Annotated in this window: 115 protein-coding genes, 4 tRNA genes and 2 pseudogenes (2 of these 121 only partly in view); 47 read left to right on the top strand and 74 right to left on the bottom strand. The window is 56.5% G+C overall.

Features of this window, described 5'->3' with window-relative positions:
• From pstA to DHN12_RS01715, 6 genes are all read left to right on the top strand, one after another.
• Positions 1-271, top strand: partial view of a phosphate ABC transporter permease PstA gene (gene pstA, locus DHN12_RS01740; RefSeq protein WP_108858622.1) — the 3' portion only. 1,091 nt of this gene lie to the left of the window's left edge; 271 of the gene's 1,362 nt are visible here — the last part of the coding sequence; its start codon lies beyond the left edge, outside the window; it ends in the stop codon at positions 269-271.
• Positions 272-283: 12 nt separating this feature from the next.
• A complete protein-coding gene (gene pstB / locus DHN12_RS01735; RefSeq protein WP_108859073.1) occupies positions 284-1,081 on the top strand; it encodes a phosphate ABC transporter ATP-binding protein PstB in 798 nt (265 codons plus the stop codon).
• A gap of 16 nt (positions 1,082-1,097) precedes the next feature.
• On the top strand, positions 1,098-1,799 hold the full coding sequence (phoU, locus tag DHN12_RS01730; RefSeq protein ID WP_058271623.1) for a phosphate signaling complex protein PhoU: 702 nt from the start codon (positions 1,098-1,100) through the stop codon (positions 1,797-1,799).
• A 12-nt stretch (positions 1,800-1,811) separates the two neighbouring features.
• Entirely contained in the window at positions 1,812-2,501 is a 690-nt protein-coding gene (phoB, locus tag DHN12_RS01725; RefSeq protein WP_058277939.1) for a phosphate regulon transcriptional regulator PhoB, read from the top strand.
• A 126-nt stretch (positions 2,502-2,627) separates the two neighbouring features.
• Positions 2,628-3,857, top strand: coding sequence for an acyl-CoA dehydrogenase (locus DHN12_RS01720; protein WP_108858621.1), 1,230 nt, complete (start codon positions 2,628-2,630; stop codon positions 3,855-3,857).
• Between the two features lie 120 nt (positions 3,858-3,977).
• On the top strand, positions 3,978-4,745 hold the full coding sequence (locus DHN12_RS01715; protein WP_108858620.1) for an SDR family oxidoreductase: 768 nt from the start codon (positions 3,978-3,980) through the stop codon (positions 4,743-4,745).
• On the opposite strand, the gene DHN12_RS01710 is transcribed toward DHN12_RS01715, so the two are convergent.
• From DHN12_RS01710 to DHN12_RS24575, 3 genes are read right to left on the bottom strand one after another with little or no spacing between them, the layout of a single operon-like run.
• Positions 4,742-5,611 (bottom strand): acyl-CoA thioesterase II, encoded by an 870-nt coding sequence (locus tag DHN12_RS01710; RefSeq protein ID WP_108858619.1) that lies wholly within the window; start codon positions 5,609-5,611, stop codon positions 4,742-4,744. The genes DHN12_RS01715 and DHN12_RS01710 overlap by 4 nt on opposite strands.
• A gap of 49 nt (positions 5,612-5,660) precedes the next feature.
• The gene (locus DHN12_RS01705) at positions 5,661-6,890 is read right to left on the bottom strand and encodes a serine hydrolase (RefSeq protein WP_108858618.1); all 1,230 of its coding nucleotides are present in this window, start codon (positions 6,888-6,890) and stop codon (positions 5,661-5,663) included.
• Complete coding sequence (locus DHN12_RS24575; RefSeq protein ID WP_199913469.1) at positions 6,868-7,146, bottom strand: hypothetical protein; 279 nt, start codon at positions 7,144-7,146, stop codon at positions 6,868-6,870. The genes DHN12_RS01705 and DHN12_RS24575 overlap by 23 nt, the downstream gene beginning before the upstream one ends.
• A gap of 6 nt (positions 7,147-7,152) precedes the next feature.
• Here DHN12_RS24575 and DHN12_RS01700 point away from each other — a divergent pair, with 6 nt between their 5' ends.
• Positions 7,153-7,695: a 2-hydroxychromene-2-carboxylate isomerase gene (locus tag DHN12_RS01700; protein WP_234416525.1), complete on the top strand. Its 543-nt coding sequence runs from the start codon at positions 7,153-7,155 to the stop codon at positions 7,693-7,695.
• 8 nt (positions 7,696-7,703) lie between these two features.
• On the opposite strand, the gene DHN12_RS01695 is transcribed toward DHN12_RS01700, so the two are convergent.
• Together DHN12_RS01695 and DHN12_RS01690 are read right to left on the bottom strand one after the other, a co-directional pair.
• Positions 7,704-8,729, bottom strand: coding sequence for a phosphotransferase family protein (locus tag DHN12_RS01695; RefSeq protein ID WP_108859072.1), 1,026 nt, complete (start codon positions 8,727-8,729; stop codon positions 7,704-7,706).
• A gap of 23 nt (positions 8,730-8,752) precedes the next feature.
• Positions 8,753-9,571 (bottom strand): SDR family oxidoreductase, encoded by an 819-nt coding sequence (locus DHN12_RS01690; protein WP_108859071.1) that lies wholly within the window; start codon positions 9,569-9,571, stop codon positions 8,753-8,755.
• Between the two features lie 134 nt (positions 9,572-9,705).
• Between DHN12_RS01690 and DHN12_RS01685 the strand changes: the two genes are divergently transcribed.
• The 3 genes from DHN12_RS01685 (at position 9,706) to DHN12_RS01675 (ending at position 12,035) form a co-directional block, all read left to right on the top strand.
• Positions 9,706-10,707, top strand: coding sequence for an NADPH:quinone oxidoreductase family protein (locus DHN12_RS01685; RefSeq protein ID WP_108858616.1), 1,002 nt, complete (start codon positions 9,706-9,708; stop codon positions 10,705-10,707).
• Positions 10,708-10,833: 126 nt separating this feature from the next.
• A complete protein-coding gene (gene aroQ / locus DHN12_RS01680) occupies positions 10,834-11,283 on the top strand; it encodes a type II 3-dehydroquinate dehydratase (protein ID WP_108858615.1) in 450 nt (149 codons plus the stop codon).
• Positions 11,280-12,035 (top strand): LuxR family transcriptional regulator, encoded by a 756-nt coding sequence (locus tag DHN12_RS01675; RefSeq protein WP_108858614.1) that lies wholly within the window; start codon positions 11,280-11,282, stop codon positions 12,033-12,035. Before aroQ ends, DHN12_RS01675 begins: the two co-directional genes overlap by 4 nt.
• 372 nt (positions 12,036-12,407) lie before the next feature.
• On the opposite strand, the gene tsf is transcribed toward DHN12_RS01675, so the two are convergent.
• The 5 genes from tsf to DHN12_RS01650 form a co-directional block, all read right to left on the bottom strand.
• Positions 12,408-13,283 (bottom strand): translation elongation factor Ts, encoded by an 876-nt coding sequence (gene tsf, locus DHN12_RS01670; RefSeq protein WP_108858613.1) that lies wholly within the window; start codon positions 13,281-13,283, stop codon positions 12,408-12,410.
• A gap of 76 nt (positions 13,284-13,359) precedes the next feature.
• Positions 13,360-14,163 (bottom strand): 30S ribosomal protein S2, encoded by an 804-nt coding sequence (rpsB, locus tag DHN12_RS01665; protein ID WP_058271914.1) that lies wholly within the window; start codon positions 14,161-14,163, stop codon positions 13,360-13,362.
• A gap of 166 nt (positions 14,164-14,329) precedes the next feature.
• Entirely contained in the window at positions 14,330-15,166 is an 837-nt protein-coding gene (locus DHN12_RS01660) for a 1-acyl-sn-glycerol-3-phosphate acyltransferase (protein WP_108858612.1), read from the bottom strand.
• A gap of 4 nt (positions 15,167-15,170) precedes the next feature.
• Positions 15,171-15,926, bottom strand: a complete 756-nt coding sequence (locus DHN12_RS01655; protein WP_108859070.1) for a GNAT family N-acetyltransferase — start codon at positions 15,924-15,926, stop codon at positions 15,171-15,173.
• Positions 15,927-16,024: 98 nt separating this feature from the next.
• Positions 16,025-16,207, bottom strand: a complete 183-nt coding sequence (locus tag DHN12_RS01650; RefSeq protein WP_058271637.1) for a DUF3553 domain-containing protein — start codon at positions 16,205-16,207, stop codon at positions 16,025-16,027.
• Between the two features lie 44 nt (positions 16,208-16,251).
• Here DHN12_RS01650 and DHN12_RS01645 point away from each other — a divergent pair, with 44 nt between their 5' ends.
• Positions 16,252-16,848: a histidine phosphotransferase family protein gene (locus DHN12_RS01645; RefSeq protein WP_108858611.1), complete on the top strand. Its 597-nt coding sequence runs from the start codon at positions 16,252-16,254 to the stop codon at positions 16,846-16,848.
• Here the strand turns inward: DHN12_RS01645 and DHN12_RS01640 are convergent.
• The 10 genes from DHN12_RS01640 to DHN12_RS01595 all read right to left on the bottom strand — a co-directional run bounded on the left by DHN12_RS01640 (position 16,845) and on the right by DHN12_RS01595 (position 24,790).
• Positions 16,845-18,107: a glutamate-5-semialdehyde dehydrogenase gene (locus DHN12_RS01640; RefSeq protein ID WP_108859069.1), complete on the bottom strand. Its 1,263-nt coding sequence runs from the start codon at positions 18,105-18,107 to the stop codon at positions 16,845-16,847. The genes DHN12_RS01645 and DHN12_RS01640 overlap by 4 nt on opposite strands.
• Before the next feature lie 44 nt (positions 18,108-18,151).
• Entirely contained in the window at positions 18,152-19,258 is a 1,107-nt protein-coding gene (proB, locus tag DHN12_RS01635; protein WP_108858610.1) for a glutamate 5-kinase, read from the bottom strand.
• Positions 19,246-20,280, bottom strand: a complete 1,035-nt coding sequence (gene obgE / locus DHN12_RS01630) for a GTPase ObgE (RefSeq protein WP_108858609.1) — start codon at positions 20,278-20,280, stop codon at positions 19,246-19,248. Before obgE ends, proB begins: the two co-directional genes overlap by 13 nt.
• Before the next feature lie 37 nt (positions 20,281-20,317).
• Positions 20,318-20,854 (bottom strand): GNAT family N-acetyltransferase, encoded by a 537-nt coding sequence (locus DHN12_RS01625; protein ID WP_058277925.1) that lies wholly within the window; start codon positions 20,852-20,854, stop codon positions 20,318-20,320.
• The gene (locus DHN12_RS01620; protein WP_108858608.1) at positions 20,851-21,459 is read right to left on the bottom strand and encodes a LysE family translocator; all 609 of its coding nucleotides are present in this window, start codon (positions 21,457-21,459) and stop codon (positions 20,851-20,853) included. The genes DHN12_RS01625 and DHN12_RS01620 overlap by 4 nt, the downstream gene beginning before the upstream one ends.
• Entirely contained in the window at positions 21,456-21,956 is a 501-nt protein-coding gene (locus tag DHN12_RS01615) for a GNAT family N-acetyltransferase (protein ID WP_159089945.1), read from the bottom strand. The genes DHN12_RS01620 and DHN12_RS01615 overlap by 4 nt, the downstream gene beginning before the upstream one ends.
• 84 nt (positions 21,957-22,040) lie before the next feature.
• The gene (gene rpmA, locus DHN12_RS01610; protein ID WP_058271644.1) at positions 22,041-22,310 is read right to left on the bottom strand and encodes a 50S ribosomal protein L27; all 270 of its coding nucleotides are present in this window, start codon (positions 22,308-22,310) and stop codon (positions 22,041-22,043) included.
• Positions 22,311-22,321: 11 nt separating this feature from the next.
• Positions 22,322-22,939, bottom strand: a complete 618-nt coding sequence (locus tag DHN12_RS01605; RefSeq protein ID WP_058271645.1) for a 50S ribosomal protein L21 — start codon at positions 22,937-22,939, stop codon at positions 22,322-22,324.
• Between the two features lie 208 nt (positions 22,940-23,147).
• Positions 23,148-23,948, bottom strand: a complete 801-nt coding sequence (locus tag DHN12_RS01600) for a DUF2059 domain-containing protein (RefSeq protein ID WP_108858606.1) — start codon at positions 23,946-23,948, stop codon at positions 23,148-23,150.
• Positions 23,948-24,790 carry a DUF2059 domain-containing protein gene (locus tag DHN12_RS01595; protein WP_108858605.1) on the bottom strand — a complete coding sequence of 281 codons (843 nt, stop codon included), beginning with the start codon at positions 24,788-24,790 and terminating at the stop codon, positions 23,948-23,950. Before DHN12_RS01595 ends, DHN12_RS01600 begins: the two co-directional genes overlap by 1 nt.
• Positions 24,791-24,913: 123 nt before the next feature.
• Between DHN12_RS01595 and DHN12_RS01590 the strand changes: the two genes are divergently transcribed.
• Positions 24,914-25,003, top strand: a tRNA-Ser gene (locus tag DHN12_RS01590).
• 1,118 nt (positions 25,004-26,121) lie between these two features.
• Here DHN12_RS01590 and DHN12_RS01585 read toward each other — a convergent pair.
• The 9 genes from DHN12_RS01585 to DHN12_RS01545 all read right to left on the bottom strand — a co-directional run bounded on the left by DHN12_RS01585 (position 26,122) and on the right by DHN12_RS01545 (position 33,753).
• A tRNA-Arg gene (locus DHN12_RS01585) sits at positions 26,122-26,198 on the bottom strand.
• Positions 26,199-26,264: 66 nt separating this feature from the next.
• Positions 26,265-27,485: a cysteine desulfurase gene (locus DHN12_RS01580; RefSeq protein ID WP_108858604.1), complete on the bottom strand. Its 1,221-nt coding sequence runs from the start codon at positions 27,483-27,485 to the stop codon at positions 26,265-26,267.
• A 13-nt stretch (positions 27,486-27,498) separates the two neighbouring features.
• Positions 27,499-28,065 (bottom strand): Yip1 family protein, encoded by a 567-nt coding sequence (locus DHN12_RS01575; RefSeq protein ID WP_108858603.1) that lies wholly within the window; start codon positions 28,063-28,065, stop codon positions 27,499-27,501.
• Positions 28,062-28,547 carry a YIP1 family protein gene (locus DHN12_RS01570; RefSeq protein ID WP_058277968.1) on the bottom strand — a complete coding sequence of 162 codons (486 nt, stop codon included), beginning with the start codon at positions 28,545-28,547 and terminating at the stop codon, positions 28,062-28,064. The genes DHN12_RS01575 and DHN12_RS01570 overlap by 4 nt, the downstream gene beginning before the upstream one ends.
• Complete coding sequence (locus DHN12_RS01565; protein WP_108858602.1) at positions 28,547-29,827, bottom strand: SufD family Fe-S cluster assembly protein; 1,281 nt, start codon at positions 29,825-29,827, stop codon at positions 28,547-28,549. The genes DHN12_RS01570 and DHN12_RS01565 overlap by 1 nt, the downstream gene beginning before the upstream one ends.
• Positions 29,827-30,582: a Fe-S cluster assembly ATPase SufC gene (sufC, locus tag DHN12_RS01560; protein ID WP_108858601.1), complete on the bottom strand. Its 756-nt coding sequence runs from the start codon at positions 30,580-30,582 to the stop codon at positions 29,827-29,829. The genes DHN12_RS01565 and sufC overlap by 1 nt, the downstream gene beginning before the upstream one ends.
• A 70-nt stretch (positions 30,583-30,652) precedes the next feature.
• Positions 30,653-32,173 carry a Fe-S cluster assembly protein SufB gene (gene sufB / locus DHN12_RS01555; protein ID WP_058277970.1) on the bottom strand — a complete coding sequence of 507 codons (1,521 nt, stop codon included), beginning with the start codon at positions 32,171-32,173 and terminating at the stop codon, positions 30,653-30,655.
• A 17-nt stretch (positions 32,174-32,190) separates the two neighbouring features.
• Positions 32,191-33,234, bottom strand: coding sequence for a cysteine desulfurase family protein (locus tag DHN12_RS01550; RefSeq protein WP_108858600.1), 1,044 nt, complete (start codon positions 33,232-33,234; stop codon positions 32,191-32,193).
• Positions 33,235-33,294: 60 nt separating this feature from the next.
• Positions 33,295-33,753, bottom strand: a complete 459-nt coding sequence (locus tag DHN12_RS01545) for an Rrf2 family transcriptional regulator (RefSeq protein ID WP_108858599.1) — start codon at positions 33,751-33,753, stop codon at positions 33,295-33,297.
• Positions 33,754-33,930: 177 nt separating this feature from the next.
• Here DHN12_RS01545 and DHN12_RS01540 point away from each other — a divergent pair, with 177 nt between their 5' ends.
• Genes DHN12_RS01540 through DHN12_RS01530 form a run of 3 tightly spaced genes read left to right on the top strand, consistent with a single transcriptional unit; the run spans position 33,931 to position 35,983 of the window.
• On the top strand, positions 33,931-34,584 hold the full coding sequence (locus tag DHN12_RS01540) for an alpha/beta hydrolase (protein WP_058271679.1): 654 nt from the start codon (positions 33,931-33,933) through the stop codon (positions 34,582-34,584).
• Positions 34,584-34,829: a hypothetical protein gene (locus DHN12_RS01535; protein ID WP_058271680.1), complete on the top strand. Its 246-nt coding sequence runs from the start codon at positions 34,584-34,586 to the stop codon at positions 34,827-34,829. Before DHN12_RS01540 ends, DHN12_RS01535 begins: the two co-directional genes overlap by 1 nt.
• Positions 34,826-35,983, top strand: a complete 1,158-nt coding sequence (locus DHN12_RS01530; RefSeq protein WP_108858598.1) for an HD domain-containing protein — start codon at positions 34,826-34,828, stop codon at positions 35,981-35,983. The genes DHN12_RS01535 and DHN12_RS01530 overlap by 4 nt, the downstream gene beginning before the upstream one ends.
• A 53-nt stretch (positions 35,984-36,036) precedes the next feature.
• Here DHN12_RS01530 and DHN12_RS25040 read toward each other — a convergent pair whose 3' ends face one another.
• On the bottom strand, positions 36,037-36,168 hold the full coding sequence (locus DHN12_RS25040; protein WP_255415445.1) for a hypothetical protein: 132 nt from the start codon (positions 36,166-36,168) through the stop codon (positions 36,037-36,039).
• Positions 36,169-36,373: 205 nt separating this feature from the next.
• On the opposite strand from DHN12_RS25040, the gene DHN12_RS01525 reads away from it, so the two are divergent.
• From DHN12_RS01525 to DHN12_RS01515, 3 genes are all read left to right on the top strand, one after another.
• On the top strand, positions 36,374-36,709 hold the full coding sequence (locus tag DHN12_RS01525; RefSeq protein WP_108858597.1) for a multidrug efflux SMR transporter: 336 nt from the start codon (positions 36,374-36,376) through the stop codon (positions 36,707-36,709).
• A gap of 76 nt (positions 36,710-36,785) precedes the next feature.
• On the top strand, positions 36,786-38,603 hold the full coding sequence (gene typA, locus DHN12_RS01520) for a translational GTPase TypA (RefSeq protein WP_108858596.1): 1,818 nt from the start codon (positions 36,786-36,788) through the stop codon (positions 38,601-38,603).
• 437 nt (positions 38,604-39,040) lie between these two features.
• A complete protein-coding gene (locus DHN12_RS01515; protein WP_108858595.1) occupies positions 39,041-39,778 on the top strand; it encodes a hypothetical protein in 738 nt (245 codons plus the stop codon).
• Positions 39,779-39,923: 145 nt separating this feature from the next.
• On the opposite strand, the gene DHN12_RS01510 is transcribed toward DHN12_RS01515, so the two are convergent.
• From DHN12_RS01510 to recA, 4 genes are all read right to left on the bottom strand, one after another.
• Entirely contained in the window at positions 39,924-40,547 is a 624-nt protein-coding gene (locus DHN12_RS01510) for a transglutaminase-like cysteine peptidase (RefSeq protein ID WP_108858594.1), read from the bottom strand.
• Positions 40,548-40,913: 366 nt separating this feature from the next.
• Entirely contained in the window at positions 40,914-41,201 is a 288-nt protein-coding gene (locus DHN12_RS01505) for a DUF1330 domain-containing protein (RefSeq protein WP_108858593.1), read from the bottom strand.
• Position 41,202: 1 nt separating this feature from the next.
• Positions 41,203-43,872 (bottom strand): alanine--tRNA ligase, encoded by a 2,670-nt coding sequence (gene alaS, locus DHN12_RS01500; protein ID WP_108858592.1) that lies wholly within the window; start codon positions 43,870-43,872, stop codon positions 41,203-41,205.
• A gap of 246 nt (positions 43,873-44,118) precedes the next feature.
• A complete protein-coding gene (recA, locus tag DHN12_RS01495; protein ID WP_108858591.1) occupies positions 44,119-45,186 on the bottom strand; it encodes a recombinase RecA in 1,068 nt (355 codons plus the stop codon).
• Positions 45,187-45,378: 192 nt separating this feature from the next.
• Between recA and DHN12_RS01490 the strand changes: the two genes are divergently transcribed.
• Positions 45,379-45,972 carry a sulfotransferase family 2 domain-containing protein gene (locus tag DHN12_RS01490; RefSeq protein ID WP_108858590.1) on the top strand — a complete coding sequence of 198 codons (594 nt, stop codon included), beginning with the start codon at positions 45,379-45,381 and terminating at the stop codon, positions 45,970-45,972.
• Here the strand turns inward: DHN12_RS01490 and DHN12_RS01485 are convergent, their stop codons facing one another.
• The 3 genes from DHN12_RS01485 to guaB form a co-directional block, all read right to left on the bottom strand.
• The gene (locus DHN12_RS01485) at positions 45,973-48,267 is read right to left on the bottom strand and encodes an ATP-binding protein (protein ID WP_108858589.1); all 2,295 of its coding nucleotides are present in this window, start codon (positions 48,265-48,267) and stop codon (positions 45,973-45,975) included.
• 104 nt (positions 48,268-48,371) lie between these two features.
• Positions 48,372-49,529: an RsmB/NOP family class I SAM-dependent RNA methyltransferase gene (locus tag DHN12_RS01480; protein ID WP_108858588.1), complete on the bottom strand. Its 1,158-nt coding sequence runs from the start codon at positions 49,527-49,529 to the stop codon at positions 48,372-48,374.
• A gap of 83 nt (positions 49,530-49,612) precedes the next feature.
• Entirely contained in the window at positions 49,613-51,061 is a 1,449-nt protein-coding gene (gene guaB, locus DHN12_RS01475; protein ID WP_108858587.1) for an IMP dehydrogenase, read from the bottom strand.
• A 217-nt stretch (positions 51,062-51,278) separates the two neighbouring features.
• Here guaB and DHN12_RS01470 point away from each other — a divergent pair, with 217 nt between their 5' ends.
• Both DHN12_RS01470 and DHN12_RS01465 read left to right on the top strand, forming a co-directional pair.
• Positions 51,279-53,321 (top strand): ASKHA domain-containing protein, encoded by a 2,043-nt coding sequence (locus tag DHN12_RS01470; RefSeq protein ID WP_108858586.1) that lies wholly within the window; start codon positions 51,279-51,281, stop codon positions 53,319-53,321.
• A gap of 25 nt (positions 53,322-53,346) precedes the next feature.
• Entirely contained in the window at positions 53,347-54,204 is an 858-nt protein-coding gene (locus DHN12_RS01465) for a class I SAM-dependent methyltransferase (RefSeq protein WP_108858585.1), read from the top strand.
• 633 nt (positions 54,205-54,837) lie between these two features.
• Here DHN12_RS01465 and DHN12_RS01460 read toward each other — a convergent pair.
• The 5 genes from DHN12_RS01460 to DHN12_RS01440 all read right to left on the bottom strand — a co-directional run bounded on the left by DHN12_RS01460 (position 54,838) and on the right by DHN12_RS01440 (position 58,821).
• On the bottom strand, positions 54,838-55,800 hold the full coding sequence (locus DHN12_RS01460) for a DUF6492 family protein (RefSeq protein ID WP_108858584.1): 963 nt from the start codon (positions 55,798-55,800) through the stop codon (positions 54,838-54,840).
• A gap of 241 nt (positions 55,801-56,041) precedes the next feature.
• Positions 56,042-56,115: transfer RNA gene (locus tag DHN12_RS01455), tRNA-Gly, on the bottom strand.
• A gap of 385 nt (positions 56,116-56,500) precedes the next feature.
• Positions 56,501-57,562 carry a methyltetrahydrofolate cobalamin methyltransferase gene (locus DHN12_RS01450; protein ID WP_058277989.1) on the bottom strand — a complete coding sequence of 354 codons (1,062 nt, stop codon included), beginning with the start codon at positions 57,560-57,562 and terminating at the stop codon, positions 56,501-56,503.
• A gap of 9 nt (positions 57,563-57,571) precedes the next feature.
• Positions 57,572-58,498 (bottom strand): 5,10-methylenetetrahydrofolate reductase, encoded by a 927-nt coding sequence (locus DHN12_RS01445; RefSeq protein WP_108858583.1) that lies wholly within the window; start codon positions 58,496-58,498, stop codon positions 57,572-57,574.
• Between the two features lie 26 nt (positions 58,499-58,524).
• A complete protein-coding gene (locus tag DHN12_RS01440; protein WP_058271696.1) occupies positions 58,525-58,821 on the bottom strand; it encodes a virulence factor in 297 nt (98 codons plus the stop codon).
• A gap of 240 nt (positions 58,822-59,061) precedes the next feature.
• Between DHN12_RS01440 and DHN12_RS01435 the strand changes: the two genes are divergently transcribed.
• Both DHN12_RS01435 and DHN12_RS01430 read left to right on the top strand, forming a co-directional pair.
• Positions 59,062-60,174, top strand: a complete 1,113-nt coding sequence (locus DHN12_RS01435; RefSeq protein WP_108858582.1) for a Ppx/GppA phosphatase family protein — start codon at positions 59,062-59,064, stop codon at positions 60,172-60,174.
• Positions 60,174-60,890, top strand: coding sequence for an RlmE family RNA methyltransferase (locus tag DHN12_RS01430; RefSeq protein ID WP_058271698.1), 717 nt, complete (start codon positions 60,174-60,176; stop codon positions 60,888-60,890). The genes DHN12_RS01435 and DHN12_RS01430 overlap by 1 nt, the downstream gene beginning before the upstream one ends.
• A 1-nt stretch (position 60,891) precedes the next feature.
• Here DHN12_RS01430 and DHN12_RS01425 read toward each other — a convergent pair whose 3' ends face one another.
• From DHN12_RS01425 to DHN12_RS01415, 3 genes are all read right to left on the bottom strand, one after another.
• A complete protein-coding gene (locus tag DHN12_RS01425) occupies positions 60,892-61,080 on the bottom strand; it encodes a hypothetical protein (protein ID WP_108858581.1) in 189 nt (62 codons plus the stop codon).
• Between the two features lie 97 nt (positions 61,081-61,177).
• On the bottom strand, positions 61,178-63,079 hold the full coding sequence (locus DHN12_RS01420; protein ID WP_234416524.1) for a multiheme c-type cytochrome: 1,902 nt from the start codon (positions 63,077-63,079) through the stop codon (positions 61,178-61,180).
• Positions 63,076-63,942 (bottom strand): YihY/virulence factor BrkB family protein, encoded by an 867-nt coding sequence (locus DHN12_RS01415; RefSeq protein WP_108858580.1) that lies wholly within the window; start codon positions 63,940-63,942, stop codon positions 63,076-63,078. Before DHN12_RS01415 ends, DHN12_RS01420 begins: the two co-directional genes overlap by 4 nt.
• A 178-nt stretch (positions 63,943-64,120) precedes the next feature.
• Between DHN12_RS01415 and DHN12_RS01410 the strand changes: the two genes are divergently transcribed.
• The 8 genes from DHN12_RS01410 to DHN12_RS01375 all read left to right on the top strand — a co-directional run bounded on the left by DHN12_RS01410 (position 64,121) and on the right by DHN12_RS01375 (position 72,548).
• Positions 64,121-65,206, top strand: a complete 1,086-nt coding sequence (locus tag DHN12_RS01410) for an AI-2E family transporter (RefSeq protein ID WP_108858579.1) — start codon at positions 64,121-64,123, stop codon at positions 65,204-65,206.
• Positions 65,207-65,209: 3 nt separating this feature from the next.
• The gene (locus DHN12_RS01405) at positions 65,210-66,322 is read left to right on the top strand and encodes an acetoin utilization protein AcuC (protein ID WP_234416523.1); all 1,113 of its coding nucleotides are present in this window, start codon (positions 65,210-65,212) and stop codon (positions 66,320-66,322) included.
• Positions 66,323-66,430: 108 nt separating this feature from the next.
• The gene (locus DHN12_RS01400; protein WP_108858578.1) at positions 66,431-67,408 is read left to right on the top strand and encodes a MoxR family ATPase; all 978 of its coding nucleotides are present in this window, start codon (positions 66,431-66,433) and stop codon (positions 67,406-67,408) included.
• 17 nt (positions 67,409-67,425) lie between these two features.
• Entirely contained in the window at positions 67,426-68,373 is a 948-nt protein-coding gene (locus tag DHN12_RS01395) for a DUF58 domain-containing protein (RefSeq protein ID WP_108858577.1), read from the top strand.
• Positions 68,370-68,843, top strand: coding sequence for a DUF4381 domain-containing protein (locus tag DHN12_RS01390; protein WP_108858576.1), 474 nt, complete (start codon positions 68,370-68,372; stop codon positions 68,841-68,843). Before DHN12_RS01395 ends, DHN12_RS01390 begins: the two co-directional genes overlap by 4 nt.
• Positions 68,843-69,826: a VWA domain-containing protein gene (locus DHN12_RS01385; protein ID WP_108858575.1), complete on the top strand. Its 984-nt coding sequence runs from the start codon at positions 68,843-68,845 to the stop codon at positions 69,824-69,826. Before DHN12_RS01390 ends, DHN12_RS01385 begins: the two co-directional genes overlap by 1 nt.
• Positions 69,823-71,328 carry a VWA domain-containing protein gene (locus DHN12_RS01380; protein WP_108858574.1) on the top strand — a complete coding sequence of 502 codons (1,506 nt, stop codon included), beginning with the start codon at positions 69,823-69,825 and terminating at the stop codon, positions 71,326-71,328. Before DHN12_RS01385 ends, DHN12_RS01380 begins: the two co-directional genes overlap by 4 nt.
• Positions 71,325-72,548, top strand: a complete 1,224-nt coding sequence (locus DHN12_RS01375; RefSeq protein ID WP_108858573.1) for a BatD family protein — start codon at positions 71,325-71,327, stop codon at positions 72,546-72,548. The genes DHN12_RS01380 and DHN12_RS01375 overlap by 4 nt, the downstream gene beginning before the upstream one ends.
• Positions 72,549-72,550: 2 nt before the next feature.
• On the opposite strand, the gene DHN12_RS01370 is transcribed toward DHN12_RS01375, so the two are convergent.
• Positions 72,551-73,231, bottom strand: coding sequence for a Crp/Fnr family transcriptional regulator (locus tag DHN12_RS01370; RefSeq protein WP_108858572.1), 681 nt, complete (start codon positions 73,229-73,231; stop codon positions 72,551-72,553).
• Positions 73,232-73,425: 194 nt separating this feature from the next.
• Between DHN12_RS01370 and DHN12_RS01365 the strand changes: the two genes are divergently transcribed.
• The 3 genes from DHN12_RS01365 to cls all read left to right on the top strand — a co-directional run bounded on the left by DHN12_RS01365 (position 73,426) and on the right by cls (position 77,556).
• A complete protein-coding gene (locus DHN12_RS01365) occupies positions 73,426-75,027 on the top strand; it encodes an arylsulfatase (protein ID WP_058271710.1) in 1,602 nt (533 codons plus the stop codon).
• 102 nt (positions 75,028-75,129) lie between these two features.
• Positions 75,130-76,119 carry an HAD family phosphatase gene (locus DHN12_RS01360; protein WP_108858571.1) on the top strand — a complete coding sequence of 330 codons (990 nt, stop codon included), beginning with the start codon at positions 75,130-75,132 and terminating at the stop codon, positions 76,117-76,119.
• A 24-nt stretch (positions 76,120-76,143) separates the two neighbouring features.
• Positions 76,144-77,556: a cardiolipin synthase gene (gene cls, locus DHN12_RS01355; RefSeq protein WP_108858570.1), complete on the top strand. Its 1,413-nt coding sequence runs from the start codon at positions 76,144-76,146 to the stop codon at positions 77,554-77,556.
• On the opposite strand, the gene DHN12_RS01350 is transcribed toward cls, so the two are convergent.
• Positions 77,553-77,987 (bottom strand): ion channel, encoded by a 435-nt coding sequence (locus tag DHN12_RS01350; RefSeq protein WP_058278005.1) that lies wholly within the window; start codon positions 77,985-77,987, stop codon positions 77,553-77,555. The genes cls and DHN12_RS01350 overlap by 4 nt on opposite strands.
• Positions 77,988-78,157: 170 nt before the next feature.
• Between DHN12_RS01350 and DHN12_RS01345 the strand changes: the two genes are divergently transcribed.
• The 3 genes from DHN12_RS01345 to DHN12_RS01335 are packed head-to-tail and all read left to right on the top strand — an operon-like array spanning position 78,158 to position 82,246.
• Positions 78,158-78,805, top strand: coding sequence for an ABC transporter ATP-binding protein (locus tag DHN12_RS01345; RefSeq protein WP_108858569.1), 648 nt, complete (start codon positions 78,158-78,160; stop codon positions 78,803-78,805).
• Positions 78,802-81,216 (top strand): ABC transporter permease, encoded by a 2,415-nt coding sequence (locus tag DHN12_RS01340; RefSeq protein ID WP_108858568.1) that lies wholly within the window; start codon positions 78,802-78,804, stop codon positions 81,214-81,216. The genes DHN12_RS01345 and DHN12_RS01340 overlap by 4 nt, the downstream gene beginning before the upstream one ends.
• Positions 81,206-82,246, top strand: coding sequence for a lipocalin-like domain-containing protein (locus DHN12_RS01335; protein ID WP_108858567.1), 1,041 nt, complete (start codon positions 81,206-81,208; stop codon positions 82,244-82,246). Before DHN12_RS01340 ends, DHN12_RS01335 begins: the two co-directional genes overlap by 11 nt.
• A gap of 14 nt (positions 82,247-82,260) precedes the next feature.
• Here DHN12_RS01335 and DHN12_RS01330 read toward each other — a convergent pair whose 3' ends face one another.
• The 6 genes from DHN12_RS01330 to DHN12_RS01305 all read right to left on the bottom strand — a co-directional run bounded on the left by DHN12_RS01330 (position 82,261) and on the right by DHN12_RS01305 (position 90,360).
• Positions 82,261-82,692 (bottom strand): universal stress protein, encoded by a 432-nt coding sequence (locus DHN12_RS01330; RefSeq protein WP_058271716.1) that lies wholly within the window; start codon positions 82,690-82,692, stop codon positions 82,261-82,263.
• Positions 82,689-85,298: a TRAP transporter permease gene (locus DHN12_RS01325; protein ID WP_108858566.1), complete on the bottom strand. Its 2,610-nt coding sequence runs from the start codon at positions 85,296-85,298 to the stop codon at positions 82,689-82,691. The genes DHN12_RS01330 and DHN12_RS01325 overlap by 4 nt, the downstream gene beginning before the upstream one ends.
• Positions 85,299-85,400: 102 nt before the next feature.
• Complete coding sequence (locus DHN12_RS01320) at positions 85,401-86,369, bottom strand: TAXI family TRAP transporter solute-binding subunit (RefSeq protein WP_108858565.1); 969 nt, start codon at positions 86,367-86,369, stop codon at positions 85,401-85,403.
• A 1,265-nt stretch (positions 86,370-87,634) separates the two neighbouring features.
• Positions 87,635-88,525 carry a cation transporter gene (locus DHN12_RS01315; RefSeq protein WP_255415453.1) on the bottom strand — a complete coding sequence of 297 codons (891 nt, stop codon included), beginning with the start codon at positions 88,523-88,525 and terminating at the stop codon, positions 87,635-87,637.
• A gap of 80 nt (positions 88,526-88,605) precedes the next feature.
• Complete coding sequence (locus DHN12_RS01310) at positions 88,606-88,920, bottom strand: hypothetical protein (protein WP_108858563.1); 315 nt, start codon at positions 88,918-88,920, stop codon at positions 88,606-88,608.
• Positions 88,921-89,088: 168 nt separating this feature from the next.
• Positions 89,089-90,360, bottom strand: a complete 1,272-nt coding sequence (locus DHN12_RS01305) for an arginase family protein (RefSeq protein WP_159089943.1) — start codon at positions 90,358-90,360, stop codon at positions 89,089-89,091.
• A 158-nt stretch (positions 90,361-90,518) separates the two neighbouring features.
• Between DHN12_RS01305 and DHN12_RS01300 the strand changes: the two genes are divergently transcribed.
• The gene (locus DHN12_RS01300; protein ID WP_108858561.1) at positions 90,519-91,457 is read left to right on the top strand and encodes an AraC family transcriptional regulator; all 939 of its coding nucleotides are present in this window, start codon (positions 90,519-90,521) and stop codon (positions 91,455-91,457) included.
• Position 91,458: 1 nt separating this feature from the next.
• Here DHN12_RS01300 and DHN12_RS01295 read toward each other — a convergent pair whose 3' ends face one another.
• On the bottom strand, positions 91,459-92,412 hold the full coding sequence (locus DHN12_RS01295; protein WP_159089942.1) for a helix-turn-helix domain-containing protein: 954 nt from the start codon (positions 92,410-92,412) through the stop codon (positions 91,459-91,461).
• A gap of 131 nt (positions 92,413-92,543) precedes the next feature.
• Here DHN12_RS01295 and DHN12_RS01290 point away from each other — a divergent pair, with 131 nt between their 5' ends.
• The 3 genes from DHN12_RS01290 (at position 92,544) to DHN12_RS01280 (ending at position 95,860) form a co-directional block, all read left to right on the top strand.
• Positions 92,544-93,860, top strand: coding sequence for an arginase family protein (locus tag DHN12_RS01290; protein WP_108858559.1), 1,317 nt, complete (start codon positions 92,544-92,546; stop codon positions 93,858-93,860).
• 145 nt (positions 93,861-94,005) lie between these two features.
• Positions 94,006-94,860 carry a peptidyl-prolyl cis-trans isomerase gene (locus tag DHN12_RS01285; RefSeq protein WP_108858558.1) on the top strand — a complete coding sequence of 285 codons (855 nt, stop codon included), beginning with the start codon at positions 94,006-94,008 and terminating at the stop codon, positions 94,858-94,860.
• 52 nt (positions 94,861-94,912) lie between these two features.
• A complete protein-coding gene (locus DHN12_RS01280; RefSeq protein WP_199913458.1) occupies positions 94,913-95,860 on the top strand; it encodes a HupE/UreJ family protein in 948 nt (315 codons plus the stop codon).
• A gap of 335 nt (positions 95,861-96,195) precedes the next feature.
• Here the strand turns inward: DHN12_RS01280 and DHN12_RS01275 are convergent, their stop codons facing one another.
• From DHN12_RS01275 to phnC, 5 genes are all read right to left on the bottom strand, one after another.
• Positions 96,196-96,825, bottom strand: coding sequence for a DapH/DapD/GlmU-related protein (locus DHN12_RS01275; protein ID WP_108859065.1), 630 nt, complete (start codon positions 96,823-96,825; stop codon positions 96,196-96,198).
• Between the two features lie 17 nt (positions 96,826-96,842).
• On the bottom strand, positions 96,843-98,156 hold the full coding sequence (gene phnE / locus DHN12_RS01270; RefSeq protein ID WP_108858557.1) for a phosphonate ABC transporter, permease protein PhnE: 1,314 nt from the start codon (positions 98,154-98,156) through the stop codon (positions 96,843-96,845).
• Positions 98,153-99,028: a phosphonate ABC transporter, permease protein PhnE gene (gene phnE, locus DHN12_RS01265; protein ID WP_108858556.1), complete on the bottom strand. Its 876-nt coding sequence runs from the start codon at positions 99,026-99,028 to the stop codon at positions 98,153-98,155. Before phnE (DHN12_RS01265) ends, phnE (DHN12_RS01270) begins: the two co-directional genes overlap by 4 nt.
• Before the next feature lie 64 nt (positions 99,029-99,092).
• Entirely contained in the window at positions 99,093-100,004 is a 912-nt protein-coding gene (phnD, locus tag DHN12_RS01260; protein ID WP_108858555.1) for a phosphonate ABC transporter substrate-binding protein, read from the bottom strand.
• Positions 100,005-100,061: 57 nt separating this feature from the next.
• Positions 100,062-100,871 carry a phosphonate ABC transporter ATP-binding protein gene (phnC, locus tag DHN12_RS01255; RefSeq protein WP_108858554.1) on the bottom strand — a complete coding sequence of 270 codons (810 nt, stop codon included), beginning with the start codon at positions 100,869-100,871 and terminating at the stop codon, positions 100,062-100,064.
• A 215-nt stretch (positions 100,872-101,086) separates the two neighbouring features.
• Here phnC and DHN12_RS01250 point away from each other — a divergent pair, with 215 nt between their 5' ends.
• Positions 101,087-101,380, top strand: coding sequence for a hypothetical protein (locus DHN12_RS01250; protein WP_108858553.1), 294 nt, complete (start codon positions 101,087-101,089; stop codon positions 101,378-101,380).
• A 303-nt stretch (positions 101,381-101,683) separates the two neighbouring features.
• Here the strand turns inward: DHN12_RS01250 and DHN12_RS01245 are convergent, their stop codons facing one another.
• The 10 genes and pseudogenes from DHN12_RS01245 to DHN12_RS25195 all read right to left on the bottom strand — a co-directional run.
• Complete coding sequence (locus DHN12_RS01245) at positions 101,684-102,160, bottom strand: hypothetical protein (protein ID WP_108858552.1); 477 nt, start codon at positions 102,158-102,160, stop codon at positions 101,684-101,686.
• A 210-nt stretch (positions 102,161-102,370) separates the two neighbouring features.
• Positions 102,371-102,664 carry a hypothetical protein gene (locus DHN12_RS01235; RefSeq protein ID WP_108858550.1) on the bottom strand — a complete coding sequence of 98 codons (294 nt, stop codon included), beginning with the start codon at positions 102,662-102,664 and terminating at the stop codon, positions 102,371-102,373.
• Entirely contained in the window at positions 102,657-103,163 is a 507-nt protein-coding gene (locus DHN12_RS01230) for a single-stranded DNA-binding protein (RefSeq protein ID WP_108858549.1), read from the bottom strand. Before DHN12_RS01230 ends, DHN12_RS01235 begins: the two co-directional genes overlap by 8 nt.
• 488 nt (positions 103,164-103,651) lie before the next feature.
• Complete coding sequence (locus tag DHN12_RS01225; RefSeq protein WP_108858548.1) at positions 103,652-104,041, bottom strand: hypothetical protein; 390 nt, start codon at positions 104,039-104,041, stop codon at positions 103,652-103,654.
• Positions 104,042-104,117: 76 nt separating this feature from the next.
• Complete coding sequence (locus DHN12_RS01220; protein WP_108858547.1) at positions 104,118-104,300, bottom strand: hypothetical protein; 183 nt, start codon at positions 104,298-104,300, stop codon at positions 104,118-104,120.
• Positions 104,297-104,593 (bottom strand): hypothetical protein, encoded by a 297-nt coding sequence (locus DHN12_RS01215; RefSeq protein ID WP_108858546.1) that lies wholly within the window; start codon positions 104,591-104,593, stop codon positions 104,297-104,299. Before DHN12_RS01215 ends, DHN12_RS01220 begins: the two co-directional genes overlap by 4 nt.
• A complete protein-coding gene (locus tag DHN12_RS01210; RefSeq protein WP_108858545.1) occupies positions 104,590-104,877 on the bottom strand; it encodes a hypothetical protein in 288 nt (95 codons plus the stop codon). Before DHN12_RS01210 ends, DHN12_RS01215 begins: the two co-directional genes overlap by 4 nt.
• Before the next feature lie 181 nt (positions 104,878-105,058).
• Positions 105,059-105,670 (bottom strand): hypothetical protein, encoded by a 612-nt coding sequence (locus tag DHN12_RS01205; protein WP_159089941.1) that lies wholly within the window; start codon positions 105,668-105,670, stop codon positions 105,059-105,061.
• Between the two features lie 36 nt (positions 105,671-105,706).
• Positions 105,707-106,177: pseudogene (locus DHN12_RS25200) on the bottom strand (tyrosine-type recombinase/integrase); the annotation flags it as partial.
• Between the two features lie 417 nt (positions 106,178-106,594).
• Positions 106,595-106,912, bottom strand: a pseudogene (locus tag DHN12_RS25195) (Arm DNA-binding domain-containing protein); the annotation flags it as partial.
• Between the two features lie 337 nt (positions 106,913-107,249).
• Here DHN12_RS25195 and DHN12_RS01195 point away from each other — a divergent pair.
• A complete protein-coding gene (locus DHN12_RS01195; protein ID WP_108858542.1) occupies positions 107,250-108,719 on the top strand; it encodes a BCCT family transporter in 1,470 nt (489 codons plus the stop codon).
• 337 nt (positions 108,720-109,056) lie between these two features.
• Here the strand turns inward: DHN12_RS01195 and DHN12_RS01190 are convergent.
• Positions 109,057-109,142, bottom strand: a tRNA-Leu gene (locus DHN12_RS01190).
• Positions 109,143-109,288: 146 nt separating this feature from the next.
• Here DHN12_RS01190 and DHN12_RS01185 point away from each other — a divergent pair.
• Positions 109,289-109,867, top strand: a complete 579-nt coding sequence (locus tag DHN12_RS01185) for a YqaA family protein (protein ID WP_058278010.1) — start codon at positions 109,289-109,291, stop codon at positions 109,865-109,867.
• Entirely contained in the window at positions 109,864-110,328 is a 465-nt protein-coding gene (locus DHN12_RS01180; RefSeq protein ID WP_108858541.1) for a disulfide bond formation protein B, read from the top strand. The genes DHN12_RS01185 and DHN12_RS01180 overlap by 4 nt, the downstream gene beginning before the upstream one ends.
• Positions 110,329-110,334: 6 nt before the next feature.
• Here DHN12_RS01180 and DHN12_RS01175 read toward each other — a convergent pair whose 3' ends face one another.
• A complete protein-coding gene (locus DHN12_RS01175; protein WP_058278012.1) occupies positions 110,335-110,919 on the bottom strand; it encodes an HNH endonuclease in 585 nt (194 codons plus the stop codon).
• Positions 110,920-111,132: 213 nt separating this feature from the next.
• Between DHN12_RS01175 and DHN12_RS01170 the strand changes: the two genes are divergently transcribed.
• Together DHN12_RS01170 and DHN12_RS01165 are read left to right on the top strand one after the other, a co-directional pair.
• Positions 111,133-111,738 (top strand): rRNA large subunit pseudouridine synthase E, encoded by a 606-nt coding sequence (locus tag DHN12_RS01170; RefSeq protein ID WP_108858540.1) that lies wholly within the window; start codon positions 111,133-111,135, stop codon positions 111,736-111,738.
• A gap of 31 nt (positions 111,739-111,769) precedes the next feature.
• Positions 111,770-112,195: a VOC family protein gene (locus DHN12_RS01165; protein WP_108858539.1), complete on the top strand. Its 426-nt coding sequence runs from the start codon at positions 111,770-111,772 to the stop codon at positions 112,193-112,195.
• 4 nt (positions 112,196-112,199) lie between these two features.
• Here DHN12_RS01165 and DHN12_RS01160 read toward each other — a convergent pair whose 3' ends face one another.
• The 3 genes in view from DHN12_RS01160 to DHN12_RS01150 are tightly spaced (at most 23 nt apart) and all read right to left on the bottom strand, a layout consistent with a single transcriptional unit that may run on beyond the window.
• Positions 112,200-112,502, bottom strand: a complete 303-nt coding sequence (locus DHN12_RS01160) for a putative quinol monooxygenase (RefSeq protein ID WP_108858538.1) — start codon at positions 112,500-112,502, stop codon at positions 112,200-112,202.
• The gene (locus tag DHN12_RS01155; protein WP_234416522.1) at positions 112,496-112,978 is read right to left on the bottom strand and encodes a GNAT family N-acetyltransferase; all 483 of its coding nucleotides are present in this window, start codon (positions 112,976-112,978) and stop codon (positions 112,496-112,498) included. Before DHN12_RS01155 ends, DHN12_RS01160 begins: the two co-directional genes overlap by 7 nt.
• A 23-nt stretch (positions 112,979-113,001) precedes the next feature.
• Positions 113,002-113,185: the end of an alpha/beta hydrolase gene (locus DHN12_RS01150; protein WP_108858536.1), read on the bottom strand. It continues 482 nt past the right edge of the window; the window shows 184 of its 666 coding nt (coding positions 483-666); its start codon lies off the right edge, out of view; its stop codon occupies positions 113,002-113,004.

The raw sequence follows: 113,185 nt of genomic DNA, 5'->3' as shown, positions 1-113,185 counted from the left end.
CATTGGTCTGGCGCAGGCGCTGGGGGAAACCGCGCCGCTGCTGCTGATCGGGATGGTGGGCTTTATCGCCTCGAACCCGCCCGACGGAATTGTTGCGGGTTTCCTGTCGCCCAACTCGGCTATGCCGGCGCAGATCTATGAATGGTCCAAACGCGCCGACCCGGCCTTTTACGAACGCGCATGGGGGGGCATCATCATCCTGTTGATCTTCCTCGTTACAATGAACACCATTGCGGTACTTCTGCGCCGCCGCTTTGAACGCCGCTGGTAAATGGGGGCTATTATGAATGATATGACACGAGTGGAGAGAACCGTGGACTCCAAAGCCATCAAGATTGCCGCCAACAATGTTCAAGTTTTTTACGGCGACACGCACGCCATAAAAGACGTGGATGTCCAGATCGAGGACAAGACCGTGACGGCCTTTATCGGCCCATCGGGCTGCGGCAAGTCCACTTTTCTGCGCTGCCTCAACCGGATGAACGACACCATCGACATCTGCCGGGTCGAAGGCGATATCCTGCTGGACGGCGAAGACATTTACGACAAGCGTGTCGACCCGGTGCAACTGCGTGCCAAGGTCGGAATGGTGTTTCAAAAACCCAACCCGTTCCCCAAATCGATCTATGACAACGTGGCCTATGGTCCGCGCATCCATGGTCTTGCCAAGAACAAATCAGAACTCGATGATATTGTTGAGAAATCTCTGCGTCGTGCTGCGATATGGGATGAGGTCAAGGACCGCTTGGACGCCCCCGGTACAGGCCTGTCCGGTGGTCAGCAGCAGCGCCTGTGCATTGCCCGTGCCGTGGCGACGGAACCAGAGGTTTTGCTGATGGATGAGCCATGCTCGGCGTTGGACCCGATTGCCACTGCGCAAGTCGAGGAACTGATCGACGAGTTGCGTTCGCGCTATTCGGTGGTGATCGTGACACACTCGATGCAACAGGCTGCGCGGGTCAGCCAGAAAACGGCGTTCTTCCATTTGGGTAATCTGGTTGAATTCGGCGAGACCGGCCAGATCTTTACCAACCCGGAAGACCCCCGCACGGAAAGCTACATCACCGGCCGTATCGGCTGAGGACAGGTATTTGAACATGACCGAACAACATATTGCATCTGCATTCGACCGCGACCTTGAAGCGGTTCAGGCCCATATCATGAAGATGGGCGGTCTGGTCGAGGCCGCGATCATGAACGCCGCGCGCTCGCTTGAAACCCGGGATGTCGAATTGGCCCAAGAGGTGCGTCAGGGCGACAAAGCCATTGATGCGCTTGAGGATCTGATCAACGAAGAAACCGCGCGGGTGATTGCGCTGCGGGCACCTACAGCGAGCGACCTGCGTCTGGTTCTGTCGGTTCTGAAGGTCTCGGCCAACCTGGAACGTATCGGCGACTATTCCAAAAACATTGCCAAACGCACCACGGTTCTTGTCGACGCCGGCGAGATCAACGGCAGTGCCGCAGCCCTGCGCCGTATGGCGCGCGAGGTTGAGCGGATGCTGCGCGACGCGTTGGACGCTTATATTCAACGTGACGCCGAATTGGCCGCTGACGTGATCCAGCGGGATGAAGAAGTAGACCAGATGTATAACGGCCTGTTCCGCGAGTTTCTGACCTTCATGGCTGAAGATCCCCGCAACATCTCGTCGTGCATGCACCTGCATTTCATCGCAAAGAACATCGAACGGATGGGCGATCACGTCACAGCCATCGCTGAACAGGTGGTTTATCTGGTGACTGGGGAACGGCCGTCGGAAGCACGCCCCAAAGCCGATACCACCTCGCAAACCGCCTAGGAGGCAACGATTATGTCCGCTGATCAGCCTACGGTACTGGTTGTTGAGGATGAACTGGCCCAGCGTGAAGTGCTGGCTTACAACCTCGAAGCAGAAGGGTTTCGTGTATCCAAGGCGGCCAATGGTGACGAGGCGTTGCTATTGGTTGATGAAGACAATCCGGACATCATCGTTTTGGACTGGATGATGCCCAACCTCAGCGGGATCGAAGTGTGCCGGCGCCTTAAAACGCGCCCGGATACACGATCGATCCCCATCATCATGCTTTCAGCCCGGTCGGAAGAGGTCGACAAGGTGCGTGGTCTGGAAACCGGGGCGGATGACTATGTGGTCAAGCCGTATTCGGTTGTCGAGCTTATGGCGCGCGTTCGCACACAGTTGCGCCGGGTTCGCCCGGCAACGGTCGGTATCAAGCTTGAATTTGCTGATATCATTCTGGATTCCGAGACACATAAGGTTAGCCGCAACAGCAAGCCGCTGAAACTGGGCCCGACCGAATTTCGTCTTCTGAGCACGTTCATGGAAAAACCGGGTCGTGTCTGGAGCCGCGAACAGCTGCTCGACCGGGTCTGGGGGCGCGATATCTATGTCGATACCAGAACAGTTGACGTTCACATCGGCCGCTTGCGCAAGGCGCTGACACAGCATGGCGGTGAAGATCCCGTGCGTACGGTCCGCGGCGCAGGGTACGCCTTGGGGTAAAAGCACAGGGCAGGGCGCACTGCCCTGTTCTATGCGGTTTACTCATGGTTCGATGCGAAACTGTAGCTGTTATTTGCGGTTACGGCAGGGTATTTTGCGACAAAGCCGACTAAGCGGAGAACCAAAATGAACGCCCCGAACACCAAACCGACTTTGCGCGCCAAAGATGCACCTGACATGGGGGCGTTCTCGTGGGACGATCCATTTCGTCTGGCGGATCAGCTAACAGAAGATGAGCGCATGATCGCCGCGAGTGCGCAGGCATATTGTCAGGAAAAGCTGCAACCACGGGTTCTGGAAGCCTTCCAGAACGAGGTAACGGACCCGGAGATCTTCCACGAAATGGGTGAAATGGGCCTTTTGGGCACCACGATTCCAGAAGAATACGGCGGTCTTGGTGGCGGTTATGTGTCTTACGGCCTGGTCGCGCGCGAGGTTGAGCGTGTCGATTCCGGCTATCGCTCGATGATGTCGGTGCAAAGCTCATTGGTGATGTACCCGATCTATGCATATGGCAGCGAAGAACAGCGCCGGAAGTACCTTCCAAAACTGGCCAGTGGCGAATGGATCGGTTGCTTTGGCCTGACAGAGCCTGATGCGGGTTCTGACCCGGCGGGCATGAAAACCCGTGCGGAAAAGATCGACGGTGGTTATCGGCTGACCGGCAGCAAGATGTGGATCTCGAATTCACCTATCGCAGACGTCTTTGTAGTGTGGGCCAAGTCCGACGCGCATGACGGCAAGATCCGTGGCTTTGTTTTGGACAAGGGCCTCAAAGGTTTGAGCGCGCCTAAAATTCAGAACAAAATGAGCCTGCGGGCTTCGATCACTGGTGAGATCGTTCTGGACGGCGTCGAAGTGGACGAGGGCGCCTTGCTGCCAAATGTTCAGGGTTTGAAAGGACCATTCGGCTGTCTGAACCGCGCCCGTTATGGGATCAGCTGGGGCGTCATGGGCGCCGCTGAAAACTGCTGGCACGGTGCTCGTCAATATGGTCTGGACCGCAAACAGTTCAATAAGCCGCTGGCGCAGACGCAACTGTTCCAACGCAAACTGGCTGATATGCAAACCGAGATCGCCCTGGGCCTGCAAGCTAGCCTGCGCGTTGGCCGTTTGATGGATCAGGCCGAAGCAGCGCCCGAAATGATCTCGATCGTTAAGCGAAACAACTGCGGCAAAGCGTTGGACATCGCACGGATGGCCCGCGACATGCACGGTGGCAATGGCATCTCACTGGAATTCCAGGTTATCCGCCACATGGTCAATCTGGAAACTGTGAACACCTATGAGGGCACGCACGACGTTCATGCGTTGATTTTGGGGCGGGCACAGACCGGACTTCAGGCCTTCTACTAGGATATTCTGAATACCGCATAATCAGTATTATGGTTAAAATGCAGCATTGGCAATTTCCGGTTTTCCCAAAATTGCCAATGCCTTACGATGCCTTTCAAAACGTCCAATTCGGAGCCCCTGATGAACTTGAATGGCAAGACTGTGGTGGTCACCGGTGCAGCCAACGGTATCGGAAAAGGTCTGGCAACCCGGTTCGCGCGCGAAGGTGCAACGGTCGTATGCGCAGACATAGACACCGAAGCTGCGTGTTCTGTGGCCACGGAAATCAATGGACACGCGGTAACATGCGATGTTTCAGACGAAGCCAGTATCAAAGCGTTGATTGATCACGTCGAAGATGAGATTGGCCCGATTGATCTGTTCTGTGCAAATGCTGGTATCCTGACCCTTGGTGGCCTGGACGTTCCGGACGAAGACTGGGAGCGGATCTGGAAGATCAACGTCATGTCGCATGTCTGGACCGCACGTCATCTGGTTCCGCGTATGATTGCGCGCGGCGGCGGCTACATCATGACAACGGCCTCGGCTGCAGGACTTTTGAACCAGCCTGGCGCTGCACCATACGGCGTTTCCAAACACGCCGCCGTGGGCTTTGCCGAATGGCTGTCGCTGACATACAGCCATAAAGGCTTGCGCGTTTCCGTTCTATGTCCGCAAGCGGTTCGGTCCGAAATGACACGCGGCTTTGAGGATTCGGTAGCGTCAATCGACGGTATGCTAGAGCCTGAAGACGTGGCCCAGGCCTGTGTCGAAGCCATTGAGTCGGAACAGTTTCTGGTGCTACCGCATTCGAAAGTGTTGGACTACATTCGGCACAAATCCAGCGATTACGACAGCTGGCTTAGGGGCATGAACAAGTTAAATCAAAAGTTTACGGACGATGATTAACGTTTCTTCTGGGCTTTTCGCATCAGGCCTTCCTGCGTGACCGAAGCAACCAAAGTGCCGTCTTGTGCATAAATCGACCCTCGGTTGAAATTGCGCCCTCTCCCGCTCCAGGGCGAATCCATCGAATACAGATGCCAGTTTTCAAAATGGATCGGCGCGTGGAACCACATGGCGTGATCCAGGCTGGCCCCATTGACCTGACCCGTAAACCAGCTGAGGCCATGCGGTCGCATACCTGATCCCATCAGATACATGTCAGACGCGTAAGTCAGCAGCAATTGCTGAGTGGCAGAATCCGCCCCCGCTGCGCCGGGCATGCGGAACCAGACCTGATTTCGATCGTCCGATTTTTCAGGGTGGAACGGATCAAGATGGCTGGCCTCACGGACCTCGATCGGCCGTTCGCGTGTCAGCTCTCCACGCATGTGTTTGGGTACCAAATCCACGTACTTCTTGCGCAGTTCAGTGCGCGACGGATAACTTTCCGGGTCCTCCATCTGGGGCATCTCATGGTGATGATCCCAGCCTTCATCTTGAATGTGGAACGAGGCCGATACGTTCAAGATCTGTTTGCCATGTTGTATCGCGACAACGCGCCGTGTGGTAAATGAACCTCCATCCCGGGCTCTATCAACTTGATAAATAACAGGAATAGATGGATCACCCGGGCGAATAAAATACGCATGCAGCGAATGGCACAGCCTATCATCCACAGTACGGTACGCCGCCGCCAGAGCCTGCGACACCACCTGCCCGCCAAAAATTCGCGTCGGAGTCTCGCCGCCTGACCCGGTGCCTCGGAACAGGTCAACTTCGAGCCTCTCGAGATTCAAAAGGTCAAGAAGGACACGTTCTGCTTCGGTCATTGGCGACTCTCCGATTGGCTATGAAAAAGGCGTATCAGCGCCACCCGGGTCAATCAACCAACGCGCCCATTACCAGCGCCTTTAGCTCGGATCGGGACGGGTAAGAACTGGACGGCGACAATTGGGTGAAGAATACGGCCGACAGATCGTTGCTGCGGTCAATCCAGAAGAATGTCGAAGCCATACCGCCCCAACTAAAATCACCTAATGACCCAGGTGTTCGGGTTCTGCCAGGGTTGATGATGACAGACCCGGCCAGACCAAATCCCATGCCTTCCATCGGTTGCTCGGCAAAGCTTTGCGGGCCCATCGAGGCGATATCGCCCGGCAAGTGGTTTTGCAGCATGAAGTCGACTGTCTTTGGACCCAGCAAGCGGTGGCCGTTGCCCTGCCCCCGGTTTCGCATCATCTCGGTGAATTTGCCGTAGTCGTCGATCGTGCTAACCAGACCGCCACCGCCCGAAAAGGTCGTCGCCTTTTCAAATGGGGATGCGCCTGCCTCGTCTGTCAATCGCAGGGTGTCGTCGCCGGTCTCGGCTGAATTCAGCGCCATCGCGTCCCCGGCCAGCGGCGTATAGAGAGACGCGAACCGATCCCCTCCCCCTTTGGGCACAGAAAATCCGGTCTCGGCCATCTCAAGCGGCTCAAAGATCTCTTGCGCGAAGAACTGATCCAAGGTTTTGCCGGACACAACCTCGACCATGCGGCCCAACACATCAGTAGAAACTGAATATTCCCAACGGGTTCCGGGCTGGAACGCCAATGGCAGTTGTGCCAGTGCGCCGATCCTGTCCTTCAAAGGCCCTTGATTGGGGCTAAAAATCAGCTTCTGTGCATCCATCGCTGCCGGGAGAATACCGGGATTGAACGGATAACTGAATCCGCTTGTATGAGTCAGAAGCTGATGCAGTGTCGGGGATGGTGCATCTTCGGTTTGATCCAGCCTCTCCGCCTCGGGTACAAGAGTTTTCATAGAAGCAAATTCAGGCAGGAATTCAGAGAGTTGCGCGTCGAGGTGGAACAACCCGCGCTCGGCCAGCATCATCACCGCGACCGAGGTGACGGGTTTCGTCATCGAATAGATCCGCACAATCGTATCGCGCTGAAATGGCAGATCCTTCTCAACATTTCTGAGGCCACAGGTGTGAAAAAACGCCTCGGACCCGTGGTGGGTCAATAGCAATGAACTGCCCGCGTATTTGCGCTCATCGACATAGCGCTGCATCCAGTCCCGTATTCGGTTCAGGCGGACAGGATCAAGGGTCGTCTGGCTGCGCATGGGTTTCTCGAACCTCCTCGGCGGTTTCGTTGATCTTGACCGGTGACACACTGAATTGACAGAGGAATTCCTGATTTCTCACATCGCGACCAACGGCCAGTGCGCGCCAGCCTTCCCGCCTGTACACTGGACGCGTTACAGATTCGTCCGGTGGTTCAGAGTTCATTTCACAGATCGTCGTATCGGAGTTCAGACAATGACGCAGACCATAGATTTCATTTTCGATTTTTGCAGCCCAAACGCTTTTCTGGCCCATAAGGTCTTGCCTAAACTGGCGGAACGAAATGGCATGCAGGTAAGCTATGTGCCCGTGTTACTGCCGACGATATTCAAGGCGACGCATAATCAGAACCCGTTCGAGGCATTCTCGGAAAACCGCCAGAAAACAGCCTATCTGACCCATGATCTTCACCGCTTTGCCCGCAGACGCGGATTGAGCTTTCATATGAGCCCACATTTCCCGGTGAACACCAAATTTGCCATGCGCGGTGCTGTGTTCGCCTCCGGTAAATCCTGGGAATCTAAATATATAAACGCAATATTTGATGCGATCTGGGTACATGGTCAAAAAGTCGATGAACTGGGTGTGCTGATGGATATCATGCAGGAAAACAAACTTCCCGCGCGCAAGATCCGCGAGGCCATGACTGGTGCCGAAATAAAGCAGCGGCTCAAAGAGCAATCCAAGGCCGCCGTAAAACGAGGCGTATTCGGAGTGCCTACAATGTTTGTGGGCACCGAGATGTTTTTTGGCAAGAACAGCCTGGGCAATCTGAAGCTAGAGCTTTCCAAAGCGCCGAGCTGACGGCCGAACTACGAATCCAGCGCAGCAAGCCCATGTTTTGCGAATACCGGAACATAGGCCCCAAAAACCTGCGCGCGTTTGGGATCAGACGCGTTGCCATCCAAGGCGCGCTTGTACACACCCTGCAGAATTCCGGCCATACGGAAGAAATTGAACGCCAGGTAGAACCCGAAATTTTCAATCCCAAGTAATCCGCGACGCTGGCAGTATCGCCCGATAAACTCTTGATCTGACGGTATTCCCAGAGCTTGGCGGTCGACACCCGCCAACCCGCGCCCCTCGTTTCCAGGGGGTAATTGCCACTGCATGATGACCGCTGCCAGATCTGCGTAAGGGTGCCCGATCGTCGACAACTCCCAATCAAGAACGCCAATGCAGCGCGAGCCGTTCTGTTCGAACATCAGATTGTCGATGCGGTAATCACCATGCACCAAAGTTCGCTGCCCGTCATCGTCCGGAATGGATCCCTCAAGCGCGGAGATAAGCGAATCCATCTCGGGGACGGTCGTTGTCTCGGATGCGCGATATTGTTTGGTCCATCGGGCAATTTGGCGCTCAAAGTAATTGCCGGGCGGGCCATAGTCGGACAGGCCTACCGCGTCCACATCGACCTTATGCAAATCGGCCAGCACGCGGTTCATTTCGTCAAAAACACCAGTACGGGTCGCGTTGTCGGCCTCATCCATTGTCGGTTCAAGGAATACACGCCCCTGTAACCGCTCCATGACATAAAACGCCGAACCGATGACGTCGTCATCCTCGCAAAGCAGCATCATCCGAGGGACCGGAACCGTGCTCTTGGCCAGTGCGCTTTGAACGCGGAACTCGCGTTCCACAGCATGGGCTGACTTCAGCAAAACGCCTGGCGGTTTACGGCGCAGCACGTAAGTCTTGGACGGTGTGCGCAGTTCGAAAGTTGGATTGGATTGTCCAATGGCGAACTTCGTCGCTTCCAGCGGCCCCAGGTAACCGTCCAAATTTGCGCTGAGATAACTATCCAGCGCCGTCAGGTTGAGTTGTGATGTTTCTTTAATTTCCAACAGTTATGCCCCCGGCCTTATAGTGCTTCGGCGAAGAGGTTGCCGGCAGTCACCACGTTTAGGCCCCCAGAAACCGGGATGACGGCTCCAGTCACATAGCTGCCGCCACGCCCGCACAGGAACAACATACACCCGGCGATATCTTCGTCGCGACCAACACGGCCCAGCGGTACCGTCTTGCCAACCTTTTCGCGCGTCCCCTCGTCTGCCGTCGCAAAGGCTGTCATCCGTGATACAAATGGTCCCGGGGCAAGCGCGTTTACAGTGACGTGATAGGGCGACAATTCCTTGGCCAGAATCTTGGTCAAGTGCAGCACCGCAGCTTTGGATGCGGAATAGCTGTATGCACCGTCGCCCATCGGTACCTCACCCATTACTGATCCAACGTTGACGACGCGCGCCGGATCGTCAGGTGTTCCGGACTTCATCAGCATCGGCAACAGGCGCTGCGTCAGTTCGAACAGACCAGCGACGTTGACGGAATTGACCTTTTCCCACGCATGATGGGGAAACTGTCCCAGCGGTGAACCCCAAGAGATGCCCGCATTATTCATCAAGATATCAAGGTTATCCGTGCGATTCTTGACCTCATCGACCATGGCCAGAACGCCTTCTTCCGTTCCGACATCTCCGCTGAATCCTTCGGCGCTGCCGGGCGCGTCCAAAGCATTCAGCTCGGCCGCGACGGTTTCACAGGATTCCCCCTTGCGCGACGCGATCAGCACGCGTGCCCCTGCCCTTACAAGCGATTCCGCTGCCATCCGGCCAATGCCGGTGGCACCACCTGTCACCAGTGCGGTTTTTCCCTGCAGCGAAAATAGGGTTTCGGGGGTCATGGTCTGCTCCTCGGTTTTGAATTGTGGCACAGGTGGCGATTTTCGGAGAGATTTGCACCCTGCGGAATTCTTGACAACATTCACCGCTGCGCCAAAGGTCCTCTCAACCGAATAACAAGGACAAGACAGTTATTATGCAAGCGTTAATCAGCGTCGCGCCGGGCGGACCGGATACATTGGAACTTACGACCTTGCCCGATCCAGTGCCAGGAAAGGGAGAGTTGCTGGTCGGGGTCAAGGCTGCTGGCGTCAATTTCCCCGATACGTTGATGATCCAGGATCTGTATCAGATTAAACCAACCAGACCATTTGCCCCGGGTGGGGAAATCGCAGGTGAGGTCTTGGGCGTTGGCGAAAGCGTAACCGGATTCGAGGTTGGGGACAGGGTTCTGGCGCTGACCGGATATGGCGGTTTTGCCACGCAATTGACGGTCAAGGCGGCCGCAGCCGTGAAATTCCCCACATCGATGCCATTCGATGACGCGGCATGTTTCATATTCACCTACGGCACGTCCTACCACGCGCTGAAAGACCGTGCCGCATTGCAGCCTGGTGAAACGCTTTTGGTGCTGGGTGCCGCAGGTGGTGTCGGTAGCGCGGCCATTGAGCTGGGCAAGGCGATGGGGGCGCGTGTCATAGCGGCCGTATCTTCTCAGAAAAAGGCGGATTTTTGCCGTCAAATCGGCGCGGACGACACAATCGTATATTCCCGCCAGATGGATCGTGATGCCCAAAAGGCATTCTCTGGTGAAATCAAGGCCATAGCGGGCGCAAATGGCGTGGATGTAGTCTATGATGCCGTTGGTGGGGATTATGCCGAACCAGCGCTGCGCAGCATGGCGTGGAATGGCCGGTTCCTTGTTGTCGGGTTTCCGGCCGGTATTCCCAAAGTCCCACTCAATCTACCATTGTTGAAGGGCTGCCAGGTCGTTGGCGTGTTCTGGGGGGCTTCGGTCTATCGGGATCCCAAAGGCCATGCCGAAAATATCAGCGAGTTGTTCGACTTATACGCCAATTCACAGATAAAGCCGCAAATCAGTCGGCGGTTTCCTTTAGCGGATGCAAGCGAGGCACTGAAGTTATTGAACGACCGCACCGTTCTTGGAAAAGTTGTGGTAACGATGCCAGAATCCTGACTGGTTTTCGACGCTTGGTTCAAGATCAGATGGTGTTAGATGCGCGACACTCGCCTGATGAGTGCGCAGGCTGGTGGACATCCATACCTAATCACGTTTATCAACCAGTAATGGGACGGAGAATGAATGCATAAAGTTCTGATTTTGAACGGTCCGAACCTGAACTTGCTGGGCACACGACAACCCGAGGTTTATGGCCGTACAACGCTGAAAATGGTCGAAGAAACCTGTGTAAGCCACGGCGCGTCTATCGGGTTGGACGTATCACACCTGCAATCCAATCACGAAGGTGTGCTGATCGACGCGATCCACGCGGCCAAAGGCACACAGGACGGGATCGTTCTGAACGCTGGGGCGTATACCCACACCTCGGTCGCCTTGATGGACGCGATATCCTCGGTCGAGGTGCCGGTTGTTGAGGTTCACCTGTCGAACATACACGCACGTGAACCCTTCCGGCACAAATCCTATGTAGCGCCGGTTGCGCTGGGACAGATCTGCGGCTTTGGTCTGCAGAGCTATGTGATGGCGTTGGATGCGCTGTCGGCGCATTTGCAAAATGAGGGGTCCGTATGAAGCTGGGTGAGTATCTGAATTTCCTCAGCTACGTCAAAACTCTGGAAGAGCTTTGGGACGCTCATTGCCGCCAGATGGCAATTTTCGGTTTCGACCGCCTGCTATACGGCTATACGCGCTACAGGACCGAAACGTCTTTGGGAGACCCCGAAGACTTCACCATCCTTACAAACCACGGCAAAGAGTACATCGATGGTTTCGTTCGCGATGGGTTGTACTTTCATGCACCCATGCTGAAATGGGCGCTTCACAATGAAGGCGCGGCCAGTTGGAGAATGATTCAGGATATGAATTCTGACGGCACGATGACCGCCCAGGAACGCCAAGTATATGAGTTCAATCGATCAAAAGGCGTTGTGGCGGGATACACTATCAGTTTCACCTCGGTTTCGATGCGGTCGAAGGGTGCGATCTCTCTTTCGGCTGGCGGGGCCGTTGGTCAGGATGAGGTTGATGCAATCTGGGCTGAACATGGCGATGACATCTTGTTGATGAACAATGTCGCGCATCTGAAGATACTTACCCTGCCCTACAACACCCCCAATCGCGCTCTGACGAAGCGTCAGCGCGAGGCGCTGGAATGGGTTGGTGATGGGAAGACGACGCAAGACATAGCGCTTTTGATGGGCCTGACATCGGCGACCGTTGAAAAGCATTTGAGGCTGGCCCGGGAGTCCCTTTCAGTGGAAACAACAGCGCAAGCCGTGCTCAAAGCATCCCTGCAAAATCAGATGTTCATCATGGAAGCATGATGTGTTTTTTTGACGCTAAATTGCGTCAATTTACGTAGGGTAAGGAAAACATGACTTCCCGAATCTGAGCCCCAGTTGCAAAGTGATATTGTTCCGTGAGTGGTGGCTTTAGCCTGGGAACGTTTTGATCGGATCTTTGCAATACCAAAGCTCTCCGGTCGCTCTGACATAAAGGCGTCTATTTGTCCGCGTCTCTTAGTCGGAATTTTGGGGGGCCTCGACCATCCCCATCTGCGGGGCCCCTCAATCCTTCCGATAGTAGTGTATGATCTGTTGTTCCTAACGCCGGAAGGCGCAAAAAAACCGACTACAGGAAAGTAGCCGGTTTTAACTCTGTTCAGGTTGAGGCCCCTGTCAGGGCCTCTGCCAGAATTAGCCCTGTACGGCTTTGGCAACTTCAGCTGCGAAGTCTTCTTTTTCCACCACGATGCCTTCGCCAACTTCCAGACGGACGAAACCAGTGATGGTTGCGCCTGCTTCTTTGGCAGCGGCTTCGACGGTCAGGTCAGGGTTCACAACGAACGACTGGTTCAACAAAGTTGATTCCGCCACGAATTTCTTCATGCGGCCAACGATCATTTTTTCGATCACCTGCTCCGGCTTGCCGGATTCGCGGGCGATGTCCATCTGAACCTGCTTTTCTTTTTCGACAACAGCCGGGTCCATGTCCGCTTCAGACAGGGCCGCCGGGTTCACGGCTGCGATGTGCATCGCAATCTGTTTGCCGATCACTTCGTCACCGCCGGACAGAGCAACCAGTACACCGATTTTGCCCATGCCGTTGGTGGCTGCGTTGTGAACGTAGGACACAACAGTGTCGCCTGACAGTTTCGCCATGCGGCGAACTGACATGTTCTCACCAATGGTGGCGATCTTGTCGGTCAGGGTGTCAGCAACGTTCTTGCCGCCCAGATCAGCGGCCAACAGAGCTTCAACATTGTCGACGCCTTCTGCCGCGTAAGCAATCTTGCCAACCATTTCCTGGAACTCGGCGTTCTTTGCGACGAAGTCGGTTTCCGAGTTCACTTCGACAGCAACACCGTTGCCACCGTTGACGTGAACTGCAACCAGACCTTCTGCTGCGGTACGGCCGGATTTCTTGGCGGCTTTGGCCAGACCTTTGGTGCGCAGCCAATCAACGGCCTCGTCCATGTTGCCGCCGGTTTCGGTCAGCGCTTTTTTTGCGTCCATCATGCCTGCGCCGGTCGAGTCGCGCAGTTCTTTAACCATTGCTGCTGTGATTGCCATCTTTTGGCTCTCCTCAATTCAAACGGAATTGGGGCAGGTCTACCCTGCCCCATATGTCATTTACGTGACGGGCAGCTTACGCTTCGGCTTTGGCTTCCGGCGTGGCTTCTTCTGCAACGGGTGCTTCTTCCGCAACGACTTCTTCAACCGGTGCTTCTTCGAATGCGCCCAGGTCAACGCCTGCAGCACCCATCTGAGCGGTCATACCGTCCAGAGCAGCACGAGCAACCAGATCGCAATACAGAGAGATCGCGCGCGCTGCGTCGTCGTTGCCGGGGATGATGTAATCCACGCCATCGGGCGAGCAGTTGGTGTCGACAATTGCCACAACCGGAATACCCAGCTTGTTGGCTTCGGCGATGGCCAGTGCTTCTTTTTTGACGTCGATGACGAACAGCAGATCAGGAACGCCACCCATCTCGCGGATACCGCCCAGCGACGCCTGCAGTTTGCCCTGGTCACGTTCCATGCCCAGACGCTCTTTCTTGGTCAGGCCTTCGGCACCCGATTCCATGGCTTCGTCAATCTGGTTCAGACGGTTGATCGACTGAGAAACGGTTTTCCAGTTGGTCAGCGTGCCGCCTAGCCAGCGGTGGTTCATGTAGTACTGAGCCGACTTTTCAGCGGCTTCTGCGATCGGCTGAGCTGCCTGACGCTTGGTACCAACGAACAGAACGCGGCCACCTTTTGCGACGGTGTCACGAACGGCCTGCAAAGCCTGGTCCAGCATTGGAACAGTCTGGGTCAGGTCCATGATGTGGATGCCATTGCGCGAGCCGTAGATGAACGGGCCCATGCGGGGATTCCAACGCTGTGTCTGGTGACCAAAGTGAACGCCAGCTTCCAGCAGCTGACGCATGGTGAACTCGGGAAGAGCCATGCTATTTTCCTTTTCCGGTTTACGCCTGGGCGGGGGTGAAAGAAGCGGATGCTCCAACCGGCGGGCCAGATAAGGATGTCTCCCTCAAATAGCCCAAACCCCGCCTGCGGGTTTTAATGGCGCGCGTATACGGTAGGAATTCGCCCTGTGCAAGTGCCAAATGGCCTTATTTTTCAAGCCGCGCAATTGCATGCGCGTGGCGCACTGCCTCTTCGCAATGTGCTGCCAACGCCTTGCGGTCGGCAAAATCGCTGACTTTGGCTGGAACGTGGTAAATCAATTCCACCGTCCCCTGCCGACGCGCGCCCAAGGTCTTGAGAAGATGCGGGGCAAAATCCATATCGCCCCACCAGCCATAGAACCTGTCAGGCTGCCCTTTTGGCGCGTGAAAGACCACGGAAACAGGCTGAACATACATGAAGTCCCGCAATTCATCCGAGAAGAACGCGGCAAAAAGCGTTGTTTTAAAGGGCAAAACACGAAGGCCGTCGGTCGAGGTGCCCTCGGGAAAAAACAACAACTTATGCCCGACTTTCAAGCGCTCTTCAAAGATCAGGGTCTGTTCGCGGGCTTTCTTGCGATCTCGTTCGATAAACACCGTGCCCGTGGCGCGGGCTAGCCAGCCGATACCCGGCCATTTGGCCACCTCGGCCTTGGACACGAAGTACACCCGCTTACGGCCGTTCAGCGCAAAGATGTCGAGCCATGACGTGTGGTTTGCGACCACCGCGCCGCGTTCGCGCATCAACTCACCGGAACTGCGAAAGCCAATGCCAAGAACCCGGAGCGCATTGCGGCAGACAAACTGCGCAATGAACGGAGTGATCGGACGCCGTAAACCGAACAGCGGGCGCTCGATCAGGCGAACGGTCAACAAAACGAGCAGCCCGCCAAAAACCAGTAGCGCCAAGGGAAGGCCGCGCAAGATCACCAATGCCCAGCCAAATACGCCCAATTCAATCGGGTCTGGCGCGTCGTCACTGTCCCAAAGCGGATCGTTCACTGGATCAAGCTCCGCCGTAAATACGCCGCTGGCGCTCGTTCATGCGCGCCGTGTCGAGAATCAGGCAAACATCTGTTGTGTTGAACGCGTGGTCGATAAACGCCCCCTCGCCCACAAAGCCACCCAGCCGTAGATACGCCTTGATCAGCGCGGGCACCTGTACCATCGCCCCACGACGATCCAGCGCATCCGGCGCGACAAGGTCCATGCTTTGAAACACCTCCGGTTGCGCCCTGACCCGCAGGTTCGGCGGGGCCAGATGATTGTGGTGCAACATCGACAAAGGCTGGGCCAGTTCCTGCACATTGATGCCGTGGAAGCTGGCGACCCCGAACAGCACCTCAATCTCGTGCTCAGCCACATAGCCCGCCAGACCATTCCAAAGATGGTACATCGCCGTTCCGCCCCGATAGTCCGGGTGAAGGCAGGAACGCCCAAGCTCTAACAGTTTGCGGCCGCTCTGTTTCAACACGGTCAGGTCGTATTCATCCTCAGAATAGAACTGCCCCAATTCGATTGCTCTTTCGCCCGGTAACAGCCTGTAAACGCCCACAACTTCGCCAGTGGCATCATCATAGGTCAGCATGTGATCAAAATAAGGATCGAACTGATCCTGCTCTAACCCTGCCTCGTGGTCCACCATCTTGCCGCCGCCGCCCAATTCGCGGACGAATACGTCATATCGCAGCCTTTGGGCTGCGCGCAGTTCGGCCTCGGATTCGGCAAGTTTGACGGTGAAAGAAGGGCCTGCATCCGGCATCGGGTATTCCGCTTTTGTTTGCGCGCTGATACCGCAGTTTTCAGTCAAATGGCAACCAGCGCGGCGGTGGCCCATCGTTAACCATTCTTAAACCAGTTTCACGGATCAAAGACGGGCGTCAGGGCGATGCGGGTCCCGTCAATCACCACTTTTCCCTGTTCTTGGAAATTCACGGTGATCTTGCCCCCAATGTTGGACTGCACCTGTCCGACGCCCCAGTCGGGGAAATCGGGGTGGCGGACATACATGCCTGGTGCAAGTATGGCATTGAGGTCTGTCATGATCGGGCTCCGGTCCGGCGGCAGATACAACAGGAGAGGTACGCATGGGCGACACCAACGTCAATCTGGCCGAACTAATCGGGTCGCGAATTTGTCACGATCTGATCAGCCCCATTGGCGCAATAAACAACGGGCTGGAACTGCTTGAGATGGTCGGAACCATGCAGGGCCCCGAGATGGAGCTGATCTCGGGCAGCGTCGGAAGTGCCGGAGCAAAGATAAGGTTCTTTCGCGTCGCTTTTGGGTCGGCCGGCGATCAACCGTTGGGCTGGGTCGAGGTCACAGAGCTGTTGAAAGACGTTGATTGCGTTGGTCGAGTGCGTGTCAACTGGCACGTGACCGATGTGATGCCACGCAATCAGGTCAAGCTCGCCCTTCTGGCCCTGATGTGTTGTGAAAGAGCCATGCCGATGGGGGGCGATGTTACCGTGGCAAATAACGGTGGCAGTTGGACGGTGACCGGTGTGGCGGACAAGCTGAATATTGAGGCTGATCTTTGGAAGAACCTACCCAAAGGCCAATTTGCGAATAAGGTGACACCAGCACAGGTGCAGTTTGCACTGCTGCCCCAGACCGCTGCCTCGATGGGTCGGCGGGTTGTGGCGGAAACCACCTCAACCCGCGTCGCTATCCGGTTTTAAGACCGTACGGTTCCGTTGCCGCGGACAAGATATTTGAAGCTCGTCAGCTGAGCGGCCCCGACCGGGCCGCGCGCATGCATTTTGCCAGTTGCGATTCCGATCTCGGCCCCCATTCCGAACTCGCCACCATCGGCAAACTGGGTTGAGGCATTGTGCATCAGGATCGCGCTGTCGAGCCGCTCAAAGAACCGGGCAGCAGCATCAGCATCCTCGGTCATGATGCAATCGGTGTGGTTCGAACCGAACTGGCGGATATGCGCGATTGCCTGATCAATATCCGCCACCGGCTTGGCCGCGATGATGCTGTCGAGGAATTCCTTGCCCCAGTCGTCGCCCGTGGCCGCGATAGTGCCGTCGAGGGCCAACGCGCCTTCGGTATGGATTTCGACGCCCGCCGCAAGCAAGGCGGAAATAACATCCCGGCCGAGTGTTTCAGCCACATCCTGATGGATCAGCAAGCACTCGGCAGCGCCACAAATCCCAGTGCGCCGGGTTTTGGCGTTCAGCACGACGTCCAGCGTTTTTTGGGGGTCTGCAGCCTTGTCGACATAGATGTGCACGATACCTTCCAAGTGCGCAAAGACAGGCACGCGTGCTTCGCGCTGAACCAACCCCACCAGACCTTTTCCGCCGCGCGGAACGATGACGTCCACACAATCGGTCATAGTCAGCAACTCTTGCACTGCGGCGCGGTCTCGCGTGGGCACAAGTTGAATGGCGTCTTCTGGCAGGTTTGCAGCCTTTAGCCCTTGGACCAGACAAGCGTGAATGGCGGTTGAGGAATGGAAACTTTCCGAGCCGCCACGCAGGATCACTGCGTTGCCCGACTTCAGGCACAGCGCGCCAGCATCTGCCGTCACGTTAGGGCGGCTTTCGTAAATCACTCCGATGACGCCCAGAGGCGTGCGAACACGCTGGATGTTCAGACCCGAGGCCATGTCCCATTCGGTCAGAACCTCGCCAACCGGATCAGCCTGATCCGCAACCGTGCGCAGCCCGTCGACCATACCCTGAATGCGCGCATCATCCAGCATCAGCCGGTCCATCATCGCCGGGCTCAGGCCTTTTTCACGCCCAAACTCCAGATCTTTCTTGTTGGCTTCAATGATATCTGCGCGGTTTGCCCAAACAGCGTCAGCCGCGGCAATCAGGGCGGCATGTTTACGCTCGGCACTTGCAAAGGCCAGATCAGCCGAGGCTGCTTTGGAGCGTTTACCAAGATCGGCCATAAGCGCGGGAATATTGTCGAAATCCTTCATCTCAGGTGCCTTTCGGTCGGTCATTTGGTTCTATCATCGCGCCATTACAGCGCCAAATCATCTCGGTGGATCAGGACGGCCCGGCCTGGATAGCCCAGTGTTGCTTCGATCTCTGAGGACTTCCGACCCTTGATCGCATCCGCCTCTTGCGCGGTATACCGGCTGAGGCCTTGGGCCAAACGCCGCGACTGGTGGTCCATGATCGCAACCGGATCTCCGCGTCCGAAATCGCCGGTTACTTCAACGATACCAGCAGGCAGCAGGCTTTTGCCATTACCCAACGCTTTGGCCGCGCCTGCGTCCACTACGATTTCACCGCGCGGTTTCATGGCCGAAATCCAGCGCTTGCGCGCGGCATGCGGGTCCAGCTTCGCTGTAAACCAAGTGCAATTGGCGCCATTTTCAAGCGATCTCAGTGGGTTCAAAGTCGAACCTTCGGTGATCGCCATATCACAACCGGCAGCAGTTGCCATCTTGCCGGCCAGCAGCTTGGTCTTCATTCCGCCTTTGGACAGGCCGGAACCAGCATCGCCTGCCATTTCCTCGATCTCGGGCGTGATGGTCTCAATAACATCGAAACGCTTGGCGTTTCCGTCTTCACTCGGGTTCCCGGTGTAGAAGCCGTCGACATCCGACAACAGGATCAATTGATCGGCCCCGACGGTCACCGCGATCTGTGCCGCCAACCGGTCATTGTCGCCATAGCGGATCTCATCCGTAGCCACCGTATCGTTTTCATTGACGATCGGAACCACGCCCAAACTCAGCAGCGTTTCCAGCGTCGCGCGAGAGTTCAGATACCTCCGCCGGTCTTCGCTGTCTTCCAGCGTGACCAGAACCTGCGCAGTTGTGATTTTGTGCGGCGTCAAAGCCTCTTCATAGGCCCGCGCCAGTCGGATCTGGCCCACAGCGGCTGCGGCCTGAGATTGTTCCAACGGCAAATCCGCCATCGGCAGGCCCAAAACACCGCGCCCCAACGCAATCGAGCCGGATGAGACCAAAATGACGTCAGTTCCCTGCCCTTTGAGCCAGGCCACGTCTTGGGCCAGCGAGTGCAACCAATCCGACCTCAGCAACCCGGTATCACGGTCCACCAGCAAGGCAGAGCCGATTTTGACCACCAATCGGCGTGCTGCAGTCAGGGTTGCCAAGACTTGGTCTCCTCAACGGGTTTTTGTCGCAGACGGTTTTCGTCGATCTGGGCACGCAAGGCGCGCAACACTTCGGTCACGCCCAGATGCGCGACGCCAGACATCGTCATCACAGGGCCACCAACAGCCTCTTCCAGCTCAGCCCTTTGCAGCGCCTGTTCCTCTTCGTCCAGCGCATCGACCTTGTTCAAAACTGTGATCCGGGGTTTTTCAGCCAGTTCACCGCCGTAAGCTTCGAGTTCATGAATGATGGTGCGGTAATCCTCGGCGACGGTTTCCGATGTGCCATCGACCAGATGCAGCAGAACGGCACAACGTTCCACGTGACCAAGGAACCGATCACCGATCCCGCGTCCCTCATGGGCGCCTTCGATCAGGCCGGGAATATCCGCGACAACGAATTCTACATTGTCGACACCGACCACACCAAGATTGGGATGCAGGGTCGTGAACGGATAGTCAGCAATCTTGGGTCGCGCGTTCGATGTGGCCGCCAGAAAAGTCGATTTACCAGCATTGGGCATGCCAAGCAGACCCACATCCGCAATCAGCTTCAGCCGCAGCCAGATCGTGCGGTCAATCCCTGCCTGACCCGGATTGGCTCGGCGTGGAGCCTGATTGGTTGCCGATTTGAAGTGCAGGTTGCCAAAGCCACCATTGCCGCCCTTGGCCAGCAGAACACGCTGCCCGACCTCTGTCAGGTCGCAGATGACGGTCTCTTCGTCCTCGTCCAGAATCTCAGTTCCGACAGGCACGCGCAGGATGATTTCGTCACCATCCTTGCCCGTGCGCTGCTGACCACGACCGGGTTGACCGTTCTTGGCAAAGAAATGCTGCTGATAGCGGAAGTCGATCAGGGTGTTCAGCCCATCCACAACCTCGGCCCAGACAGACCCGCCCTTACCGCCGTCACCGCCATCGGGACCGCCGTATTCAATGTATTTTTCACGCCGAAAGCTGACGCACCCGCCACCGCCGGCCCCGGACCGGATGTAGACCTTTGCAAGATCGAGAAATTTCATAACTGTCCCCTACTGCAAGGGCCCCATCGGCCACAAGTCAGAGTTTTTTACTATATGTCCAGGTGGGCACATTCGCATCGCGCGCCACCGAGTAACTTTCGGCATCACCCAGATACTGGAACCCACAATGGGTCAGAACCCGGGCCGAGGCTGGATTGTCCTGAAACACGCTGGCAAACAAGTTCGAATTTTCAAGCGGGTTAGCTTTCACCAACATCTCGACGGCCAGTGAAGCTACGCCTGTATTCCAATAAACAGGCGCCACCCAATAGCCAACTTCGGACTGATTGCGATCCAGCCGTGTAAGCGAAATCAAACCAATCAGTTCCGGCCCACCATCTTTGGTGGCGTCCATCGCCCAGACGTCCTCATCCCGGTCTTCCGCCATCGAACGCGTCACAAACGCCTCGACCGACCCCGGTGGCAGCGGATGCGGGATCGACGTGGTCATACGTGCCACGCGCTCATCGCCTGCATAATGCTCGATGAGACCCATATCCGACCGGCGCAAGGGGCGCAGATCGAACCGCTCGGTTTCGAGGACCGGCTGGTTTATTATTGTCTCGAGTTTCATGAGTGCGTTCCTCCTCCGAACAACACAAAAAATACGGACGCAACAGTGAGACTCGCTAACGTCCACATCAGATATTTTTCCACGGGCCGACCTTCAACCACGTGGGCAATTCTATCTCCGGCAAATGTCCAGATCGGGTGTAGAACCGCCTGGCAAAGCAATAAACAGAGAGCGATCGTGAACGTCGCGTTAAAGCTGGGCGTGCCAACCGCAACGAACCCGGTAAAACCGGCTATGATCATGGCCCATGCCTTTGGGTTAAGGGGATGAACGATCAGCCCCGCCCAAAAACCGGGCACGTCTCCAGTGGTTTCACTGCGCGAAAGACGCAGGTTCGCGATCTTCCACGCCAACCAGCAGATATACGCCGCTGAGGCATATTTCAGAACCGTAAAGACAATCGGTGCCTGATCCGCGAGTTGCAGCAGGCCAAAACCCACCGGCCAGATGATCAGCTGTTTGCCCAGGATCACTCCGGCCACAAACGGCAGAGCCGCCCGAAACCCATAGCGTGCACCTGTGCCCAGCAGGACCATATTGGCGGGTCCGGGCGTTCCGACCTGAGAGGCTGCGAAGATCAGGAAACTAGTGGTTGCAACGGTCATCGGATCGCCTCCCAGTCCACACGACGCAGCAAAACGTCCTGAACAGTCACATCTTCGTTGGTCGACCGTACTGTCGCGCGGTGTTGCCCTTCCGGTGTGAACCCAAGTTTTGACAAGACCGCCTTGGAACGTTCGTTGCCGACGTGATAACCCGAGGTGAGTTCCTGTCGATCAGATCGAAAGAACCTCGAAATCATCGCGCGGGCGGCTTCGGTCACATAGCCCCGCCCCCAAGACGCTTTGGCAACCCAATATCCCAGCTGCGATCCGGTCGAGATACAGCCGATGAGGTTCTCTTCTCGAGTGATGGCAAAGGCATCATCTTCGGCTGCCATCGCGTCGACAAATTCGGTTGAATGCGCGTCCTCATAGGGATGCGGTACCACCGTCAAGCAGCGCACCACATCCAGATCGTTCAGAAGAGTGACAAGACGCGACGAGTCCTCACGCCGAAACCGACGCAAGACAAGACGCTCTGTTTTTATCACTTCGGTCATGAGACCGCTCCTGAAAACGAGAAAGGGGACCGGCACTTTCTGCCGGTCCCCCATGAAATTTTCTTAAACCTTCTGGGTTTCGGCTTACTCTGCGGCCTCCGCCACTGGCAGGACCGAAATAAAGGTGCGGTTTTTCAGTCCCTTGTGGAACTTCACGGCGCCATCCACGGTTGCAAAGATGGTGTGATCTTTGCCCATGCCTACGCCTTCGCCCGGCCAGAACTTGGTGCCGCGCTGACGCACGATGATGTTGCCTGAAATGGCGGCCTGGCCACCATACAGTTTCACGCCAAGGCGGCGACCAGCTGAGTCGCGACCGTTACGGGAGGAACCGCCAGCTTTTTTATGTGCCATTCTGTCTCTCCTTAGCCTTTAGCCAGATCTTTGGCCTGCTCAACCCATTCGGGTTTCACTTTGACCGTTTCGATAGCAGCAATCTGATCGTCCGACAAGGCGGCCAGAGCGGCAAAGCTCTCGATACCGGCTTCGGCCAGCTTCTTGGCAGCGGCGGGGCCGACACCAGTCAACTGGGTCAGATCGTCAGCGGCAGCAGCAGCGGCAGGTGCCTTTGCTTTGGCTTCAGCTTTCTTAGCAGGCTTTTTTGCCACGGGGGCAGCTTCGCCAGCCGGCGCCGAACCGGTTGCAGCTTTGATGCCCGACTTGTCGGCGCCTGACGCCAAAATGTCGGTGATCTTGACCAGAGTCAGCTTCTGACGGTGGCCAACGGTACGCTTCGAGCTGTGCTTACGACGGCGTTTTACGAAGTTGATGACCTTGTCACCTTTGATCTGTTCGATCACTTCGGCCTGAACGCCTGCGCCTGCGACGAACGGTGCACCAACAACCGGAGCGTCGCCGCCCAGCATCAGAACATCGTTGAATTGAACTGTTTCACCTGCGTCGGCAGCCAATTTTTCAACGCGGAGGATATCGCCCGCTTGAACTTTGTACTGCTTGCCGCCAGTCTTGAGGACCGCAAACATGCGTCTTTCCTTTGTCTAATCGCGTTCTATGGTCCCCGACCGGGCGTTTTTGGCTCTCGCCACCTCGAACAGCGCGCCCTTTTCGGGCTGTGTGACGACCCGTGGGACAAGGTCCTAGGGTCAATAATAACGACACCCGGCGCGGAAAACCGGCCGGGATGCGCGCTTATCCATAGAATGATCGGCAAAGTCAACATCAAATACAGGATCAAAGATCCGATGCGCCAAGCGCCCGTGAGACCGCCTGCCCCAGTTGAAAATAGATCTGGTCGTACATCTTGTCGAAACCGTCGAAAAAGGCTTCGTTTACGGCGCGTCCGGTCTCAGTTCGGGAAAAAGCAATGTTCTCCCGCATCTGAGCCTCATCAAGCGGTTGATAGGCCACCAGAAGGAAGGAATACAACCAGATGCGGTTTTCCTCGGCAAGCCTGTCCTTGTCCGACAAGAGCTGCGCCAGAATATCTTCCGAGCTGGTTCCGGCATCCGCGCTGAGGCCGCGAAAAAAGTTGTAATCCGAACTAAGCGAGCTTTGGACGTTCTTTTCGATCAGGTCGTTGACTTCGATATACTCGCCGACCAGCCGGTAAAGTTGGGTGCCGCCTGCCCCGTTCAGATAGTTTTCACGCGCCATGTCCTTGATGGTTTCATCTGCAAAGGCCTTTCTGGCCGAGTTTTCCAGAGTTATAACGGTTTGCCCGACATCACTTTCAAAGAACAGGATGGCGCGATCCATCTGGCTGGCTGTCAGGCTGACCTCAAAAATCCCTGAAATTTGCTCCTGCATCCACTGTGGATCATAAATTTCGTCCACCTGATCATCAAAGAACGCCCCGCCGTCACCACCCAGAAATGTGTCGTTCAGGCCTTTCGCTTGAGCCAAGCCTTCGTCGCGCAGAATATTGACGACCTGCTCCAATTGAAGTGCCAGCATGAGGCGTTCAACCCGCTCGGACGCCGCCAGTGGCATGGCTGACAGAAACACGGCGAAACAAGCAGCGATCAGGCGCATCAGATATCCTGGGCCGGATGTAGTTCCGCCATCCGCGCGGCCAGATCTTCAAACTTCATGGCCATGATTTCGTATTGAATGGCATTCAGCAGCTCATAGACTTCTTGCATCAAAGGCTGCTCCAAAGCCTCAGCATAGGCGACGACCTCAGAATCCGAGAAGTCCTGATAGGTATAGGCTGCCCCGGCAAGCGCGGACAACTGCAAAGCTTGCCGCATGCCGGTCTCATTGCGCTTCATCATCTGACGCAGTTCATCCGCGCCCAGTTGCAAGTCAATCACCCCCGAGGCGCTGGCAGCGAGCAAAAAGCGCACCTGAATTTCCTGCAGCGCACGTAATGCCGTCCCGCTGGAATCAATTGCATTGTTCATGCGTTTCAGGTTTTCGACCCGCTTGGATCCATCCTTGATCAGGTCCGAGACGATTTTCTGCCCTTCCAGTTGCTTGGCTTCGTCATCTTCAACCATGTGCGATGCATTCTCGGACTCGACCAGCCGTTGCCCAAGATCGGATGCATAGAACTCGACCGCATGGGTCAGCGCTTCATCGCTCAGTGTTTGTTCCAGAATAGACACAGCTGTGTCGCGCATGTCCTTGGTGTCAAAGACTTCTTCGGTCAGGCGTGTCCAGTCGGACCCAAACCCATCTGGATCGATTCCCAACATTTGCGGGGCTGAGGCTGAGGCAAGCGCGATGCTTTCAAGTGCAACGTCGAACCCGGTTGTTGTCAAAAAGGCTTCGATCCGATCTCGTCCGGCAGCAAGTGCTTGCTGCGACCCGGAGATCACGAACAGAACGGCGGCGATTAGCGGCAGGATAGTTTGGCGTAAAGGATAAGTCATACCTATGAGCCTAGGGGAAATACCGCGCCAGGCAACGGAAAATCCCGGCTTTGTCATTTTCAAGAATTTTCTGCTTGCACCCCCGCGCGTTCCTCACTAAATCCCCCCCTCACAGACCCCCGCGGAGAGGTGCCGGAGTGGTCGAACGGGGCGGTCTCGAAAACCGTTGTGGGTGCAAGCCCACCCAGGGTTCGAATCCCTGTCTCTCCGCCATTATCCCATTCCCAGGATTGGTAGTCATCTGAACGTTTGCACTCGGTGTCTATGTGGTATTGATGCTGGTGTCTCTGCTGCAGTGTAGGCTGTCAAAACAGATGGGTCCGCGACGGTGTCAAGCAAAGCGACCTTTTGAGGTTTTTGAATTAGACGATCCACCGTCTCCCCCGAACGTACCTGCGCCGGGCCCTAATGGCGGGCTGTGCGTAGCGCCTTACCAAAATTCGAAAAGGCTCGGGCCTCGGGTCACGCGACGCCCTTAGAACATCGGGTTGCGGAACATGAAAGGTGCTTTGTGAGTGGCAGGTTGGTTCGGACCCGCGCATACTGGCGGAATCCTCCTGCGGATCAAGAACTATCGGTGCGTGGGATGGGGCCTAGTATAGAAAGTTGAAAGGGTCAAATGGACCCTGAGATTTTGCTGCTGCTATCCGCGTTACCGTCACTTTAATGCAGAGATTTGGCTCACTAACGCACGCGCATTTCCATCGGCCTTGTTGCTACTGCAAAGCAGAGTTAAGTCCCTTTGATTAGGAGTTTTGTCTTAGGCAGGATTACGATGACGCGGCGTTGCCAGAGTATTGGTCTGCAATTATTGTCATTCTTCGTTTCCGTAGGTTTAGAAAACGCAGGCGCTGCCGAGCAATCCGGTGAAGAAGAGGTCCTCTTCGCTGCCGGAGGAAAGTGGTTAGCGTAGGGCTTTTCTTGAACGGAATACGATGGACACTGGCGAGTTCGCACACTTGCAACTTTAGTAAACATAAGTGAAGCACCGCTATAGTTCGGAATAGCGCTAAGCGCCTTGAGCGATGAAGTTGTCCGCAACAAGCCCAAAGCGCCCCAGCGAGTTTCTCGCGATGACATCTATCGAGTGGAACTTAACATGCGCAGCCTATTGCCCGGCGACAGCGGCGTTCCAGTGTGTCCTCATGCCATCCCCAGCGATCCTCCTGTGTGACCAAGCTAGAAAGCCACGACATGCGGCGACTGACCCGGTAACCACAGGATAAACGGCCGCTCGGCGGTACACAGAACTAAGTGGTCCACAAAGTGGTACACAGATTTCCGGCATTATTGCCGAAGAGCCTTATTTTTTGACTTAAATGGAGGTGGCTTGGCGCACCTGAGAGGATTCGAACCTCTGGCCTCTGCCTTCGGAGGGCAGCGCTCTATCCAGCTGAGCTACAGGTGCCTTGGCCGTTAGCTAACCTTGATCCGATCCGGGTGCAACTGCAAATCTTTCCGGATCGGCCAGGTTTCACGCAAACAAATCGTGTGCCAATTCCAGCGCGTCGATCAGTATGTCGACCTCTTCCGTGGTGTTGTACAGACCAAAGCTTGCGCGGCAAGTCGCGGTGACACCGTAGAAATCCATAAGAGGACCAGCGCAGTGATGACCGGCACGGACAGCCACGCCTTTCTTATCCAGAATGGTCGAAACATCATGCGCGTGCCCTGCCCCGTCCATCGTAAAGCTGAAGATCGCGGCCTTGTCCGGGCGTGTGCCCTGAACCTGCAACCAGTTCAGACCAGTCAGTCTCTGCATAGCATAGTCGCGCAACCCGGCCTCATGAGCGGCGATGTTTTCCATCCCCAGATCCATCATGTAATCCAGCGCAACACCCAGACCGATGGTTTGGACAATACCGGGTGTTCCGGCCTCGAACTTCATTGGCGGGTCGTTGTAGATCACCTGGTCCTTGCTGACCTCTTTGATCATGTCGCCGCCACCGATAAAGGGGCGCATCTCGGCCATGCGTTCGGATTTGATGTAAATCGCACCCGAACCCGAAGGGCCATAAAGCTTGTGGCCAGTGATTGCATAGAAATCGCAGCCGATATCGGCGACATTGACGGGCATGTGCACAGCGCCCTGGCTGCCATCGATCAGCACTGGTACGCCTTTCGCGTGCGCGCCTTCTGTGATCGCTTTGACGTCGACCACGGTGCCCAACACGTTCGAACACTGCGTCATTGCGACCAGCTTGGTCTTGGGACCGATCGCGTCGATCACGGCCTGCGGGTCAAGGCCACCATCTGGGTCCACATCGACCCATTTCAGGACGACGCCCTGACGTTCACGCAGGAAATGCCAGGGAACGATATTGGCGTGGTGTTCCATCACGCTCAGAACGATCTCATCTCCGGCCTCCATGCGCGGCATGGCCCAGCCATAGGCGACCAGGTTGATCCCCTCGGTCGTGCCCGAGTTCAAGACAATCTCATCCTCGTCCGCCGCGCCCAGAAAACGGGCGATGGTTCCGCGAACGGATTCGTATTTTTCGGTCGCCAGATTGGACAGGTAGTGCAGGCCGCGATGAACATTCGCGTATTCTTCGGAATATGCCCGTGTCACCGCATCTATCACGACCTGCGGTTTCTGCGCCGATGCGCCATTGTCCAGATAGGTCAACGGCTTGCCGTTCACTTCCCGAGACAGGATTGGAAAGTCTGAGCGGATTTTCTGCACGTCATACATGGTCTTCTATTCCCTATACGGGGCCGCCGGGCGTTAATGCGAGGACAAAGGGCACTGCAATCAAAGCAGATAACACGATGACCCCGAAGGATTTAGCAAGCGAACCGAACTGGTGCGCTTCATTCAGAAAATGGAGCGTGACGTAAAGGCTGATAATTGCCGTGGCCAGCAAAAACATCAGCATCAAAAACGGCAGCACGATCGTGATGACCAGCGTGATCACCATCGCAGCGATCTGGAGGTATTGCAGCCAGATCGTCAGCGTCAGAATGTCATCGAATGTTGCACGGCCACCCAGTAACCGCCCCACGAACAGGAAAGCCCCGATGCTTAGCAACATCGCGCCGGCAGAACGGAGCAGACCCAGGAACACAGGCGTAGGTGGGGGTACGGATTCACCATTGGGGACCGGAATCAAGTGATCAATACCCAGTTGCACAAGGCCGTTCAGCACCACAGCCAGAAAGAAAGCCAGCCATAAGATTTCACGCCCCGGCCGCATGTCCAAAAGGCGTCGGGCCGCTTGGGCGGGGTGTGTCAGGGTCAAAATCGCAAGATCAACAAAGCCAGTGGGATTCATTCTTGCCGCCTTTGCGCTTGACTGAGACCTGCCAGCCAGAACCACAGGAACACTGCGAACCAGACGATCCCGACGAGTGTCAGGGCCGGGCCAGATCCTATGAAACCGCCGACCAAACCATTCAACAAAACCAGAGGTGTTGAGGACAATAGCGCCCAGAACAGAGCCAATCTAGCGCCGTAGGATGTCCCCTGACCGCCAACCAACCGGGCCGCGCCGTATGAGACAAAGGCCAGCAGGTAGAAAAACAGAGGCAGAATAATGACAGTGCCCATCAAGGCGCCGCCCATCAACATATCCAGTTCTAGCCCTTCGATATGCGCGCGCCGCGCAAGGCTGGGCAATTGCGCGATGAATGCAACGATGCAAAACGCCATGACAAACATCAGCGCCCTGTCCTCTCGCGGGCCAAGATCAAGAAGCCGTCGCACAACACGACCCGGCCCCCGATAGGTGGCCACGATATCCGAGGTCAAAGGCATCAGATGTGTCGCGACAGCCAGCCTTCAAGGCGGTTCACAATGGCCTCTGACAATACCTCATCCTCGATCTCATCGACGGCTTCGGCCAAAAATGCCAGCGTCAGCATATTGGTGGCGTCCTTAACCGAAACCCCACGTGAACGCAGGTAGAACAGCGCTGTTTCGTCAATCGCACCCGAGGTCGAGCCATGCGAACACGCAACATCGTCGGCATAGATCTCAAGTTCGGGCTTGGCGAGGAACTGGCTGTCATCATCCAGCAGCAAGGACTGGCTGATTTGATACCCGTCAGTCTTCTGTGCGCCTTCCTTGACCAGGATCTTACCCTGGAACACGCCGGTCGCGCCGTTGCGCAGAACTTTCTTAAAGACCTGACGGCTCTCACAGTTCACCGCGTCATGCGTAACGAAAACCGTGTCGTCATGGTGGAAATCGCCATCACCTACGCAGGCGCCTGCCACATGAGCAATAGCGTCGTCGCCGGTCAATTCGATAACCTGTTCGTTGCGTGTCAAAACTCCATTCACTGTCAGCGTGAAGGACTTAAAGACAGATTCCCGTCCCAGCCGCGTGAACATGTGAGTCGCAGCGCAACGTTCGTGGTCCCTGCCCTGCGCGCGCACGTGATGCAATGTCCCACCATCGGCGATGTCGATCTCGATACATTTGTTGAACCGCGACGCTGCCGGACCGTTTTCCAGTATCGTTACCTCAGCGCCACTTTCGACACGGATGATGTGGTGCAGCATGGCGTCCGAGGTCTCGGATGCATGGCGATAGATCAGGCTGATCGGCTTGGTCGGCTTACCGGTGACATGAATCGCAACACCGTCTGCGGCAAAAGCCGTATTCAAAGCAGCCAACGGCCGCTGAACCGGGGATTGCCCGCGCGTTTCCAGAACGCCGTACAACTCTTTGGCCCAGTGAATATCCTTACAGCAGATATCCTCGATCCGGTCGATGTTGACACCTTCCAGCTCTAAATCATCCGAGTCTTCGGCGCTGAACACACCGTCGATGAAAACGATCTTCAACCGGTCGAGATTGCCAAACAGCAGCGGTTCGTCTGAGTGGAACAATGCTGCATGCGGCTGCTCGGCCGAGATCAGGGTGTCAGGGCGCGTGTACTTCCAATACTCGTCGCGCCGCCCCGGCAGACCCATTTCCAGCACTCGCGCCAGCGCGTCTTCGCGCGCGGCTCGGGTGCAGCCGGCTTCGGGCATGGTCAGCGTGGCCAGCCGTGCCTCGGTCGCGGTTTGTTTTACTTCGGGCAAAGCCATCAGTTCACCTCGGCCAGGATGTCGGCATAACCGTTGTTTTCAACTTCCAACGCCAGTTCGGGACCACCGGTTTTAACGATGCGACCGTCCGCCATGATATGCACAACATCAGGTTTGATGTGGTCCAACAGGCGTTGATAGTGGGTGATGACCAGAAAACCACGGCCTTCATCACGCAGCGCGTTCACGCCTTCGGCCACCAGTTTCATCGCATCGACGTCCAGACCCGAATCCGTTTCGTCCAGGATGCACATCTTGGGTTCCAGCATCGCCATCTGCAGGATCTCGTTCCGCTTCTTCTCACCACCCGAGAAGCCGACGTTTACCGGACGCTTCAGCATGTCCGCGTCGATTTTCAGCGATTTCGCCTTGGCCCGGACTTCCTTCAGGAAATCCGCTGCCGACAGTTCTTCTTCGCCTCGCGCCTTGCGCTGTGCGTTCACGGCTGTGCGCAGGAAGGTCATGTTACCAACACCCGGGATTTCCACGGGGTACTGGAATGCCAAAAAGATACCCGCTGCAGCGCGCTCTTCCGGCTCCATCTCCAACAGGTCCGCACCTTCCAGCGTGGCCGAGCCTTCGGTCACTTCGTACCCATCGCGGCCCGACAGCACATAGCTGAGCGTCGACTTGCCCGAGCCGTTCGGCCCCATGATCGCATGCACCTTGCCAGCCTCGACGGTCAGGTCGACGCCTTTGAGGATTTGCTTTTCTTCTTCCTCAAGTTTCACGTGCAGGTTTTTGATTTCCAGCATTTTTTGTCCTTTTGCGTACCGCAAGGGGCCATCCGGCCCCGATATGTTCTGAATTCAGAGAAATGCGGGGTTAACCCACTGATCCTTCAAGGCTGATGGCTACCAGCTGCTGCGCTTCCATGGCAAACTCCATCGGCAACGCTTGCAGGACGTCCTTGCAGAACCCGTTGACGACCAGCGCCACGGCCTCTTCCTCGTCCATGCCGCGCTGACGGCAGTAGAACAGTTGATCGTCATCCACTTTGGACGTAGTCGCTTCATGCTCCACGCGCGAGGAATTGTTGCGAACTTCGATATACGGCACCGTATGGGCCCCGCACTTATCGCCGATCAGCAAGCTGTCGCACTGGGTATAGTTGCGGCTGTCCTTCGCCTTCGGGTGCATCGAAACCAACCCGCGATAGGTGTTCTGCGCTTTACCCGCGCTGATCCCTTTGGACACGATGCGCGACTTTGTGTTCTTGCCCAAGTGCACCATCTTGGTGCCGGTATCGGCTTGCTGCATGTTGTTGGTAATGGCGATCGAGTAAAACTCACCCTGGCTTTCATCACCGCGCAGGATGCAGGACGGGTACTTCCAAGTCACGGCGGATCCGGTTTCCACTTGGGTCCACATTACCTTGGACCGGTCACCCCGGCAATCTGCGCGCTTGGTCACAAAGTTATAGATACCGCCCTTGCCGTTTTCATCCCCGGGGAACCAGTTTTGAACGGTCGAGTATTTCACCTCAGCATCTTCTTCGATGATGATCTCAACAACGGCCGCGTGCAGCTGGGCCGTGTCGCGCTGCGGCGCGGTGCAGCCTTCCAGATACGAAACGTAAGAACCTTTGTCCGCGATAATCAGCGTGCGTTCAAACTGACCCGTATTTTCCGCGTTGATGCGGAAATAGGTGCTCAGCTCCATCGGACAGCGCACGCCTGGCGGGATGTAGACAAACGAACCATCCGAAAACACGGCCGAGTTCAGCGTGGCGTAAAAGTTATCAGACACAGGAACAACGGTGCCAAGGTACTTCTTGACCAGTTCAGGGTGTTCCCTGATCGCCTCTGAGATCGAACAGAAGATCACGCCGTGTTTGGCCAGTTCGTCCTGAAAGGTCGTGCCAACCGAAACCGAGTCGAACACCGCATCCACGGCCACCTTGCGACCTTCGGCAGGCATATCCTCGGCGCCTTCGACACCGGCCAGAATCATCTGCTCTTTCAGAGGGATACCAAGCTTTTCGTAAGTGGCTAGAAGCTTGGGATCGACCTCGTCCAGCGATTTGGGTTTTTCCTCCATCGATTTGGGACGGGCATAGTAATACTGGTCCTGAAAGTCGATCTTGGGATAGTGGACCATAGCCCAGTTAGGCTCGTCCATCTTGGTCCAGCGCTCGAAGGCCGCCAGACGCCATTCGGTCATCCATTCGGGCTCTTCATTCTTATCCGAGATCAGCCGGACGATATCCGGGTTCACGCCCTTGGGCGCGTACTCCATCTCGATATCGGTATCCCAACCGTATTTGTAGGTACTGACCTCGCGTACCGCGTCGACGGTTTCCTGATCGACACCTTCTTTTACCTGGGTCTGGTCCAAAGCGGCCATATGACACCTCCGTCAGATCACGCGGCGCGCGCGCGATGCTTCTTTTCTTTTTCAAGCCACGTTTCGGCGAAACGCAGCACATCTTCTTCAGTGGTCAAAGGTCCCAGAGAAACGCGGATCGCGCTTGCTGCTGTGACCTCATCAAAACCCATCGCGGTTAACACCGCGCTTGCCCGGACCTTGCCGCTGGAACAGGCAGAACCTGCACTGATAGCGAAACCTGCCAGATCCATCTGCATGACCTGCGTTTCGCCCTTCCAGCCGGGGGTTGCAAAACACGAGGTATTCGGAAGGCGGTACTGACCTTTCCCGACAAAAATAGTAGATTTAGAACCAGCCTCAAGGGCATTTTCTAGAATATTTCTAAATTCACGAACCTGTTCCCAGATACCATTTGAAAGATCCCGGGCCGCAGCTTCAGCTGCCGCCCCGAACCCCGCGATTCCAATGACATTTTCGGTACCAGACCGCCGGCCCATCTCTTGCCCGCCGCCTTTTATCATTGCAGGCAGTTCAGTGCCACGTTTCAACACCACCGCGCCAATACCTTTCGGGCCGCCCAGCTTGTGGGCCGAAATCAACGCCATCTGGACGCCCAGCCAGTTAAAGGCCACCGGCAATTTGCCAAAGGCCTGTGTCGCGTCGGATACAGCCAATCCGTTTGGCAACGATTGGACAATCCCCGTCTCAGAGTTCGCCAGTTGCAGTGTTGACTGCTCAGGATTTGTCACTTCCACCTGACCGGACTGCGAAGTGGGTAAGTCTTCGGTGATCCATGATCTGATCGCGTCATGCTCAATCGCGGATCCATGAAAGTCACGATTAGCTAAAGTCAGCGCAGCCCCTTCGGTCGAACCTGAGGTAAACACAACGTCTGCCCCATCCGCACCAAATGCGGCTGCAACCTGCGCCCTTGCCCGCTCGATCAAAGCCTTGGCCGCACGGCCTTCGGCGTGAACGGATGACGGGTTCCCGCACAAATCCATCGCTGTCACCATGGCGTCGCGCGCCTCGGGGCGCAGCGCTGTTGTTGCGTTATGATCCAGATAAACACGATTCATGGATACATCTTTTCTTGAATGCAAAGCAGAAATGAAACCCCAAAGGCAATCGGCATCGGGTCACTCATCAACGATAGAAAACAGACTGGGAACTGCCGGACACGGGGCCAGATCGTTCTTAATCACGTCGGACAAGCGCGTCTGGTGCAAAAAGACGTAAACATGCGCACTAAGACCTTCCCAAAGTCGGTTGGTCAAAGACTGCGCCCGGCTCCCCGAGGATGCCCCAGATGCCCCGGCACCTTTTTGCAGCGCGTCCACGGTTTCATCCACCGCCGCCAGAACTTCGACCACCCGAATCTCGGAAGCAGGCCGCGCCAGACGATAACCGCCGCCCGGTCCACGCACGGACGAAACCAGATCGGCACGGCGCAATTTGACGAAAAGCTGCTCAAGATAAGGAAGCGAGATATCCTGACGTTCGGAAATTTCGCTAAGCGTCACCAGGCGGTCCGAGGGCTGTAGAGCAATATCAGCCAGTGCAACCATCGCGTAACGACCCTTTGTCGAAAGCTTCATTGTCTTTCCCTCATGGCAGGTTATAAGCGAAAACATTGACGCCGCCGCCGCCAGTGCGTATCTCCGACAGGCAGCGCCTTGCGCAAAGCATCATAATTAGAACCGTTCTAAAGTGCCTTACGATTACCGTCAAGTATATCGTGGCATCAGGAAGAAAAAGACAGGACCAAAGCACACATGCCCGAGGTGATTTTTCCCGGACCCGAAGGCCGCCTGGAAGGCCGCTACCACCCGCAAAAGGAAAAAGACGCACCGATTGCCATCGTGCTGCACCCGCATCCACAATTCGGCGGGACCATGAACAACAAGGTGGTCTATAATCTGCACTATGCGTTTTACAACATGGGCTTCACCGTGTTGCGATTTAACTTCCGCGGCGTGGGCCGCAGCCAGGGAGAATATGATCAGGGCATCGGTGAACTGAGCGATGCCGCGTCAGCGCTGGATTATCTGCAGTCGATGAACAACAACTCCAAGCACTGCTGGGTTGCCGGTTTCTCGTTTGGTGCCTGGATCGGAATGCAGCTGCTGATGCGCCGCCCCGAAATTACGGGCTTTATCAGCGTGTCGCCACCAGCCAACATGTATGACTTTTCATTCCTGGCCCCCTGCCCTTCGTCCGGCCTGATCATCAACGGCTCGTCCGACCGTGTTGCCCCGCCCGCCGACACCACGTCGCTGGTCAACAAGCTGCACGAACAAAAGGGCATCACCATCACCCATAACGAGGTTGAGGGTGCCGATCACTTCTTCCAGGACCGTCACATGGACACGCTGATCACCGATGTCAGTGACTATGTGAAGCGTCGCCTGACCGAGAACACGCGCTAATGTCGAATACCATCACAACGCTTGCGGCCAAACTGGCCGAGGACACGATGAAGGTGATGGACGAAACCGGCAATGATCGTTTCTTTGTCGAGGTGGGAGAGCTTTTGGGCGCGTCCTCACAAACCTTGGAAGAGGCCTTTCTGACTGAAATGCGTGTACGCATTGCTGAACGCAAAGCGCGCAAGTTTGTCATCGACGCACTGACCAAACATCGTTCCCAGGTGAAAGCGATTGAAAAGAAATGACTGAAAGACTGTCCGCGCAACTTGAATTCCTGAAACGCGCGGACAGGCTGAAGTCGGTCGATCGCGCCAATGCACTACTGGATCAGTCCCGCCCCGAAAACTCTGCAGAACACAGCTGGCATCTGGCCTTATGGGCACTGACGATGGAGCCGCTGGCCGGTGACGACGTAGACATCAACCGCGTCATACGCATGCTGCTGTTGCACGATCTGGTCGAGATCATCGTCGGCGATCACCCCATTCACCTGGAAACCGATTGGAACGCCGTGGAACGCGCCGAGCGCGCGGCGGCGGACGAGTTGTTTGGTTTCTTGCCGGACGATCAGACGTCTGCGTTTCAAGCCCTGTGGGAAGAGTTCGAGTCTGACACGACACCGGACGCGAAATTTGCCAAGTATCTGGACCGATGCCAACCACTGTTTCAAGTCTTGTGTGCGCCAACCCCCAACCCGGATCATGTTGAAGTAGCGCGGGAAAACCTCAGCAGTGGTCGCGCCGCGTATTTGGTACGGGAATTCCCCCAAGCACACGCTCTGGCCAGCGCCCTGCTGCACGCGCAGTCAACGCCCGAAACGGCGTTTTCTGAACGGCTGGCTTTTCTGACTGAGGCAGACCGCCTGAAGTCCGTTTACCGCGCCTCACGCCTGTTGTCTGATGATCGGTTTGAAAACTCGGCCGAACATTCCTGGCACATCATGCTGTTTGCTTGGGTTTTGGCGGAATACGCGCAGCCCGGTGTATCGCTGGACCAAGTCCTGAAAATGCTTCTACTGCATGACATCGTCGAAATTGATGCCGGAGATCACCCCATCCACGGACAAGTCGACCACGCCGCACAAGAAGCCGAGGAAAAGGCAGCAGCCGACAGGTTGTTCGGGTTGTTGCCCGAGGCACCGCAGCACGCCTTCCGGACGCTATGGGAGGAGTTCGAAGCCGCCGTGTCGCCAGACGCGCGATTTGCCAAGGCGATCGATCGGTTTCAAACCCCAGTCGGGAACCTTGAAACAGGTGGCGGGTCCTGGGTCGATTACAAAGTGACCTTTGCCCAGATCGAACGCCGTGTGGGAACGCCGATCAATCGCGGCGCACCAGCGCTGTGGTCATGGTTGCGACCGAAACTGAGCACGTATTTTTCAGAAAACACCGTCGGTTGAGCCAATAGAAAAAGGGGCGCAAAGGCCCCTTTTCCAATCATTCCGGCAGGCACTTAAACCTGAAAACTTTCAAACCGCTCAACACCACTGGCTGCGATTATGTCGACGGACCCCCCGCCCGCAAGCCACCCAAGCGCCACTATGAATGCCGAAGCAACGATCACGGATATCGCAAATTTCGTCATTGAAAACTCATAAAAGAAAACTAAAAACTACCCATTTTATATCAGAATTTTTCTCTTTGAAATAGTATGGTTATCCTGACCTCTTCGATGGGCAGTCCCGATTCTTCCGACACAGAACTTTTCCCGATATCCATTCACATTCCCCTTGTCGTGAATTGGGATTTTGTGGTCAACCTCCCCAACTGCAACTGAATCGAGACCTGCCGTGCCCAAAGCCTATCTCATCCTATTGCTGGCGGTTTTCGCCGAAACAATTGGCACAACGGCGCTGCAGGCCAGCCAGCAGTTCAGCCGGTTTTGGCCCTCTGTTTTGGTTGTCGTGGGTTACGGAGTTGCTTTTTACCTGCTGGGCCTCACCCTGAAATTTATTCCGGTCGGCATCGTTTATGCCATTTGGTCAGGCTTGGGGATCGTTCTGATCGCCATCATAGGCTTCATTGTTTTTGGTCAGCGTCTGGACTGGCCTGCGGTGCTCGGTTTGGCGATGATATTGGCCGGAATCCTGATCATTCACTTGTTTTCCAGCACAGCGGGCCACTGACGACCGGTTAGGGCTGGCCTATTCAGTCAATCCGCGTTATGCGCGCGGCAACTTCCCGTTCAAAGGCTGACCTCTCATGGACCTGCGCAATATCGCAATCATCGCTCACGTGGACCACGGTAAAACGACCCTGGTGGATGAGCTGCTCAAACAATCCGGTGCGTTCCGGGAAAACCAGGCGGTGGCCGAACGCGCCATGGATAGCAATGATCTGGAGCGCGAACGCGGCATAACCATCCTTGCCAAAGCGACCTCGGTCGAATGGAAAGGCACCCGGGTCAACATCGTTGACACCCCCGGCCACGCCGATTTCGGTGGCGAGGTTGAGCGGATCCTCAGCATGGTCGACGGTGTTGTCCTGTTGGTGGACGCCGCCGAAGGCCCGATGCCGCAGACCAAATTCGTGACGTCCAAGGCGTTGGCGCTGGGCCTGCGTCCCATCGTAGTGCTGAACAAGGTCGACAAACCCGACGCTGAACCCGACCGCGCACTTGATGAATGCTTTGACTTGTTCGCCAACCTCGGCGCTGACGACGATCAGCTGGATTTTCCTGCCATGTATGCCTCAGGCCGTTCCGGCTGGGCGGATATGGAGCTGGACGGGCCGCGCAAGGATCTGACCGCCTTGTTCGATCTGATTGTCGATCACGTCCCTGCCCCAAAGCAGGTCGAAAACAAAGATGAGCCTTTCCGCATGCTGGCCACGACACTGGGCAGCGATCCGTTCATCGGTCGCATCCTGACCGGTCGTGTGGAAAGCGGCACTTTGAAGGCGGGCGACAACCTCAAGGCGCTGAGCCGTGATGGTACGCTGATCGAAAACTTCCGCGCGTCGAAAATCCTGGCGTTCCGCGGACTGGCCCAACAGCCCATCGACGTGGCCGAAGCAGGTGACATCGTCACCATCGCAGGCATGAGCAAGGCAACCGTGGCCGACTCGCTGGTTTCGCCGCAGGTTGACGAAGCCCTGCCCGCACAGCCCATCGACCCGCCAACCATCACCGTGACTTTCGGCATCAACGACTCGCCGCTGGCCGGTCGCGACGGCAAGAAAGTTCAGTCGCGTGTCATCCGCGACCGCCTGATGAAAGAGGCCGAGTCGAACGTTGCCATCCGCATCAGCGACACACCTGGCGGCGATGCCTTTGAGGTTGCTGGCCGTGGCGAATTGCAAATGGGTGTTCTGATCGAGAACATGCGCCGTGAAGGGTTCGAACTCAGCATCTCGCGTCCGCAGGTTCTGTTCCGCGAAGAAGACGGTCAGCGCATGGAACCCATCGAAGAAGTCACTATTGACGTCGACGATGAGTATTCAGGCTCGGTGATCGAAAAGATCACCGGCGCGCGTAAGGGCGAATTGGCCGAAATGCGTCCGGCCGGCGCGGGCAAGACCCGTATTATTGCGCATGTACCGTCACGCGGGTTGATCGGATACCATGGTGAGTTCCTGACCGACACACGCGGTACCGGTGTTCTGAACCGTGTGTTCCACGGCTGGGCGGCCCACAAAGGCCCGATCCCGGGTCGTCGTGCGGGGGTTCTGATCTCGATGGAAAACGGACAGGCCGTGGCTTATGCGCTGTGGAACCTGGAAGAGCGCGGCCGGATGTTCGTTGCGCCGCAAACCGACGTGTATCAGGGCATGGTCATCGGCGAACACTCACGCGATAACGACCTCGAGGTGAACCCCCTCAAAGGCAAGAAACTGACCAACGTACGCGCCAGCGGTTCTGACGACGCCGTTCGCCTGACACCTCATATCCAGTATTCTCTGGAAGAGGCGATTGCCTATATCGATGATGACGAACTGGTTGAGGTCACTCCAAACGCCATTCGGTTGCGCAAGCGTTACCTTGACCCGCACGAACGGAAACGGATGGCAAGATCGGCCTGAGCCGGTCTGTGATATTGTTTCCACAATCTAAACAATAAGCCGTTCGTGGTAAAATTACTTCTAGAATTACCATATAAATCAAAGGAAAGCCCGTCTTGCTGACGGGCTTTTTCTTTTGTTTTTCATAAAGTTTCACCAATAGGTTGCAAATCTACCGTGGTTTATCGCTGTTACTCGACCATCAAATGAGGCAATATGCGGATGTATTTTTGTCCAAACTATGGCACAATTACTTTGTTAATAGTTGTTGGTAATGAGTTTAAAGGAGTAGCGCTATGCGCGTAAGATCCCGTTTATATTCGTTTGTATTTTTATCCGCGACATTTCCACTGATGGCAACAAGCGCGGCTCATGCGGCTGAAGTTTGCAAAGTCAAAACAGCCCGACAATCTGTATCCACCGAAACGCTTTGTAGTTGCAAAGTCGTCGACAAGCGGATGCTGCGCTACATTCAGCGCCGCGCAGACTTTGAGGATATCCTAGCCCGCACATCCCAGACGTGCCCCTTGTTTGCGGCCATTTTGACCGACATCCCAACGGCAACGGTTCGAACTGATCGAAACAGCCGTGATGACGATGACAACAGCTCGGCAAACAATAGCGGCGCATCTGCAGGTAACACCGGTGGAAATGGCGGCGCGGGCGTTTCGGGTTCGTCGGCAAATGGCGGCGAAAATGGCGAAGGCGGCAATGGCGGCGGCGGCGGTGGCGGCAGCAACGATGGCGGCGGCGGCGGTAACAGTGGCGGCAGCAATGGCGGCGCGGACTCCGGTAGCGGTAGTGGCAACGGCGGCAGCAACGGTGGTGGCAACTCCGGCAGTGGTGACGGCAATGGCGGGAGCAATGGCGGCGGAAATTCCAGCAGCGGTGACGGCAACGGCGGCAGCAACGGTGGCGGTAACTCCGACAGCGGCAGCGGTAACGGCGGCAGCAACGACGGTGGAAACTCCAATGACGGCGACGGCAATGGTGGCGGCAATGGCAACGGTAACGATGGCGGTGGCAGCGATGGCAGCGGTGGCGGTGACGGCGGCGGTGGCAGCGACGGAAGTGGGGGCGGTGCTGGCGGCGGCGGCAGCGACGGCAGCGGTGGTGGTGCTGGCGGCGGCGGCAGCGACGGCAGCGGTGGTGGTGCCGGTGGCGGCGGCGCCGATGGCAGCGGCGGCACCCTCTGACGCGATCAACCGCAAAGCAGCCTGAAAATTTGGGCTATGCCTTGAAAAACGCCGAAAACGTCTCGACGTTCGGTCTGACAAACAAAGGGGCGACTATCGTGTCGCCCCTTTTGCCATGCATAACCTGATAGATCAGCCGATATTTTTAACTTCTTCCGTACACACCAACCCAATGGCTGGGTTTTGCCGGATCCTGCATCCGAAGGAACAAGTACCGCGTGGCCGACCAGGGTTTGATCCGGTTGGTCAAATTGTCCAGCACCAAATCCCCCTGGGCGGATCGATAGACAAGAACTGCATGTGCATTTCGGCGCGTATCCAACACTGTCGCGATCAGCAATTTGTTAGGATCAACGCCCGCCCTGATCAGATCTCTTTTCTTCAAAAGAGCAAAATCCTCGCAATCCCCGCCGCGCGTTGTCGGCAAAGCCCACCGCTCGGTGGTGCGGTATTGCGTCTGATCCGTAACCGCGCGCGTCGTTGCGTTGACCTGACGGTTGATCCGCTCAATGATCTGCATTTCCTGCTGGGACGTCATGCGTACCGACGCTTTGCTGGCGCAAGCCCAAGCGTACTGTCGGCACAATTGCTGTGCACCCGAAGGCGGAGGGGACGCCGCGAGGGTTCGGATGAAGCTGCCCTCACTTGCATCCACATGGGAACCGACAAGCATGGCCCCGCAAACCAATGCCGCAATCCCCACTGCCCGACCTGAATGTGTTTTCAACCGCCCAAGAGCGGCCTTGAGTCCGATATCTACCGATTTCATGCCTGAACCTCGATCCCTGTCTACGCAACGATTGACGACAAACAGGACCGTATTCGATTAGAAACAACTAATGGTAAACGGTAGCGCTTGTACAATCTGAGGCGAACGTGAAGGGGAAAAAAGGCGGAATTTCGTCACTCAATATGGCCATTTCGCGCAAGAAATGAGGATAATACGCCACAATCTAGGCAGGAAAAATACCAATAACTCTCTTTGAAAGACAATAAGGCGCTGGAATCACAAAGATTCCGTATGGGTCGAAAGTTGCCACAATACAGTTCACTTCATTTATGAATAGTTCGGCTGAATTTCGCCCATGAGCTGATCTGATTGGCGGAAAACCCGCCAATCAGATTCGCCAGACCTTTAGTCGGTGATTTCTACAACCACCAGTTCACGCTCACTTGCGCCGCGCGCGTGGTCCAGGGCCTGCTGGTATTCCGGTGAATTATAGCACTCGACCGCGGCCTCGACGGATGGGAATTTGGCGACCACATTGCGCGGACGTTCTTTCCCCTCCAGTTGGACATAACGTGCGGCACGGGCGATGAACGCACCGCCGTGCTTGGCGATCGCAGGCCCTGCGAGTTCCGCATATTTCGCATATGCGTCGGTGTCCGTCACGGTGACGTGGGCAATCCAGAGTGCAGCCATCTTATCCTCCCAAAACCTGTTCTGCGGCTTTGATCGCCGCATCTGCGTTCGACGCGTCCTTGCCACCGCCCTGCGCCATGTCGGGGCGTCCACCGCCGCCCTTGCCGCCCAGTTCTGCGACGGCCGCACGAACCAGATCAACGGCGGAAACCTTGTCGGTAAGATCGGCCGTCACACCGGCGGCCACAGCAGCCTTACCGCCCGCATCCGCGATCAGCAAAACGGCACCGGACCCCAAACGGCTTTTGTGCTCATCAATCAGCGCAGGCAGGTCCTTGCCCGATACACCGTTCAGCGCCTGCGCAAGGAAGGCCACCCCATTCACATCACGCGCTTCGCCGCCACCCTGCCCGGCCCCGCCGGCCATGGCCAGATCACGGCGCAGCTGCGCCACTTCGTTTTGCAGCGATTTGCGTTCATCCAACAGTGCTTTGACGCGGCCGACAACGTCATCCGGCTGCGCCTTCAGCTCCGATGCGATCTGACCCAGACGCTGATCCTGCTGGGAAAGATGCCGCAGCGCGTCGTCGCCGGTTAGCGCCTCGATCCGGCGCACTCCCGCACTACTGGCGTTATCGCCCAGAACCACAAAAGTACCGATGTCACCAGTCTGGCGAACATGCGTACCGCCACACAGCTCAATCGACCATGTCTCGCCATACTGCCCCTTACCGGTCGGAGCCTTGCCCATGGACACAACCCGAACTTCGTCGCCGTATTTCTCGCCAAACAGCGCCTGTGCGCCCAGTTCGCGCGCATCATCGGGGGTCATGATCCGCGTTTCGACAGTCGAGTTCTGACGGATGAAGTCATTTACATCGCGTTCGACCTTTTGAATCTCATCCCCGCTCAGCGCCTTGGAATGGCTGAAGTCAAAGCGCAACCGGTCGGCCGCGTTCAGCGAGCCGCGCTGTGCAACATGATCGCCCAGCGTTTCACGCAACGCCTCGTGCAGCAGGTGCGTGGCCGAGTGGTTTGCGCGAATTGCCGTGCGCCGCGCATGGTCGACCTCAAGCTCGACCGCGTCACCTTTGGACAAAGCGCCCTGATCAACGGTCACTTTGTGGGCATAGATTTTGCCATCGGCGAATTTTCTGGTGTCTTCGACCCGCGCCATGTCATCGCGTTCTTCAAGACGACGGATTTCGCCAGTATCACCGATCTGACCGCCAGCTTCGCCATAAAACGGCGTCTGGTTGACAATCACCCAACCGGATCCGCCCTTTTCAATTGTGTCGACCAATGCACCATCGACCACCAAAGCGGCAATCTGCCCTTCGGCCTTTTCCGTGTCATAGCCCAGAAAATCCGTAGCTCCGGCAGTATCCAGCACATCAAACCACACTGCCTGATCTGCAGCCTCACCCGAACCGGCCCATGCCGCACGGGCCTTGGCTTTTTGTTCGGCCATGGCCGCGTCGAACCCGTCCGTATCCACGGAACGACCCTTTTCACGCAGGGCATCCTGCGTCAGGTCCAATGGGAACCCATACGTGTCGTACAATTTGAATGCCGCATCACCCGGAAGTGCCGCGCCCTCGGGCAAGCCTGCAACTTCATCATCCAGGAGTTTCAGACCACGATCGAGGGTTTGCTTGAACCGCGTTTCTTCCAACAGCAGCGTCTCTTCGATCAACGGCTGCGCCTGTCCTAACTCAGTGTATTGCGCGCCCATCAGCTGCACCAGACTTGGCACCAGCTGATACATAACCGGATCTTTCGCCCCCAGAAGATGCGCATGACGCATAGCACGACGCATGATCCGGCGCAGCACATAGCCACGCCCGTCATTGGACGGCATCACGCCATCAGCGATCAGGAAGGATGTCGCGCGCAGGTGGTCCGCAATTACCCGGTGGTGCACATTCTGGTCGCCATATGGATCAACCCCGGTGGCATGAGCAGACGCTTCGATCAATGTCTTGAACAGGTCGGTGTCATAGTTGTCATGGCTGCCCTGCAGCAGCGCGCCAATCCGTTCCAGCCCCATGCCGGTGTCGATCGACTGCATGTCGAGTTCGACCATTGAGCCATCTTCGAACTGCTCGTTCTGCATGAAAACGATGTTCCAGATTTCGATGAACCGGTCGCCGTCTTCGTCGGGCGATCCCGGAGGGCCGCCCCAGATGTGATCGCCATGGTCGTAGAAAATCTCGGTACACGGTCCACACGGACCGGTCGGACCCATCTGCCAGAAGTTATCGCTGGTGGCGATGCGGATAATCCGGTCTTCGGGCACACCGACCTTTTTCCAGATCTCAAACGCCTCATCATCCGTGTGATACACCGTTGCCAGCAGACGGTTCTTGTCGATGCCGAATTCCTTGGTGATCAACTCCCAAGCAAACGGGATCGCCTCGTGTTTGAAGTAGTTGCCGAACGAAAAATTGCCCAGCATTTCAAAGAATGTGTGGTGACGTGCGGTATAGCCAACGTTATCGAGATCGTTATGCTTACCGCCTGCGCGCACGCATTTCTGTGCCGTCGTGGCACGCTGATAGTCACGGGTTTCAACACCGGTGAACAGGTTCTTGAACTGCACCATGCCCGAGTTCACGAACATCAATGTCGGGTCATTGCGCGGGACCAGCGGGCTGGACGCGACAATTTCATGCCCCTGTTTGGCAAAATAATTCAGAAAGGTTGAGCGGATTTCGTTCAGCGTGGGCATATGGCTCTCTCGGCGCGCAATCTCAGTGTTCTGAAATGGTTTATCCCCGTACCCAAGGATAGTCCACAACGATAAATCGGCCTTGTTTTTGAAGGGCTAGAAAACCCGTCAACAAGATCCGTACACACCAATAATACAAGATCACCGTATGCAGAACGAGTTAAGGCGGCCACGCGGACCGCCTTGTTTCGAGTATTCTCATTTCTTGCAAAACCGGGGGAATTTTGCGGCCCCCAACTGCGTCTGTTACGCCTCGAGTATGTCGTCTTCCTCGGCAGAACCGGGCGGCATGTCGAACTCAAGACCATGCGCGGCGCGAATCTTGTCTTCGATATCCAGCGCAATACGGCTGTTGTCGCGCAGGTATTGTTTGGCATTCTCACGCCCCTGCCCGATCCGTTCGTCGCCATAGCTGAACCACGAGCCCGATTTTTCAACCACGCCAGCCTTGACGCCCAGATCCAGCAGCTCACCCATCTTGCTGATGCCTTCGCCATACATGATGTCGAATTCCACTTGCTTGAAGGGCGGCGCCACCTTGTTCTTGACCACCTTGACGCGCGTCTGGTTGCCGACAACTTCGTCGCGGTCCTTGATCGCGCCAATGCGGCGAATATCCAAACGAACCGAGCTGTAGAATTTAAGCGCGTTACCACCAGTCGTGGTTTCGGGGCTGCCGAACATAACGCCGATTTTCATGCGGATCTGGTTGATAAAGATCACCATGCAATTCGAGCGGCTGATCGAGCCTGTCAGTTTACGCATCGCCTGGCTCATCAATCGGGCCTGCACGCCAACACTGCTGTCGCCCATGTCGCCTTCGAGTTCCGATTTCGGCGTCAAAGCCGCAACTGAGTCGACGACAACCATATTCACAGCGCCCGAACGCACCAGCGTATCGGTGATCTCAAGCGCTTGTTCACCGGTGTCGGGCTGCGAGATCAGCAGTTCATCAAGATCGACGCCAAGCTTGCGGGCATATTGCGGGTCCAACGCGTGTTCGGCATCCACGAATGCGCACACACCACCGCGTTTTTGCTGTTCTGCAATGCAATGCAGCGTCAGCGTGGTCTTACCCGAGCTTTCCGGGCCATAAATCTCAACAATCCGACCCATCGGCAGACCACCAATACCCAGCGCGATATCCAGGCCCAAAGACCCGGTCGAGCTTGCATCGATGTCCTGCTTGGCATCCTCGCCCAGCTTCATGATCGAGCCTTTGCCGAACTGCCGTTCGATTTGCGCCAGCGCGCTATCAAGCGCCTTTTGCTTGTCTGCGTTTTTCTTGTCGCTCATTGTCAGAAGATCCGCCATTGTCCTGTCGCCTTCTCTTTTGTCACACCCATGATCGGGCGGCAATCGCTGCTTTGTTCGCCTCTTGTTCTTTATGGGACCAAAAAGAGAACATTTCAACTAAAACTTACAATACTTACTGTTCGGCAATTGTGTTAAAGAGTCGTTTACGCCAATCTGCGACTACTAAATTAGGCGGCGAAGGGCGAATAAATGCTTGTTTTCTATAAGGAACGCCTTGCGTTTCTGGCAGTTCCAAAAACAGGCAGCACAGCCTATCACACTGCCCTGAGAGCGCGGGCCGACTTTGTCGTCACCGGCCCGCCCGAATTGAAACATGCGCCTGTTCGCCGTTATGACAGGTTTTTTCAAAACATTTTTCGCAAAATGTATGACACCGAAATGGAAATCATAGCCGTCGTGCGCGAACCTATCGACTGGCTCGGCAGTTGGTACAAATACCGCAGCCGGGACAACCGCATCGGGCATCCGCATTCAACCCGCGACTTGAGCTTTAATGATTTTGTTCAGGGTTACATGCAAAACCCCCGCCCGGAATTCGCAGATGTCGGCAGTCAGAGCCAGTTTTTCCGCACCCGAAACAACGGTTTCGGTGCAACGCATGTTTTTAAGTACGAAAATCAAGATAAGATCCTGAACTTTCTGCAGGACCGGTTGAACATGGCAATCACCCTGCAGCGCGAAAATGTCTCACCAAAGCGCGACCTATTCTTGTCGCCGGAAACGGAAAAGAAGTTCCGCAAACACCACGCAGACGAGTTTTCCTGCCACGAAGCGGCGCTATAGTCAGTTCAGTTGGTTAAACACAGCCTCGGTCAACTGCGTCAGAGAGAACGGCTTTGGCAAAAAGGTGGAATTCGCAATCTCGGGGCCTGAATCACCAAAAGCGCCTTCGGTATAGCCAGACATAAATATCACCCGAACATTCGGTCGGGTCTCCGCCGCTTTGCGCACCCAGGTTGGCCCGTCCATGCCGGGCATGACCACATCTGTCACGAAGGCATCCACATGCACCGACCCGTCCTCCAGCAGGTGCAGCGCCTCCTCGGCGGACCCGGCTTCAAGCACGGTGTAGCCCTTCAATCGCAATGCACGCGTGGCAAAGGCCCGAACCGGGGCCTCGTCCTCGACCAGCAGAACTACGCCTTCACCCTGCCGGGACGTTGGGTTTTCTGGAAGGCTGGCGATATCCTGGTCGATTTTCTGCGGTGCGGTTGAAACCGGCAGATACACGGTAAATTCGGTTCCCTTGCCCTGAACGCTATCGACAAAGATGAACCCTCCAGTCTGCTTGACGATGCCATAGACCGTCGACAATCCAAGACCGGTCCCCTCACCGGTGCGCTTGGTCGTATAGAATGGCTCGAACACTTTTTGCAGCTTGTCCGCTGGGACACCGGTGCCACTATCGACCACTTTTACAGTGACGTATTCGCCGGGTTGAACCGTTGCACGATCCCGCCGGAACGGTTCGGTCAGAGACACAACCTCGGTCTCGATGCGCACCTCGCCCCCTTCCGGCATTGCGTCCCGTGCGTTCACGACCAGGTTCATAAACACCTGCTCGAGTTGTCTTTTGTCTGCGCACACAGGTTTCAGCACGGGATCATGGCTTAACGTCAGACGAACCTTTTCGCCAACCAGGCGGTTCAAAAGATGGATCAGGTCGGAAATTGTGTCGCGCAGGTCCAAAACCTCGGGCTGCAGGGTCTGCTTTCGCGAGAAGGCCAGAAGTTGACTTACCAAAGCCGCAGCCCGGTTGGCGTTCTGGTTGATCTGAACCAGGTCACCATAGTTCGGATCATTCTGACCATGCCGCAGCAGCAATAGATCGCAATGCCCCGAAATCGCGGTCAGAAGATTGTTAAAATCATGCGCCACGCCGCCCGCCAATTGCCCGACGGCCTGCATCTTTTGCCCTTGCACGAACTGAGCTTCCAGCGTTTTCAGCTCGGTCGCATCATTCAGGACAGCGATCAGACAAATCTGTCCCTTGCACGTCACTCGGTTCAGCGTGACCTGCACGAAAACCTCTTTATCCTGTCGTGACAGGCGCAGAAATTCCGATCGGGGAGCGGCATTCTCTTCGGTTGCAGTGCGGGTCAACCAATCCAGGATGGGATAGCCAAGCCCGTGCATGATGTCAGCCACGTTTGACTGGCCCGGCTGGATCTCACCGATCAGCCTGACCGCCATCCGGTTCGCATCCAGAATTTCCCCTTCGGGGGACAAACACATCACCGGCACGGGCAGTTCAGCGAAAGGGGCATCGCCACCGGATGGGTCCGCAGATTTCATCGGCAACAAAAGCAGATCACGCACAGTGCCTGAGCGAGACAGCTCGGACACGGTCACAGGCACTTGCCCGTCCGAAGTTTCAGCCAGCGAGATTTCACCCGGTTGCGGGATGTCATTGGGAAATATCTTACTCATAACGTCGGGCCTTTGACCGATCATGGCCTCTGCTATTCCGTTCACGCGCAGAATTGCCTCGTTGCGACCCTCTGTCAGCACCGGAACAGGGGCGTCATCCCACTGCCCTTCTTCATCCAGAAGGAACCGCCAGCAGAACACATCCTGCCCCACGCTGAACACCGAGATCGGGATTGTCGAGCCAACGGTCACGATATCTTCGCGGGCGCGTTCGTGGATTTCCGCGATGGATTGCAAGCGCAGCAGGATCGCTGAGGGATTAGCGAATCTGGATTTCAGGCAATGCTGTAATCGCGCACTTGGAAAGGCGTTTAACTGCGCCTTTGCCCGTGTGTTCGCACTCAGAATATCGCCATTTGCGTTGGCGATCACTGTTGGACACAAGTCCTGTTCGGTGAAGACGGCCATCACTTCTGCCGAATTACGCGCCTTCCGGTCGGCCGTGAACCCCCGAAAAACAACCAGAAGGCCGGCGGACAATAACGACACACCAGCAACAACGAGCCCCGTATTCCAAGCGGTCGACAAAACGTCTGTCAACGGTGTTAAACTCAGCAATGCGCCCAAAACAACGAGCGGCACAAGGCGCGAGAAGGCCGGTGTTTTTCTTGAGGTCGGCTCGGAAAAGATCTCTGCAGTATCGGACATTAACAACTCAGGTCAAAAGGCTTTGTCACACTCAGCCCGATTTTGGTTAACGCCGCCTTAAGGACAGTGGAAACTTCTACCTAAGGTTGTTATTCAATGACGGACTATCGCGTCAAGTGCGACGTAAAGAACCCGTCTGCACCGTGTGTCACAAGCCACGACTTTCGCATCGTTTCGGTCCAGTCGGGATTCAGTTTAAGAAATCCGTCGACAATACTGCCGTTTTCATCATCCAACATGGAGCAGGACGCATAGGCTAGAATTCCACCTGGTCCAACCAGTTGAGCGGCGGAATTCAGGATGTCCGACTGTAGTGCATTCAGCGCGTGCAGCCCCTCTTCGGACAGTGCCCATTTACCTGCCGGTGCACGCCGCCACGAGCCGCTGCCCGAGCATGGCGCATCCGTCAGAACAATATCGAACGGAGCATGACGGGCCACATCTTCCGGCTGCAGGCAGGTAACACGCACACCAGCTCGTTTTGCCCGTGTCGGCAGATCGCGCATGCGCCCTGCGTTCACATCATGCGCAAAGACCTCGACACCCGAATGGGCCGCCAGAGCCAGAGACTTGCCGCCACCGCCTGCGCAATAATCCAGAACACGCAGTCCCGGCCGCAAGTCGAGCGCTGCGACAACGGCTTGGCTGGCTGCGTCCTGCAATTCGACCAGACCTTCGGAATAGGCGCGGCTTTGTGCAACTTTTCTTGCCCCTTCAATGACCTCCAAGGCGGTTTCACACGCCGGATGGTCTTGCGCGCTGATTCCGTCAGCACTCAAAGCAGCAATCGCACCTGCACGATCGGTTTTGGCAAGGTTAGTCCGCAAATGAACAGGTGCACGGGTTTGCAATACCTTTGCCGCCGCCTCTGCTTGATCACCAAGCGAGGTTTGAAAACGCGGCCAGAGCCATTCGGGGATGTCGCACTGCTCGGCGTCCGAGCCGAACGCGAGCAGCGCATCGGCGGCGGTTAACGGCTCTGGCGTATATCGTTCGCCTGTAAACAGGGTCTCTGGATCACCGCCGTTTGACCGGATCGAACCGATCATCAAACCGCGCCCGGTTTCTGCCCCGCCGAAGGCCGAGAAGGACCGTTTGCAACGCAGCGCTTCGAACACGTGATCGCGCACGGCGGCCCGGTCTTTCGAGCCCGCAAACCGGCTGCGGCGCGCCCACCCAGTCAAAGCCTTTTCAACCGGAGCCCCTGCGAGGATATCATCAAGGATTTCAATCGAAGCCTGAACGCGCGCTGCTGGGGTCATAGGGTTTATCCGATTTCTTTGCTAAGCCCAAAAAACGTAAAACGGCGCCCGCGTTGGGGCGCCGTGCTGCAAACTCTGTTGCGTCACATTACCCGGTAGTTCGGGCTTTCACGCGTGATCTGGACGTCATGCACATGGCTTTCTTTCAGGCCAGCGCCGGTGATTTTGACGAAGTTACAGTTCTTGCGCATTTCTTCGACTGTCGCGCAGCCGGTATAGCCCATCGCCGCACGCAGGCCGCCAACCAACTGGTGTACCACTGCACTGGCCGATCCCTTATAGGGCACCTGCCCTTCGATCCCTTCGGGCACCAACTTGTCGCTGGCTGCGTCTTTCTGGAAATAGCGATCCGCCGACCCGCGCGCCATGGCGCCAAGGCTACCCATACCACGATAAGATTTGAACGAACGGCCCTGATACAAGATCACTTCACCCGGGCTTTCATCCGTTCCCGCGATCATCGAACCGACCATTGCACAGGACGCACCCGCGGCAATGGCCTTCGCGAAATCGCCCGAGAATTTGATGCCACCATCGGCGATCACCGGAACATCCCCGGCAGTTGTCGCGCAGTCCATAATCGCCGTCAGTTGGGGTACGCCGACGCCTGCAACCATCCGGGTTGTGCAGATGGAGCCCGGCCCGATGCCAACCTTGATTGCATCCGCCCCGGCATCGATCAGCGCCTTGGTGGCCTCGCTCGTCGCTACATTGCCCGCAATGATCTGGACCTCGTTCGAGAGTGTCTTGACCCGTCGCACCGCGTCCAGAACGCCCTGCGAATGCCCATGAGCAGTGTCGACCACGATGATATCAACGCCCGAATCCACCAACTGCTCGGACCGTTCGAAACCAGAATCACCAACAGAAGTCGCCGCAGCGACCCGCAGGCGTCCCAACCGGTCCTTACAGGCAGTTGGGTTCAGCACGGCTTGCTCGGTATCTTTCAGGGTCAGCAGGCCTGTCAGCTTGCCCTCACCATCGACCACCAGCAGTTTTTCGATCCGGCGGGCTTTCATAAGGCTCTTGGCCTCTTCCAGATCTGCAGGTTCCTGCAGCATCGCCAAATTGTCCGATGTCATCATCACGTGAACCGGCGTCTCGTCCGAGGTCGCAAAGCGCATGTCGCGATTGGTCAGGATACCCACGACGCGTCCGCTTTCATCGACGACCGGAAAGCCGGTAAAGTTATAGCGCTGCACCAGCGCCTTCGCGTCCGCCAGCGTTTGGTTCACGCTCAGCGTGACCGGGTTGTACACGATGCCCGACTCAAATCGTTTCACGCGACGAATCTCTCGGGCTTGCTCTTCGACAGTCAGGTTCTTGTGAACAACGCCGATACCGCCTGCCTGCGCCATTGCGATGGCCATGCGCGCCTCGGTCACCGTGTCCATGGCCGAGCTGAGCAGCGGGATGTTCATCGTAATTTCACGCGTCACACGCGTGGCCGTATCCGCCGTCGCTGGCAGCACCGACGAGGACGCCGGAACCAATAAAACATCGTCAAAGGTAAGTGCCTCACGAATCTGCATCTGTTAACCCCATGCAAAAGCCCGTTTGGCGGTGACCCTATTACATGGATTTAACCTAAGGAAAAGCCCCTGACCTAAACTAGTTTCCCTTCACTGGCCGATACCGCGGCAAAAAACGACGCAAGACGTTCAAAACGTGCCGCTGAATGGCCTTTCCCTTTGCGCACAAACCCATATCTTGCTTGGCATACGTGCGAATACAAAAGGCAGGCCAAAAATGACCACCGACCCCCTTGTTGTCTTTACCCCTTCGGGCAAACGCGGGCATTTCCCCGTGGGAACCCCGGTTCTGACCGCTGCACGGCAGTTGGGTGTGGATCTGGATTCGGTCTGCGGCGGCCGAGGGATTTGTTCGAAATGTCAGATCACGCCCAGCTATGGCGAGTTTCCGAAACACGGCGTAACCGCATCCGAAAACGCGCTGAGCGAATGGAACGCGGTCGAACAGCGTTACGATGACAAACGCGGCTTGAAATCGGGTCGTCGTCTGGGCTGCCAGGCGACAGTTCAGGGCGACATCGTGATCGATGTCCCACCCGAAAGCCAGGTCCACCGTCAGGTTGTTCGCAAGGCCGCCACCGCGCGGGCCATTACGATGGACCCGGCAACCCGGCTGTATTTCGTGGTGGTGGAAGAGCCCGACATGCATTCGCCAACAGGCGATCTAGAACGGCTGGAACGCGCGCTGCACGAGCAGTGGAACATTGACGCCATCACCGCCGATCTTTCGCTGATGTCCAAGCTCCAGCCCGTCCTGCGCAAGGGTAAGTGGGCGGTCACTGTCGCCCTCCACAAAGGCCACAAGGATGAAGTGGCGCGCGTGCTAGAAATCTGGCCCGGATTGCATGAACATGGGCTTTATGGTCTGGCCATCGACCTTGGTTCCACCACAATCGCGGCGCACCTGACCGATCTGGAGACCGGCGAGGTCAAGGCGTCCTCGGGCCTAATGAACCCGCAGATCCGCTTTGGCGAAGACCTTATGAGCCGCGTTTCCTATTCGATGATGAACCCGGGCGGTGATCAGGAGATGACCAGGGCCGTGCGTGAGGCGATCAACGATCTGACCACATCAATCTCTGAGGAAGCCGGGATTAACTCCGAACTGATCGTGGAAACGGTGTTCGTCTGTAATCCAGTGATGCACCACCTGCTGCTGGGTCTGGACCCGGTTGAATTGGGTCAGGCCCCCTTTGCTTTGGCGACCTCGGAAAGCATGTCCCTGCCTGCGCGTGAGATGGACCTGACAAATATGAACCCGCGCGCGCAGGTCTATATCCTGCCCTGCATCGCGGGCCATGTTGGTGCCGACTGCGCCGCGGTGGCACTGTCAGAAGAACCAGGAAAGTCCGAAGACCTTGTGCTGATCGTAGACGTGGGCACCAATGCTGAAATCCTGCTGGGCAATACCAGCCGCGTTTTGGCGTGTTCTTCGCCCACCGGCCCGGCATTCGAAGGCGCGCAGATCAGTTCCGGCCAGCGAGCCGCACCCGGCGCTATTGAGCGCATCGAAATCGACCCTGTCAGCAAGGAACCGCGCTTTCGCGTGATCGGGTCCGAAAAATGGTCCGACGAGGAAGGTTTCGATCAAGAGATTGCGACAAGCGGCATCACCGGCATCTGCGGCTCGGGCATTATCGAAGCGGTCGCCGAAATGCGCATCGCCGGGCTTTTGGACGAGAGCGGCCTGATCGGGTCTGCAGACCAGACCGGCACCGTACGTTGCGTCCCCGAAGGCCGCACCCACGCCTATCTGATCCACGATGCCAGCGCCGAAGGCGGTCCGCGCATCACTGTCACGCAGGGCGATATCCGCGCCATCCAGCTAGCCAAATCCGCGCTCTATGCCGGTGCGCGCCTGTTGATGGATGAAATGAACGTCGACACTGTGGATCGCGTTGTGCTGGCAGGGGCGTTCGGAGCGCATATTTCGACCAAGCACGCGATGGTGCTGGGTATGATCCCCGATGCGCCCTTGAACAAAGTCTCAAGTGCAGGCAACGCGGCTGGTACCGGCGCACGGATTGCCTTGTGCAACATTGGTGCCCGGTCCGAGATTGAGCGTGTCGTGCGCGATATCACTAAGGTCGAAACAGCCATCGAGCCGAAGTTTCAGGACCATTTCGTTGCCGCTAACGCCATTCCGCACAAGACGGACCCGTTCCCGGAATTGGCGCAGGTGGTCACTCTGCCCTCGCCTTCCTTCAATGCCGGTGGTGGAGAAGAAGGCTCTGGTCGCAGACGGCGCAGGCGGTCATAGTCACCTCTGACGCAAGGGAGGCGACATGCAGATCGCAAACGAGGAACAGGCTGAGTACTGGGGAAAATCTTCGTCCGGAGCCAAATGGCTGACCTATGAGGACCAGCTGGATCAGCTGATGGCGCCTGTCCTTGATTTGGCGCTGGAACGCGCCGAATTGAAGCCCGGCATGCGTGTTCTGGATATCGGCTGCGGTACAGGCGCAAGCGCGATCGCCGCCGCACATGCCGTGGGGCCAGATGGGCACGTTCTGGCTGCCGATGTCTCGCAGCCATTTCTGGACCGCGCATCGGCACGGGCATCCGATGCCGGATCGCAAAACATCACCTTCCAGTTCGCCGACGCCCAGACCTACGCCTTTGAAGCAGCGGACCGAGACGCCATGATCTCGCGATTTGGGGTCATGTTTTTTGAGGATACGGTTGCCGCCTTTGCCAACATGACCCGCGCGCTAAAGCCCGGCGGCACGATGACCTTTGCCGCCTGGGGGCCATTGCCCGGAAACCCATGGTTCAGAGTACCCCACATCGCGGCCACTGAACGGCTGGGCACGCCACCCAAGGTCGACCGGAATGCACCGGGCCCCTTGGCGTTTCATGATCGTGAACGGGTTAACGGGTTGCTGGAAAAGGCAGGTCTAAGCAATGTTCGCGCCGAAACCGTTGACCTAATGCTGCACTTTCAAGGCTCTTTGCTGGATTGCGCCGCCCTGTGCACCCGCGTCGGCCCCGCTGCCCGCGTTATCACCCATTTCGATGGTAAACCCGAGGACGTGACTGTGATCCAACACGCCGTCGCCGAAGCGTTTCACCCCTTTGCAAACGAGGGTGCGGTACATATCCCGGCTGAAATCAATCTGTTTCAGGCGCGTCGCCCGGATTAAATGACCACAGACGCACCCATGTCCAAAGCGGTGATTTTTTAGCTTTTCCGGTGACGAATTGAGTTCTGGAGTGAGTAGCGGGAATCGAACCCACGCGTTCAGCTTAGGAAGCTGATTTGATACACAGCTATTTGCTAAATATCATTTGCGCTGGTGAAGATTCGTTTATAAACTTGTTCAAGATTTTCTGAACTACGTTGAACCGAACATCATCAAAGCTGTAGTGCCCCCGGACTGAAACCGGCCAAAAAAATTGTCAGCATCAACAGGCCCTTGTGGCGCGGCTGCGGAGTCTGGATGACCAGATGCACGGCGATGGCTTTTTGCGACTCGTTCTGTGGCTCACAGCCCAGAATTTAGGCGACATTATCGGACATGTATCACCTCCGACCTCGGCACATCCTCGCAGGTTACGAATTCCGCCTGCTCGATGGAACCAAGATACGCCTCGACGACGTCCACAATGGGTCGATCCGGTTTTCCCGCGATCTTGCACATAACGTTGGGGTCTACTGCTATCGTGAAATCGGTGGCGATCCAACGGGTGCCGTGCTCGCCTCCTTCAACTACTTGATATCGATAGAAATAATCCTATCAGTAGGCAGAAGATGAACAGTTGGCCTATGGCGCAGTTCAACTCTTAACATCATTCAACAACGAAAGAATTTCAGCCTGTGAGCCAATATTTTTCTTTTCCAGAGCAAGAGCAAGCCTATCAAGTTCTCTGTTTGAAAGCAGTTTCAGCGCCTTGTAGTGTACGGCGATAGTAAGAGTGTTTGGGTCATCAATGGCACTCATCATTTCTAAGAATCCGACCTGCCCGCCATCAGGCCAATACCCTACGTGTCGTCGTTTTTCTTCGCCGAAAACGCTTCTTGGACTCCCAAAGTTATCAATCGCCCACGCGTTAATTAACATAAACTCCGATGGCCTTTTTCTGGAAGCGAACAGCACCTCCAAAGCTCCACTTTTTGCTTCTACATCTCGACATACAGCACTTAGTATTTCTTTGGTGACTGGAAACGGAGTAACGAATTTAGTCGTTTCGGGAATATCAGAGGTTCTTTTGTTCATAGAGAGCACATTGAGGCTCTCAGCCAACCAATTCTCATGAATCCCCTCCACTATGGGTTGGAAGGAGGTTAAAGGTCTGTTTTCAAGCCCAAAAAAATCCCTGTTCGTTAAAGGGCTGACAAACAAGTTCTTTGCGTCAAGGATCACAATTTGCTCGGTTGGTGATACCCTTCCCGACGCCAACTTAATCGCTTGCTGAATTCGATAACCGTTATTTCCTCGCCAACCTCTGTGTCTATGAACTTGCAAACGGTTGATATACCGGGACTTCAACCCAGGAAATCCGGCCCAACTTTTCATAAATATATCGTCGCCACTAAGAAAAGTAACGATCCCTGAGAGCGAACCATAGTTTGGAAGCATCTCTTCTAAACCAGACCTCATGTGATTTTCTTTTTGATCGTTGACTACAACTATAATTTTGGAAGTGGTTTCTCGGTCGACAAACTGAGCCATGGATTTTGCTTGCAACGCTAACAATGCTAAATCCCTGTGATGAACCACAGTAACAAATGTAATCATGTCAGGGCCTTCAGATACTTGCGACGTGTTTTAAGGTGCGAAAATGGTTGTGAATCAGGTGCATTCAGTTGCCAACACTATAGAAACCGAATGTCGGTCCACAGCGAAACTAAAGTGAAGACATCGGTACCTCCATTATCACCGAAAGGCATGCGCCGGATTGCCGCTACAAATCTGGCTGCCTCATTCGCTGAGTTGAAACACACGATTCCACTCCAATTTGTTTCTATAGGGAAGAAATTGGAGCGGGTAGCGGGAATCGAACCCGCGCGTTCAGCTTGGGAAGCTGACAGGCTACCATTACATCATACCCGCCGCGTTTTTCATCGATATCACCAGAGGCTCATCGACTTCAAGAACCCATCATCGGAAAAGCGGCGCCGCCTTTTTCCGTCCAGACGCACTATAGCCTTCGAACAGGACAACGCACCTGGTTCCGTGAAAAAGAAATACCTTTTGCCTCAACGCCAGTTGTGCTTGCAGATCGACCAACCCTTAAAAGTATTCCTTTTTCCCAAACGCTTCCTTAGGTCAGCGTCTGCCTGAGTTGGGGGACGATGTTTGCTCATCTTCGTACATGACAGTATCGCGACATCGCCACTAATGTAGCGATCTTGTCAGGTTCCGGCGGCGATAAGCATCAATACGAAAAAAGGCCGGACACATGGTCCGGCCTTTTTTCACTGGAACAGCGATTGGGTCAGGCGCGACGACGACGCCCGCCACCGCGACGGCCACCAACAGCGCCTGCTGCGCCGGCCTCTTCCGGGGATTTGTTAAACCTAATCCACTCACCACCGTGCGGGTCATTGTTGGTCAGCAGGTTGGCGGCACGGATGGCTTCCATTTCCTTACCGGCGCGCGGCTTGGTCGAACCAAGACCGAACAGCTGACAGAAGGTTTCGTCATCCATGTCCGCAGGCAGAATGATCCCCTTGGCTTCGACCTCAGCTTTCTTCTCGGCCAGCTTTTTTGGACCCACAGGCAGCGCCACCGGGTTCATGATTGCCGACGTCATGCCTGCGCCCATGGCCATCGGCAGGAACGCATTGTTGATCCCGTGGCGGTTTGGCAGACCAAAGGACACGTTCGAAGCACCACAAGTGGTGTTTACGCCCAGTTCTTCGCGCAGGCGACGGACCAGCGCAAAGACCTGCTGCCCAGCGGTTGCCATCGCGCCGATGGGCATCACCAGCGGGTCAACGACGATGTCATGCGCCGGGATACCGAAATCGGCGGCCCGCTCAACAATCTTCTTGGCCACTTCGAAGCGCACATCGGGATCTTCCGAAATACCGGTGTCATCGTTCGAGATCGCAACAACCGGCACATTGTATTTTTTGACCAGCGGCAGAACCAGTTCCAGACGATCCTCTTCGCCGGTGACCGAGTTCAGCAACGGGCGGCCCTCGGCAGCTTCAAGACCAGCTTCCAGAGCGCCGGGAACGGACGAGTCGACACAAAGCGGCACGTCAACCAGCCCCTGCACCAGCTCGACGATCTTGCGCATCAGTGGCGGTTCAGTCTCGTTCGGGTTGGGGTTCGAGTTGTAGACAACGCCTGCGTTGATATCCAGAACGGTTGCGCCTGCAGCAACCTGCGCCAGCGCGTCTTTCTCGACAGTCGAGAAATCGCCGGCTTCGAGCTCGGCCGCCAGTTTCTTACGGCCCGTCGGATTGATCCGCTCACCGATCACGCAGAACGGTTCGTCAAAGCCCAGAACGGCAGTTTTTGTTTTTGATTCTACGACTGTACGCGTCATGTCCGTTCCTTAGGAGTTTACAGGCTTTGCCGAAGCGCCGCCGTTATTGATGGCCCAGTTGGCGTTGGTCTTGATTCCGCCAAGCGGGAAGAAATGTACGTTGGTGATGTTGAAATCCGGGTTGGCAGCTTTGTGGTTGGCCAGCTCGGTGATCACATCGGTCGGTTCATAAGGCAGCAGCAGCTTGGACACATCCATCGCACGCTTTTGCAGGACCTTCAGCGACGGGCCAACACCGCAGGCGATGGCGAACTTGATCAGCGTCTGCAGCTTGGCCGGACCGGCTATACCGATATGGACTGGAATATCGATACCAGCTTCTTTCAGACTGTCGGCCCATTCGATGATCGGTTTGGCTTCAAACGCAAACTGTGTTGCCAGCGCCATTTCGGCATCCGTGGTCTCGCTGAATTTCTGCTTCCAGCGCAGCGCGTCGTCGACATTCTTGGTCGAGCCGTCGGGGTCGATATCCTTGTTGCCCTCAGGGTGACCCGCTACGTGCAAGCGCTTGAAACCCGCCTTGTCGAACAGACCGCTTTCCAGCAACTGCATCGAGCTGTCGAAATCGCCGTGTGGGTTGGCAACGCCACCGGCCAGCAGCAATGCCTGATCTACGCCCGCTTCGCCCTGATACATGGAAATCCAGTTTTCCAGCGTGGCGGCATCCTTGATGATCCGCGCAGGGAAGTGCGGCATCACCGGATAACCTTCGTCAGCAATCCGCTTGGCGGTCTTGACCATATCCTCGATCGGAGTGCCTTCGATATGGGCGATGTAAACGCGCGTACCTTCGGGCAGCAACGCGCGGAAATCTTCGACCTTTTCAGCGGTGCGCGGCATCACTTCGATCGAATAGCCTTGCAAAAAGGCTTCGACGGTCGGGTTTACAGGGCCGTTTTCGACCACATCACGTTTCTTGAAGTTCAGCAAAGCCATTGCGGCCTCCCATAGATGTCTCGGGCTCATGCCCAACCGTCATTGGCGATCAGGGCTTTGATGCGGTCCTGATCGTATTCCGTTTCCAAACGCGTGGCTTCGGCCTCGGCAATCTCGGACGGGTCGCCGTCGACTGCAAAGGGGGCCGCCTTGCGCCATTCGGCCAGATAGGCATCGCTATCCTTGGCGTTCACCTTCATGGCTGCGCGGTCGATGGCTTGTTCGAACCGCTCCTCTAATTGCCGCTTTGCGCCACGACGGCCCTTGCCGACGATGACTTGGGCGGGAATGTCGCGCCAGTAAACAATGGTGACGTCAGGCATTGCGTTTGATTCCTCCTAACCAGATGGACCGGTTCTAAACGTCTATGTGGGGGCAAGTCGGTCGATTTTCGACACAAGGAGCATTTCCAGCGACGTTTTTGCCCACGATGGATACCGGGGTTGTAACGAAGTCTGAAGCAAACACGCATATCAAAATTCTCATCACTTTAATGAGCGTCTTGCACGACGCACACGCCCGACCTATGGTCGGGGTAACTCGAAAATCGGAGGGCGTTCAAGATGGCGCCCAAGCGTCCCAAAGGTGCGGGCGCGTTCCCGAAGGCGGTCGAAAGCCCCGCGCCGGCAAGACCCGATCCAGATGCGTTGTATGCGGCGCTGGATTTGGGAACAAATAGTTGCCGCATGTTGATAGCCCAGCCCAAGGGCAGTGGGTTTCATGTGGTAGACAGTTTTTCTAAATCCGTGCAGTTGGGCGCGGGTTTGGAACGGACCGGACGTCTGTCTCGGTCTTCGATGGCGCGCACCATTCAGGCGCTGCGCATCTGTCAGCAAAAGCTGAAACGCAACAAGGTCAGGCGCATGCGTCTGGTCGCGACCGAGGCGTGTAGGCGTGCCAAAAACTCACGCGAATTTATCCGACAGGTCAAACGCGAAACCGGACTGACGCTCGAGATCATCCAGCCCGAAGAAGAGGCGCGCTTGGCCGTGATCTCTTGTGCACCGCTTGTTTCCACCAAGACCGAGCAATTGTTGGTCGTGGATATTGGTGGCGGATCAACCGAACTAGTGTGGATCGACATCTCATCGGTGCCGCGCCGGGACCGTCCAGCGGCGATCATGCGGTTGCATCACGGGTTTCACACCACTGACAGCCCCTTCCCTGCGGCAAAAGTCGTCGACTGGATCAGCGTTCCACTGGGTGTTGCAACGCTGCGCGATCAGTTTAACGACGTCGAAGATGACTCCGCTCGCTTTGCTCTGATGAGTTGGTTTTTCGAAGAAAACCTCGCCGATTTCGCGCCTTACAAGGACGAGCAAGCCCGCCTTGGGTTCCAGATCGTCGGTACCAGTGGCACGGTTACAACCGTTGCGGCCTCGCACCTTGGGCTCAAGCGCTATGACCGGACCAAGGTCGATGGTTTGCGCATGACCAGCGATCAGATTGACAAAGTCATACGAGGGTATCTAGAACTCGGCCCTCAGGGTCGCCGACGTGATCCCCGGATTGGGGATGACCGGCAGGCGCTGATCATGTCCGGCTCGGCCATTTTGCAGGCGCTGTTAAGATGCTGGCCTACCGACCGCCTTTCCGTGGCGGACCGGGGGCTGCGCGAAGGCTTGCTCTATGCGCAGATGAGCGCGGACGGCGTACTGGAAGACGGACCGTTCTGATGGCGAAGACACCAAGTGGCAAAAACAACTCGGGGCGCGGGCAGCGTGACCTGAAGGTCAAGGTAAAGACTGCACGCGGGCGTAAGCTCAGCTCGACCCGTTGGCTCGAGCGGCAGCTGAACGACCCCTATGTGAAACGTGCGCAGGTCGAAGGGTACCGTGGGCGCGCAGCGTTTAAGATATTGGAGCTGGACGAAAAGTACCGGTTCCTCGTGCCAGGTGCACGTGTCGTCGACCTGGGCTGTGCGCCGGGTGGTTGGTTGCAAGTCGCGGTCAAACGAGTGAATGCGCTGGGAGAACGTTCCGGCAAACGGATAGGCACAGTTTTGGGTGTCGACCTGCAAGAGGTTGAACCGGTCGCAGGTGCCGAGGCACATGTGCTGGACTTCATGGAAGACGATGCCGACGACAAAGTCAAAGAGTGGCTGGGCGGCAAGGCTGACGTGGTGATGTCCGACATGGCCGCGTCGTCATCTGGGCACAAGCAAACCGACCACATGCGCATCATGGCTCTGTGCGAAACGGCGGCTTACTTCGCCTTTGACGTTCTGGAAGAAGGCGGCACGTTCGTTGCCAAGGTTCTGGCCGGTGGCGCCGAGGGCGATCTGCAAAAGCTGCTGAAGCAGAAATTCGACAAGGTTGCGAATGTGAAACCACCCGCGTCGCGTTCGGACAGTTCCGAGAAGTTCGTGGTCGCAACCGGGTTCCGCGGCTGACTCAATCGTCCAGAGAAATCCGGTCCTCGGTCAGCACCTGTTCGCGCAGTGAAGCGGCGGCAATACCTTGTAGCAACAACGCTTCGCCGTGATTGATGTATTCCGGTGGTCGGGCCCGCAATTCCTCGATCCGTTGCGACAAAGCCAGTGGCTTTTTCAGCTTGGACGTGTGGACAGGTTTGAGAAACATGTGTCACCTATAAGCTGGGGCAATTCTTGCCTCAGCTTGATCGGTAAATATGAAATTTGCCGGGAAAATGACGGAAACCGGGCCAAGCCGTGCCGTTTCAGCGGCCCAGTTGTTGTTTCAACTGCAAAAGGTTCGGGTCCTCTGGTATGATCCCTAACCCCTGCTCCAGAACATCGCGTGCGGCCTGAGGCCCACGATTGATCTGCGCCAGTTGCACCAGCATTGGCCATGCTTCGGCGCGTTGCGGGTCCAGCGCAACGACCTCTTGAAACGCCCGCTCAGCCGCTGGCGCATTGCGGAACGTCAGGGCCATACCGCCAAGCACGAGATGCGTTTCAGGAAAATCCAGACGGTTGGAAATCGCCGACTGCCACTCGGACATGCCCTGCCCCGACAATTGCTGTTGTTCCGCAGTCAGAGCCTGCGGCGGAATGTTCAGAAACTCTTTTGCCGCCGAAATGCGGACGTTTCGCAACGGGTCGGACAGCAGCGGCTCAAGCCGTTGGATTTGATCGGGCAAGCTGGCCTGACGCTGCAGCGGTGCCGCCGTTGCGCGAACCAAAGCGTCTTCGTCCACCAACAGTTCTGCTGTTCTGGCCGCCACATCTGCGGACCCAAAAGGTTGCAGCAGATAGGCAGCCGTGGCGCGCACGATGCCGGGTTGATTAGGGTCGGTTGCGATGTCCAGTAGCTCGTCTGGCCCATCCGCACGACCAAGCGTTGCTGCCTGAAAGGCCGATCCAAAATGCGGCTCTCGATGCGCCCTGTCCGGAAACCAACCTTCGATCTGCTGGGCGGCCCATGTCTGATCCTGATCTGAATGGCAATCCGTACAGGCATCCTGCCCAAGCCCCAAATCGGGACGAGGTACACGGAAACTGTGATCGCGCCTGCCGTCGACACCCATATAGACACGCTCGATCATATGGCAGGACTTGCACTGCGCACCCTCGCTATTCTCTGGGTGATTGTGATGTTCCGGCGCGTCGTACTCTTTGGCAGCCAGAGTTGGAAACTTGGGATTCGCGGCAGGCGAGTGACACTGCGTACACACCCCGTTTCCATCTGCCCTCAGACTCGCGCTATGCGGCTCGTGACAATCCATGCAACCCACGCCGCGGTCATACATCTTGGATTGCAGGAACGAGCCGTACACATAGACTTCATCCAAAATCTGACCGTCCGGGTGGTACAACCCCGGACGCAGGACCGCCAGATTGTAGGCGTCATGATAGGGCGTTCCGGGCAGCGGGTTGCCATCTCCATGCGCCTCACGACGGGAATGACACCCGGCGCATTGCTGAATCTCGGCCTCGGTCTGGCCTTTACCCCAATCCATCAGGAACCCGGTGTCGCCCAGATCCAGCGGCAGGCTTTGCCCCCCGACCCACTCGATATGTGCCGAACCCGGGCCATGGCAGCTTTCGCACCCTACCCCGATCTCGGCCTGTACCGAGTCGTATGTTCTGGTTTCAGCGTTGTATTGTTTCTCAAAACCAGTCGCGTGACATTCCGCACACCGCGCATTCCAGTTCTTGTAAGGTCCGGTCCAGTGCAACCCGTCATCGGGGGGTAAATCTTGATCCGGGTAAAGGTGAAACCACTGCTTGTTCTCGGTATCCCAAACAACGTCGAAACTCTGCAACCGGCCGGGTTCTGTTTCGAATAGGTATTGCTGCAACGGCTCAATGCCGACGACGGAATGTACCCCGTATTCGGTGGTCACCCCGTCTTTTTCCGTGACTTTTGCGCTCAGCGCGCCTTCGGTGTCGGTGAATTCGACTGACATCCCGTCATGGTCGAACCGCGTTCCGCCAAAATCGGCAACAACCGCAACGTCTTCGACCTCGGTCCAAGCCAGCGCGTGGTGGGAATTGGACCATGCCGCCGCCTCGTCCTTGTGGCAATCGGCACATTGATCCGACCCGACATATGCTGGAGACTGGCCAAAGGCGGCCATAGGCACAAACAGCCCGACACACAACGCCAGAAATTTCACTGAGAACCCCGATCCAGATTGTCTTCCAGATCCATCAAAGCGCCGTTGTATTCGGCGCCAAGGATCAGAATTGCCGCGCACAGGTACAAAAAGATCAGCGCCGCCATGACGCCCGCCAAACCCGCATACGTGGCGCTGTAGCTGGCGAATTGAGCGATATAGATCGAAAACCCCCACCCGCCGGCCGCCCACAAGGCCAACGTCAGAACAACGCCCGGCAGAATTTGCATCAGCTTGTGCCGCCGCGTTGGCAGGATCAGATGCGCCAAAAGGACAGTGCCCGCCGGAACCGCCACCGTGAAGGTCCAGCGCAACCTGTCTACCGACAACCAGTCCGACACGTTCACATCAGTCTTCTCGCTTACTAGTTGGGTGTAGGCGGGCAAAACAACTTCGACCGCGGCAATGGCCAGAATGGCAACACCACCAACAATCACCAGCCCCAGGCACAGCAACCGGGTTTTCCAGAACGGCCAAACGTCGCTATCGTGATAAGCTTGGTTCATGGCCGCCCGCACCGCCATCACACCGTTCGAGGCGAAGAAGATCGCAAGTAGACCACCCAGCGTTATGACGCCCGAGCCGGATTCCTGCAGGACGGCCCGCAATTCAGCCACGATTGGCCCCGCGACATCTTTGGGCCACGCTCCAAACACAAGCTCAATCAGTTCGTCGGTGACATAACCCTGAGACAACGACCCCGCCAAAGCCACTGTGAACAACACAAATGGAAACAAAGCCAGCATCAGGGACATGGCAACGTGGCTGCTCATCACGAACCCGTTTTTGTTGTTGAACCGCACTACGGCCAGCCACAGCGCCTGAACTGGCCGGCCAATTGAGGGAATCACACGTGCATTCATGCGCTCAGCCTAACCCGCCTCGGCTTTGCTCTGAAATGGCAAATCCCTTGAGAACGTAAATTATCTCGCCCAAATGTTTGGGCACATTGCAGAATCTCGCTCAGCCGTGCAGGATCAGTTTCCAGAGCGACCATCAATCGTTGTAACGTGCCACGCGGCATTACAGGCGGGCTAAGCGATGACTTTGGAACCTAATCAGAACACGAGCGGTCCGCGGCTGAAGCTGTCGGTTGTTCGGGATGCGACAATTGTCGCCACACTGATTGTATTGGGACTTTACGCGGGTTCAGCATTCCTGATCCCGCTGACCATGGCTTTGTTGATCAACGTTTTGATCATTGCGCTGAGCGACCGGGTTATCTCGTTGGCGCGCGTGCCCGTCTGGCTGGCCAACATCGCCGCAGTCACAGTTGTTTTGGCTGGCTTGTTCGTGATCATGTATATCCTCGGAAGCCAGGCGACGCAGTTCGCCCGATCGATCAGCACGTATGAAACCCAGTTCGACGGCGCCGTGAACCGGGTCACGGGGCTGGTTGGCAATGACGTCACCACTTTCATCCGCGACAATCTGGTCAGTATCGACATGTCCTATGTCGCGCGTGTGTTGCTCAGCAGTGCAACATCGCTGCTGAACCAGTTCTTCCTGATCAGCCTGTACGTGGCCTTCCTGATGGCCGAGCGTCTGGCCTTTCGCAAAAAGATACAACTGGCTGCGGGCAATCCCGAAACCGGGGCCGAATTCACCACAATTCTGGATGCGATCACCGACAGCCTGCAGCGCTATGTCGGGGTAAAAACCTTCATCAGTCTGGTCACGGCGGGCATCAGTTACTCGGTCTTCAAGGCGCTTGGACTTGAATACGCCGAAACATGGGCCGTGCTGACTTTTGCGCTGAACTTCATCCCGTCTATCGGTTCGATCATCGCCGTAATCTTTCCGGCCATGATTGCCCTCGTTCAATATGAAACGATCGGGCCTTTCCTGATCATCGTGTTCGGTTGCGGCACCATCCAGTTTCTGATCGGCAATTTTGTTGACCCTGCCTTGCTGGGCCGGTCGCTGAACATGTCTACGTTTCTGGTGATCCTCGCGCTAACGTTCTGGACAACCGTTTGGGGGCTGATCGGTGCATTCCTGAGTGTTCCTTTGACTGTCTGCATTCTGATCATCTTCAGCCACATTCCTGCCCTTAGGCCAGTGGCTATTCTGATGTCTCTTGATGGCCGCCTTGGTGATGACAACGCACCCGCACGGACCCAATAATCTGTGCAAAACCCGATCTTCATAGGGTCCGAGATCTATCGCCATTCGACCTATGGTTCAAAACACCCGCTGGCTATCCCGCGCGTCTCCACCGTCATGGACCTGTGCCGCGCGCTGGGCTGGATCAATTCGGAAAATTACAGGGTCAGCCCCCGCGCAAAACCCGGCGCGCTGCACCGCTTTCACACGCCGGACTACATAGATGCGCTGCAGGCCGCGGAAAGAGCTCAAAGCGTCTCGGATGATGTACGCTCGACCTATGCGCTGGGCACGCTGTCCAACCCGGTATTCCCAGAGATGTACAGACGCCCCGCCACTGCGGCCGGAGGATCAATGTTGGGCGCTGAACTGATCCGCGATGGCGGCATCGTTTACAACCCTGCGGGCGGAACACATCACGGCCTGCCCGACCGTGCCAATGGGTTTTGTTATCTGAACGACCCGGTTTTGGCGATCCTGACACTGTTGCGAATGGGCCTAGACCGGATTGTCTACGTCGATATCGACGCCCATCACTGCGACGGGGTCGAGGCCGCCTTTCAGGGTTTGGAAACGGTTCGGATGATTTCCATTCATGAAGCCCGACGGTGGCCGTTCACCGGCAAGCTTGATGATGGTGCAGGCGGCGCGGCGTTTAACCTTCCGGTGTCCAGAAACCTCAACGATGATGAATTTGGCGCCATTCTCGACCAGCTGATCCTGCCCGCGGCAGAGGCCTTCAAACCGCAAGCCCTTGTCCTGCAATGCGGCGCCGATGCGGTTGCCGAGGACCCGCTGTCGCGCCTGGCGCTGTCCAACAATTCTCACTGGAAGGCCGTCGCCGCACTGAAAGGTCTTGCGCCCCGCGTTCTGGTCCTGGGCGGGGGCGGATATAACCCGTGGTCGGTTGGCCGGTTGTGGACTGGTGTTTGGGCCACCTTGAACGACCTCGACATCCCCGAAGTGCTGGAGGCAGACGCGCAAGCCATCCTCGACGCATTGACCTGGAACCGGGCAGCTGGCCGAAATCCTCCGATTCACTGGCTTCGAACGCTGCGCGACGCGCCAAATCACGGACCAATCCGACCAGAATTGAAGGAAGATTTGCGCCGTCTGACTGGGCGGATTTCACAGTAGATCGGCGAAACAAAGGCTGCTAACATACCGCTGTTACGACACATTTTCTAATTACCGCACAAAATCACAAAGTCAGTTTGGAAAATTGACGCCGATTGGACCCGCCAAATGAATGCACTTAATCAGATAAATGATCTCAAAGCCCGAATGGGACAATCCATAATCGGACAGACTGACGTGATCGACCGCCTGCTGATCGGGATGTTGGCCAACGGAAACTTGCTGATCGAAGGGCTTCCCGGTTTGGCCAAGACCCGCGCGGTCAAGGCAATGGCCCGCAACCTGGATGCACGTTTCAGCCGGATTCAGTTCACTCCGGATCTGCTGCCATCGGACGTCACGGGGACCGAGGTGTTTCAGCAGACCGATGACGGTGGCACATTCCGGTTCGAACCAGGACCTATCTTCGCCAATATCGTTCTCGCGGACGAGATCAACCGCGCCCCCGCCAAAGTTCAGGCTGCGTTGCTTGAGGCGATGGAAGAACGGCAAGTAACCGTCTCGGGAACCACGCATAAAATGGAACCGCTGTTTATTGTGATGGCCACCCAGAACCCGATTGAACAGGAAGGCACCTACCCATTGCCCGAAGCGCAAATGGACCGGTTCCTGATGCATGTTCAGATCACCTACCCGCCGGTTGAGGATGAGGTTGAGGTGATCCGTCTGGTCCGAGGCGAAGAAATCGCGGCGGGCAAAAGCGCATCCAAAGAAACACCGCCGGCAATCCCTCAGGACGCTGTATTTGCTGCACGGGCCGAAATCGGCCAGACCCACGTATCAGACGCCATGGACCGCTACATGGCCGATCTGGTGCAAGCCACGCGGACGCCCGGCGCGTTGAGTGACGAGCTGGCAAGCTGGATCGACATCGGAGCAAGCCCGCGCGCCTCGCTTGCCTTGGACAAATGTGGTCGCGCGCATGCCTGGATGAACCAACGCGACTATGTCGACCCGGCCGATATTCGCGCCATCGCACATGATGTATTCCGCCACCGCATCACCCTGAGCTTCGAGGCACAAGGCAGCGCCAAATCGGCGGATGATGTGATTTCGGAAATCCTGCAGCTTGTTGCGCTGCCCTGAAACCAAAGGAACGCCGCGTGTCCAAGACCGCCGCATATCCCGACGACCCGCGCATACACGTTGATGCGGACCACCTGTTAAAGCTGGGTCCAAAGTCTCGCGCGATCAGCCTGCTGCCCCGCCAACCTGCCCGTTCGATCCTAAACGGCCGGCATGCCTCACGCTTGCGCGGGCGCGGTCTGAACTTTGAAGAACTGCGAAACTACTTGCCCGGGGATGACATCCGTACCATCGACTGGAAAGTGACCGCGCGCACCGGAGAACCCCATGTTAGGGTCTATACCGAGGAACGCGACCGCCCCGCCCTTTTGCTTGTGGACCAGCGCGTTTCGATGTTTTTCGGCACACAAGTCTATATGAAATCGGTCATCGCGGCCGAAGCCGCGGCGATAGCTGCACACCGGGTGCTGGGGCAAGGCGACCGGGTCGGTGGGATCGTCTTTGGCGATACCGATGTGGCCGAACACCGGCCCAAACGCCGACCAGTTGCCCTGACGCAGTTCCTGTCATCGGTGGGCGCGCTGAATTCAAAACTGCGCGCAACGTTGCGGGATGAACCAACCGTGGCGTTGAATGATATGCTGAAACAGGCCGCGCGGATCGCGCATACAAATACTTTGGTGTGTGTCTTTTCCGATTTCGATGGGCTGAATGAGGTGTCAGAGAAACTACTTAGAAGACTTTCTACCTCGAATGATCTGATATTGTTCAATATTTCTGATCCCAGTTCGCGTGAACTTGCCCCGAACCTTCGGCTTACGGTGTCCGATGGCGACCGTCAGATTGAACTCGACAGTTCGGACCGCGATTTGTCGCACCGAATAAGAACAGCGCTGGAAGATCGACTTGCCCAGCTACAGACTTGGTCGCGCCGCTATGGATTTTCCGTAGTACCGCTGACCACGGCGGAACCGACGCTCGACCAGTTGCTCAAGCTATTTGGTCATCCCGGAGCCCGAAGATGAGCGTCGATGTCGAAGGTAAATCACTGGTCGACCTGCTGGACATGCTGGAACCTGCCCCGGTGCCCGAGCCCATATCCATGATTCCGCAGACATGGGGATGGGGCGTTTTAGCCTTAATCCTTGCTGACCTTATCATCCTTGCCGTTTACGCCTTTCTTCGCCACCGCCAGACGAACGCTTACCGGCGCGAGGCATTGGTCGAGTTGGCCGCGTCAGACAACGACGCCGCAAAGATAGCCGAGATACTCCGCCGCACGGCGCTGGTCGCTTATCCACGTCGAGAGGTCGCTGCGTTGCATGGAGAAGATTGGACAAACTTCTTAAACCAAACATCTGATAATGTTAGCTTTACTGACGGCCGTAGTCGCCAACTTTTGGAAGCACCATACAGAGATGTAAAAGCCGGTCCTGATCTCAAAAATCTCGCGCGAAATTGGATCAAATCACACAAGCGGGAAAGGACAGCGTGATGTTCTCCTTTGCCGCGCCTTGGGTTTTCCTCCTGCTCCCGTTGCCATTTTTAGTGTATGGGCTTGCCCCACCGTATCGCGAAAAAAGCAACTCGATCCGCATCCCATTCTTTCGCCATGTCGCACAGGCCGCTGGGGTTGAACCTAACTCAGGATCCGCCATTCCCCAACACGCACGGTTTCAGGCCGCCACAATCGCATTGATCTGGCTTCTTTTGGTAGCTGCCATGGCCCGCCCCGAAAAACTTGGTGAACCTTTGGTTATCGAAAAGTCGGCGCGCGACGTGGTGCTTGCCTTGGACATTTCGGGATCGATGGACCAGCGGGACTTCACAACAACGGATGGCGCTCCAAAACAAAGGCTGGCCGCGGTTAAGGATGTATTGCGTCGGTTCATAGCCGAACGCCAAGGTGACCGGATGGCTTTAATCATCTTTGGTACTCGGGCCTTTGTCCAAGCCCCCTTCACGGAAGATCTAAACAGTTTGAACGGGTTCCTGGATCAAACTCAAGTTGGCATGGCCGGTCCCAATACTGCGTTGGGGGATGCAATTGGTCTGGGCATACGCACCTTTGACTCCAGCGAGGTCGACCAGCGCCTGATGATCGTTCTAAGCGACGGGGCGGATACGTCCAGCCGCATGACGCCGGTAAACGCCGCAACAATCGCGGCCGAGAAAGGCGTCGTCATCTATACGATCGGCGTTGGCGACCCAGACGCCTCGGGCGAGGACCGGGTTGATCTGGATGCCTTGAAGGACATCGCAGACCGTACGGGCGGCGAATACTTCTTTGCAGACGACGAAGAAGCGTTGGCTGACACATACGCACGCATTGACGAACTCAACCCCCGGGTCGTGGAAACGCAAAGCTACAGGCCACGCGAAAGCCTTGCACATTACCCGCTTGCGTTGGCATTGCTGACAATGCTCGTCACTATGATTGGTCAACTTGTAATCCAGCGGCGCCGAGGTGCAGCATGAGCGACGCGTTGGCAGATTTCCATTTCTTGCGAGCCTCTTGGCTGCTGTTCCTCATCCCTATTGCGATACTCTGGTGGGTGATGCGGCCCAAACCCAATTCGCACTCCCAATCCATAACCGGCATCGCGCCGCACCTTGCCGCCGCCCTGACCCTGGGGGCAGAAAACAAGAAGCGTGTGTACCCGATAGACGTCGCGATGATCGCAGCAATCCTTGTCACCTTAGCCGCGGCCGGACCGACATGGTCACGGGCCCCGAACCCTTTGGTCGCGGACACGGCACCGCTGGTAATAGCACTGAAAGTCACGGACAGTATGGAGGAACCGGACCTGCCACCATCCCGACTGGATCGGGCCAAGTTCAAAGTGACTGATCTTATCAATGCGCGTGTCGGAGCACAGACGGCGTTGATTGCCTACGCCGGAACCCCACACAGCGTTGCGCCCCTGACCGAAGACGCCAACATCCTGCGCCCGCTTTTGGAAGGCCTCGCGCCAGCAGTCATGCCAAAACAAGGGGATTCAGCCGCAGATGCACTGACCCTTGCCGAAACGATCCTGAACGACAGTGATACACCCGGTGCAGTCCTGTTCGTTCTGGACGACCTCGACCCGTCTCAACTCTCTGCTTTTGAGAACACGACCGTGCCCGTGTTTTTTCTGACCATGCTGCCGAACGGTCAAAACATCGCTCAGTTAAACGACCTGAGGACCGCGACGATTGTTCCGTTCTCTAACGATGAACGTGATATCAAACGCTTAGAACGTCAAATTCAATCGGCTTACACTGCGGCGCTGGATGACGATGATCGATTGGACTGGCAGGACAGAGGGTGGATGTTGGCCTGGCCCGCCGCGTTTTTGTCATTGCTTTGGTTCCGACGCGGTTGGGTGATCCGTTTGGTATTGCTAGCTATGTTTTTTACAGCTCCATCAGGGCCCGCAAATGCCGATGGTTGGCTGGATTGGTTCTTGACGCCGGATCAACAGGGGCAGATTGCGATGAACCAAAAACGCTACGCTCAGGCGGCAGAGCTATTTGAAGACCCGTATCATAAGGGCTATGCGCGGCTGAAAGCAGGTCAGTACCCCGAAGCAGCAGCAGTCTTTGCCGAACTGGACACGCCTGAGGCTGCGTTCTCCGAGGGGATGGCGCGCATTCGAAACCGCGAGTACAGGCCAGCCATAGCAGCATTTGAAACAGCTTTGGAGCGTCAGCCAGACTGGCCCGAAGCGCAGCACAACCTGGAAGTTTCCAAAGCAATCCTCGAATTCGTTGAAACAACCCGAGAGCAGTCGGACACAGGCGAAGAAGCCGGCATCGGGGCCGATGACACAGTCTTTGACAATGAAGCCGGGCGCGGCGAGGACACAACCATTCAGGCCCCGACCGAAGGTGCGCAGGCAATGTCTGCCGATCAGTGGATCAGCACGATCGACACAGATATGCAGGACTTTCTGCGAAATCGCTTCCTGTTGGAAAATCAGGAGCAGCAGCAATGAGATACCTCATATTCCTCATGCTGTTTTTCCCGCTACAACTGGGCGCGCAGACAGGTGTTCAACCGCAGGTCACAGCCGAGGCACCGACCGATCCGGTTACTGTCGGGCAACCGGCCATCGTACGGATAAAAGTACTTGTCCCCACTTTCATGCCGTCCCCGCCGGTTTTTCCGTCGCTCGAACAAGAAAACATGCTTGTTCGCCTGCCTGAGCGTGCTTCCGGCCCAATCAGCGAAACTGTGGATGGCGAGACCTGGTCCGGTGTTCAACGCAGCTACCGTCTGTATCCGCTTCAGGCTGGGCCGATTGAATTCGGCAAGCAAGAGGTTGTGGTGACCTTTGCCGATCCCGAAACGAATGCTCCAACGACGGTCAGTGTTCCCTTGCCCGAAATGGCCTTGAACGCCGTTGTACCAGAGGGCGCTCGCGATCTGGACCCGCTGATCCTGGCCACGGGGTTCACGGTCGACCAGCAGATCGACGGATCAACCGAAATGGAAAACGGGGGTGCCATCACTCGACGCCTGACTGCCAAAATTGCCGGCACGACGCCCCTTCTGGTGCCTGAATTGATCCCCGACATGCAGGACCCGCTTCTGAGCGCCTATCCGAAAGAGCCACGTATTACCGAAAGTGAAGACCGGGGTGTTCTGTCTGGCCAGCGCGTTGATGAGATCGTCTATCTTGCGCAACAAGGTGGCCAGACCCAACTGCAGCCTATCACGATCCGGTGGTACAATCTGAACACCAATCAGATTGAGAAAATTGATATCGACGCGGTTGATCTAACGCTTGCGCCACCAAAGTGGCAGCCACCGGATGCGAATACGATTTTCAAGTTGCTTGCCTTGGCGGCCGGTTTGACACTGGTTCTTTGGGCATTTGTACGGTTCCTTGGTCCGCGTGTCACAAGTTGGAAACAGGCGCGGCGCGACAGATATCAAATATCTTCGGACTTTGCGCTGGGTGCATTGAGGAAAGCCTTGCAAGCCAATGATATCTCAATGTCTTATTCTGCCTTGGAGTTGTGGAAACTGCGCAGCGATGCCCCCGAAAAAGCAATTGGCCTGGAAGAGCAACTGGCTAGGATTGGGGCCGCAAGATACTCATCCCGCACCGGCTCAATACCTGAGGCTTGGGCTGCGGCATTGTCCGAACTCAAGGGTATGAAACAAGCGGAACACCGCGCTCGGAACCCGCTACCGCCGCTTAACCCGTAGGGTCAGCACTGGCAGGCGGCGATCAACTTGCGCCTATCCTTAAGCCGTACGCGGCCATACCCAAGCTCGATCAATCCCAGCTCGGCCAGGTTGTGCAATTTACGGTGCAATGTCGGCAGCGATACGGCCACCATTTCGGCCAGTTCATCCTGTGACACGACGATCCACCCATCGGATTTTGAGGCCCCTTCATCCAGGTGCAAAAGGCGCAGAACCAACCGTTTTTCCGCTCCGGTCACTGCCAGATTTGCCATGATGCGCAGCGCAGTTTGCATGTTCTCATGCGATAAAGCATAGAAATCTCGAACATATTCGGGATTGTCACGAACAAGTCGGTCCAGGCGCCGAGACGGAAAAAACAATGCTCGCGTTTTCTGTGTCGCAACAACACTTACCAGTCGGTTGGACTCGGCTAACAACGCAAGATCACCGATCCAGAACCCGCCACCCTGCCTGTGGACAACGAAGTCCTGCCCGTCATCCGCAGGTGCAGTGATTTGAACGGAACCCTCTAGAACCGCAAAGACCCCGTTGGCGGGATCTCCGTAGTTATACAGCGCCTCACCCTCATCGAAAGATTTTGCGACCCCGCATGCAAGTAAATCCGATTGAAAGCTTGCGCCTCGCGCCCTGAACCACCCTGAGGCAAGCAGTACCTGTCGGTCACGCGGATTTTCAAACATTAGTATTCATCAATCTCATCAAATGATAGGTTTCCGAGCATTGTCATAGCCTAAGGTAAGGCTATTCGATTCTCGACGTAATGTGAATTTTTCCTACCGGGAATCAATACGTTGTTGGCGGAAAAGATAGTCACCGCCATCAATTACTTTTAGATCAACGGATCATTAAGATCCGGCCAATTCAGGAGTAGACCATGTCACCACCCCTATTGATTGCAGATAGTTGGCGCGGCACATTGCGCAAATTCGCCGTAGCTTCCGTCGCGGTCGCGCTGGCCCTGCCCGCCTGGGCCCAGGATCAAAAGCCCAATATTCTTGTGATCTGGGGCGACGACATCGGACAATCCAATATCTCGGCCTATACGATGGGCCTGATGGGATACCAAACGCCGAACATCGACCGCGTCGCGAATGAGGGCATGATATTCACCGACTATTATGGTGAGCAATCCTGCACCGCCGGTCGATCATCTTATATCATGGGCCAATCGGTATTCCGCACGGGCCTGTCAAAGGTCGGTCTGCCGGGTGCAAAAGAAGGTATGCAGGTCGAGGACCCGACCATTGCCGGTCTCCTGAAAGCTCACGGCTATGCAACAGGTCAATTTGGTAAAAACCACCTGGGCGATCGGGACGAAATGCTTCCGACCAATCATGGTTTCGATGAGTTTTTCGGCAATCTCTATCACTTGAATGCAGAGGAAGAGCCCGAGAACGAAGACTATCCCCAAAACGCTGAATTCCGCGAGCGGTTCGGTCCGCGTGGGGTCATCAAATCCAGTTCCGATGGCATGATCGAAGACACCGGCCCGCTTACCAAAAAGCGGATGGAAACCGTGGATGACGAAACAGTTGCGGCCGCGCTCGACTTCATCACGCGCAAAACCGAAGAAGGCGTACCGTGGTTTGTCTGGTGGTCGGGCACTCGGATGCATTTCCGTACGCATGTCAAAGACGAAATGCGTACAAAGGCTGACGAAATTGCCGGCAAGCATATGGACGAGTACCAAGCGGGTATGATCGAGCATGACATGCACATCGGTCAATTCCTTGCTCTGCTGGATGAACTGGGGATCGCAGACAATACCATCGTTCATTATTCCACCGACAATGGCCCTCATATGAACACTTGGCCAGATGCGGCCATGACGCCGTTCCGGGGTGAAAAGAACACCAACTACGAAGGTGGGTGGCGCGTGCCATCCATGGTACGTTGGCCCGGTAACATTGAGGCCGGTTCGGTCAGCAATGAAATCATGCATCACATGGATTGGTTGCCAACTTATCTGGCGGTCGCCGGAAATCCGGACATCAAGGAGCAACTTCTGGAAGGGATCACCGTTGCCGAAGTGGGCGGCGGACGAGACTACAAAGTGCATCTCGATGGATACAATTTCCTGCCATACCTGACCGGTGAGGCCGAAGAAGGCCCACGGCACGAGATTTTCTACTTCTCGGATGATGGTGATTTGACTGCGCTGCGCTATGACGATTGGAAGGCCGTGTTCCTCGAGCACCGCTATCCGCAGACTCTGCGCGCCTGGGCCGAACCCTGGACCGAACTGCGCATTCCATTGCTGTTCAACCTGCGCCGCGATCCCTACGAGCGGGCCAATATCACCTCGAACACCTATTGGGACTGGTACATTGACCGAGTCTACCTGCTGTTGCCAGCGGCTGAATATGTAGGCCAGTTCCTTGATACTTTCGAAGAGTTCCCACCGCGGCAGAAGCCCGGTAGCTTTACGATTGGCGATGCCAAGGACAAGATCTTCAGTCAGGTTGGCTCGAAGTAAAACCGAAAAACCAGAACCCGCAGTACCCATCTGGCACTGCGGGTTTTTTTGATTTGTTTGCAGCATTTTTATTGCCGCAAGATGCGTCAAAGGTAATGAACCATGACACGAACACTCTCTGCTCTTGCTGTGGCAGTCGCTCTGAACAGTTTCGGAAATTTCACCGCGTCAGCGGACCCGCTGCCCTCTTGGGCGGAATCGGATTCGCGGGACCGCATTATCGAGTTTGTCGCCGCCGTGACCGACCCACAGCGCCCTGAATACGTGACGCCAGCAGAAAGAATCGCCGTTTTCGACAATGACGGCACGCTTTGGGCCGAACAGCCTGTGTATTTTCAACTTATCTTTGCTATGGACCGGCTGGCTCAGATGGCCGGTGATGACCCTTCGATCCTGACTACGCCCGTTTTGCAGGCCGCTGCGACAGGCGATCTGAAGACGGTCGCGGAAGGTGGTCATGATGCCTTGATCGAGGTGTTGAATGCCTCTCATTCCGGCGTCACGGTCGACGAGTTCCAAAGCGCCGTCGCCGACTGGCTGGAAACCGCCCGGCACCCGGAAACCGAACTGCCCTATGACCAGATGACCTATCAGCCGATGGTCGAGTTACTGCGGTATCTGCGAGACGAAGGGTTCAAGACCTACATCGTCTCAGGCGGTGGGGTGCACTTTATGCGCGTCTTCGCCGAAGACGCCTATGGCATTCCGCCCGAACAGGTTCTGGGTACATACATGGACACCATTTATGACAGCGCGGAAGGCGAACCGGTTATCACCAAGGCCGATGGCATCGCTTTTGTGGACGACAAAGAAGGCAAACCGATCAACATTGAGCGGACGATCGGTAGACGCCCGATTCTGGCCGGGGGAAATTCGGATGGCGATTTTGCCATGTTGGAATGGACCACCGCAGGCGATGGGCCACGGTTGGGTGTTCTGATTCACCATACCGATGCAGAACGTGAATGGGCCTATGACCGGGAAAGCCCAATCGGAAAACTGGTCGATGGACTGGACAAAGGGCCAGACATGGGTTGGGTGATTGTAGATATGGCGCAAGACTGGTCGCGCATCTACACTGGGGCGAACTGAACCACCACGGAGCCCGATAACCCTATGTGGACACTGCTTGTTTCCGCCTTCGTCTTTGCGCTTTACACAACAGCAGTTTTCTTTTCTGTGCGCGCGGCCCAAACCGCGCGGACACCTCAGGGCGCGGTCGGATGGGTGGTCTTTCTGATCTCTGCACCAATGTTTGGCGTGCCGCTTTACCTGTTTTTGGGACACCATAGATTTCGGGGCTACCGTATCGCGCGCAAGGAAAGCCAGCGCGTGGTTCAGGGGATCAAGACCTTCGCCGACTACTCAACGCCCGATGCCGACAAATTGCTTATCAACCCCAAACCGTTCGAGGCGCTGGCGCATATGCCCGTGTCGCGCGGCAACGGGGCAGAGCTGTTGATTGATGGGCAGGCCACCTTTGATGCGATTTTTGAGGCGATTGATGCTGCCAAAACTTACGTTCTCATCCAGTTCTACATCGTACGCGCCGATGCGTTGGGTCAGAAGCTGAAAGACAAGCTGATCGAAGCAGCCAAACGCGGTGTCAGCGTCCGGTTCATGATGGATGCCGTCGGCAGTTACGCCCTGCCCAAGGACTACATCGAAGAGATGCGCGAGGCCGGTATCGCCGTTTCGGATCCACATGAACAACGCGGACCAAAATTCCGTTTCCAGTTGAACTACCGCAACCACCGCAAAACCGTTGTTATCGATGGCGAAACGGGATTCATCGGTGGTCACAACATCGGGGTCGAGTATCTGGGCCAGGACCCGCATTTCGGACATTGGCGCGATACCCATGTCAGGTTGACCGGTCACATTGTCCGGCAATTGCAGTTGATCTTTATCGAAGACTGGCATTGGGCGCATGAAGAAGATCTGATCGACCAGTTGGATTGGGCCGGGTCCGAGGCGGACCAGGACATCAATGCGCTGCTAGTCGCGACAGGCCCCGGCGATGAAACCGAAACCGGGTCGATGATGTTCTTCGCCGCCATCACAGAGGCGCGGAACCGGATCTGGATCGCGTCACCCTATTTCGTACCCGACATCGATATCATGACCGCCCTGAAACACGCGGCTTTGCGCGGTGTCGATGTGCGCATTCTTGTTCCTGATGTCATTGATCACCGCCTGCCGTGGCTGGCGGCTTTTGCCTATTTTGATGAAGTTCGCGCCTGTGGTGCACAAGTCTTGCGTTACACAGACGGCTTCATGCATCAAAAGGTCTTCGTTGTGGATGACTCACTGGCCGCAGTAGGCACGACCAATCTGGACAATCGATCATTTCGGTTGAATTTCGAGGCAATGGCCTTGTTCTTTGATCCCCAGACCACAGCCGCCGTCGATGCGATGCTGCAAAAAGACTTTGCCAAAAGCTATGAGCTGACGCGCTATCTGGAACAGCAACCAGTACACATACGCCTCGGCGCTCCGCTGGCGCGATTATTCTCACCCATCCTTTAAGCCATGAACCTTTCCTGAAACACCCGGGTCATAAGGGCGACCATGTAGGCCGTGGACAACCCAAAGGCCAACAGGCCTGTAACTGCAGCAAAGGTACCGAAAATCCGCAGATCTTCACCCAAGACGATGTCGCCGTAGCCAAGCGTTGTGAATGAGACCAGCGAGAAATAAAGCGCCGTATTCCAGTCGGGCAATACATCGCCGAAAACCCAGACAATGGCCCAAATCCAGACCTGAATGGTGTGGGTCGCGACAATAAAGGCAAGCGCGGTTGCAATTGGACCGGCCGTTGCCAAAATGGCGCCTCTGGCTTCCCAACGCTCGATCAGCCTGTTGATGGCCAGCGTGCACAGAGTCAGAAGAAAGATTTCGACCAGAAAGCAAAGCCCGAGAAACGTGCTGCCCCAAAGGATCTGCTGTGACAAGGTCATGTTTTCGCATCCTGAATTGTACCGACGACGGATCGCCTAACAATGACCTGCACTTCCGGCTGAGACAACCCGATCACCCATGTTCATAGTGCGGCGAAAGGAACCTATGACGTGTCAGCGCTGGACAGTTGGCGAAACTGTTGCAAATCCTTGTAAAAATGAGGGCGAACATGCTTGTGATATTTGACAAGGTTCAAAAATCCTATCCCGGTGGTCGACCGGTCCTGCGCGACGTATCATTGTCGCTGGATCGCGGCCAAACGCTAGCCCTGACCGGCGAAAGCGGCAGCGGTAAAAGCACCCTGCTGAACCTTGCTGCTGCATTGGACACTGTGGACAGCGGGGAAATCACACTGGACGGCGTAGCCCTGTCGCAACTGGATGATCCGGGCCGGGCCGCCCTGCGCCGCACGTCCTTATCGCTGGTGTTTCAGCAATTTAACTTGATCCCATCTTTGACAGCAGGTCAAAACCTGTCGTTTCATGCCCGGTTGGCCGGGTGCCACGACCCCGATTGGTGCGCCCATCTGGCCCAGCGGCTGGGCCTTTCCGATCTGCTTGATCGATATCCCGAGAACCTGTCGGGCGGACAACAACAGCGCGTTGCCATCGGTCGTTCCATGGCCGCCCGGCCCAAATTGCTACTGGCGGATGAACCTACGGGAAACCTGGACGAAACCGCCAGCGCCACCGTTCTTGACCTCATGTTGGCTCTTGTTGCGGATACCGGGGCCGCGCTGCTTTTGGTCACCCATTCGCACGAGATTGCGGCCCGTTTGGATCGGCGTGTGCGTCTGTCTGGCGGGCTTATCGCATGACGCTGACCGTCATTCAGGCGCTGGCCTCTCATTGGCGGGCACACCGGCTGCAACTGGCGACCCTGCTGATCGGCCTGACCCTTGCAACCGGTCTTTGGTCGGCGGTGCAGGCTATCAATGCCGAGGCCCGCGCCAGTTATAGCCGGGCCGCTGATCAACTGGCGCTAGGTCGGTTTGACGAATTGCACAACCCCGCTGGTCCAATCCGCCTGTCGCGTTACGTCGAACTGAGGCGCGCGGGCTGGCAGGTTGCTGCGGTACTGGAAGGCCCATTTCGCGTTCAGGGTCGGACATTACGGGTCCTTGGCGTTGATATGGTGGCCTATCCCGCCCTGCCCGCCGTCACGCAGATGGAACAAAGCGGCACGCCACCCGACCCTGCCGATATGCTGACCGCGCCGGGGCGATTGCTGACGACCCCGGTTTTGGAGCCGCTATTGGCCGGCCAGACCGGTTTGCCTCCGAGCCTGATCAGCGATGCCTTACCGCCCGATCTGATCCTGACCGACATCGGTGTGGCCGAGACGTTACTGAAGAAGCCGGGAGAGATTTCGCACCTGATCATTTTGCCGGATCAGCCCGGTTCAATTCCACCGCTGTCGACTATTGCCCCCGAATTGGAGCGGGTTCCGGCACAGGAACAACTGGATACCGCACAACTGACCGACAGTTTTCACTTGAACCTGTCCGCCTTTGGCCTGCTGTCCTTTGCGGTGGGTCTGTTCATCGTGCACGGAACCGTTGGCCTGGCCTTTGCCCAACGGCGCGGCATGATCCGAACCTTGCGCGCTTTGGGTGTTTCGATGCGACGGCTGGTTTGGCTGATCATGGCTGAGCTTTCCGTGCTGGCGATTGTCGGCGGAATACTCGGTTTGGTGCTTGGCTTTTTCCTCGCAGGCGCGCTGTTGCCGGATGTGGCTGCAAGTTTGCGCGGACTTTACGGCGCACCTGTCAGCGGCCAGATCTCATTGCAACCACAATGGGCACTGTCCGGGTTGGCGATGGCCTTGGGCGGCACGTTTCTGGCCAGCGGACACGCCTTGTATCGCCTGTCACGAATGCCGATCCTAAGCGGCGCAGGCTTGCAGGCCTGGCGTAGCGCGGCTTCGGGTAGCTGGGTCGTCGCCCTTGCCGGTGTCGCCGCTATTGCCGGGGGCATTCTAGGCCTGTTGTTGTTCGGAGGGTTGGTGGCCGGCTTCGTCATGGTCGCCGGGTTGCTAGTCGGCTCAGCCTTGGTATTGCCCTATGCCTTGTCGCGCGTCCTGATCCTGTTTCAGCGTTCAGCGAAAGGACCAATAGCCCAATGGGTCTGGGCGGACATGCGCGCCCAACTGCCGGGCCTGTCTTTGGCACTGATGGCCCTGTTGCTGGCGCTTGCCGCGAATATCGGCGTGGGCACGATGGTTTCCAGCTTTCGGCTGACCTTTACCGGCTGGCTGGATCAGCGCCTGACATCCGAGCTCTACGTCACCGCTGCCACCGATCAGCAGGGTCAGGACATCGCAGAATGGCTGAACCCGCATGTAGATGCCATCCTGCCGATCCGAAGCGTTGAACTGGCGCATTCGTCAGGGCCTCTGTTTCTCTATGGTATCATCGACGATCAGACCTATCGTGAGAAATGGCCGCTGATCAGTTCTTCGGAACGTGTTTGGGACCGGGTCCACGACGGAACCGCCGTGCTGATCAACGAACAACTTGCCCGTCGGGAAAACCTGTGGCCCGGAGATACTCTGGCGATCACACCCACTGACACTTTGACCATCGCAGGTGTCTATTCGGACTATGGCAACCCAACCGGTCAGGCCATCGTTTCAATGGCGCAACTTGATCAGATCGCGCCCAACGCTGAGGCGCGCCGGTTTGGCATTCGTGTCGCGCCTGATCGCGCCACGGATCTGGCCCAGGCCTTGCGCAACCAGTTCGACCTGCCCCGCCGAGCAGTTGTCCAGCAAGCCGCAATGAAGGCGCAATCCATGCAGGTGTTCGAAAAGACATTCGTTGTGACCTCGGCCTTGAACATCCTGACGCTGGGGGTTGCAGGGTTCGCCATTCTGACCAGCCTGCTGACGTTGTGGACGCAGCGCCTGCCCCAGATTGCGCCCATCTGGGCACTTGGGCTGACCCGTGCAGAACTGGCCCGGCTTGAGCTTTTGCGCAGCGTGCTGCTGGCCGCTTTGACCGCCTTGCTGGCTCTGCCGCTGGGGTTGGCTTTGGCTTGGGCCTTGCTGACGGTCATCAACGTCGAGGCGTTTGGCTGGAGGCTGCCGATGTACCTGTTCCCTGTCGACTGGGTCTATCTGTTGGGTCTGACTCTGCTTGCAGCAACTGTCGCAGCAGCCCTGCCCGCCGCCCGTTTGCTGCGCCTGCCGCCAGCGGATCTACTGAAGGTGTTTGCCAATGAACGTTAGGATCTGGCTGATCGTCTTGCTGCTGGCCGTGCCGGGCATTGCCCGCGCGCAAGGATACGCAGGCCTGGGCGGGTCTGCCGAAGGGTTCACTGTGCCCCAGCCGGGGTATGCGTTTCAATTCCCGCAAGATCATGGCCCCCACCCGGACTACCGTATCGAGTGGTGGTATCTGACAGCAAACCTGAAAGGTGAAGACGGGCGCGATTATGGTATCCAGTGGACCCTGTTTCGGTCGGCACTGAAACCGCATGAGGTCGAGGGGTGGCAAAGCCCGCAAATCTGGATGGGCCATGCTGCGGTGACCACGCCCGACAAACACTATTTCGCGGAGCGTCTGTCGCGCGGCGGCATCGGTCAGGCAGGGGTTACGGCAGCGCCATTCGAGGCGTGGATCGACGAATGGCACATGCGCGGGTCAGACCCAAACGCGGTCAGCCTTTCTGCGAACGGCGCGGATTTTGGCTATGACCTAAAGCTCGAAGCCAACGGGCCGTTCGTGTTTCACGGCCGGAATGGGTTTTCGGTGAAATCCGGCGACGGGCAAGCCAGCTATTACTATTCCCAGCCGTTTTACGAGGTCCAAGGCGTTTTGCGGCTGCCAGATGGTGACGTGGCGGTCACCGGACAAGGGTGGCTGGACCGCGAATGGTCATCACAACCTTTGGCCGCAGATCAAAGCGGCTGGGATTGGTTTTCGCTCAGCTTTGACGATGGCGGCAAGATGATGGCTTTTCGGTTGCGCGGCGACCGAGGTGATTTCACCGCGGCCACGTGGATCGCCGCCGATGGTACGACGACCGCGATCCCCGATGGTTCGGTCGCGTTCGAGCCGCTGACGACCGCGCCCGTTGCTGGCCGCGACGTACCTGTACGATGGCGCGTCACATTGCCTGACCGGGATCTGGACGTCGAGGTATCAGCACTGACACCCGACGCGTGGATGGCCACACGGTTTGAATACTGGGAAGGTCCCGTCCAGATCAGCGGCAGCCATTCCGGACGGGGATATCTTGAGATGACAGGGTACTGATCCGCCCAGTTTTCTTAGCGCACCACGTATACAGAGACGTCTGAATGCCGCACGACCCGTGCAGCATTCGGGCCTAGCAGATAATCTTTCAAGTCGGGTTTGTGCGCACCGATCACGATCAGATCGCTACCAGCACTGTCCGCAGTTTTCAGGATTTCCTGATAGGCAGTACCCGTCGCGACCACATGGCGTATCTTTTCATTCCGATCCGCACCCAGTGTGGACACACACATCTCGGCCAGTTTGGTATGTGCCTCTTCCAGCGCCTTGTCGTGAAAATCACTTTCGAAAAAGCCGGACACCCAGCTTTCTCCGAAATCCGGCAGGACCGTCACCACATCCAATTGAGCACCTTCCTGATCGGCCAGCTTCGCAGCTTTCTTCAGAACATGCGTATCAAGATCGCCGTTGCTGATATCGACGGCACAGAGAACAGCGTTTGTCATGCGGTCACCTCTTGTCTGGCGGCACGGCCGCGCTGAAGGAAAGCGATCAGGCCCAGCAATAGCATTGCCGGAATGTAGATCAACTGTTTGGGTGGCTGGCTGGCGGGCAAGCTGACCGAAGTCAGGCGGACGGCCTCATCCCCGTAATAGTCGAAGATATCCAGGTCATCCGCGACAGGTGTCCCGAACAGCGGCTCTTCCAATTTGACCAGCCCGTCTTCTTCAAGCAGCAGCAGACCCATCGCGTCTACGCGCGCTTGGCCTCCTTCTTCGCTGCCAACGGGAACGACAACCGTTGTGTCCGTCATCTCAAGCGTGTCAAAGTCCGGCCCGCTGATGACCATGCGCACCTCGGTACCCGGAGGGGTTTCGCCGATGGTTTCCACAAATGCAGCAGGCTCGACCGAGGTAAACGGTGGCGCGATGCGGTTCATGAAGAAGTCGGGCCTAAACAGCGCGAATGCCACCAAGATCAGTGCGATGCTTTCATAGATCCGACTGCGGGTCAGGAAATACCCCATTGTCCCAGCCGTGAAGACGAGGATGGCGATTGTCGCAAATATCGCTACGGTTATGCCTTCGACCCACGTCACATCGATCAGCAGCAGGTCTGTGTTGAAGATGAACACGAACGGCAAGGCCACGGTGCGCAGGCTGTAAAAGAACGCAATAAACCCGGTTTTGATTGCGTCACCACCCGATACTGCGGCGGCCGCAAAACTGGCCAATCCAACCGGCGGGGTCACGTCTGCCATGATCCCAAAGTAAAAGACGAACAGGTGCACCGCGATCAACGGCACGATAAGTCCGCTTTGCGCACCCAGCTCAACAACCACACCAGCCATCAGCGAACTGACCACAATATAGTTTGCGGTGGTCGGCAGGCCCATGCCCAGGATCAGGCTTAGCAGGCCGACCATAATCAGCATCAGGATCAGGTTGCCGCCTGACAGGAACTCAACCAAGTCGGCCATCACTTGCCCGACACCTGTCAGGGTCACAGTGCCCACGATGACGCCGGCTGTTGCCGTTGCCAGCGCGATACCAATCATGTTCCGCGCGCCGTCGATCATGCCTTGCCAAAGGTCTGCGACACCATCAATGAACGTGTTGTAGACGTTGCTTTGCCCGCGGAATATCGCCTTGAGCGGCTTCTGCGTCAGCAGGATCACGAACAGCAGCGTCGTGGCCCAGAAAGCCGACAGACCCGGTGACTTCTGCTCGATCATCAGGAAGTAGACCAGCACGATGATCGGCAACAGGTAGTGCAGCCCAGCCTTGTAGATATCAGCTATGACCGGCAGGGTCACTTCTTTGGCATTTGGATCGTCCGGCTCAAGATCCGGCACCTGAGCAGCCAGATACAGCAGCGCCACATAGATGGCGCAGATGATCAGGCTGAGGACCAGCCCAGCCGAAGACGGCACCCAGTTTGTCACTGCTTCGACCGGGAACTGAGAACCGTAGCACAGCCCGGCAAAGACGAGGAAGAAAGACAACATCCCAACGACCGTGCGCGCCAGCTTTACGTCGCGGTCGCCCAGCGTGGGCATGTTCCGCTTCACGGCCTCAAGGTGCACGATGTAGACCAAAGCGATGTAAGAGATCGCCGCAGGCAGGAAGGCGTGGGTGATCACCTCGACATAAGAAATGCCGACATATTCCACCATCAAGAAGGCCGCGGCCCCCATCACGGGCGGCATGATCTGTCCGTTCACGGATGAGGCAACCTCGACCGATCCGGCTTGTTCGCTGCTAAAGCCTACGCGCTTCATCAGCGGTATGGTGAATGTACCGGTTGTCACAACGTTGGCGATGGACGAACCCGAGATCAGGCCGGTCGCGGCCGAACCCACGACGGCCGCCTTGGCAGGACCACCACGCAGGTGCCCCAAGGCACCGAAAGCCATCTTGATAAAGTAATTCCCTGCCCCGGCCTTATCCAGCAACGCGCCAAACAGAACAAACAGGAAGACGAATTTGGTCGAAACCCCAAGCGCGATACCAAACACGCCCTCGGACGTGATCCACATATGGCTCATCGCCTTTTTCAGGCTTGCGCCTTTCCAGCGGATCACTTCGGGAACCCAATCAGAGGAACCGAAGAAAACATACACTAAGAATATCGTCGCAATGATCGCCATTGCGGGGCCAAGCGCACGACGCGCGGCCTCGAACAACAACAGCAGACCAACCAGGGCGACCCATTTGTCGGTGTCATCCGCAAGACCGCCTGCATCGACGATCTTGTTGTAAAAGAAATAGCCATACAGCGCGACAAACGCGCCCAGCAGCCCCATGATCCAATCCTGAACCGGGATATAGTTGCGCGGGCTGGATTTCAGCGCCGGATAGGCTGCAAAGGCCAGAAACAACGCAAAGGCCAGGTGAAACTGCCGCGCGTTGTTCACAACGCTGCCGGGCAGAACATAGTTTGCCAGTGGCGAGGCCAGGATGACCTGAAAGATCGACCAGATCGCGGCCACAACGGCCAGGAAGATCCCGACATTACCGACCGGATTACGTCCACCCGCATCGGATGAGGCAACAAGATCCTGTAGCTCTTCTTCGGATAGCGGACGATTGGATTGTGTGTCGGAACTCATGAATTGTCTCCCCGTCGCGGCCATTTTTGGCCTTCTGAACCACCCGATTTGTTCGGGTTTGGGTCGCAGGGCGCCCGTTGGGCACCCCGCTTTAGGTCTGGCTTACTGAACCCAGCCTTTTTCTTTGTAGTACTTCTCGGCACCCGGATGCAGCGGAGCCGACAGGCCGTCTGCAATCATCTCTTCGGGCTTGAGGTTGGCAAATGCAGGGTGCAGCTTTTTGAAATCGTCGAAGTTCTCGAAGACCGAGCTGACAACCGCATAAACCGCGTCATCCGACACGTCTGCCGAGGTCACGAAGGTCGCGCCCACACCAAAGGTCGAGGTGTCGCCATCTGAACCACGGTACATGCCACCGGGGATTGTCGCAGTACGGTAGAACGAGTTGTCGTCTACCAGCTTGCTGACGGCGTCGCCGCTGACGTTCACCAGAACCGAGTCACAGGCTGTAGTCGCTTCCTGGATCGAACCCGACGGGTGACCAACGGTGTAAACCATCGCGTCGATCTGATTGTCGCACAGAGCCGCCGACTGTTCAGCCGCTTTCAGCTCGGTCGCCAGTTCGAAATCGTCGGTGGTCCAACCCATTTCGCCCAGCAGGACTTCCATCGTGCCACGCTGACCGGAACCGGGGTTGCCGATGTTGACGCGCTTGCCCTTCAGGTCTTCGAAGTTGGTGATGCCGGAATCGGCACGTGCAACAACGGTGAATGGTTCGGGGTGTACCGAGAAGACGGCGCGCAGGTTTTCAAAGGGGCCAGCCTCTTCGAATTTCGAGCTGCCGTTAAACGCGTGGTACTGCCAGTCGGACTGAGCGACACCAAATTCCAGCTCGCCTTCGCGAATGGTGTTGATGTTGTAGACCGAACCACCAGTCGACTCGACCGAGCAACGCACGCCGTGCTCTTTACGGCCTTTGTTCACCAGACGGCAGATCGCGCCACCAGTCGGATAGTACACGCCGGTCACACCGCCGGTACCAATGGTGATAAACTCTTCTGCATAAGCGGCCGGAGCCATAAGAGCAGCGGTAACGACCGCGCCCAGGCTAAGCTTGCTGCTATTTTTCATTTTTGAGAACTCCCAACTCTTATTGTGGATGAGAGACAGTTCAGCGGCCCCCATCAAAGGACCTTGCCGGTACGGCAAGCGAACCCGCCTTGCAACGGGTCAAGCATCTGAAATTTAAAAGTCTCCCAACACCTTTGACGTTTCATTCAGACACTCCGCTTGTCAACCCCTGCGCGGGGCATGAAGGCCCCGATCCGCAGATGTGAGGAGATTTCCGAAAGTTTCCCCCTTTAACGGGGTGAAGTGGAGAACCCCCTCACCTCCAGCAACACCGCAATATCGATGCCTTACGCGCTGCCTTTCATTTTCCGCTGTTGTTGGGGTAACGCGGGGGTATCACATTGCCTTTTTTTTGCCGTCTCACCCCCAGACCGGCCAAACCACAGGCGTAAACCGGACCGCAATCCCCGCAAGGCTTTGTTACTCAGCACTTTTCTCAGTCTTTCCAGCACCATGCGCGCCGGTTTGTGACGTTTTGCACCCCGGGATTTAGCATAACACCCACCTAAACCTCGGCCCCAGCGCGGCTACTTCAGATTACCGAAATCAGTACGCGTGCTGCTGCTACAAAACCGGTCCCGGCCACTACGCTAGCCAATAGTATGCAGCCAATTTCAAGTGCGCTAAGCTTCATTTCGAACTCCATCAAAATGGTTTCGCTCGCGATAAACCAAACAATTCGCGTTGAATAGTCTGCGCAAGTTTCCGTTGCGAAAACTTGCTACGGAGGCGGCGTGGATTTGCTCAAACAGAGCCATCAAGGTTAGCTCGTGACTTTCACTCTGTCGTTATGTGCTTGACCTGTGGTCACGCGGCATCACCGAAGGGAATTGAAGCTGGCACTTCCACCCTAGGCACTGGACCAATAAACCCAAAATCTGCTCACTTGCAGCAAAGCAGACGTTCAGGCAGCCTGCAGCGAACGGCTGCTCCGAGCCCAGAGCCGACGGATTGGATTCGTGTGTTTTGCCGATGCAGCATTTCCATCGCTCAGTTCAATGCAAAGGATCCGCTGCAACGCAACAAAAAGGCGGACGTTCGTTGTATGTGCAGCGAAATCTGGAGAACCCGGAAATAAGAAGTTTTTCTTGCCTCTTAGCGGTTCTCCCGGCCCGCTAGGTGAATCCGAACCCGATTTGGAGGAAAAGACGCGGCTGATGCATTTTCTACTTGTGTCACTAGTCGTATGTTTCAGCGAAACATTCGTATTCCGGACGTTGAATGCTCTCTAGGACCTATGGTAACGAAATTTGCATAGGCAGGGATCAGACCGGCTTGAAACTTTCTCGGCCAGATTCCGAGACAATCACAAGTACTTCCGCCTGCTTGAATTGTTTAAGCAAAACAGTTCGTATTTCAGTGGATATCGCGTCGACCTGTAGCCCACTGATTGCCGCTTTAGGATTGACATAAACGGCCGTGGAGAAGGTGCGGCCCGCTTTGAGAACCGCAACATCAACCAGATCGACATCGTGCTTGGTCACGACCTCAGTTACAACTCGATGCACACTGGCCACCACGTCCTGGCTGGCACTGACACCCAACACCTCGCCCATGCTGCTTTTGAAGTCAGACCAGTAAGTTCCCGACGCCACCAAGCAAAGGACCACTACGATGATGCTGTCTCCGACGGGCGCGATAAACGCTAGAGATGTTCCCTGCAAAAGAAAAACGATTCCAAAACCTACGCCGGCGCATCCAGTGATGGCTCCATCAAAGGCGGCGGCGCGTGCTTCAAGTTTCAGTATATCGCTGGCTTCGCCGGTTTTTTTCCAGCTTCTGTGATGGTTGAACCAAAGCCCGGCGCAGATCAGGCAAATCACGAAGGTATAAACGCCAATCACTTCAAACCTCACCGGTGCTGGCGTGGTACCGCCGGCATAGGCGGCAATCTTGGCGACCGCGTTTGTGAATGCAAACACCACAAGCCCAAGCAGGGACAATGACCGAAATGTGGTGAATACGGCCTCGTCCATGGCGTATCCGAACGGTCGATCGGCATCGGCGCCTGCTGCAGATTGCCGACCGACCCGGATCGCTACCATTGCCGAGAAAAACCCCACCAATGAGAATAACCCGTCCACCATCAAGGCCTCTGAATTTGACAGAATCGATGCCGCAACCCCGGCAACGCCCATCGTCAGATTGCCAACCATTCCGACACGCAGTGCCGAGGATTCCGAGTTCCGAGAGTTGTCAGTCATAGCGCTCCGGCAGGTTTAATATGGGCGCGATCCTAGTAACTGCGGGTGTTTCCGCTCGAGAGCAATTCGTTCAGGGATTGGCCGCCACACACTGTTTCAGACAAGCCCAGCAATGAACCGTCCGCAACATACCGGGCCGTTAAATTGCCCGAACCCAAGGATTGGTACAAGGAAGAGCCATCTTCACCCACGGCAGACAAGTACAGGAACACCTTGGCGTCCGGCAGAGAACTGGTAGATGTCGTTTCGCAAATCAGCACATCCGGATGATCGGGCGATAGCGATCCTGCGATGGCCTGACCAGATATGACGGCAAAACACATAGCGAGTTTGACCTGGGTTTTCATTGCAGCTCCTGTCTTGATGGACTTGTGAGTGCTTGAGGACACCTTGCGCAATTTCCACAAAACCAAGCCCCATGCCCCTTTGCTAGCGTGGCGATGACCCGGCGATGATTTTTCGGCCAAAAATGGTCGACCGAGCACTGGCTCTTGCCCTACGGCAATTCCAGGCGCCTATGGTTTGCCAGAAATCCGTGGATGGATGTAGTCAGGCTCCATTCCCGCTTTTTTCATCGCGATGCCCGTGAGAAATTGGAACATGGTCCGACGTACGAGGCGCGCCGTCTGCTGCCCCTTGTTGTCGTAGAATGGGTTGAATTCTACAAAGTCGACACCAACGATGGTTTTGGTCGCCGCAAACTGGCGCAGCATCGGGAACAGATCCTCGGGATGTGAGCCAATTGGCGAGGACGACCCAGTTCCTGGAGCGTAGCTCATATCAAATGTGTCGATGTCGAAAGAGACATACACAAGATCAATATCCTTGAGGTCTTCGTAAATCTTGTTGAATGTTTCTACGACACCATCGCGCCGAATTTCGTGGATGTGATAAACCTTACCGCCTTCCGACAGGACCTGATCCCAATCGCCTTCTCCGAAGACCGGAGTCGCCATGCCGTATTGGATCACGTTGCTGCCATCAACCAGCCCCTCTTCAACGGCCATGGTCATGAAACTGCCTGAGTGATAATAGGCGCCGAATTTGCCCTGTCCGCGGTCAAGATGCACATCGAAATGGACAAATGCGACCTTGTTTCGACCATAGACATCAACGATGCCCCGATACGTGCCATTGGGTACAGAATGATCTCCCCCGACGATGAACGGAATAGTGCCGACCGATGCGATTTCACGCGTCATTCTGCGAATTTCTTCCAGAGTATGGGCCTGATTATAGGCATTCAAACCAGCATCTCCATAATCAACGGCGTTCAGAACGGTGAATGGTGCCAGCAAAGTCTCATATTCGACCCAACTTAGCGGGAACTTTGGATCGCCATATCCGCCATAGTCACGCGTCGTCCGAATTTCTGCGGGCGCCCACATGTTTCCGGCCGAGTGTGGCAGCGCCCCGGTTGGCGCCCCAAAGATAGCGACGTCAACTTCTCCGGCCACGAGGTCCTCGGGGCGTAACGCGACAGGAAGCTTAAAGAAAGTTTGAATGCCAACCGGTTCCATTTGCAACTGGTACCGCTGGACGTCGATGGGTCCGGCTTCGCCCCGGCTGCCTGTCCCCTCGCGCAAATCGCGCCAGATATTGGTCGATTTGTCCTGCTTGATGTTCATTTTGGAGGGATCGTCTTGGTTGATATGCGGCATCGGCGCAGGGTCTTCTTTCGGTGCCGCGTCTACGATATCCTTGAGCATCTGTGCCGATCCAGTCTCGGGCATCGCACCGAGTGCCAACAACACCGACGCGATGGGCAGAAATCCAAAAATCTTCATCAGCAAGACCTTTCCACATTGATAAATCAGACCGACCAAGCGATCACAGATCATTTTGCAAAACAGAGGCTGACAAAGATACGTAAATTGTGCATCATTTTTTGAAATGTAATCAGTCCTTTCGAACGAATTGATCGGCAATACAGGTAAGGTGTGAGATGACGATCCAGAACATCCTGCTACACGATGCCGACGACATTTCGCAGTTCCTGTATCAGGCGACAGGCATGGTTCCGGGCTACACTCAGTTCTCTACTGGGGCGGCAAATCTGAACTATCAGGTCTTTGAGGTTGATGGGGTCAGCCTGTTGTGGGCGAAGTGTCAGTCGCATTGTCGCTGGCAGGATCAGATGACAGACGATGGCAGGTTGCATTTTGCAGTCATGCTGAAGGCCGAAAATGGCGCAACGTCGCTTGGGCACGCTCTGAGTTCACAGGATGCCATGCTGTTCCGCCCGGGACATGACATGGACTATGTTTTTCATGGAGCCGTCGAAACCCTAGAAATCGGTGTCTCCCGAGAGCTTGTGGATGAATTGGGCTGGACTTTCTCCGGACCGCCTTTGGCACGCTTACCGGGCCCGGAACTGGAGCAATTGGTGAAGGTCTGTCGCCGGGCCAGCGCACTGGTCACTCAAGTTGGTGGCGGCGGTTCCGCAGCACCGGGCCTTGCGGTTGCGCGAGGCGACATCCTGAACGCACTGGAAGCCGCTCTAACCCCTTGGTTGCCAACCCAATACGCTGCAAGTTTTGAGTTTCTCCGCAGCAACAGGTATCATCAAGTCGTTCGGAAAATGGACAAATTCATGGGTAGTGTGAACGAGCCCTTCGTAGATCTGACATCTGTTTCGCGCGCACTTGGTGTCGGGCGACGCAGTCTATTTTATGCTTTTCGCAGATCCATGGGTCTGACGCCCGGAAGATACCTTGAGCTTCTTCGGCTTAACGACTTGCGATCCCGTCTGGAAAAAGCCGATGCGTCGAGACAGACGGTGACCCAGATAGCGACAGAGATGGGGTTTGGCGACCTTGGTCGCATGGCCGGAAAATACCAAAATCAATTTGGCGAATTCCCAAAAGAAACGCTGCGGCGCTGACTCAAATCGGGCGGCGTGACAGCGTGGTACTTGGGAGCTCTCCGAATAATGCCCGATATTTGCCAGCCATGCGCCCGAGTTCCGAAAACCCGTGTTCATTTGCAAGGCTGGTCACGGAGTTTCCGCCATCGGCTGCATAGTAAAGGCAGGATCGCAGGGCATTGAGACGCAAGAGTTCGTGGAATCTGCGCGGGCCCACTCCATATTGGTTTTTGAAGGCCTGAAACATGCTGCGCTTGGAGACTCCGATCTCTTGGGCCAGTGCCGATACACTTGTGTCGATGACATAGTCATTGTCGGCAAGCAGTTTCCATGTTTCCTGCACGATGTGGCCGCTAGTGCGGCTTCCGTGTGCCCGGGTTTGGTCAAAGTCTGGCCTCTGCCAGGGGTGAAGCGCCACATCAAGAAGATCCAGAATAGCTGCTTGCGCGTCCCACGTATCTGACGTCGCAAGTCGCGGTGTGCTGGCGAGGCTGAACCCGGAAAACATCCGGTTGGCCACCTGGCTTAAAGCTTTAGAAACAGAGTAATCGATTTCCGCGGTTTGATGTGGAAGACAGTCCCAACCGTAATTCTGCGCGAAATCCTGCGAAAAACTTATCTCCAATGTCGTGTAATACCCGTTGGTCAGAAGGTCAGACGATTGACCGGGCCGAAGCAGGTGGGCCGTTGTTTTGGCGATGTCCTGATCACCAATCTTGGGACTGCCTTCTGCCTGAGCGAGAACGGCAAATCGCCACTCATGCGACACCATATTGTCGGTCCACAGGTGTTTCCCATTGCCAGAAACCCGCATCACACACAGATCGCCAAGATCGATACTTTGAGCTTCCAGGATCGCGGCGCCGGTGTTCATCTGCAAAAACCGAGTGTCCGTGCTGGTCTGTTGTAAATAGAATCCCGCCAGCGTATCCGCGTCTGCCAAATCAATGGAAAATTTGTCGACCGACAGCATTACTCGCTCTCCTGAAAACCAACGCAAGGTACCTAAAAGACAGAAATCAGGGCCCGTCGCGTCGCTGAGACCAATGTTATGCATCAAATGCACTTTCTGCATAGCGCAATTTTTTCGAGTCAAATAGCCTGATGTCTGCCAAATCTAGTTTCTCCAAATTGAGAGGGTCGAATGTGATTATTCGCGCTGTACGTTTGCTCAACATGTCAGCCTTGGTCGCTGTGGCTTTAGCAACAACCGGTTTCGCCGAAGACAACCCCACGCCTGACCTTTCGTCAGAACCCCAAATTGACGGGTTGCCACAAACGCTCGTTCCGTGGCGGGATCCGAATAATCCGAATGTTCAGCTACTCGATCCGGGGTGGAACAAATATTACTTGCGAAAAGATATGGTCGGCGACAATCCCGAACGCGAAGCCGGTCCCATTGACTTGCAACGGTATTATGCCGTTCCGATGAAACATGCGTTCCCGACCTATTTTGGTCTTCCGATCGCGATGACGCCGGATGATCTGAAAGCCGGCGATGTTGATATCGCTCTGGTTGGAGCCCCATCCGAATACAACCCCTCAAGCGGCACAGGTTGGGCCGCCAATTACATGCGCCTCATTCACAACTATGACTTTGCCCAGACTGGCCACGATATGTGGTTCAACAACCAGTATTTTGACGAACTCAACATCGTTGACTATGGCAATGCCAACCAGCACCCGTCGTTAATGATGCAGAACTTCGCGGACCAAGCGCTGGTTTTCAAAGAAATCCTCGACGGTGAAGCCATGCCTATGATCATTGGCGGCGACCATGGCACCCAAGTCGCCTCGCTGATAGCGCTTTATGATCACTTTGGCCCTAAGAGTTTTACAGTCGTTCACTTTGATGCCCATACCGATCTGGCGCCGCCGGATGGCAGGCTTGGCATGTTCACCCATGGCGGCGCCGCCTTGCGGTATGCGCACGAACAGGGGCTCATCAATGGTGACCAGATTTTCCATGTCGGCCTGCGCGGTGCTTATGAAAGTGTCGAGCGTATGGACTGGATGTTCAATAATGAGACGAATTATTACTTCATGCCACGTTTCGAGAGAAACGGATTTGACGAAACGGCTCAGGAACTCATTGATGAGCTTAAGGGACGCAGGATCTATATCTCGCTGGACATGGACGTGATTGATCCAGCGCATGTTCCCGGTGTCTCCAACCCGGAGATCGGAGGCTTTACCACGCTCGAGATGATGAAATTGCTTCGCATGATCTTCCTGCAGAATGAAGTGATTGCCATAGATTTCTCAGAATATTCGCCAATTCTGGACGACCGCCGCCGCAACACTGCAAACGCGATCAGCCGGTTGCAGCGCCATATTTTTGCAGCCTATGCAGCACGCAAGTCTGGCATCACCAATCCTAACTATGTGCATCCTTCGATGCTTGAGGATAACAGCAAGTGAACAGCGCCGCCTGGTCGCGCCACCGCTACAAACAGACTTGCGTTAATCACTAAAAGACGCCTTTTATGAGGGGGCTTTTCTTAGGCAGGGTGCACGACATGAACAAACGGTTTCGAGCCATTTCAAACCGCTGGCTGACACAGGTATGACCGATAACAGCGCTAGCGCTTCTAGTTTTTTTCGCAGCATCATTCGCGAGCCATTGTTGCATTTTTTGGTCCTGGCGGCGCTCATCTTTGCGTGTCAGGCCATCTTCGCACAAGACAAGCGCGAACTGATCCTCGTAGATGCGGCCACACAGAAATTCCTTTTCGATCAGGAAGAGGAATTGTCACTGAGGCCGCTCACTGACCCAGAAAAATCTGAGATCGTCAGTGGCTTTGTCGAAGAAGAGATATTGGTTCGTGAAGCGGTGAAACGCGGATACTCTGACAGCTCCCGCGTGCGCGGGCTGCTGCTGCAAAACATGCGTTTCTTCATATCCGGAAACTTACCCGAGCCGACTGAAGAGCAACTGAAAGCGTTTTTTGAGGAGAACCAGGATAAGTTTGAAAGTCCGCCGAGTGTCGATCTGGATCACGTCGTTTTCAACTCCGCAGATGCGGTTCCGAGTGATCTTTTGCAGCAGCTCAATGCCGACGCAGATCCGAGTCTATTCGGCGAGACCGATTTTGTCTTTAGCAGAACCCTCAAGAACATGGACCAAAGACGCATTGTGCAGGCCTTCGGAGGGGCGACGGCAAAAGGCGTCCTCGCCGCCCTAGAAGACAGCGTTGCCTGGAACGGACCCTTTGTTTCTCCAACCGGCACTGTACATTTCTTGCGCGTGAAACGGAAAAATCCGCCAAAGGTGCCTGAGTTCGAGCAAGTTAAGGACTGGATTGCGACACAGTGGCTGGCCAGCAAGTCACGCGAAATGATGGAAGAAGAAATGCGTGCCGTCGAACCTGGCTACAGAATTGAAATCGAAGACATCGCCGGAGATAGCACGGGTGGTTAGGGCCTTTGCGCTTTTCTTTCTGACAGCGCTTCTCTTTGCAGGAGTCGGCCCGGTGCGCGCTCATACATTGGGTGTCGACCGCGCCGACCTGATCGAAATGGGTCCCGGGCAATACCGGCTTGTATCGAAAGTGCCGAGGCGGATCTCGCCGGCCATTGTTTCGCCGATATTGCCGGACAAGTGTGAGTTCATTGGAAACCCAAATGGCGAAAGGGGCTCCTACGCAGTCACATTCAATTTCTCTTGCACCACCTCGCTAACGGCCACCGACCAAGTGTCGTTGCCCTGGAAACGCGAAGGTGTGCTGCTCTCGGCGCACTGGCAGGGCCAGAAGCCGGTGACGCGGCTGGCCAAGAGAGAGGGCGCCACAATCACGTTGCATCTGGACGAGTGGCTCGCAGGATCCGGATCTTCTTTGCGCGCCGCCAAACGATATACTGTTCTTGGGGTCGAACATATTCTGGCCGGTCTGGATCACCTGCTGTTCGTCTTCGCGCTCCTGTTCATCGTCAATCGTCGCTGGCTGTTGGTAAAAACCATCACAGCCTTTACCATTGCACATTCCATCACATTGGGGCTTGCCACCTTTGGCTATGTCTCGTTGCCTTCCGCTCCCGTGGAGGCAACGATTGCATTGTCTATCGTTTTTCTCGCCTCCGAGATCATCAGCCATATGCGCGGTGGCAGCTCGCTGACATATCGAGCGCCCTGGATGGTGGCCTTCGTCTTTGGCCTTTTGCATGGTCTGGGCTTTGCTGGGGCATTGTCGGAAATCGGGTTACCGCCTCAGGAAGTTCCGATTGCTCTGCTGTTCTTCAACATCGGCGTGGAAATCGGCCAGCTGATTTTTGTTGCAGCCATTCTCGCCATCGGGTGGTTCTTGCAAAAATTGCCGATACCCAACCACCTGAGAACCGGCGCGCAATATCTTTTAATCTATGCGCTGGGGACAATGTCCGCTTACTGGCTTGTTGAGCGAACGCTGAACATATTCGCATAGGACTCTGGCGAACTGCGATATCCAACGAAACGGCGTTTTTGGGTCTGCATAACCTTCCGGTTGGTAGATTTGTTGAAAGACGGTTTGAGATTTGGGCATCGATGTAGTTTTGAATGACCGGTCTGGCGACATCGGCTGCAAGGCAGCGATGAGCGTGCCGCGCCTGCGAACGGATGCTGCGTCAGCAAACACCCGAATGGGCAACGGCAGCAAAGTCCGCATTGCAGTCTTTCACACCGAGTGCAGCGAACGTCTGCTTCGAGCCCAAAGCTGCCATTTGTCCAACCCTTACTTACTGCTCCGTGGCGACGGTTACTCTGAGCACGACAATTTTGCTACGCCCCGTCAGAGCCTTGGTATTTTTCCAAAAACGCTTCTGCGCTCAGCGTCCGAAAATCTTGAAGCGCTGCGTAGAGTGCCGCATGTGGCCAGTCCCACCAGGCCAGAGCGATCAGTCGTTCCGCGATTTCACGTGGTTGACGAAGGCGCAATGGTTTAGCCGGGGTACCCGCGACAATGGTATAGGGTTCTATGTCCTTGGTCACAACAGCGCCTGCCGCGATGACAGCGCCGTGGCCCAGTGTGACCTCTGGTTTCACCATGGCACCTGCACCGATCCACGTGTCATGGCCGATGGTGGCGGTGCGGGACATGCGGTGAGCAAAGAATGCTTCGTCGCGCCCAGCATCCTGCCAATAGTCGTCAGAACGATACATAAAGTGATGCAAAGATGCGGTGTGCAGGGGATGGTCTGTTGCGCCGATGCGCGTAAAGGCCGCGATATTGGCAAATTTGCCAATTTGGGCATTCACGATGTCAGCGTAGCGGTCGCAATAGCTGTAGTCGCCAAAAACCGAATTGTTAACGCGCGAGCCTTTGCCGATCTCTACAAATGCGCCAAAGCTACTGTCTGTAATTTCGCAATCAGGATGAATATAGGGTGTGTCTGCCGAAAGTTTGGGCATAGTTTTGTCGTCCAACACTAGTCCTTGCTTCCGATCAATTTGCCGCGCAGCCATCCCGAGAACCAATCCATAAACATCACCATGAAGACGATCAGGACAATGTAATAGGCGACCTCTTCCCAATCCTTCTGGGTTTGGATAGCCTGTGTCAGCATAAGGCCGATGCCACCACCGGTGATTGCTCCAATGATCGTGGCCGAACGCGTATTGGACTCCAGGAAGTAGAGGATCTGCGCCAGAAGCACCGGCACCACCTGTGGGATCACGCCAAAGCGGTAGCATTGCAGCGGATTGGCCCCGGTCGAGGAAACGCCTTCGATCTGCTTCTGGTCCACGTTTTCTAATGCTTCGGAGAAGATCTTGCCGAACGTGCCGGTGTCCGTAATCAGAATTGCCAGTGTTCCTGTCAGCGGCCCAGGACCGAAGGCGCGTACCAGAACAACGGTCCAGATCAGTGCATCGACCCCGCGTACAAAGTCAAAAACCCGCCGCGTGCTCGCCCGTAGCAGCATAAATGGCGAAAAACGCTTGGCAGCTAAAAAGGCCAGAGGCAGAGCCAGAATCGCGGCCCCCATCGTGCCAAGGAAAGCCATCAGGATCGTTTCACCTATCGCCCAGGCTACATCCTTGTGCCGCCACATCTTGTTGTGCCACCAATCGGACACAGCCCCAGCAATGTTTCCGCGCTCGGGGTCCAATCGTTCGCCAAACAGTATCGAACCAAGGCTTTGGTCGTGGTACGGACTGTCGAGGGTGAACCAGAATAGCTCCCATCCGGGGAAATAGTTGAACACTTCGGTGCGCGCACCGGTCAGCGTAATTCGGCCCTCTGGCGTCGTGATCCCGATGCGGCGGTTTGAGGCTGAAATCCAATCGGGCAAGTCTTCCGGCAGGTTACTGGTTAGGCTGCGCCCCTCGGCCTGCACTTCGATCAACGGGAAACCGGGCACCTCGATCTCGGTCCGGTTTTCCGGCAAGTAGCGCACGATATTGTCGCCACCCAGATCGATAGTGATCACTTCGTCGCCACTGACCCAATCCGGGCGCTGACCTTCGGGGTAGCGGCCTTTACGCTCGCCCTCGACGGCATAGCTGATCTCGCCGGAACGGTTGTCGCGTGTGACGTGAACCTTGTGCGACCAGCTGTCAGAGGCGAGCGTGACTGCGTTGTCGATGTTGGCCCGCTGCGCGAGCCCGGGAAGATCGAAGACAAAGAAAATACAAACTAAATAGGCGAAAATAATTGCCGGGATGCCAAAACCGATGAGCCGCTTGCGTTGAAATAGCTTGTCGGCCGTGTGTTTGGTCAGGCTTAGATAGGTCGCGGTCATTGGCCTTGCCCCTCTGTCAATCGGTTGCGGTAGCGGCTGGAGACCTGATCAAAGAACACGATGGTTCCGAAAAGTAATATGAAGATCGCTGCGGCTTCGTCAAACCGGCCAGGGCCCCAAGCCATGGCATTGCGCAGCTCGTAGCCAATACCTCCCGCACCAACAAAGCCTAGTATGGCGGACGCGCGAATGTTGATCTCGAATCGCAGCAAAGAATAACTAATGTAGTTGGGCGCGACCTGCGGCAACACGCCTAAGAGCATGCGCTGCGACCATGTCGCACCCGTCGAAGCAAGACCCTCAACAGGCTTGAGATCAGCATTTTCAGCGACCTCGGAGAACATCTTTCCCAGTGCGCCTGCCGTGTGGAAGGCAATGGCAATCATAGCCGGCACCGGGCCGCCGCCGAGGACGAAAATCAGAACAAGCGCGATCACGATCTCAGGCACCGCGCGCATGATATCCGAGATGCGCCGAAAGAGCGGGATCAGGCGCGGCCATTTACCCAGACCGCGGGTGCCCAGCAAAGACAAAAAGATGCCGCCGACGAGGCCGATCAGGGTCGAGACCGCGGCGATGTTGATGGTTTCTACAAGAGCCGGAAAGCTTTTTGCGATCAAACCGGGCAGATCGGCGCGTTTTTCCCAAGCCTCGGACAGCACGTCGGCCGGATAGTGGCCGATTTGGTGTAGTCCTTCCCAGAAACCGCCCGCATTGCGGTCATCAGCGATGTTGAAGCCCGAGACCATCAGGACGACGAAGATCAGTATGGTCAAGCCGCCATAAAGTCTACGCCGCTGAACCTGCGCCTTATAGCTCGACTGGATATTGCCCACGCTTTGCGGTGCGCCGCCTGCGGAAATGTCTGCCATTTTGTCCCCGGAAAAAAGAATACCGACAGGCCCTAAGGCCTGTCGGGTGCGTCATGGAAATGACTTAGCCACCGATTTTTGCTTTGCGCGCTTCGACGATCGAGATGTAGGTGTCGTGGGTCACCGGCTGGAAGCCCAGCGTGTCGCCGGCAGCCACGCCATAGGCGCAATCGGGATCGGCTTCGAACAGACCATCGACCAGCGCGGTCATGGTAGCTTTAACGTCTGCTGGCAGGGCCTTGCGCAGAACGATTGGACCTTCAGGGATCACTTTGGATTTCCAGATTTGGACCATGTCATTCATGTCGACGAGGCCCGCGTCCACGGCTTTGCGCAGCGCGCCGGAGTTGTAGCCGTCTTCCCAGTTGCCCTGACCGTCAGCCCAGGTCACACCGCCATCAATGTCACCGTTGTTGACTGCAACGATGGTTTGCTCGTGGCCACCCGTGAATTTCACTTCGCCGAAGTAATCACCGGATTCAATGGTCACGCCGTCTTTGTACTGCGGGATCTCGATGGACGGTATCAGGTAGCCCGACGTGGAGTTCGGGTCGCCAAAGCCAAAAACTTTGCCTTCCATGTCATCGAGCGACGCAATGCCGCTGTCTTTGCGGGCGAACCCGATCGAGTGATAGCCAACCGAGCCGTCAACGTTCACTTTGATCAGAACAGGCTCAACTGCGTCCGTGTTTTGCAGGTAAGTCGCGGCGTAGGACGATGCGCCCAGCCATGCCATGTCGATCGTTCCGCCCAGCAAGCCCTGTATCACGCCGTTGTAATCGGCAGGCGCAAACAGCTTGGTTTCTACGCCAAGAGCTTCAGTCGTGTAGTCGGCCAGACACTGATAGGAGTTCATGCGGTCTTGTGCGTTTTCGCCACCCAGAATGCCGATGCGAAATTCCGTGATGCCGTCAGCGAAGGCGGCTCCGCTCAGAGCAGTTGTGGCGGCAAGCGCCAATGCGAGGGTCTTTTTCATCTTCGTCTCCGTTGGGTTGATGAAGGTGGCCCGCGAAAGGCGCGGGTGACAGCTGGCTCAGGCGTAGACTTTATGGGCCTCTGGCATGTCCAGTGTTTCAATTTCGGTGGATGTAGCGGCTTCGGAAAAATCTGCGCCTGCCCCGTATATTTCGCGAGCCACACCGGTGGTCAGCTGCGCAGGCGCGCCATCAAATACGATCCGTCCGTCGCGCATTCCGATCACCCTGTCGCAATACCGGCGCGCGGTATCCAGTGTGTGCAGGTTGGCAATAACTGTCCGACCGTCTTGTTCGTGAATGTCGCGAAGCGATTGCATGACCACTTGGGCGTTCATCGGATCGAGCGAGGCAATCGGTTCATCTGCCAGAATGATCTTGGGGTCCTGCATCAGCGCACGTGCAATGGCGACGCGCTGTTGCTGACCGCCGGACAGCGCCTCGGCGCGTTTGGGCGCTTGGTCGGCAATGCCAAGCCGGTCAAGGATATCGATTGCTTGGTGGATGTCTAACTGCGGGTACAGGTTAAACATCGTCGCCAAAGTGCTGCGCTTGTTCAAAGTACCGTGCAACACGTTCGAAACCACATCCATGCGTGGGACAAGGTTGAACTGTTGAAAGATCATCGCGCATCGCGATTGCCAATCCCGCTTGGCCGCGCCTCGAAGAGCTGTGATGTCTTCACCTTCAAAAGTAATGGTCCCGCTGGTCGCATCACTGAGGCGATTGACCATCCGAAGCAGGGTGGATTTACCAGCCCCGGAACGGCCGATGACCCCGATCATTGTTGGCTGGTTAACGGAAATGTTGGCTGCATTTACAGCCGTCTTGTCTCCGAACCGTTTGGTCAGCGCGTCGATCTTTAACATATCGCCCCCTTGTTTGAGGGGCTGATATTGGCGCTACACTACATCCGCGTGACGGATTTGATTCAGTTTTTTGGCATTTGCACAACCGATTTGTGACAGCCAGTTTTCTCTCTCCAGGCCGGCACTGATCAGAACAAGTTCTTTTTTAAAAAGTTATATCCTCGGGGCGTCACAAACCTGTTACATTTGGAAACCGATCCGGCAATGGAGCAAATATGCGCGCACGTTCCCGTTTGATAGTGGCTGTCTCATTGGCCCTACCGACACTCGCCAGCGCTAAAATGGAAGATGTTAGCTGCGATGACAGCGCGCGCATGACGAACATGCTGACTGAGGTTTTGGGTGCTGAACGCCAGGGCATGGGCCTACGCGATCCGGACACCATGTTGGAAGTTTGGGTTACCCGCAAAAGCGGCGATTGGATGATCGTCCAGAACTACGCAAACGGCACATCTTGCATAGTCGCCATGGGCGAACATTGGGAAGCCGCCGAAACGGGGCCTGCCTAAGTCAAAGCTTCTTCTTGACCTTACACAACGAGGCCTAAGACGTCGCCAATCTATCCAGAAGAAGTTTGATTTTGCGTGCACCAAAATCCTGTTGCCAACTATTGCCAATGTCTGCTTGCCGTCTTTGGCGCTCTCCGCTGCGGTCGCGAAGCACATAGAGCGGAGCTTAGCTCAAAGAAATCGAGCGGCAGCTTCGTCCGCAATTCGGTCGTTGAAACACCTCGCATCGAACGGCTGCTTTTGGTCGTTTTATTGGTCCAGAGCCTAATCACTCGGTAAAGGCCCATGAGCTACAGGCCGCTATCAGGGATTGGCGGGACGCAGAGCTTGCCCGGCGCAATTCAACGACTTGGCGCGGTGGGCCGCCATGCGGCAGGCGGCGCTGCAATACTTTGCGGTGCTGCGCCGGACCTCAAACGCCTTGGCGCACCAGTCACACAGCCGGGCCTGCTTGCCTGCGTCCCGCTTGTGCTGCAGGCGGTGCTGCTGGTGTTCCGCTTTTTTTTGCCGCTTGGCTGCCTCGCGCATTTGGGCTGTGTCTGCGTCACTTATCGGCGGGCCCGCATCCCCTCGCCGTAGCGCGCGGTTGGCGCATGCCTTGCTGCAGCAGTGCAGGCGGTTGTGGCCGTCATGCATGGCTGGTGCGGTTTGCCGTGTTTGCAACGGTAGATCCCGCCTCCAGCGGAAATCAGGGTGCAAGCGTGGCAGTGCTAGTGAATACACCGGCAGGCCGTCCTGTAGCGCTTCCCCGCAAGCGGCGCATTGCTTGGCGTTCGTCATGGCGTTTCCTCCTGTGGTTGGGGCTGGAGCCTGTGGCAGTGAGGGCAGCGGGGCTGGCCTGCGGTGTTAACCGCCTCTGCCTGTTTGTAGCCACGCCTCCACCACACAAAGGCAATGTCCGTCTGGTGGGGATTGTCGAGGCTGCTTTCACCCGCCAGGTATGCAGCCTGCCCCTGCTTGTGGGCGCGGATCTGCGCAGGGGTGCGGGGTTCATCCGTCATCCGCCTCAGTCTCCAGCGGTTCGCCCAGCGCCTCGAGTTCACCGGCGGCCCACTGGCGCAGCGCACGCAGCAGGGCGACCTGTTGGGGTGCTGGGGTCTCATACCACCCCTGTGACGCAGCTACAGCCAGCCCTGCGTCTGCCTCAGGGTCCGGCAGGGCCACAAGCACGGCCTCACCGCTATCAATCGTCATAGCGTCGCAAAACGCAGCCGCGTAGAACTCTGCCTCGGAGGCGTTGGATATGTTGGCACGGACGTCTGCGTATGTGCGTGGTTCAGTCATTGTCTTGCCCTCCGGATTTGCCCTCGATCACGTCATCAGGGTGCGCGCCTTCTGCAATCACATTGCGCCCGGTTGGCTTTCTCGGCTTGCCACGCGGCTTGCGCGGGCGCTTTGGCTTGCTGGCTGGTGTGGTGCTGGAATTGGGCGTTTCGGCCTCCTGTGCGGCTTTCTTGGCGAAGTAGTGCTCCCGCTCGCGTTCAAGCGTCTCAACGTTGGATAGCAGGGCTATTTCCGCCACCGTACAGGTGAGCGTGACAGTCCCCTCGTACTCACTGCGCCCAAGCTGACCTGTGACACTCACCGGCATGCGCTGTTTCAGGTATGCGGCCAGCGCTTCCCCGCGCTTCCCCCAAAGGGCGCAATCGAACGTCTCGGCCCCCTCGCCTCGGCCAACTTGCACCCGGAAGTTAGCCACCTGTGCGGACCCTGCCGCGTTCAGTGTCGCGCCTTTGCTGATGAACCCGCCAAAGCTGACGGTTGCTCCTGATTTCTGTGTCATTGGTGTTTCCACTGCGTTGGTGGTGCGCGCGTGTGTGCGCGGTTGAATTCCGGTGTGCTTTTTTTCTTCCCCGCCCGCTCTGACAAACTGGCGTGGCAGCTCCCTGTGAGGGCAGCGCAATGGCGCGTGTGGCGGGCGTGCCCACAAACACTGGCGCGGCAGCGTGTGGAGGTGTTGTGCAAGGCTGGGGAATGGCGCGAGGCGTGGCAGCCGGTGCGTGACATAGCGGTGTGGTGATGCGGGACTGCTGATGCGCAGACGCAAGCCAAGCCGTTCCACGGTTCCCCAGCCCTGCGCAACACCACCAAGGGGGCGCAATGGCGATTGTGACGCGGTTCGGGGTTCACGGCGCGTCCTCCCATGGCGGCAGGTGGTCAAGCCAATCCTCTGCCGCAGCATCGCCGTGCTCGGGTTCGTTTTCCGCGCTGGGCGTGCCCCCTATAACGAATGTGTCCTCCTTAGTAGGACGCAAACGGGGGTTTTGTGTCCTACTCAGTAGGACGCAAAGGCTCCAGCACATCGGCGCGGTTTGGCCCAAAATCATACACGGGCGCGCGCTTTCCGCTGGCGGGTTCAGCCTCATAAATCACGCCCAGCTCCAGTAGCTGTTTAAGCGCATGCGTAGCGGTCTTGTTCGTCGCGCCCATCAGCCGGGCAATTGAGCGTTGCGCACGCCGCCAGCCTCGTTTTGAGTGCCACTTGCAGGCCATCAGGTGCAGCAGCAGCCGGGCGGACATATCCAGCTTCAGGCCCTGAAAGCACGCCTCGGCATATGCCCGTGCCTCTTTGTTCGTTGTTATGGGCGGCCACGCCTCAACATCAGCAGCAAGGGCTGGACGCTTCAGGCTACCGCTGCCATATGTTGCTTTGTTGCTCATTGCTTTGCCTCCTGCGAGACGTTGCGATGGACAGTTGGCTGCGGGCCGGGTTTCGTCACTCGGCCTGCAAACCCCCTCAGCCCTCACCATCCGCCCGCACCTCCACTGCTGCCTCAATCTGGATGGCGCGACGCCGCATGGCCTTTGCCAGCTCGAGGCGCTGTGCATCATTCAGGCTTGCGTAATCGGTGCCAGTGACGCACCGGGCGCGGCCTGTGGGCTGAACCGTGAATGCTATGTGGTTGCTTGCGTCCGTCATGGCCTCGGACCTTCCACGCTGCGCTCAAGCGCTCTTTGGATGTCCCGCCCTAGGTATCTGGGCGGGGCGTTGGTGTAGAACCTGGTGATTGCAGGGCCATTCCCTGAGCGGCACCAGCGCTTGAGGCATGACGGCGTAATGCCAACGATTGTTGCTGCCTCGCCGTGCGTGTAGGCAATGTCCGGATCTATCGTGCCAACCTCACGCACCCAAACCCTCAGGGCGTCAATCTCATCCCGCAGGCCGTCAATCTCGGCACGCAGGCAGGCCACCTCAGCCATGCAGGCGTTCATGATCCACCTGCCGCTGCGTCTATGAACTCGAGGATATGCAAGCCGCGATACTTTGGTGGCCCGCTGACGAACAGTCGGGTGATCCTCGGCCCGCTCTCCTCGGCCCTCCAGCGCTCCAGCGTGCGCCTGCTAACGCCCAATATCTGCGCGGTGCGGGCGGGGTCATACAGCACGTCCTGCTCTATCTGTCCGTCACTGGTGGCCAGCACAGACGGGGTAATAGGCGTTAGGATTTCAGGCTCTGCCGTCACCACCTCGGGCTTAGCGTTCGGGGTCTGTGCCATGTGATAATCTCCGTTAAAACGTTGCCCCTCAGGGGTGCCACGGAAAGTCGGTTACCTTGGAGTAGGGAAAGGTAACTATTTGGCTGGACGGTCTGTAACGCGCTGCAAACGCTGGACATAAAAAAGCCCCCAGCCCTTTTTTTGGGGTTGGAGGCTTACAGGTTCGGGCAGGCAGAGGCGTTTACCGCACGGCCACTGGCTTTCTCAGCTCCTGAGCTACCAAGCGCACCGGGTCATCAATCGCCGGGTTGTAGTTTGCACCCAGCGCGTCCTGTATCACCTGCACAGTCCTGCTCGGGCTGTACTCAGCCACCACGGGGCCATGTTCCGGCCCAATCTCCTGCGCTGGCAGCCACTTGGTTTCCCAGTTCTTCACAGCGGTGTCAGCAACACGGTAGCCTGTTGCGCGCAGCTTGGCCGCAACCGTGTCCCGTGCCTTGGTTTTGCCCATTTGCCCGTGCTGCACCAGAAACCGCACACAGGCCACGGCGTAGCAGCGCAGGGTTTCCTCAGACGCCGCCACCGGGGATTTGGCAGCCGGGCGCGTTATGGCAGTCACCTGCCCCTGCAGCTTGCGCTCAGCCACGCGGGTTGCGCTCGCCAGCAGTGTGGTGCGCTGCAGGTCCGGCAGGGCCTCCTGCGCAAACGCCACCAGCGCCCGCACCGTTATGCCCTCCTGCGCGGCCTGTGACACGCCCGGTGTGTTCGCCTCGCCCAGCGCGTCGAGTAACGCCTCAGCAGCCGCACCCAGCCGGGGAACGTCCCCCAAGCCACTCAGGCGCACATGAGCCAATGTTGTGCTGTCCTGTCCGTTTTTTTTTGCCGTCCGTCATGCCACCACCTCCAGCACATGCCGTTCCCATTGCGCTTGCGCCTCAACCCGCTGCGTCCATAGCTCAGCCGCTGAATAGCGCTGCATCAGGTCATCCCGCTTGTGGCCAATCATGAGTTCACACACCCGCTCAGGTATGCCCAATTCCTCCAGCCCGGTGCAGTACGTCCTGCGCAGCGCCTGAAACCCAACATCAGGATTGCCCAGCGCGTCACGCATCGGGCGCAGCAAGTTGGCATAGCCCCTAATGCGCTTGCCGCCCCTGCCGGGGAAATACAGTCCGGTGCCCGCCAGTTCGGGCTGTGACGTCAAAAGGTGCTGTGAATGCGTCCCCAGCGGCACCCGCACCGCCTCACCCATTTTGTGCAGCGCTGCAGGCACGGTCCAAATGCCGTCTGCCACATCCGCGCGCGTAATCCATGCGGTTTCATTGCGGCGCTGTCCCGTCAGCAGGGCAAAGCGCAGTAAGTCGCGGTATGCTGGGTTGCTATGCGCGCCGGTTGCAATCCAGAACGCCCGTATTTCCTCAGCCTTTGTGAGCGTGACCCTTGCGCGGGCGTTCAGCTTTGCCGCCCGCGTTGCCGTGGCCCGGCGATACCCGGCCAGAACGTTGACAGGCACGTGTCCGTCATTCGCAGCCCACGTCAGCAGGCCGGATAAGCACTTGCGGAAGTAATCAGGCTGCAGCCCTGCCGCCTCCAATGCCCCCATTTGCGCGGTGATATGCGCTCGGGTCAAATCCGCTGCCGGGCGGTTGCGGTGGCTGTGCAGGTTGCGGGTGAGGTTGGAAACCACGTCTACGCGCCTCACCACCTGCCGTGCCTGCAGACTGTCCGCGTATGCCTCGATCAGTTGGGCCACGGTTATGGCGTCCCTGCCGTCCGTCACGTCTACGCCCTGCCGTAGCAATGCCAGCAGGCGCAGCGCCTCGGCGCGGGCATCGGCCAAGCTCACCTCGGCTACGCTGCCAATCCTGACGTTGCGGAGCGGTGCCGCCCTGCCATGCCCAACACGGGCGCGCAGGTAGTATGACTTTGCACCGCTGGGGGAAACACGCACGCGCAGACCAGGCGTTTGTGCGTCGCGCACCTCATAGCGCTGGGCGCGGGGTTTCAGGTTTCGCACCCGATTGCTGGTGAGGGCAACGGGCTGAGCTGGTTTCTGGCGCAGGCGCACCAGATCCGGTGTTTGCTTTGCTGTCATGCTTTGCTGCTTTCGTCAGTTGGCCGGGGTAACCCCGGGGTATCACATTGCTGCAGTACTGAGGCGTTCCCAGTCGCCAAGGTAGGGGCAATCGCCAGTGTTTAAAACCCTATTTATGCGTTGAGGCGGGTGCCGCTCGTTTACGCACCTCCCTTTAACGGGGCGGTTTCGCACAGATCGGCATCACTGGGCCGGATCATGAAAAACCGCGCCAGCTAAATATCCAAAAACACTTTGAAAGTTTGGATTCCGCAACATAGGCTTGGCCAAACGACCTGATGTTTCATGAATTTACGCGGAAGGGTTCTGGACAGTGGACGGCAAATCACCCAGTCCGATGCTTGTGATCGCCATAGCCCTTAGTGCGGCCATCGCAATCTGGGGCATAGCTGACCCGCAAGGCCTAGGTCGCATTGCTGCATCAGCGGTTGAGACGCAATTCAACAGCCGCGGCTGGTTCATCATGCTTGAGGTCAGCGGGCTTTTGTTTGTGGTCCTCTACTTGGCCCTGTCAAAGTTCGGAAATATCCGCCTTGGCCCCGATACAGCCGAGCCCGAGTTTTCAACAACCGCTTGGATCGCAATGTTATTTGCTGCCGGGATGGGTGTCGGGCTGCTGTTCTATGGGGCGGCAGAACCCCTGACCCATTACGAAGTGCTGCGCCAGTACGGTAGCGATGCCGAAGCGGCCAGTTATGCGATGTTCGTGACCTACTTGAACTGGGGATTCCACGCCTGGGCGATTTACGGAATCGTCGGATTGGTCATCGCCTATTTTGCCTATCGCCGAAATCGCACTTTGTTGCTGAGCGCCCCAATCACCGACGCACTTGGCGAAGCAGGTTGGACAAAAGCGCTGGGGTGGGTTTTCGACTTGCTCTCGATCGTCGCAATAGCCGTCGGGTTGGCGGGCTCAATGGCAATGGGGGTATTTCAGATCCAAACCGGATTGGCAGGCCTGTTGGGTATAGAAACCCCAGGCGTGCTGACGCTGCCCGTTTTTGTCGCGCTGTGTATTGCTTTCATCATACCGTTGCGTCGCGATCTGGGCGACGGAATGGCCCTGCTATCCAACGCGGCAATGCTGACCGCCGTCGGGATGATGGTCTATCTTCTGGTGCTGGGCCCAACCTCTTATCTGATGGACGGCATTGTTTCCGGATTCGGGCGCTATCTGTTCGGTGTCCTGCCAGCAGGATTCTCGACCGCAGAATTCTTCGACGACCTGTTGGTCGACTGGTTCCACGGCTGGACGCTGAACTATATGATCTGGTGGCTGGCTTGGTCACCTTTCGTGGGCATTTTCATCGCCCGGATTTCCCGCGGACGCACGATCCGAGAGTTTCTGATCGGAGTCGTCGTCACCCCTACACTTTTCTCTATCCTGTGGTTCGGCGTTTTTGGCGGCTTGGGTTTTTTCGATGCTTTGCGTCAGGACGGAGCCTTATCAGCCGTCAACGCAGAGAACCTTGACGCAACAACATTTGCGTTGCTTGAGCGCTTCCCGCTAGATGGCATCACAAGAATGGCAACAATCCTTGCCGCGTTCCTGTTCGTGGTTACCAGCGTCGTAAGCGCCGGGTTCACCCTTGCGATGATAGGGACCGGAGGCGACGACAACCCCTCCCCCCGAATTCGTACGATTTGGGGCATTATCCTTGGCGCGTTAGGGATGGCGATGATTCTGGTGGGCGATATCTCTCTGGTAAGGTCCATAATAGCGCTGTCAGCCATCGCCTTCGTGTTTATCGTGCCAATTCTTGTTGTCTGTCTGTTCAAACGTCTGGTGCAGGAGGACCGATCATGAGTGGCCAACTGATCGACACCGCACTGAACCTAAGCGTTTTCGCCTATATCGGGTTTCTGGCGTGGCTGATCCTGCGACGCAGTAAGTGAGCGCAGAAATTGGGAACAGATTCGGCTTGAACAGCCCAAGTCTGTTCGCTTTTTCCTGAGTTTGCCGGAAAACTCGCTCTAAGAAACTGCCCGCGCACACCGCGGCACTCAGATTTTCGTCAAGCTTTCCAAGGACCGTCACAATCCCAACGTTTTCGATACCCTGGTCAAAAGTGGCAACATGAGCATTTGAAACGCCAAAATAGAAAAAACAGAGAGCAGGTTCCCCTTACCCTCTGTTTTTACCTTGGTACCCAAGGCCGGACTCGAACCGGCACGTCCGTTAGGACGGGGGATTTTGAATCCCCTGCGTCTACCATTCCGCCACTTGGGCCACGAACACTGGATTAGCGCTCATAATCGGGAAGGTCCAGAGGCAAAAAACAACCGATATTCAGTTTGTTTTCTTCAGGCACGGTTGACGCCCCATCAGGCGCATGGTTTGGCTGACGCAACAAGAGAACGGGATTTTAGCATCTGATGTTGCGATCGCTCTATGACTGGACCATTCGTCTGGCCGAACACCCGCACGCGCTTTGGGCTCTGGCCATTGTGGCATTTGTCGAAAGCTCGTTCTTTCCGATTCCCCCGGACGTTCTGATGATTCCCATGATTCTTGCGCGCCCGTCGCGCGCCTGGCTGATCGCGACGGTCGCCCTGGTGGCGTCGGTGCTGGGAGGCATGCTGGGTTATGCGATCGGCGCGTTCTTCTATGAAAGCATCGGCCAACCCATCCTCGAATCCATGGGCAAAGCGCATGCCATGGAAGAGTTCAACACCAAGTTCAACGACTTCGGATTCTGGGCCGTGCTGGGCGCAGGGATTACCCCATTCCCGTATAAGGTAATCACCATCATGTCCGGTTGGACGGGCATGCCGCTGGGCACATTCATCGCCACGTCGATTCTGGCCCGCGCGCTCAGGTTCTTTGTTGTTGCCGGGCTGCTTTGGGGCTTTGGTGAACCCATTCGCAACTTCATCGAAAAGCGTCTGGGGCTTATGTTCACTCTGTTTGTCATCCTGCTGTTCGGTGGGTTCTTAGCGGTGAAGTTCTTATGACACGCAAAAAACTGTTGATCCTGATAGCGGCTGGCGGTTCTGCTGCACTCTTGCTGGGCGCGTGGGCGTTTCAACACCTGGGCGGTATGGCCCCGTGCAAAATGTGCATCTGGCAACGCTATCCCCACGGCGCGGCTGTTCTGATTGGCGTGTTGGCCTTTGCCTTTCCAGGCATTCGCCCCCTGCCGCTTTTGGGTGCGGTTGCCGCGATGGTGACTGCCGGGATTGGCATGTACCACGCAGGCGTCGAGCAGAAATGGTGGGAAGGTCCAACCAGCTGCACGTCGGGCGATATTGGCGGATTGTCCGCTGAGGAGCTTATGGATCAGATCATGTCCGCGCCGCTTGTGCGCTGTGATGATATCCCGTGGGAGATGTTCGGCCTGTCGATGGCCGGGTGGAACGCTGTGTTATCGGCTGGTCTGGTTTTAGTCTGGTTGGCCGCGTTCCGCGCAAAATAAACTTTACTACGCGTCCAGTTCGGCATCCCAATACAGAAAGTCGATCCAGCTGTCATGCAGGTGGTTCGGGGGGAACTTGCGCCCGATGTTTCGCAGCGCCTCGGCATCTGGCTGACGCGGCGGTTTGCGCAGCGACATGCCCGCCTGCCGCAGCGACTTCGATCCCTTCCTCAGGTTGCAGGGGCTGCACGCCGCCACAACGTTCTGCCAACTGGTCACACCCCCGGCAGCCCGCGGAACAACATGGTCAAAGGTCAGGTTGTCCCGGCTTCCACAATACTGGCAGCGGAACTCGTCCCTTAAAAATAAATTAAAGCGCGTGAAGGCCACGCGCTTTCTGGGTTTTACATAGTCTTTGAGGACAACGACCGACGGTATTCGGATCTCGGTACTGGGGCTTCGGACGACCTCGTCGTATTCGGCCACGATATCCACCCTGTCCAGCCAGGCCGCCTTGATCGCTTCTTGCCAGGGCCACAGGGACAGTGGGTAATAGGATAAGGGGCGATAATCGGCGTTCAAAACCAATGCCGGATGGTGCTTTAGGGCACCCGGTTCCCTGACAAATTCGGTCCTGAATTCTCCGTCCATATCGGAATCGCTCCTCGCTCTGCTCTGCCCGTTATTGACACCAGAGCGGGGAACACCCGCCCCGGCCTTAACTTAACTATATATCGTGTTAAAACTCTGACAAGCCCTGAGTTTCCACAACATCTCGGGTATTGAGTATGCCTGCTCCGTAACAAAGACGTGACAGTTATCCACAGGTTGCGTTCTCTGCCTCTGGCAGGCTATGGCGGGATCATGAGCTGGTTCATACGATTCAACAAACCCTTCGATGTGTTGCCGCAGTTTACCGACCGCGCAAATGCAGAGACACCGCGCAGCACTTTGTCGGATTTCATCGACCTGCCCGGTGTGTATCCGGCTGGGCGGCTGGATCGCGACAGCGAGGGTCTGATGCTGCTGACTGACAACGGCCGGCTGCAGGCGCAAATATCGGACCCCAAGCACAAGATGCCCAAAACCTATTGGGTTCAGGTGGAAGGTTCACCCGATGCTGCCGCCCTGAAGGCTCTGCGCGACGGGATTGATCTGAAGGACGGACCGACGCGCCCGGCCAAGGCCCGGTTGATGGATGAGCCCGAAGGCCTGTGGCCACGAAACCCACCTATCCGCGTCCGCCAAACTATACCGGATAGCTGGATCGAGCTGACCTTGCGCGAAGGCCGCAACCGGCAGGTTCGACGCATGACGGCAGCGGTCGGTCATCCCACCCTGCGCCTGATCCGCGCCCGGATCGGGGACTATACACTGGAGGGGTTGGAGCCCGGCCAATGGGACAGCCTGACAGCCCCTACATTGGATTCCGCGCCGCAACGAAAACGGGACCGCCGACCGCGCAGGTGACAAAAACGTCCTTTTGTGATAGGGTTAAGGCATGAAAGTCACCCGAAGCACACCATCCCCAGGAGGGATCCTTGAGGCCGCGCTTTATGTTGGCGATCTGGACGCGGCTGAACGATTCTATGGTGAAATACTGGCGTTAGAGTGTATTCAACGCGTCGCGAACCGGCATGCGTTTTTCCGCATCGGCGGATCGGTGTTGTTGCTGTTCAACGCTGATGAGACGGCAAAACCGCCGGAAAATCCGAACCTGCCCGTCCCGCCGCATGGCGCACGCGGGCCCGGTCACGTCTGCATGACTTTATCGCGGACAGAGATAGACGAAATGCGCAAGCATCTACTGGAGTGGAACATCCCCATAGACGCCGAGTTCGATTGGCCAAGCGGGGCACGATCGCTGTATGTTCGGGACCCCGCCGGGAACTCGGTGGAATTCGCTGAAGGTCACCTGTGGGACTGAGACCCTAGCGCAGCGGTTGCTTTTCTCCCCCGACAATTCTGTAGATGTCGCTCGAAACAACGCCCACTTCGCCCAGAACAGCTTGAAACTCGGCCATATGCGGGGCAGCGAAATGCGCCTCGAGCGCGGCCTGATCCTGCCATTCTTCATACACGCGGAACTCGTTGGATTGCCCGAGTATCTGGCTGAATTCATAGATCAGGCAGCCGGACTCTTTTACGGTCTCGGCGACCATTTTCTGAGCGGCCTCAATGGCTTTGTCGACACTATCTAGCGACACTTCAACCGTTCCGGTGACAATCAGCATGTCGTTTCCTTCATCAATTCAAACCGTTTCGAAATCCTGTCGACTGGCGTTCCGTCTTGCAGAGAAACAGCATATGTGACCGAGTAGTCGCGGAAACCCATCTTGTCGTAATAGCTAAGCCCCTGCCGGTTGTCGGCCCGGATCGTCGCGTTGAGCGCGCTGAACCCAAGGGCCGCAGCGTAGGTCGTGGTTTCAGAGAACAACGCCCGCCCTGCCCCTTTCAACACCGGCTCTCGCCGGGTGAAAGTCGCTATATCCGCGCAATCTTCCGGCAGGTTCTCATTCGTGCCAAGCCATTGAAACCCGGCCACCTCGCCCTGTTCATCAAGGGCAACGAGGCAACAGATTTTGTCTGCGCCATTCAGGTAGACTTGGGCAAACAGCGCCTCGGAAAACGGTGTTTCAAACGCGGTCGTCCCGCCGATAGTTATGATTTCGTTGAGAATTTGGCAGGCAACTGCCACATCCTCAGGCATCAAGGGACGGACCGCGATCATCGCTACAGGCTCAGCTTGTCGCGCATAAAGGCAAGCGCGACGCTAAGACCGTCCGGGGCAATCCCGTGGCCGGTACCTTTCATGACATGCGCATAAACTTCTTTGAAATCTGCGGCCTGCAGCGCTTCGGCGGCTTCGGGCAGAGATTGTGGTGGAACCACGTCGTCGGCATCACCATGCACCAGA

The sequence above is a fragment of the Ruegeria sp. Alg231-54 genome (assembly GCF_900143525.1).
In the GTDB taxonomy this organism is placed as follows: Bacteria; Pseudomonadota; Alphaproteobacteria; order Rhodobacterales; family Rhodobacteraceae; genus Ruegeria.
Note: the sequence above shows the minus strand (reverse complement) of the source record. Positions and strands in the feature narration are given on the sequence as shown.

Coding starts and splice junctions, on each gene's coding strand:
- typA (WP_108858596.1), top strand. CDS start 36,786: ATGGACCTGCGCAATATCGCAATCATCGCTCACGTGGACCACGGTAAA.
- sufB (WP_058277970.1), bottom strand. CDS start 32,173: ATGGCCGCTTTGGACCAGACCCAGGTAAAAGAAGGTGTCGATCAGGAA.
- DHN12_RS01330 (WP_058271716.1), bottom strand. CDS start 82,692: ATGACAAACGCTGTTCTCTGTGCCGTCGATATCAGCAACGGCGATCTT.
- DHN12_RS01440 (WP_058271696.1), bottom strand. CDS start 58,821: ATGCCTGACGTCACCATTGTTTACTGGCGCGACATTCCCGCCCAAGTC.
- DHN12_RS01620 (WP_108858608.1), bottom strand. CDS start 21,459: ATGACCGTTGCAACCACTAGTTTCCTGATCTTCGCAGCCTCTCAGGTC.
- DHN12_RS01605 (WP_058271645.1), bottom strand. CDS start 22,939: ATGTTTGCGGTCCTCAAGACTGGCGGCAAGCAGTACAAAGTTCAAGCG.
- DHN12_RS01580 (WP_108858604.1), bottom strand. CDS start 27,485: ATGTATGACGTGCAGAAAATCCGCTCAGACTTTCCAATCCTGTCTCGG.
- DHN12_RS01165 (WP_108858539.1), top strand. CDS start 111,770: ATGAAAGTCACCCGAAGCACACCATCCCCAGGAGGGATCCTTGAGGCC.
- DHN12_RS01685 (WP_108858616.1), top strand. CDS start 9,706: ATGCAAGCGTTAATCAGCGTCGCGCCGGGCGGACCGGATACATTGGAA.
- sufC (WP_108858601.1), bottom strand. CDS start 30,582: ATGCTGGAAATCAAAAACCTGCACGTGAAACTTGAGGAAGAAGAAAAG.
- DHN12_RS01600 (WP_108858606.1), bottom strand. CDS start 23,948: ATGCGCCTGATCGCTGCTTGTTTCGCCGTGTTTCTGTCAGCCATGCCA.
- DHN12_RS01350 (WP_058278005.1), bottom strand. CDS start 77,987: ATGACCTTGTCACAGCAGATCCTTTGGGGCAGCACGTTTCTCGGGCTT.
- DHN12_RS01155 (WP_234416522.1), bottom strand. CDS start 112,978: ATGCCTGAGGATGTGGCAGTTGCCTGCCAAATTCTCAACGAAATCATA.
- DHN12_RS01370 (WP_108858572.1), bottom strand. CDS start 73,231: ATGTTTGAAAATCCGCGTGACCGACAGGTACTGCTTGCCTCAGGGTGG.
- DHN12_RS01675 (WP_108858614.1), top strand. CDS start 11,280: ATGAAGCTGGGTGAGTATCTGAATTTCCTCAGCTACGTCAAAACTCTG.
- DHN12_RS01320 (WP_108858565.1), bottom strand. CDS start 86,369: ATGAAAAATAGCAGCAAGCTTAGCCTGGGCGCGGTCGTTACCGCTGCT.
- DHN12_RS01595 (WP_108858605.1), bottom strand. CDS start 24,790: ATGACTTATCCTTTACGCCAAACTATCCTGCCGCTAATCGCCGCCGTT.
- DHN12_RS01315 (WP_255415453.1), bottom strand. CDS start 88,525: ATGGTTGGCAATCTGACGATGGGCGTTGCCGGGGTTGCGGCATCGATT.
- DHN12_RS01305 (WP_159089943.1), bottom strand. CDS start 90,360: ATGAAGATTTTTGGATTTCTGCCCATCGCGTCGGTGTTGTTGGCACTC.
- DHN12_RS01530 (WP_108858598.1), top strand. CDS start 34,826: ATGACTGAAAGACTGTCCGCGCAACTTGAATTCCTGAAACGCGCGGAC.
- DHN12_RS01430 (WP_058271698.1), top strand. CDS start 60,174: ATGGCGAAGACACCAAGTGGCAAAAACAACTCGGGGCGCGGGCAGCGT.
- recA (WP_108858591.1), bottom strand. CDS start 45,186: ATGGCGGATCTTCTGACAATGAGCGACAAGAAAAACGCAGACAAGCAA.
- DHN12_RS01290 (WP_108858559.1), top strand. CDS start 92,544: ATGTCTGCCAAATCTAGTTTCTCCAAATTGAGAGGGTCGAATGTGATT.
- DHN12_RS01180 (WP_108858541.1), top strand. CDS start 109,864: ATGACACGCAAAAAACTGTTGATCCTGATAGCGGCTGGCGGTTCTGCT.
- guaB (WP_108858587.1), bottom strand. CDS start 51,061: ATGCAGATTCGTGAGGCACTTACCTTTGACGATGTTTTATTGGTTCCG.
- DHN12_RS01570 (WP_058277968.1), bottom strand. CDS start 28,547: ATGCCTTTGACCTCGGATATCGTGGCCACCTATCGGGGGCCGGGTCGT.
- DHN12_RS01295 (WP_159089942.1), bottom strand. CDS start 92,412: ATGCTGTCGGTCGACAAATTTTCCATTGATTTGGCAGACGCGGATACG.
- DHN12_RS01705 (WP_108858618.1), bottom strand. CDS start 6,890: ATGCGCAGCCAGACGACCCTTGATCCTGTCCGCCTGAACCGAATACGG.
- DHN12_RS01215 (WP_108858546.1), bottom strand. CDS start 104,593: ATGAACGCCTGCATGGCTGAGGTGGCCTGCCTGCGTGCCGAGATTGAC.
- DHN12_RS01505 (WP_108858593.1), bottom strand. CDS start 41,201: ATGGCTGCACTCTGGATTGCCCACGTCACCGTGACGGACACCGACGCA.
- DHN12_RS01310 (WP_108858563.1), bottom strand. CDS start 88,920: ATGAAAACCCAGGTCAAACTCGCTATGTGTTTTGCCGTCATATCTGGT.
- DHN12_RS01445 (WP_108858583.1), bottom strand. CDS start 58,498: ATGGCTTTGCTGAACTTCAAGAAACGTGATGTGGTCGAAAACGGCCCT.
- aroQ (WP_108858615.1), top strand. CDS start 10,834: ATGCATAAAGTTCTGATTTTGAACGGTCCGAACCTGAACTTGCTGGGC.
- cls (WP_108858570.1), top strand. CDS start 76,144: ATGTGGACACTGCTTGTTTCCGCCTTCGTCTTTGCGCTTTACACAACA.
- DHN12_RS01545 (WP_108858599.1), bottom strand. CDS start 33,753: ATGAAGCTTTCGACAAAGGGTCGTTACGCGATGGTTGCACTGGCTGAT.
- DHN12_RS01645 (WP_108858611.1), top strand. CDS start 16,252: ATGGGCGACACCAACGTCAATCTGGCCGAACTAATCGGGTCGCGAATT.
- DHN12_RS01360 (WP_108858571.1), top strand. CDS start 75,130: ATGACACGAACACTCTCTGCTCTTGCTGTGGCAGTCGCTCTGAACAGT.
- DHN12_RS01655 (WP_108859070.1), bottom strand. CDS start 15,926: ATGCCGGATGCAGGCCCTTCTTTCACCGTCAAACTTGCCGAATCCGAG.
- DHN12_RS01160 (WP_108858538.1), bottom strand. CDS start 112,502: ATGCTGATTGTCACCGGAACGGTTGAAGTGTCGCTAGATAGTGTCGAC.
- DHN12_RS01460 (WP_108858584.1), bottom strand. CDS start 55,800: ATGATTACATTTGTTACTGTGGTTCATCACAGGGATTTAGCATTGTTA.
- DHN12_RS01715 (WP_108858620.1), top strand. CDS start 3,978: ATGAACTTGAATGGCAAGACTGTGGTGGTCACCGGTGCAGCCAACGGT.
- DHN12_RS01375 (WP_108858573.1), top strand. CDS start 71,325: ATGAGATACCTCATATTCCTCATGCTGTTTTTCCCGCTACAACTGGGC.
- phnD (WP_108858555.1), bottom strand. CDS start 100,004: ATGAAAAAGACCCTCGCATTGGCGCTTGCCGCCACAACTGCTCTGAGC.
- phoU (WP_058271623.1), top strand. CDS start 1,098: ATGACCGAACAACATATTGCATCTGCATTCGACCGCGACCTTGAAGCG.
- DHN12_RS01640 (WP_108859069.1), bottom strand. CDS start 18,107: ATGAAGGATTTCGACAATATTCCCGCGCTTATGGCCGATCTTGGTAAA.
- DHN12_RS01225 (WP_108858548.1), bottom strand. CDS start 104,041: ATGAGCAACAAAGCAACATATGGCAGCGGTAGCCTGAAGCGTCCAGCC.
- DHN12_RS01230 (WP_108858549.1), bottom strand. CDS start 103,163: ATGACACAGAAATCAGGAGCAACCGTCAGCTTTGGCGGGTTCATCAGC.
- DHN12_RS01195 (WP_108858542.1), top strand. CDS start 107,250: ATGCTTGTGATCGCCATAGCCCTTAGTGCGGCCATCGCAATCTGGGGC.
- DHN12_RS01335 (WP_108858567.1), top strand. CDS start 81,206: ATGAACGTTAGGATCTGGCTGATCGTCTTGCTGCTGGCCGTGCCGGGC.
- DHN12_RS01380 (WP_108858574.1), top strand. CDS start 69,823: ATGAGCGACGCGTTGGCAGATTTCCATTTCTTGCGAGCCTCTTGGCTG.
- phnE (WP_108858557.1), bottom strand. CDS start 98,156: ATGACCGCGACCTATCTAAGCCTGACCAAACACACGGCCGACAAGCTA.
- tsf (WP_108858613.1), bottom strand. CDS start 13,283: ATGGCAATCACAGCAGCAATGGTTAAAGAACTGCGCGACTCGACCGGC.
- DHN12_RS01285 (WP_108858558.1), top strand. CDS start 94,006: ATGACCGATAACAGCGCTAGCGCTTCTAGTTTTTTTCGCAGCATCATT.
- DHN12_RS01365 (WP_058271710.1), top strand. CDS start 73,426: ATGTCACCACCCCTATTGATTGCAGATAGTTGGCGCGGCACATTGCGC.
- DHN12_RS01450 (WP_058277989.1), bottom strand. CDS start 57,562: ATGACGCGTACAGTCGTAGAATCAAAAACAAAAACTGCCGTTCTGGGC.
- DHN12_RS01575 (WP_108858603.1), bottom strand. CDS start 28,065: ATGAATCCCACTGGCTTTGTTGATCTTGCGATTTTGACCCTGACACAC.
- DHN12_RS01275 (WP_108859065.1), bottom strand. CDS start 96,825: ATGCCCAAACTTTCGGCAGACACACCCTATATTCATCCTGATTGCGAA.
- DHN12_RS01400 (WP_108858578.1), top strand. CDS start 66,431: ATGAATGCACTTAATCAGATAAATGATCTCAAAGCCCGAATGGGACAA.
- DHN12_RS24575 (WP_199913469.1), bottom strand. CDS start 7,146: ATGGGCCAGAAAAGCGTTTGGGCTGCAAAAATCGAAAATGAAATCTAT.
- DHN12_RS25040 (WP_255415445.1), bottom strand. CDS start 36,168: ATGACGAAATTTGCGATATCCGTGATCGTTGCTTCGGCATTCATAGTG.
- alaS (WP_108858592.1), bottom strand. CDS start 43,872: ATGCCCACGCTGAACGAAATCCGCTCAACCTTTCTGAATTATTTTGCC.
- DHN12_RS01175 (WP_058278012.1), bottom strand. CDS start 110,919: ATGGACGGAGAATTCAGGACCGAATTTGTCAGGGAACCGGGTGCCCTA.
- DHN12_RS01550 (WP_108858600.1), bottom strand. CDS start 33,234: ATGAATCGTGTTTATCTGGATCATAACGCAACAACAGCGCTGCGCCCC.
- DHN12_RS01470 (WP_108858586.1), top strand. CDS start 51,279: ATGACCACCGACCCCCTTGTTGTCTTTACCCCTTCGGGCAAACGCGGG.
- DHN12_RS01300 (WP_108858561.1), top strand. CDS start 90,519: ATGACGATCCAGAACATCCTGCTACACGATGCCGACGACATTTCGCAG.
- DHN12_RS01510 (WP_108858594.1), bottom strand. CDS start 40,547: ATGAAATCGGTAGATATCGGACTCAAGGCCGCTCTTGGGCGGTTGAAA.
- phoB (WP_058277939.1), top strand. CDS start 1,812: ATGTCCGCTGATCAGCCTACGGTACTGGTTGTTGAGGATGAACTGGCC.
- DHN12_RS01465 (WP_108858585.1), top strand. CDS start 53,347: ATGCAGATCGCAAACGAGGAACAGGCTGAGTACTGGGGAAAATCTTCG.
- DHN12_RS01235 (WP_108858550.1), bottom strand. CDS start 102,664: ATGACTGAACCACGCACATACGCAGACGTCCGTGCCAACATATCCAAC.
- DHN12_RS01340 (WP_108858568.1), top strand. CDS start 78,802: ATGACGCTGACCGTCATTCAGGCGCTGGCCTCTCATTGGCGGGCACAC.
- DHN12_RS01345 (WP_108858569.1), top strand. CDS start 78,158: ATGCTTGTGATATTTGACAAGGTTCAAAAATCCTATCCCGGTGGTCGA.
- obgE (WP_108858609.1), bottom strand. CDS start 20,280: ATGAAATTTCTCGATCTTGCAAAGGTCTACATCCGGTCCGGGGCCGGC.
- DHN12_RS01325 (WP_108858566.1), bottom strand. CDS start 85,298: ATGAGTTCCGACACACAATCCAATCGTCCGCTATCCGAAGAAGAGCTA.
- DHN12_RS01390 (WP_108858576.1), top strand. CDS start 68,370: ATGAGCGTCGATGTCGAAGGTAAATCACTGGTCGACCTGCTGGACATG.
- DHN12_RS01410 (WP_108858579.1), top strand. CDS start 64,121: ATGACTTTGGAACCTAATCAGAACACGAGCGGTCCGCGGCTGAAGCTG.
- DHN12_RS01250 (WP_108858553.1), top strand. CDS start 101,087: ATGCGCGCACGTTCCCGTTTGATAGTGGCTGTCTCATTGGCCCTACCG.
- DHN12_RS01245 (WP_108858552.1), bottom strand. CDS start 102,160: ATGACGAACGCCAAGCAATGCGCCGCTTGCGGGGAAGCGCTACAGGAC.
- DHN12_RS01540 (WP_058271679.1), top strand. CDS start 33,931: ATGCCCGAGGTGATTTTTCCCGGACCCGAAGGCCGCCTGGAAGGCCGC.
- DHN12_RS01435 (WP_108858582.1), top strand. CDS start 59,062: ATGGCGCCCAAGCGTCCCAAAGGTGCGGGCGCGTTCCCGAAGGCGGTC.
- DHN12_RS01625 (WP_058277925.1), bottom strand. CDS start 20,854: ATGAAACTCGAGACAATAATAAACCAGCCGGTCCTCGAAACCGAGCGG.
- DHN12_RS01210 (WP_108858545.1), bottom strand. CDS start 104,877: ATGGCACAGACCCCGAACGCTAAGCCCGAGGTGGTGACGGCAGAGCCT.
- DHN12_RS01185 (WP_058278010.1), top strand. CDS start 109,289: ATGTTGCGATCGCTCTATGACTGGACCATTCGTCTGGCCGAACACCCG.
- DHN12_RS01415 (WP_108858580.1), bottom strand. CDS start 63,942: ATGAATGCACGTGTGATTCCCTCAATTGGCCGGCCAGTTCAGGCGCTG.
- DHN12_RS01490 (WP_108858590.1), top strand. CDS start 45,379: ATGCTTGTTTTCTATAAGGAACGCCTTGCGTTTCTGGCAGTTCCAAAA.
- rpmA (WP_058271644.1), bottom strand. CDS start 22,310: ATGGCACATAAAAAAGCTGGCGGTTCCTCCCGTAACGGTCGCGACTCA.
- DHN12_RS01690 (WP_108859071.1), bottom strand. CDS start 9,571: ATGACCCCCGAAACCCTATTTTCGCTGCAGGGAAAAACCGCACTGGTG.
- DHN12_RS01425 (WP_108858581.1), bottom strand. CDS start 61,080: ATGTTTCTCAAACCTGTCCACACGTCCAAGCTGAAAAAGCCACTGGCT.
- DHN12_RS01720 (WP_108858621.1), top strand. CDS start 2,628: ATGAACGCCCCGAACACCAAACCGACTTTGCGCGCCAAAGATGCACCT.
- phnC (WP_108858554.1), bottom strand. CDS start 100,871: ATGTTAAAGATCGACGCGCTGACCAAACGGTTCGGAGACAAGACGGCT.
- DHN12_RS01615 (WP_159089945.1), bottom strand. CDS start 21,956: ATGACCGAAGTGATAAAAACAGAGCGTCTTGTCTTGCGTCGGTTTCGG.
- DHN12_RS01565 (WP_108858602.1), bottom strand. CDS start 29,827: ATGGCTTTGCCCGAAGTAAAACAAACCGCGACCGAGGCACGGCTGGCC.
- DHN12_RS01485 (WP_108858589.1), bottom strand. CDS start 48,267: ATGTCCGATACTGCAGAGATCTTTTCCGAGCCGACCTCAAGAAAAACA.
- DHN12_RS01650 (WP_058271637.1), bottom strand. CDS start 16,207: ATGACAGACCTCAATGCCATACTTGCACCAGGCATGTATGTCCGCCAC.
- DHN12_RS01710 (WP_108858619.1), bottom strand. CDS start 5,611: ATGACCGAAGCAGAACGTGTCCTTCTTGACCTTTTGAATCTCGAGAGG.
- DHN12_RS01480 (WP_108858588.1), bottom strand. CDS start 49,529: ATGACCCCAGCAGCGCGCGTTCAGGCTTCGATTGAAATCCTTGATGAT.
- DHN12_RS01515 (WP_108858595.1), top strand. CDS start 39,041: ATGCTGCGCTACATTCAGCGCCGCGCAGACTTTGAGGATATCCTAGCC.
- rpsB (WP_058271914.1), bottom strand. CDS start 14,163: ATGGCTCTTCCCGAGTTCACCATGCGTCAGCTGCTGGAAGCTGGCGTT.
- DHN12_RS01220 (WP_108858547.1), bottom strand. CDS start 104,300: ATGACGGACGCAAGCAACCACATAGCATTCACGGTTCAGCCCACAGGC.
- phnE (WP_108858556.1), bottom strand. CDS start 99,028: ATGGCAGACATTTCCGCAGGCGGCGCACCGCAAAGCGTGGGCAATATC.
- DHN12_RS01170 (WP_108858540.1), top strand. CDS start 111,133: ATGAGCTGGTTCATACGATTCAACAAACCCTTCGATGTGTTGCCGCAG.
- DHN12_RS01385 (WP_108858575.1), top strand. CDS start 68,843: ATGTTCTCCTTTGCCGCGCCTTGGGTTTTCCTCCTGCTCCCGTTGCCA.
- pstB (WP_108859073.1), top strand. CDS start 284: ATGAATGATATGACACGAGTGGAGAGAACCGTGGACTCCAAAGCCATC.
- DHN12_RS01535 (WP_058271680.1), top strand. CDS start 34,584: ATGTCGAATACCATCACAACGCTTGCGGCCAAACTGGCCGAGGACACG.